The sequence below is a fragment of the Helicobacter sp. 11S02596-1 genome (assembly GCF_002272825.1).
Lineage (GTDB): Bacteria > Campylobacterota > Campylobacteria > Campylobacterales > Helicobacteraceae > Helicobacter_J.
The window spans coordinates 1-115343 of the sequence record NZ_MLAM01000006.1 but is presented as its reverse complement, the minus strand read 5'-3'; the positions used below and the strand labels follow the sequence as shown (position 1 = coordinate 115343).

At 41.4% G+C, this 115343-nt stretch carries 104 protein-coding genes and 1 pseudogene (1 of these 105 running past the window's edge); 62 read left to right on the top strand and 43 right to left on the bottom strand.

What is annotated here, in order from left to right:
• From BJI48_RS05095 to BJI48_RS05075, 6 genes are all read left to right on the top strand, one after another.
• On the top strand, nt 1-3722 hold the 3' portion of the coding sequence (locus BJI48_RS05095) for an autotransporter outer membrane beta-barrel domain-containing protein (protein WP_095332596.1). The gene continues 1771 nt to the left of window position 1, outside the view; the window shows 3722 of its 5493 coding nt (coding positions 1772-5493); its start codon lies off the left edge, out of view; its stop codon occupies nt 3720-3722.
• 18 nt (nt 3723-3740) lie between these two features.
• Nucleotides 3741-5543 (top strand): TadE/TadG family type IV pilus assembly protein, encoded by a 1803-nt coding sequence (locus tag BJI48_RS05090; protein ID WP_095332594.1) that lies wholly within the window; start codon nt 3741-3743, stop codon nt 5541-5543.
• A gap of 437 nt (nt 5544-5980) precedes the next feature.
• Complete coding sequence (locus tag BJI48_RS09670) at nt 5981-6109, top strand: hypothetical protein (protein WP_257874405.1); 129 nt, start codon at nt 5981-5983, stop codon at nt 6107-6109.
• Nucleotides 6110-6493: 384 nt separating this feature from the next.
• Complete coding sequence (locus BJI48_RS05085) at nt 6494-6709, top strand: hypothetical protein (protein WP_095332591.1); 216 nt, start codon at nt 6494-6496, stop codon at nt 6707-6709.
• Entirely contained in the window at nt 6706-6975 is a 270-nt protein-coding gene (locus tag BJI48_RS05080) for a type II toxin-antitoxin system YafQ family toxin (RefSeq protein WP_095332589.1), read from the top strand. Before BJI48_RS05085 ends, BJI48_RS05080 begins: the two co-directional genes overlap by 4 nt.
• Nucleotides 6976-7582: 607 nt before the next feature.
• A complete protein-coding gene (locus tag BJI48_RS05075) occupies nt 7583-8110 on the top strand; it encodes a hypothetical protein (RefSeq protein WP_095332587.1) in 528 nt (175 codons plus the stop codon).
• Between the two features lie 218 nt (nt 8111-8328).
• On the opposite strand, the gene BJI48_RS05070 is transcribed toward BJI48_RS05075, so the two are convergent.
• On the bottom strand, nt 8329-9261 hold the full coding sequence (locus BJI48_RS05070) for a D-2-hydroxyacid dehydrogenase (protein WP_095332585.1): 933 nt from the start codon (nt 9259-9261) through the stop codon (nt 8329-8331).
• Between the two features lie 675 nt (nt 9262-9936).
• Here BJI48_RS05070 and BJI48_RS05065 point away from each other — a divergent pair.
• From BJI48_RS05065 to purB, 12 genes are all read left to right on the top strand, one after another.
• Nucleotides 9937-10464 carry a hypothetical protein gene (locus tag BJI48_RS05065; RefSeq protein ID WP_095332583.1) on the top strand — a complete coding sequence of 176 codons (528 nt, stop codon included), beginning with the start codon at nt 9937-9939 and terminating at the stop codon, nt 10462-10464.
• A gap of 620 nt (nt 10465-11084) precedes the next feature.
• Entirely contained in the window at nt 11085-11930 is an 846-nt protein-coding gene (gene argB / locus BJI48_RS05060) for an acetylglutamate kinase (RefSeq protein WP_095332581.1), read from the top strand.
• On the top strand, nt 11930-12400 hold the full coding sequence (locus BJI48_RS05055; protein WP_095332579.1) for a hypothetical protein: 471 nt from the start codon (nt 11930-11932) through the stop codon (nt 12398-12400). The genes argB and BJI48_RS05055 overlap by 1 nt, the downstream gene beginning before the upstream one ends.
• A gap of 105 nt (nt 12401-12505) precedes the next feature.
• On the top strand, nt 12506-12931 hold the full coding sequence (gene rplM / locus BJI48_RS05050; protein ID WP_095332577.1) for a 50S ribosomal protein L13: 426 nt from the start codon (nt 12506-12508) through the stop codon (nt 12929-12931).
• A gap of 11 nt (nt 12932-12942) precedes the next feature.
• Nucleotides 12943-13332: a 30S ribosomal protein S9 gene (gene rpsI / locus BJI48_RS05045; protein ID WP_095332575.1), complete on the top strand. Its 390-nt coding sequence runs from the start codon at nt 12943-12945 to the stop codon at nt 13330-13332.
• Between the two features lie 125 nt (nt 13333-13457).
• On the top strand, nt 13458-14843 hold the full coding sequence (locus tag BJI48_RS05040) for an MATE family efflux transporter (protein WP_095332573.1): 1386 nt from the start codon (nt 13458-13460) through the stop codon (nt 14841-14843).
• Entirely contained in the window at nt 14825-15469 is a 645-nt protein-coding gene (locus BJI48_RS05035; RefSeq protein ID WP_095332571.1) for an HAD family hydrolase, read from the top strand. The genes BJI48_RS05040 and BJI48_RS05035 overlap by 19 nt, the downstream gene beginning before the upstream one ends.
• Nucleotides 15470-15677: 208 nt before the next feature.
• A complete protein-coding gene (locus tag BJI48_RS05030) occupies nt 15678-16238 on the top strand; it encodes a pyruvate flavodoxin oxidoreductase subunit gamma (protein ID WP_095332569.1) in 561 nt (186 codons plus the stop codon).
• An 18-nt stretch (nt 16239-16256) separates the two neighbouring features.
• The gene (locus tag BJI48_RS05025) at nt 16257-16649 is read left to right on the top strand and encodes a 4Fe-4S dicluster-binding protein (RefSeq protein ID WP_095332643.1); all 393 of its coding nucleotides are present in this window, start codon (nt 16257-16259) and stop codon (nt 16647-16649) included.
• 12 nt (nt 16650-16661) lie between these two features.
• Nucleotides 16662-17885, top strand: coding sequence for a 2-oxoacid:ferredoxin oxidoreductase subunit alpha (locus BJI48_RS05020; protein ID WP_095332567.1), 1224 nt, complete (start codon nt 16662-16664; stop codon nt 17883-17885).
• A 10-nt stretch (nt 17886-17895) separates the two neighbouring features.
• A complete protein-coding gene (locus tag BJI48_RS05015; RefSeq protein ID WP_095332565.1) occupies nt 17896-18840 on the top strand; it encodes a thiamine pyrophosphate-dependent enzyme in 945 nt (314 codons plus the stop codon).
• A 42-nt stretch (nt 18841-18882) separates the two neighbouring features.
• The gene (gene purB / locus BJI48_RS05010) at nt 18883-20217 is read left to right on the top strand and encodes an adenylosuccinate lyase (protein WP_095332563.1); all 1335 of its coding nucleotides are present in this window, start codon (nt 18883-18885) and stop codon (nt 20215-20217) included.
• 160 nt (nt 20218-20377) lie between these two features.
• Here purB and BJI48_RS05005 read toward each other — a convergent pair whose 3' ends face one another.
• Nucleotides 20378-20839 carry a DUF6194 family protein gene (locus BJI48_RS05005; protein WP_095332561.1) on the bottom strand — a complete coding sequence of 154 codons (462 nt, stop codon included), beginning with the start codon at nt 20837-20839 and terminating at the stop codon, nt 20378-20380.
• A gap of 117 nt (nt 20840-20956) precedes the next feature.
• Entirely contained in the window at nt 20957-21835 is an 879-nt protein-coding gene (locus BJI48_RS05000; protein WP_095332559.1) for a hypothetical protein, read from the bottom strand.
• Nucleotides 21836-22657: 822 nt separating this feature from the next.
• Between BJI48_RS05000 and mnmA the strand changes: the two genes are divergently transcribed.
• On the top strand, nt 22658-23686 hold the full coding sequence (mnmA, locus tag BJI48_RS04995; protein ID WP_095332557.1) for a tRNA 2-thiouridine(34) synthase MnmA: 1029 nt from the start codon (nt 22658-22660) through the stop codon (nt 23684-23686).
• A gap of 267 nt (nt 23687-23953) precedes the next feature.
• On the opposite strand, the gene BJI48_RS04990 is transcribed toward mnmA, so the two are convergent.
• From BJI48_RS04990 to tig, 13 genes are all read right to left on the bottom strand, one after another.
• The gene (locus BJI48_RS04990; RefSeq protein WP_095332555.1) at nt 23954-25654 is read right to left on the bottom strand and encodes a 4Fe-4S dicluster domain-containing protein; all 1701 of its coding nucleotides are present in this window, start codon (nt 25652-25654) and stop codon (nt 23954-23956) included.
• An 84-nt stretch (nt 25655-25738) separates the two neighbouring features.
• Entirely contained in the window at nt 25739-26563 is an 825-nt protein-coding gene (gene fdhD / locus BJI48_RS04985) for a formate dehydrogenase accessory sulfurtransferase FdhD (protein WP_095332553.1), read from the bottom strand.
• The gene (locus BJI48_RS04980; protein ID WP_257874402.1) at nt 26550-27554 is read right to left on the bottom strand and encodes a formate dehydrogenase subunit gamma; all 1005 of its coding nucleotides are present in this window, start codon (nt 27552-27554) and stop codon (nt 26550-26552) included. Before BJI48_RS04980 ends, fdhD begins: the two co-directional genes overlap by 14 nt.
• 9 nt (nt 27555-27563) lie before the next feature.
• Nucleotides 27564-28208, bottom strand: a complete 645-nt coding sequence (gene fdh3B / locus BJI48_RS04975; protein WP_095332551.1) for a formate dehydrogenase FDH3 subunit beta — start codon at nt 28206-28208, stop codon at nt 27564-27566.
• A gap of 10 nt (nt 28209-28218) precedes the next feature.
• Nucleotides 28219-31038: a molybdopterin-dependent oxidoreductase gene (locus BJI48_RS04970; protein ID WP_257874401.1), complete on the bottom strand. Its 2820-nt coding sequence runs from the start codon at nt 31036-31038 to the stop codon at nt 28219-28221.
• A 28-nt stretch (nt 31039-31066) separates the two neighbouring features.
• Complete coding sequence (locus BJI48_RS04960) at nt 31067-31282, bottom strand: twin-arginine translocation signal domain-containing protein (protein ID WP_095332545.1); 216 nt, start codon at nt 31280-31282, stop codon at nt 31067-31069.
• 65 nt (nt 31283-31347) lie between these two features.
• Nucleotides 31348-32016 carry a hypothetical protein gene (locus tag BJI48_RS04955; protein ID WP_095332543.1) on the bottom strand — a complete coding sequence of 223 codons (669 nt, stop codon included), beginning with the start codon at nt 32014-32016 and terminating at the stop codon, nt 31348-31350.
• A 188-nt stretch (nt 32017-32204) separates the two neighbouring features.
• On the bottom strand, nt 32205-34262 hold the full coding sequence (locus tag BJI48_RS04950; protein ID WP_095332541.1) for a heavy metal translocating P-type ATPase: 2058 nt from the start codon (nt 34260-34262) through the stop codon (nt 32205-32207).
• A gap of 150 nt (nt 34263-34412) precedes the next feature.
• A complete protein-coding gene (locus tag BJI48_RS04945) occupies nt 34413-35924 on the bottom strand; it encodes a YifB family Mg chelatase-like AAA ATPase (protein WP_095332539.1) in 1512 nt (503 codons plus the stop codon).
• A gap of 21 nt (nt 35925-35945) precedes the next feature.
• Complete coding sequence (gene def, locus BJI48_RS04940; RefSeq protein ID WP_095332537.1) at nt 35946-36527, bottom strand: peptide deformylase; 582 nt, start codon at nt 36525-36527, stop codon at nt 35946-35948.
• Nucleotides 36527-37591, bottom strand: a complete 1065-nt coding sequence (locus BJI48_RS04935) for a diguanylate cyclase (protein ID WP_095332535.1) — start codon at nt 37589-37591, stop codon at nt 36527-36529. Before BJI48_RS04935 ends, def begins: the two co-directional genes overlap by 1 nt.
• A 16-nt stretch (nt 37592-37607) precedes the next feature.
• Nucleotides 37608-38195 (bottom strand): ATP-dependent Clp endopeptidase proteolytic subunit ClpP, encoded by a 588-nt coding sequence (clpP, locus tag BJI48_RS04930; protein ID WP_095332533.1) that lies wholly within the window; start codon nt 38193-38195, stop codon nt 37608-37610.
• On the bottom strand, nt 38192-39568 hold the full coding sequence (gene tig, locus BJI48_RS04925) for a trigger factor (RefSeq protein WP_095332531.1): 1377 nt from the start codon (nt 39566-39568) through the stop codon (nt 38192-38194). Before tig ends, clpP begins: the two co-directional genes overlap by 4 nt.
• Nucleotides 39569-39651: 83 nt before the next feature.
• Here tig and fliI point away from each other — a divergent pair, with 83 nt between their 5' ends.
• The 5 genes from fliI (at nt 39652) to BJI48_RS04900 (ending at nt 46015) form a co-directional block, all read left to right on the top strand.
• A complete protein-coding gene (fliI, locus tag BJI48_RS04920; RefSeq protein WP_095332529.1) occupies nt 39652-40953 on the top strand; it encodes a flagellar protein export ATPase FliI in 1302 nt (433 codons plus the stop codon).
• Between the two features lie 129 nt (nt 40954-41082).
• Nucleotides 41083-42252, top strand: coding sequence for a NifS family cysteine desulfurase (locus tag BJI48_RS04915; RefSeq protein ID WP_095332527.1), 1170 nt, complete (start codon nt 41083-41085; stop codon nt 42250-42252).
• Between the two features lie 39 nt (nt 42253-42291).
• Nucleotides 42292-43272 carry an iron-sulfur cluster assembly scaffold protein gene (locus BJI48_RS04910; protein ID WP_095332525.1) on the top strand — a complete coding sequence of 327 codons (981 nt, stop codon included), beginning with the start codon at nt 42292-42294 and terminating at the stop codon, nt 43270-43272.
• Nucleotides 43273-43457: 185 nt separating this feature from the next.
• Complete coding sequence (locus BJI48_RS04905) at nt 43458-44987, top strand: MBOAT family O-acyltransferase (RefSeq protein ID WP_095332523.1); 1530 nt, start codon at nt 43458-43460, stop codon at nt 44985-44987.
• 8 nt (nt 44988-44995) lie between these two features.
• Nucleotides 44996-46015 carry a hypothetical protein gene (locus tag BJI48_RS04900; protein WP_095332521.1) on the top strand — a complete coding sequence of 340 codons (1020 nt, stop codon included), beginning with the start codon at nt 44996-44998 and terminating at the stop codon, nt 46013-46015.
• Nucleotides 46016-46443: 428 nt separating this feature from the next.
• Here the strand turns inward: BJI48_RS04900 and satP are convergent, their stop codons facing one another.
• The 3 genes from satP to BJI48_RS04885 all read right to left on the bottom strand — a co-directional run bounded on the left by satP (nt 46444) and on the right by BJI48_RS04885 (nt 48742).
• Nucleotides 46444-47010 carry an acetate uptake transporter gene (gene satP, locus BJI48_RS04895; protein ID WP_095332519.1) on the bottom strand — a complete coding sequence of 189 codons (567 nt, stop codon included), beginning with the start codon at nt 47008-47010 and terminating at the stop codon, nt 46444-46446.
• Between the two features lie 132 nt (nt 47011-47142).
• Nucleotides 47143-47457 (bottom strand): hypothetical protein, encoded by a 315-nt coding sequence (locus BJI48_RS04890; protein WP_095332517.1) that lies wholly within the window; start codon nt 47455-47457, stop codon nt 47143-47145.
• An 85-nt stretch (nt 47458-47542) separates the two neighbouring features.
• Complete coding sequence (locus BJI48_RS04885) at nt 47543-48742, bottom strand: MFS transporter (RefSeq protein WP_095332515.1); 1200 nt, start codon at nt 48740-48742, stop codon at nt 47543-47545.
• Nucleotides 48743-49043: 301 nt separating this feature from the next.
• Between BJI48_RS04885 and glaH the strand changes: the two genes are divergently transcribed.
• From glaH to BJI48_RS04870, 3 genes are all read left to right on the top strand, one after another.
• A complete protein-coding gene (gene glaH / locus BJI48_RS04880; RefSeq protein WP_095332513.1) occupies nt 49044-50000 on the top strand; it encodes a glutarate dioxygenase GlaH in 957 nt (318 codons plus the stop codon).
• 11 nt (nt 50001-50011) lie between these two features.
• Complete coding sequence (gene lhgO, locus BJI48_RS04875) at nt 50012-51214, top strand: L-2-hydroxyglutarate oxidase (protein ID WP_095332511.1); 1203 nt, start codon at nt 50012-50014, stop codon at nt 51212-51214.
• 160 nt (nt 51215-51374) lie between these two features.
• Nucleotides 51375-51599, top strand: a complete 225-nt coding sequence (locus tag BJI48_RS04870) for a YdcH family protein (RefSeq protein ID WP_095332509.1) — start codon at nt 51375-51377, stop codon at nt 51597-51599.
• Between the two features lie 65 nt (nt 51600-51664).
• Here BJI48_RS04870 and BJI48_RS04865 read toward each other — a convergent pair whose 3' ends face one another.
• Together BJI48_RS04865 and BJI48_RS04860 are read right to left on the bottom strand one after the other, a co-directional pair.
• The gene (locus BJI48_RS04865) at nt 51665-52084 is read right to left on the bottom strand and encodes a thiamine-phosphate pyrophosphorylase (protein WP_257874398.1); all 420 of its coding nucleotides are present in this window, start codon (nt 52082-52084) and stop codon (nt 51665-51667) included.
• Nucleotides 52068-52763 (bottom strand): Bax inhibitor-1/YccA family protein, encoded by a 696-nt coding sequence (locus tag BJI48_RS04860; protein ID WP_095332507.1) that lies wholly within the window; start codon nt 52761-52763, stop codon nt 52068-52070. Before BJI48_RS04860 ends, BJI48_RS04865 begins: the two co-directional genes overlap by 17 nt.
• A 145-nt stretch (nt 52764-52908) precedes the next feature.
• On the opposite strand from BJI48_RS04860, the gene gap reads away from it, so the two are divergent.
• Together gap and BJI48_RS04850 are read left to right on the top strand one after the other, a co-directional pair.
• Nucleotides 52909-53907, top strand: a complete 999-nt coding sequence (gene gap, locus BJI48_RS04855) for a type I glyceraldehyde-3-phosphate dehydrogenase (RefSeq protein ID WP_095332505.1) — start codon at nt 52909-52911, stop codon at nt 53905-53907.
• Nucleotides 53908-53932: 25 nt separating this feature from the next.
• Nucleotides 53933-54877 (top strand): HTH domain-containing protein, encoded by a 945-nt coding sequence (locus BJI48_RS04850; protein WP_095332503.1) that lies wholly within the window; start codon nt 53933-53935, stop codon nt 54875-54877.
• Nucleotides 54878-54886: 9 nt separating this feature from the next.
• Here BJI48_RS04850 and BJI48_RS04845 read toward each other — a convergent pair whose 3' ends face one another.
• The 5 genes from BJI48_RS04845 to BJI48_RS04825 form a co-directional block, all read right to left on the bottom strand.
• Nucleotides 54887-56434 (bottom strand): phospholipase D family protein, encoded by a 1548-nt coding sequence (locus BJI48_RS04845; RefSeq protein WP_095332501.1) that lies wholly within the window; start codon nt 56432-56434, stop codon nt 54887-54889.
• Nucleotides 56435-56635: 201 nt separating this feature from the next.
• Nucleotides 56636-57403: a fumarate reductase iron-sulfur subunit gene (locus tag BJI48_RS04840; RefSeq protein WP_095332499.1), complete on the bottom strand. Its 768-nt coding sequence runs from the start codon at nt 57401-57403 to the stop codon at nt 56636-56638.
• Entirely contained in the window at nt 57400-59385 is a 1986-nt protein-coding gene (locus BJI48_RS04835) for a fumarate reductase flavoprotein subunit (protein WP_095332497.1), read from the bottom strand. The genes BJI48_RS04840 and BJI48_RS04835 overlap by 4 nt, the downstream gene beginning before the upstream one ends.
• Nucleotides 59386-60147, bottom strand: coding sequence for a fumarate reductase cytochrome b subunit (locus BJI48_RS04830; protein WP_095332495.1), 762 nt, complete (start codon nt 60145-60147; stop codon nt 59386-59388).
• A gap of 97 nt (nt 60148-60244) precedes the next feature.
• Complete coding sequence (locus BJI48_RS04825) at nt 60245-60439, bottom strand: hypothetical protein (protein ID WP_095332493.1); 195 nt, start codon at nt 60437-60439, stop codon at nt 60245-60247.
• 194 nt (nt 60440-60633) lie between these two features.
• Here BJI48_RS04825 and BJI48_RS04820 point away from each other — a divergent pair, with 194 nt between their 5' ends.
• From BJI48_RS04820 to lpxD, 3 genes are read left to right on the top strand one after another with little or no spacing between them, the layout of a single operon-like run.
• The gene (locus tag BJI48_RS04820) at nt 60634-61374 is read left to right on the top strand and encodes a triose-phosphate isomerase (protein ID WP_095332490.1); all 741 of its coding nucleotides are present in this window, start codon (nt 60634-60636) and stop codon (nt 61372-61374) included.
• On the top strand, nt 61371-62198 hold the full coding sequence (gene fabI, locus BJI48_RS04815; protein ID WP_095332488.1) for an enoyl-ACP reductase FabI: 828 nt from the start codon (nt 61371-61373) through the stop codon (nt 62196-62198). The genes BJI48_RS04820 and fabI overlap by 4 nt, the downstream gene beginning before the upstream one ends.
• Nucleotide 62199: 1 nt before the next feature.
• Nucleotides 62200-63198 carry a UDP-3-O-(3-hydroxymyristoyl)glucosamine N-acyltransferase gene (gene lpxD / locus BJI48_RS04810; RefSeq protein ID WP_095332486.1) on the top strand — a complete coding sequence of 333 codons (999 nt, stop codon included), beginning with the start codon at nt 62200-62202 and terminating at the stop codon, nt 63196-63198.
• A gap of 120 nt (nt 63199-63318) precedes the next feature.
• Here the strand turns inward: lpxD and BJI48_RS04805 are convergent, their stop codons facing one another.
• Entirely contained in the window at nt 63319-63900 is a 582-nt protein-coding gene (locus BJI48_RS04805) for a phosphatase PAP2 family protein (RefSeq protein WP_095332484.1), read from the bottom strand.
• A 262-nt stretch (nt 63901-64162) separates the two neighbouring features.
• Here BJI48_RS04805 and ald point away from each other — a divergent pair, with 262 nt between their 5' ends.
• Nucleotides 64163-65278 carry an alanine dehydrogenase gene (gene ald, locus BJI48_RS04800; RefSeq protein ID WP_095332482.1) on the top strand — a complete coding sequence of 372 codons (1116 nt, stop codon included), beginning with the start codon at nt 64163-64165 and terminating at the stop codon, nt 65276-65278.
• A 290-nt stretch (nt 65279-65568) separates the two neighbouring features.
• On the opposite strand, the gene BJI48_RS04795 is transcribed toward ald, so the two are convergent.
• Nucleotides 65569-66372 carry a hypothetical protein gene (locus BJI48_RS04795; protein ID WP_095332480.1) on the bottom strand — a complete coding sequence of 268 codons (804 nt, stop codon included), beginning with the start codon at nt 66370-66372 and terminating at the stop codon, nt 65569-65571.
• A gap of 97 nt (nt 66373-66469) precedes the next feature.
• Here BJI48_RS04795 and BJI48_RS04790 point away from each other — a divergent pair, with 97 nt between their 5' ends.
• From BJI48_RS04790 to BJI48_RS09335, 16 genes are all read left to right on the top strand, one after another.
• On the top strand, nt 66470-69265 hold the full coding sequence (locus BJI48_RS04790; protein WP_095332478.1) for a RecB-like helicase: 2796 nt from the start codon (nt 66470-66472) through the stop codon (nt 69263-69265).
• A 17-nt stretch (nt 69266-69282) separates the two neighbouring features.
• Nucleotides 69283-70761, top strand: coding sequence for a Na+/H+ antiporter NhaA (gene nhaA, locus BJI48_RS04785; RefSeq protein WP_095332476.1), 1479 nt, complete (start codon nt 69283-69285; stop codon nt 70759-70761).
• A 3-nt stretch (nt 70762-70764) separates the two neighbouring features.
• Nucleotides 70765-72096: a sodium/proton antiporter NhaA gene (gene nhaA, locus BJI48_RS04780; protein ID WP_095332474.1), complete on the top strand. Its 1332-nt coding sequence runs from the start codon at nt 70765-70767 to the stop codon at nt 72094-72096.
• Between the two features lie 53 nt (nt 72097-72149).
• Nucleotides 72150-72434 (top strand): preprotein translocase subunit YajC, encoded by a 285-nt coding sequence (gene yajC / locus BJI48_RS04775; protein ID WP_095332472.1) that lies wholly within the window; start codon nt 72150-72152, stop codon nt 72432-72434.
• 6 nt (nt 72435-72440) lie between these two features.
• Nucleotides 72441-74024, top strand: a complete 1584-nt coding sequence (secD, locus tag BJI48_RS04770; protein WP_095332470.1) for a protein translocase subunit SecD — start codon at nt 72441-72443, stop codon at nt 74022-74024.
• A 1-nt stretch (nt 74025) separates the two neighbouring features.
• Nucleotides 74026-74997: a protein translocase subunit SecF gene (gene secF / locus BJI48_RS04765; RefSeq protein ID WP_095332468.1), complete on the top strand. Its 972-nt coding sequence runs from the start codon at nt 74026-74028 to the stop codon at nt 74995-74997.
• Between the two features lie 11 nt (nt 74998-75008).
• Nucleotides 75009-75350, top strand: a complete 342-nt coding sequence (locus BJI48_RS04760) for a DUF6394 family protein (protein ID WP_095332466.1) — start codon at nt 75009-75011, stop codon at nt 75348-75350.
• An 8-nt stretch (nt 75351-75358) separates the two neighbouring features.
• Nucleotides 75359-77827: a leucine--tRNA ligase gene (gene leuS / locus BJI48_RS04755; RefSeq protein WP_095332464.1), complete on the top strand. Its 2469-nt coding sequence runs from the start codon at nt 75359-75361 to the stop codon at nt 77825-77827.
• Between the two features lie 47 nt (nt 77828-77874).
• Complete coding sequence (lptE, locus tag BJI48_RS04750) at nt 77875-78348, top strand: LPS assembly lipoprotein LptE (protein ID WP_257874406.1); 474 nt, start codon at nt 77875-77877, stop codon at nt 78346-78348.
• A 42-nt stretch (nt 78349-78390) separates the two neighbouring features.
• Nucleotides 78391-79809 (top strand): GGDEF domain-containing protein, encoded by a 1419-nt coding sequence (locus tag BJI48_RS04745; RefSeq protein ID WP_095332460.1) that lies wholly within the window; start codon nt 78391-78393, stop codon nt 79807-79809.
• Nucleotides 79793-80989, top strand: a complete 1197-nt coding sequence (locus BJI48_RS04740) for a Mur ligase family protein (protein ID WP_257874395.1) — start codon at nt 79793-79795, stop codon at nt 80987-80989. The genes BJI48_RS04745 and BJI48_RS04740 overlap by 17 nt, the downstream gene beginning before the upstream one ends.
• Nucleotides 80959-81903 carry a M23 family metallopeptidase gene (locus BJI48_RS04735; RefSeq protein ID WP_095332458.1) on the top strand — a complete coding sequence of 315 codons (945 nt, stop codon included), beginning with the start codon at nt 80959-80961 and terminating at the stop codon, nt 81901-81903. The genes BJI48_RS04740 and BJI48_RS04735 overlap by 31 nt, the downstream gene beginning before the upstream one ends.
• Nucleotides 81900-82847, top strand: coding sequence for a M23 family metallopeptidase (locus BJI48_RS04730; RefSeq protein ID WP_095332456.1), 948 nt, complete (start codon nt 81900-81902; stop codon nt 82845-82847). The genes BJI48_RS04735 and BJI48_RS04730 overlap by 4 nt, the downstream gene beginning before the upstream one ends.
• Nucleotides 82760-83176, top strand: a complete 417-nt coding sequence (locus BJI48_RS04725; RefSeq protein ID WP_095332454.1) for a polymer-forming cytoskeletal protein — start codon at nt 82760-82762, stop codon at nt 83174-83176. Before BJI48_RS04730 ends, BJI48_RS04725 begins: the two co-directional genes overlap by 88 nt.
• Entirely contained in the window at nt 83163-86189 is a 3027-nt protein-coding gene (mfd, locus tag BJI48_RS04720; RefSeq protein ID WP_095332452.1) for a transcription-repair coupling factor, read from the top strand. Before BJI48_RS04725 ends, mfd begins: the two co-directional genes overlap by 14 nt.
• A gap of 590 nt (nt 86190-86779) precedes the next feature.
• The gene (locus BJI48_RS09335; RefSeq protein ID WP_143428773.1) at nt 86780-86983 is read left to right on the top strand and encodes a hypothetical protein; all 204 of its coding nucleotides are present in this window, start codon (nt 86780-86782) and stop codon (nt 86981-86983) included.
• 184 nt (nt 86984-87167) lie between these two features.
• Here the strand turns inward: BJI48_RS09335 and pstS are convergent, their stop codons facing one another.
• Nucleotides 87168-88166 carry a phosphate ABC transporter substrate-binding protein PstS gene (gene pstS / locus BJI48_RS04710; RefSeq protein ID WP_095332448.1) on the bottom strand — a complete coding sequence of 333 codons (999 nt, stop codon included), beginning with the start codon at nt 88164-88166 and terminating at the stop codon, nt 87168-87170.
• A gap of 151 nt (nt 88167-88317) precedes the next feature.
• Here pstS and BJI48_RS04705 point away from each other — a divergent pair, with 151 nt between their 5' ends.
• Both BJI48_RS04705 and BJI48_RS04700 read left to right on the top strand, forming a co-directional pair.
• The gene (locus BJI48_RS04705; protein ID WP_095332446.1) at nt 88318-88986 is read left to right on the top strand and encodes a response regulator transcription factor; all 669 of its coding nucleotides are present in this window, start codon (nt 88318-88320) and stop codon (nt 88984-88986) included.
• Entirely contained in the window at nt 88979-90373 is a 1395-nt protein-coding gene (locus BJI48_RS04700; RefSeq protein WP_180763051.1) for a HAMP domain-containing sensor histidine kinase, read from the top strand. Before BJI48_RS04705 ends, BJI48_RS04700 begins: the two co-directional genes overlap by 8 nt.
• Here BJI48_RS04700 and pstB read toward each other — a convergent pair whose 3' ends face one another.
• Genes pstB through pstC form a run of 3 tightly spaced genes read right to left on the bottom strand, consistent with a single transcriptional unit; the run spans nt 90374 to nt 92840 of the window.
• On the bottom strand, nt 90374-91138 hold the full coding sequence (pstB, locus tag BJI48_RS04695; RefSeq protein ID WP_095332442.1) for a phosphate ABC transporter ATP-binding protein PstB: 765 nt from the start codon (nt 91136-91138) through the stop codon (nt 90374-90376).
• A complete protein-coding gene (gene pstA / locus BJI48_RS04690) occupies nt 91135-91986 on the bottom strand; it encodes a phosphate ABC transporter permease PstA (protein WP_095332440.1) in 852 nt (283 codons plus the stop codon). The genes pstB and pstA overlap by 4 nt, the downstream gene beginning before the upstream one ends.
• Complete coding sequence (gene pstC / locus BJI48_RS04685) at nt 91983-92840, bottom strand: phosphate ABC transporter permease subunit PstC (RefSeq protein WP_095332438.1); 858 nt, start codon at nt 92838-92840, stop codon at nt 91983-91985. Before pstC ends, pstA begins: the two co-directional genes overlap by 4 nt.
• A gap of 509 nt (nt 92841-93349) precedes the next feature.
• Between pstC and BJI48_RS04680 the strand changes: the two genes are divergently transcribed.
• From BJI48_RS04680 to BJI48_RS04660, 6 genes are all read left to right on the top strand, one after another.
• On the top strand, nt 93350-94129 hold the full coding sequence (locus BJI48_RS04680) for a DUF815 domain-containing protein (RefSeq protein ID WP_095332436.1): 780 nt from the start codon (nt 93350-93352) through the stop codon (nt 94127-94129).
• A gap of 447 nt (nt 94130-94576) precedes the next feature.
• Nucleotides 94577-94714 (top strand): hypothetical protein, encoded by a 138-nt coding sequence (locus BJI48_RS09430; RefSeq protein WP_180763050.1) that lies wholly within the window; start codon nt 94577-94579, stop codon nt 94712-94714.
• Nucleotides 94715-94808: 94 nt separating this feature from the next.
• On the top strand, nt 94809-96395 hold the full coding sequence (locus BJI48_RS04675) for an outer membrane protein transport protein (protein ID WP_095332434.1): 1587 nt from the start codon (nt 94809-94811) through the stop codon (nt 96393-96395).
• 9 nt (nt 96396-96404) lie between these two features.
• Complete coding sequence (gene pseB, locus BJI48_RS04670; protein WP_095332432.1) at nt 96405-97412, top strand: UDP-N-acetylglucosamine 4,6-dehydratase (inverting); 1008 nt, start codon at nt 96405-96407, stop codon at nt 97410-97412.
• A 22-nt stretch (nt 97413-97434) separates the two neighbouring features.
• Nucleotides 97435-98820 (top strand): bifunctional phosphopantothenoylcysteine decarboxylase/phosphopantothenate--cysteine ligase CoaBC, encoded by a 1386-nt coding sequence (gene coaBC, locus BJI48_RS04665; RefSeq protein ID WP_095332430.1) that lies wholly within the window; start codon nt 97435-97437, stop codon nt 98818-98820.
• Nucleotides 98814-99572 (top strand): hypothetical protein, encoded by a 759-nt coding sequence (locus BJI48_RS04660; protein WP_095332428.1) that lies wholly within the window; start codon nt 98814-98816, stop codon nt 99570-99572. The genes coaBC and BJI48_RS04660 overlap by 7 nt, the downstream gene beginning before the upstream one ends.
• A gap of 775 nt (nt 99573-100347) precedes the next feature.
• Here BJI48_RS04660 and BJI48_RS09665 read toward each other — a convergent pair.
• Complete coding sequence (locus BJI48_RS09665) at nt 100348-100476, bottom strand: hypothetical protein (RefSeq protein ID WP_257874394.1); 129 nt, start codon at nt 100474-100476, stop codon at nt 100348-100350.
• A gap of 728 nt (nt 100477-101204) precedes the next feature.
• Nucleotides 101205-102053 (bottom strand): hypothetical protein, encoded by an 849-nt coding sequence (locus BJI48_RS04655; RefSeq protein ID WP_095332426.1) that lies wholly within the window; start codon nt 102051-102053, stop codon nt 101205-101207.
• A 299-nt stretch (nt 102054-102352) separates the two neighbouring features.
• Between BJI48_RS04655 and BJI48_RS04650 the strand changes: the two genes are divergently transcribed.
• Nucleotides 102353-102580, top strand: coding sequence for a hypothetical protein (locus BJI48_RS04650; protein WP_095332424.1), 228 nt, complete (start codon nt 102353-102355; stop codon nt 102578-102580).
• A 156-nt stretch (nt 102581-102736) separates the two neighbouring features.
• Here BJI48_RS04650 and BJI48_RS04645 read toward each other — a convergent pair whose 3' ends face one another.
• Nucleotides 102737-103588, bottom strand: a complete 852-nt coding sequence (locus BJI48_RS04645; RefSeq protein WP_095332422.1) for a hypothetical protein — start codon at nt 103586-103588, stop codon at nt 102737-102739.
• Nucleotides 103589-103994: 406 nt separating this feature from the next.
• The gene (locus BJI48_RS04640) at nt 103995-104357 is read right to left on the bottom strand and encodes a hypothetical protein (protein WP_095332420.1); all 363 of its coding nucleotides are present in this window, start codon (nt 104355-104357) and stop codon (nt 103995-103997) included.
• Nucleotides 104358-104580: 223 nt separating this feature from the next.
• Here BJI48_RS04640 and BJI48_RS04635 point away from each other — a divergent pair, with 223 nt between their 5' ends.
• Complete coding sequence (locus BJI48_RS04635; protein WP_095332418.1) at nt 104581-104811, top strand: type II toxin-antitoxin system HicA family toxin; 231 nt, start codon at nt 104581-104583, stop codon at nt 104809-104811.
• A complete protein-coding gene (locus tag BJI48_RS04630; protein ID WP_095332416.1) occupies nt 104808-105185 on the top strand; it encodes a HicB family protein in 378 nt (125 codons plus the stop codon). The genes BJI48_RS04635 and BJI48_RS04630 overlap by 4 nt, the downstream gene beginning before the upstream one ends.
• An 82-nt stretch (nt 105186-105267) precedes the next feature.
• Here the strand turns inward: BJI48_RS04630 and BJI48_RS04625 are convergent, their stop codons facing one another.
• The 3 genes from BJI48_RS04625 to BJI48_RS04615 all read right to left on the bottom strand — a co-directional run bounded on the left by BJI48_RS04625 (nt 105268) and on the right by BJI48_RS04615 (nt 106991).
• Complete coding sequence (locus tag BJI48_RS04625; protein ID WP_095332414.1) at nt 105268-105570, bottom strand: hypothetical protein; 303 nt, start codon at nt 105568-105570, stop codon at nt 105268-105270.
• A complete protein-coding gene (locus tag BJI48_RS04620) occupies nt 105561-106109 on the bottom strand; it encodes a hypothetical protein (RefSeq protein WP_143428772.1) in 549 nt (182 codons plus the stop codon). Before BJI48_RS04620 ends, BJI48_RS04625 begins: the two co-directional genes overlap by 10 nt.
• Nucleotides 106110-106232: 123 nt before the next feature.
• Nucleotides 106233-106991 carry a hypothetical protein gene (locus BJI48_RS04615; protein ID WP_095332410.1) on the bottom strand — a complete coding sequence of 253 codons (759 nt, stop codon included), beginning with the start codon at nt 106989-106991 and terminating at the stop codon, nt 106233-106235.
• Nucleotides 106992-107088: 97 nt separating this feature from the next.
• On the opposite strand from BJI48_RS04615, the gene BJI48_RS04610 reads away from it, so the two are divergent.
• Both BJI48_RS04610 and BJI48_RS04605 read left to right on the top strand, forming a co-directional pair.
• Nucleotides 107089-107463, top strand: coding sequence for a hypothetical protein (locus tag BJI48_RS04610; RefSeq protein WP_095332408.1), 375 nt, complete (start codon nt 107089-107091; stop codon nt 107461-107463).
• The gene (locus BJI48_RS04605; RefSeq protein WP_095332406.1) at nt 107453-108019 is read left to right on the top strand and encodes an ImmA/IrrE family metallo-endopeptidase; all 567 of its coding nucleotides are present in this window, start codon (nt 107453-107455) and stop codon (nt 108017-108019) included. Before BJI48_RS04610 ends, BJI48_RS04605 begins: the two co-directional genes overlap by 11 nt.
• Nucleotides 108020-108025: 6 nt before the next feature.
• On the opposite strand, the gene BJI48_RS04600 is transcribed toward BJI48_RS04605, so the two are convergent.
• The 4 genes and pseudogenes from BJI48_RS04600 to BJI48_RS09660 form a co-directional block, all read right to left on the bottom strand.
• On the bottom strand, nt 108026-109003 hold the full coding sequence (locus BJI48_RS04600; RefSeq protein ID WP_095332404.1) for a hypothetical protein: 978 nt from the start codon (nt 109001-109003) through the stop codon (nt 108026-108028).
• 45 nt (nt 109004-109048) lie between these two features.
• A complete protein-coding gene (locus BJI48_RS04595) occupies nt 109049-109573 on the bottom strand; it encodes a DUF4411 family protein (protein WP_095332401.1) in 525 nt (174 codons plus the stop codon).
• Nucleotides 109566-110687 (bottom strand): ImmA/IrrE family metallo-endopeptidase, encoded by a 1122-nt coding sequence (locus BJI48_RS04590; RefSeq protein WP_180763049.1) that lies wholly within the window; start codon nt 110685-110687, stop codon nt 109566-109568. Before BJI48_RS04590 ends, BJI48_RS04595 begins: the two co-directional genes overlap by 8 nt.
• A gap of 70 nt (nt 110688-110757) precedes the next feature.
• A pseudogene (locus tag BJI48_RS09660) lies at nt 110758-115343 on the bottom strand (hypothetical protein); the annotation flags it as partial.

The window sequence follows — 115343 nt, the reverse complement described above, 5'->3', positions numbered from 1 at the left end:
CTGGCGGGGAGTTTGCGCTCAACCTCAATCACGGCGGGACTTTTAATAAGGGCGTTATCACTATCGGCAAGGAATCAGAAAAAGAGACTTCAGAAGCCAAAGCTACGATTAATATCAAAAATGTAAAAGATGAAACCACAGGGACTAATGGAAAATTCACCGGTGCGATTGTAGTCAAAGAAAAAGGCGATTTGGGAATAACGCTCGAATATGCCACGATGGAAATCAGCAATAAAAATTCAGGCAGTGGAAAATATGCAGGCACTTATGATGAGATCGAGAATGCCTTTGTCATCACGGGTGGGAAAACGCACGCTGATTTTGAAAACTCTGCCTTGCAAGGGCATTTGCATATTCGTGGTGGGGAAGATAACAAATTCCATTTTGATGAAACGAGCAAGTTTGAAAAAGGTAATATGAATATTGCTGGGGGCAAAAATGAATTTGAATTCTTAAATGGTTCGAGTCTCGGGCTTGCTTTTGGTGAATATGGTGCGGGTAAAAATCTCATCATCACGGGTGGGGATAATGTTTTTACTTTTAATGGGAGCAAAACCTTAGAAGTTGACGATAAAACAAGTTGCAAGAGTAAGTTTTTGTCTTCTTGTTTAGAATACAACAAAAAAACAATAACCACACCCAGCGCCCTCGCCAGCACGCGCACCGATGGGACCAGTGCGCAAAAAGATGGGGCGATTTATATCGGTGGGGGCAAGAATGTTTTTGAATTTGAAAGTGGTGCTAACCTAGAAGCCCCGATTATCTATAATGGGGGCGATTTGGAATTGCATTTTAGCGATGCTAGTTTTGCCAAAGGGGATTTGCTCAAATACGATCCGAATAATTCATTTTTCACCAACAAACCAAGCGAGACTACCGGCACACCCGGTAAGGTCGAGGTCTCTATTATCACTAATAAATGGGCTCGGACCACAGAACTCAAACTTGAAGCGGCGACGGATTTTAAAGCAAATTTTGATGATAATGTTGCCCTCTCTAGCGATATTACTTTGGGCGAAAAGACCCGTATTAGCACTTTGGCAATGAATAAAGAGACATATAGCCATATCAAAGGCGGTGTTTCTGATGTGGCTTCCACGCTCTATCTTTCTAGCACCCAAGATATAGCCCCGAGTGATTATAAGGATTTTAAAGGTGATATTTTTATTGTCAATACAAATTTTACTAATAAGTTTGATAACACCGCCGAAACCCAAAAGAAATACCATAGCTTGAATTTTGTATTTAACGCTACGCAAATTACCAGTAGTAATGCAACTAGCGAAGCTGCGGATATTGATAAACTTTCAGAGGATGCGAAAAATCTGCTAGAGAGCAAAGGCTTAGATAAAAATAAAAACACTTTTTTTTATGGTCTTAAATTGAGTGAAGAACATAAATTCGCTCAAGGGTATTCTAGTAACGCTAATAATGGCGGTGTGAATTTTTATTTGATTGGTAATGTCAGTATAACCGATATAAAAGGCAGTTCTGATGATAAATATATCTTCCTTGATGCGGGTGATATAACCAACACATTAAAAAGTGCAACTGCGGGGCAACATCTAGTAATGGCAGGGAATACGTGGGTTACAAGCACCCCAGAAAAGCCTGCTGATATTGGTATCGGGGAAGAAGAAGGGAAAGAAGAAGTGGCTTCATCAGAATCAGCGGTAGGCAAAAAACGCCTTGCCGCTTCATATGAACTAAACGAAAATGCCATCCATCTTGTCGGTGATCTTAGCAAGGCTAACGATAAAGATAAAAAAGCGACGCTTGGGGTTATCAAAGATGGGGAAAAGAGCAAGGATAGCAGTGTGGGGGTGCAATTGCCTGGCGATATAACCCTAAATGTTGGAGAAGAAAAGACATTGCTTGAAGCCATCAATGAAGAGGTTAAAAAAATTGCAGACGTCGGGACAAGCAAAACAGATGACTATCTACAAGTCAAATCAGGCACGATTATCCTCAAAGATACTAACATCACAGGCGAACTCAAGAAAGGTGCGCTTGATTATATATTGCGACTTTCTGATGGCAAGAAGTTTGCTGGGACGGCAATGGATGTCAAAGAAATCAAGTTTTCTCATCCAGTCTCACAAGCACCCAAGCAACCTAAAACCGAAGAAGAAAAGAAACAAGAAGTTGATGATTTATTTGCAAGTATTGATAATCAAACAAATAGTGCCAAAAAAATGGCAGGTGTTTGGGAAGTCGGGGGCAACTCACGTGTAGGCAAACTCGGCGGGATAGGTGGTATCATTGACCTTAGAGGAATGGGGACCCCTACACCTGCGACAACCTCTCCAGTAGCTAGCTCGGCAGTGCTAGCAGGTGCGAGTGGGGGAAATAGCCATCGTTATGTTGATATTGGCACATTAGAGGGGCAAAATCTCATCTTTTTGATGGGTGTTGATACCGCTAAGCCAGATGAGAGTGCTGTTGTTAGGATTGGCACGGCAGAAAAAGGCACAGCAGGGACAAATCATCTGTATGTAGAAATTACAGGGAGTGAATTGAAAGAAAAAATCTTGCTTGCTAGTATCGCACAAGGGGGGAGTGCGGATTATTTTGATACCGGGCATTACAACGATGGGGTGGTGAATTTTACCCCGAAATTTGAGAGCGTAGCAGGGAATGATGGGAGCTATGAATATTATCTTAGCAAGATTTTAGCAAGTATCAATGAGGAAAAAGCCAATGTGTTTAAAAGTGCCTTAGGCGTGTTTTATCGGGGTTGGCGTGTAGAAACCAATAATCTCAATCTCCGAATGGGGGATTTGCATAATCTCAAAGCCACTTCTGGGGCGTGGGTGCGTGTGAGTAATGGGATGGGGAGCGATAATGATAAAAATTCCGATTTTTATACGACATTGCAAGGCGGTTATGATTATGGCTTTAGCTTCGATAGTGCGCGGGACTTTTTGGGGGTAGTCATTGGCGGGTCGATAATCTCTTCAAAGGGTAGTGGTTATACAAGCTCGGGCAAAAACCTCTCTGTGGGGCTTTATAACACCTATGTAGCCGATAATGGGCTTTATGTCGATACGATCGCTAAATACCTCCGTATCGGGCAAGATTATAGCTTCAAAGATGAGACGATGGATTTTGACGATAAATCCAAAAATGTCGGCGTGAATGCGTTTTTGATCGGGGCTGAAGCGGGCTGGCGTTATTTCTTTGGCGGGGGTGATGATACAGAAACGAAAGGGAGCTATTTTGTTGAGCCTCAAGTTGAGTTTATTTATGGCTATATCGGCGGGGCAGAGCTTAATGCCCAGACAAAATCAGATAAATTTGTCGGCAAGCTCTCAAGCGATAATGCTTTGATTTCACGGCTTGGGGCAGCAGTGGGCAAGGAATTTGGCTTTGACTCGGGGGCAAAATTGCAATTGCGTTTGGGGTTATTTTATGTCAATGAACTCAACACCGGTGCGGGTGTGAAAGTATCGCAATTTGATTTGAGTGAAACGCTTGAAGCTAAAATGAATCATAAAGTCTTGCTTTCTTTGGGGGCAAATACCGCACTCAATGATGACTGGCGGATTTATGCTGATGTCAATCGTAGCTTTTTAGGGAACTATAATACCGATTATAACATCAATGTAGGGGCGCGATGGAGCTTTGGGGCGAAACCACAAAAGGTAGAAAAGGTCCAAGAATTACAAAAATCCATCCGAATGCGCCAAAAAGAAATGGAAGAAGAGAGCCTTGAATTTTAATCACGATAGGGAGAAATATTGGCAAGCCAAACAAAGGACCAAACTATAATATCTGTTATAGAAACGGGCGGTTTGATAAGGTTTTATCAGGAAAAACGAGGGAATTTTGCACTCATCACAGCGGTTTTATCCCCGCTGATTGTGGGGCTTTTGGTGATGGGTTTTGATCTGGGGCATATGTTTTTGCAAGCGAGTCGTTTTCAAGATGTCCTTAGAGAAGCCACATTGGGTGCTAGTGTGTTGCAAAACAAGGCAGACCAGCAGACTTATATCCGCAATTTTTTGAAAGCGTCTTTTAAAAATAATCGTGATATTGATTTTGATAGCATTACTACATTGGATAAACAAGTTTCTATCCCCGATCAAAACGGAAGCCCACAGCTTAAAAATGTCTTTAGCACGTGGGCGAATATGCGTTTGCCTACGTGGTTTGGGAGATTTTTTGATAAAGGGGCTTCGGGCTATAAGGTCGCTTCGATGGGGGTATCTGTGGATACCAAAGAGAAGACGCACGGATTAGTGGCAGCGGATTATCTTTTTGTTGTCGATCTTTCTAGCTCGATGAAGCAGACCTTTTTTAACTCGGGGTATTCCAAACTCAAGGTTTGTCAAAAAGATTCTCCTGATTATGAAAAAACCATTTGCGATAAACTCAAGCGTGCGAGCCGTCGTATCGATGCGTTGCAAGGGGCTATCCTTTATTATATGTATAAAATCAACAAAGAAGTCTCGGGATCGCAGTTTGCCTTTTTGCCATTTACTGAGGGGTCGCAATATCAAAAAGAAATCAACTATACTAAAACTTGCAAAAGCGGTGTTTCCACAGGCACGAGAAACGCAACATATTTCGCCCTGCAAGTGAGTTTCAAAGATGAATATACCTTGCACCACAGCACATATGATCAATGGTCGGGCGTGCTGGATAAAAAGCTGTTTGAAAAAGGGCAGATTCTCCAGTCCAACCAAGACCAAACGATGACTTTTGATGATGAGCCCTACCTCTCTCACCCCGATAGGGACGCAGCATATGCGTTTTATAAGGCGTATGCTTTGCCTGAAAATGGCTATGTGAATCTCATCGATAAAAACCTCATTGATGTGATTGATTATGGCAAGACTTTTAGGAATCTCACCGATCCTGATAAGGCTTTTACATTTCGGTTTTATAATGATTTGCTTGATGGGCTTGATAGATCCCACCCCCGATGTATCTATGAGATCGTAGATCCTGCGTATAAAGGGCGCACCAATGGGATTGCTTATGATTTTTTTGGGCTTAGTGAAGCTGGGATTGGTGGGCATAGCACGAGATCGGCGATGGCGTATTTTGAAGAAAAACTCAAACCTATTGGCAATGATAGGATTTTTAAGATCCCTTTGCTGAATAATTATGTCAGTCCAGAAGGTCAAGAAACCGCTGTGATTCTCTCGATGTTGCGTGGGGGTGTGCTTTTGAGCCGAAAAATGGGGGCAAAACATCGCCATCGGGTGATGGTGATCGTTACAGATGGGACAAATGGGGAGCAGACATCCCAAAATAATGCCCATCGTTTTGAACTAGAAACAGAACTCATCAACAGGGGGGTTTGTAAGGCGTTTATTGATGGGATGCGACGAGATGGGGGCGCAGAGGGGAAGGTGTTTTTCATCAATATCGGGTCAAAAAAGGATACGAGCTATTTTTTGAAGCGATGGGCGCAATGTGCTGGGAGGGAAAATGTCGCCCCTGTCGAAGATATTGATGAGATGTTTCAAGCACTCCAAAAGGCACTCGGCGTGAGCGATGGCGGGGGAATGGGGCATTTTATCGAAACCAATTGAGAGGAGAGGCGTAAAGCCAGAGCCAACTGCTTGGCTCTGGTAGCCTCGCACGGCGATTGCGTTGTGCGACATAAGGAGCACCGCAAGACGCCCAAACCTTAGAAATTTTGCCCGCCCGCCCCAAGTTGATGAATAGCAAAGCTAGTCATAACCCTGAACTTTAGGAGCAAACACGGGTTTTACTCGTGTTTGCGGTCTTAGGATTTGTTCTAGCAAATCCCAGTTAAAAACATAAAAAAGCCAACTGCTTATCTTTTTTAGCCTCGCACGGCGATGTGTTTATGCGACCTTAAGGAGCATAGCAGACGCCCTTACTTTAGGAACGCAGGGCGGGTCTCCCGCCCGCAGTGGTCTTCAGGTTTGCCCCGCAAACCGAGTAGAAAATAATGAAACCTTAGAAACTTATCTCGAACGCACAGCCTCTGGCTGGGTGTGAGATGGTTACTTTAGGAACGCAGGGCGGGTCTCCCGCCCGCAGTGGTCTTCAGGTTTGCCCCGCAAACCGAGTAGAAAATAATGAAACCTTAGAAACTTATCTCGAACGCACAGCCTCTGGCTGGGTGTGAGATGGTAACTTTAGGAGCGAACGGGGCTTCGCCCTTTGAAGGGAAGGGGGGCTTAAATTGCGAAGTCCGCCCCCCTTTCCCCTCAAACTCCCCAACCCCCTGACCCGCCCCCTTAGTGGGTCAGATGACAGGGCGTAGCGGGCTGGATTTGAAGTGATTCCACACGACAAACCTTAGAAATTTTGCCCGCCCGCCCCAAGTTGATGACCAGCGATAGCTGGGAATAACCCTGTGCTTTAGGAATGGAAGTAGGCTCTGCTTGCTGGAATGGTCTTGCGATTCACGTTAGTGAATCAAGTCCGCAAAATAAACTGACACCGATAGGTTTATTCGTATCGGAATGGTATAATCAGTAGAAACCTGCATAAAACACGGAGGAAACAAATGACTTTAATTATTGAAAATGTCAAAGATGAATTTGTCCCAGCTTTTAGAGATTTAGCCAAATCTGCGAAATCAAAAATCAAGACCAAGCGAAGCGATAAGGAAATTGCAACAGAATGGCGAAGAGAATCTGAGCAAATCAAAGCAGATTATAAGGCTGGCAAAATCAAGGGTTTTAAAAGTATTGAGGCGTTGCGTGAGGATTTGGAATCTTGAAATACGAGATTTTTCGATCAAAAGATTTCAAAAAGAGTTTTAAAAAGCTATCAGAAACGCATAAATCGCAAGTTTTAAGCATTTTGGAGAGGTTGGCTAATGATGAAATTTTAGAGCCAAAATATAAAGACCATAAACTCAAAGGCGAATATGAGGGCTTTAGAGAGTGCCATATCAAACCCGATTTATTGTTGATTTATGAAAAATGTGAAGATATTTTGATTCTTACAGCTATCAATGTCGGCTCGCATAGCGAGTTGTTTTGATTTTCCCACCCAGTTATAGCTTAAGCTCCCGTGAGTGGTTTTCAGGTTTGCCCCGCAAACCGAGTAAAAAATAATGAAAACCTTAGAAACTTATTTCCAATACCCAAAGCAACGCTTTGGGTATGAGATGGTTACTTTGTAAAACATAATGTTTTTTCCATAGCTGTGCGACTAGTTATTTTTTCTCATACTAGCTAGAAAGGGGTCAGGGGGGCTTGAATTGCGAAGTTCGCCCCCCTAGACCCCTTTAGAACCCCTACCCCCTGACACGCCCCCTTAGTGGATAGGATGAAAGGGCGTAGATAGCTTGGTTTGGAAGTAGATAGGATTTAACACCTTAAAAACCTATCTCGAACGCACAGCCTTTGGCTGGGTGTGAGAGGAGAGCCGTTAAAAAAGATAACTGCTTATCTTTTTTAGCCTCGCACGGCGATGTGTTTATGCGACCTTAAGGAGCATAGCAGACGCCCTTACTTTAGGAACGCAGGGCGGGTCTCCCGCCCGCAGTGGTCTTCAGGTTTGTTTTTAAACAAACCGAGTAAAAAATAATAGAAACTATCGTGCTATAATCGCACCTAGCATAAATTGAGAGGTTTTCTAAGATAAAATGGATAAAAATCTTTATGTCGGAACAGACTTCACGCAAGAATTTTACCATCAAGACCAACTTGCTGTGCAAAAATTGTTAATGGAAAAACAAGGCTTTATCAAGGGCGCATTCTATCGCTCTGATATTGGGGATATTGATTTGGTTTGGGGGAATGATGATTTTGGTTTGTGCCATATCCTCAAACAAAGAAGCAAGCAGTTTGGAGAAGTCAAAGCGTTAAAATTCATTTCGCATTTAGAAGAGAATATCAAAAATGGGGTGGCTATTGCTATGAGGCGTGATAGGATAGGTATTATTACCAATCAAAGCAGTATTGTTTTGGAGAAATCACAAAGTAATCATTTTATCTTGACAGCCTATATTGATAGAAAAAATAAGCTGAGATTGGAAAATTTCCAGACGATTCACGATGGTAATTTTATAGATGAATCGGGTTCAGCGCTCAACAAAGGCGATGATGTTCTTTCATCTAACCAATCTCAAGACAATACTATCACAAAATCTCCAACAAAACAAACCGAGTAAAAAATAATGAAAACCTTAGAAATTTATCTCGAACGCACAGCCTCTGGCTGGGTGTGAGAGGAGAGGCGTTAAAAAAAGATAACTGCTTATCTTTTTTAGCCTCGCACGACAATGCGTATATGCGAACTTAAGGAGCATAGCATACGCCCAAACCTTAATTCACTGCCTAAAGCGGTCTTCAGGTTGGCATAGCCAACCGAGTAAAAACCTTATAGGTATTAATAATCCCGCACAAAGCTTTCGATATTTTCAATCACCATCTGGAGCAATTTTTTTCGAGCATTCTCGTAAGCCCAAGCGATGTGCGGGGTAAGAATGATTTTATCTGCAATAACAGGGTTTAAAAATGGGTGTCCTGCCACCATTGGCTCAACTTCAAGCACATCTGCCCCAAAGAAAATATTTTTTGATTCTAAGGTTTTTGCCAAATCCTTTTCATTGACAATGCCTCCACGCCCGGCATTGATGAGGATCGCACCCTCTTTTAAGCAAGCGAGTTCCTTTGCTGTGATGAGGTTTTTTGTTTTTTCATTCAATGGTGCGTGGATGGAGATAATATCGCTTTGTTCTAAAAGGTCTTTGAGGGATTTTTGCGGGTAGGTGTTATCGGTGTTTTTGCCACTTGTTGAGGTGTAGCTGATATGTGTCCCAAAGGCTTGGGCGATTTTGGCGACTTCTTTGCCGATATTCCCTAATCCGATAATCCCCCATTCCTTGCCATCAAGCTCGCGTAGCCCGCCATTGATATGCATAAAAACATCGCTTTTGCACCATTCCCCGCTTTTGCAATAATGGTCGTAATAGCCGATTTTAGACATCAGGTTCAAAGCGAGCGTTAAGGTGTGCTGGGCGACGCTCTTTGTGGAGTATCCCGCAACGTTTTTGACTGCGATACCTTGCTCCTTGGCGGTTTGTAGATCGATGATATTTGTGCCTGTGGCGGTTACGCAGATGAGTTTTAGTTTGGGGAGTTGCTTTAAAATTGGGGCGTCTAAGACGACTTTGTTGGTTAGCACAATGTCGGCATTTTCGCAACGTGCAAGGGTTTCATCGGGTCGGGTGGTTTGGTAGATTTGGAACTCACCAAAGCTTTTTATGGGACTCAAATCAGCCTCGCCTAATGTTTTTGCATCTAAAATCACGATTTTCATTTTTTATCCTTTATTTTGGGTTATATTCTTATAGTATAAAAAACCTTAGAAACTTATTTCCAATACCCAAGCAACGCTTGGGTATGAAATGGTTACTTTAGGAGCGAAAACGGGCTTTGCCTGTTTGAGCGGTCTTTAGGTTTGTTTTTAACAAACCGAGTATAAAATAATGAAAACCTTAGAAACTGGGTTGATGACAAAGCGAAGCTTTGGAATAACCCTGTCCTTTAGGAATGGAAAGAGGCTTTGCCTCTTGGAATGGTCTTCAGATTCAGTTTCTAAAAACTGAATCGAGTAAGCATAATGTTTTTTCCATAGTAATATCGCTAGTGATTGTTTCTTATACTAGCTAGAAAGGGGTGCTGGGGGGCTGATTTGCGAAGCGCCCCCGTTTTCCCCTTAACCCCGCCTCCCCCTGCACGCCCCCAATGCAATACAAGATTAAAAAGCGTAGCAGGCTGGGTTTGCTAGCGGATAGGATTTCTAAACCTTAGAAACTGGGTTGATAACGAAGTGCAACGCACGCCGTTATAACCCCATACTTCAGGAGCGTTTGGGGGCTTTGCCTCCAAAAAGCGGTCTTCAGATTCGATTTATCGAATCGAGTAAAAAATAATAGAAACTATCGTGCTATAATCGCACCTAGCATAAATTGAGAGGTTTTCTAAGAATAAAATGGATAAAAATATTTATGTCGGGACAGATTTTACACAAGAATTTTACCATCAAGACCAACTTGCTGTCCAAAAGTTACTAATGGAAAAACAAGGCTTTATCAAGGGAGCATTCTATCGTTCTGATATTGGGGATATTGATTTAGTATGGGGGGATGATGATTTTGGCTTGTGTCATATCCTCAAAAAAAGAAGTGAGCAATTTGGAGAAGTTAAAGCGTTAAAATTTATTTCACATTTAGAAGAAAATATTAAAAATGGTATCGCCGTTGCTATGAGACGTGATAGGATAGGTATTATTACAAATCAAAGCAGTATTGTTTTGGAGAAATCACAAAGTAATCATTTTATCTTGACAGCATATATTGATAGAAAAAATAAGTTGAGATTGGAAAATCTCCAGACGATTCACGATGGCAATTTTATAGATGAATCGGGTTTATCACTCAACAAAGGTGATAATGTTCTTTCATCTAACCAATCTCAAGACAATACTATCACAAAATCTCCAATAAAACAAACCGAGTAAAAACCTTAGAAAACGGGTTGATAACGAAGTGCAACGCACGCCGTTATAACCCTATTCTTTAGGACGAGAAGCGTTAAGTCAAAGCCAACTGCTTGGCTTTGATAGCTTCGCGTGAGCGATTGCCATATGCACCGCTAGTTGGACGGCAATACGGGCATAGGGAATGTGGTAGTTGCGGAATGGTCTTGCGATTCAGTTTAAAAAACTGAATCGAGTAAAGCATAATGTTTTTTTCCATAGCTGTGCGACTAGTTATTTTTTCTCATACTAGCTAGAAAGGGGTGCTGGGGGGCTGATTTGCGAAGCGCCCCCGTTTTCCCCTTAACCCCGCCTCCCCCTGCACGCCCCCAATGCAATACAAGATTAAAAAGCGTAGCAGGCTGGGTTTGCTAGCGGATAGGATTTCTAAACCTTAGAAACTTATCTCCAATATTCAAGCTTGCTTGAATATGAGATGGTTACTTTAGGAACGAAGCAGAGTTCTACTCTGCGTAGTGGTCTTCAGGCTTAATTTTTCTCTGAAAAATTAAGCCGAGTAAAACATATATAGATAAAATTTTAAGCCGAATAAACATTATAAGTGCTTATAATAACACATTTATTTGATACAAAGAGGTTATGTGGAGACGCGGATAAAAATTGCTGATATTTTATTGGATTCCCTGCCATTTATCAGGGTTTTTCGGGGCAAGGTGGTTGTTATCAAATATGGCGGTTCTGCCCAGGTAAATCCCCGACTCAAAGAGCAATTTGCCAAAGATGTCGTGATGATGTATATGCTTGGGATCAAGCCTGTGATTATCCACGGCGGGGGCAAGGATGTTTCTAAAATGCTTGAAACCTTGCATATCCCGACGGAATTTATCGATGGGCATAGGGTTACGACGCAAGAGAGTATGCCAGTTGTTGAGATGGTGCTTTCTGGGCGTATCAACAAAGAATTAAGCACATTTTTGAACCATCACGGCATCAAGGCTGTTGGGGTCAGCGGCAAGGATGGCGGGCTGTTTGAGGCGGTGTCAAAAGATGGGTCTGATTATACAGGCAAAATCACGCACGTGGATGTCTCATTGCTTACCACATTGCTTGATAATGGCTTTGTGCCTGTGATTGCACCGATTGCAGGGAGCTGTGAGGCCAATCACCCCGGTTATAATATCAATGCCGATCTTGTCGCTTGCGAAATTGCCAAATCCCTGAACGCCTTTAAAGTGGTATTTCTTACTGATACCAAAGGTGTTTTGGATGCTGGCGGGTCTTTGCTCCCAACACTCAATGAAGAAAAAATCCTCCAGCTCACAAAACAAGGCGTTATCGCTGGGGGAATGCTCCCAAAAATGCAAGCGTGTCTTGAGTGTGTCAAAAATGGCGTGCAAAAAGTCCATATTATCGATGGCAGGGTGGAACATTCGTTGTTATTGGAGCTTTTTACCAGTGCGGGCGTGGGGACGGAGATCGTGCCATAATGACAAACGATATCCAGAAAATGCGATTCACCTATTTGCAAAAATTTCTCATCAAGTGGCAAACCCGCTCTTTGGGTGCAAAGATCGATACGCTGATGTTGATTTTGCCCGTGCTTGTGTATGTAGGCAGACCCAACCTAGATGGGCAATTCCAGCACGCAAAGGCGGTGATTGATCGGATTGTCAAGCCCACAAATTTGGCTTTGAAGGTCTTTGATCGGGTCAAGGTTGCGGTTTCAGAATATATTCACGATGAGAAAATTTATATGCAAGATAGGGAGCGGGCATTTGATGCGATTGTCGAGGATATCCAGTTTTATTCCATCGTGCTTGATATGCTCCAAGACAAGGGTTGTGAGACCCAACGGGATATTATCCATTCGGTGGTGCAAAAGGCTTATGATGAAGAATATGCCATCAATCGTGAAAATAAGCGGATTTTGGAATATCAAGAGCAGGCTTTTAGATAAATAATAGCTTAAATTAAGCTTTTTTAAAGATTTTTTAGGCATAATGCCAACTTTAAAAATAGGTTTAAAAAATAAGTCTAAAAATAAACAATAAGGTGAAAGCATATGAATATAACAAAAGCTGCTAAAGCAAGCGAAATAAAGCGTGATTGGGTGGTTTTGGATGCCAAAGACAAAACCTTTGGTCGGTTGATTACTGAGGTGGCGACGATTTTGAGAGGTAAGCATAAGCCTTGCTATACGCCAAATGTCGATTGTGGCGATTTTGTCGTGATTGTCAATGCTTCGTTGGTGAAATTTTCAGGGATGAAGCTAGAGGATAAAGAATATTTTACGCATTCAGGGTATTTTGGTAGCACCAAAAGCAAAACGCTCAAAGAAATGCTAGAAAAGTCCCCAGAAAAACTCTTCCATCTCGCTGTCAGAGGGATGTTGCCAAAAACAAAGCTCGGGCGGGCGATGATTAAAAAACTCAAAGTTTATACAAGCAGTGAGCATCCCCACACCGCTCAAATCACAAAAAGCAAATAAAGGAATTTTAAATGGCAAAAATTTATGCAACCGGAAAAAGAAAAACGGCAGTCGCTAAGGTTTGGCTCACAAGCGGGAGTGGCAAAATCATCATCAATGGCGAGAGTTTGGGCGAATGGCTTGGCGGGCACGAAGCTATCAAGATGAAAGTAATGCAACCCCTCATCCTCACCAAGCAAGACAAATCTGTCGATATTGTCGCTATCACGTTGGGTGGGGGCTATTCTGCACAAGCTGAAGCCCTTAGACACGGGATATCCAAAGCATTGAACGCCTATGACACAGCATTCCGTGCTATTTTGAAGCCAAAAGGATTGCTTACACGGGATTCTCGTGTGGTTGAAAGAAAAAAATACGGCAAGCGAAAGGCAAGGAGAAGCCCGCAGTTCTCAAAAAGATAATTTCTTCTGGTGCAAGGATCGTGATGGTCTTTGCATTTTTATCTCTAGCTTTTATTATGGTTTGCTATCTTCTTTTTTCCTCTTGAGTTCTCGTCTTCAGGAAAACACTTCATTGAGGTGATTTTATGTTTCAGATCGATTTGAGAAACGACCCCATCAAAAAATTATTTTTTTATTATTTTATCCCCTCGTTGTGTGCGATGATTGCCCTCTCGACATATTCAATGGTGGATGGGATTTTTGTAGGGAAAAAGCTCGGAGAAGAAGCGCTGGGGGCTATCAGCATTTGCTGGCCTGTTTTTCCAGTAATGATCGCTTATGAATTGCTCTTTAGTTTGGGTGCAGCCTCGATTGTTTCGTATTTTTTGGGCAAAAATGAGGTCCATCGGGCGCGCTTGATTTTTAGCTCGGTATTTTATTTTGTCGCCCTTAGCACGTTGGTAGCTGGGGTGATTTTGTATTTGTTTGTCGATGAAATCGCTTTTTTACTTGGGAGCAGTGAGACCCTCAAACCGCTTGTCGTGGCTTATTTGGAAGTGATCTTTATGGGGTCGGTTTTTATGGTACTTCACCCATTAAGCGATGTTTTTGCCATCAATGATAGGCAGCCTATTTTGGCGATGGTGGCGATGATTGTTGGGGCAGGGGCAAATATTATTTTGAATTATTTATTTTTATTTGTTTTTGAAATGGGGATTTATGGGAGTGCATTGGCAACGATTATGGGGCACACTATTGGTTTTTTGGTGTTGTTGTGGCATTTTTTGCTTAAACGGGGGAAGCTGTATTTTATCAGGCGTTTTAGTTTGAGAGCCGTGATTTCTTCTGCGAAAAGCGGTGTGCCTCAAGCGGTTTCTGAACTGAGCGCTGGGGTGGTGATGTTGCTATTTAATACCACGATTATGGGGATTGCAGGGGAGCGTGGGGTGAGTATTTATGGCATTATTATGTATAGCGGGATTATATTTTTTACGATTTTGCTCTCCATCGCACAAGGCATCCAGCCGATTGCAAGCTTTAGTTATGGGGCGGGGAATTTGGAACGTGTCAAAAATATTTTTCTTTTTGGCGTGAGTGTCTCCATTGGTGTGGGGATTTTTATTTACTTGATTTTTTATGGATTTGATGGGCATTTAGTGAGGCTATTTTTGCAAGATGATATCGCAAGCCGTGACCCCTATCTTTTGGGTGATACGATTGGGGCGATGAATGTTTATTATATAGGCTATATTTTATTGGGTGTGAATATCGTGTGCGCGATATTTTTCCAATCAGTCCAAAGGACAGCAAGTTCTTTTATTATCACGATTTCTTATACGCTAGTGTTTTTGGTGATTTTGTTACCCATAATGAGCAAAGAATACGGGATGAGCGGGATATGGCTGACTTACCCGATCTCGCAGTTTTTGGCGTTTTTGGTTGTGATTGGCGTGATTTTGTATGAGGTAAAATCAGGTATTTTTTCAAGAAATTTTATTGCAGGAAACAAACTATGGAAAAAGAAAAAATAATCTTGTTTGATTTAGATGGGACGCTCATTGATTCTGAGGAGGCGATTTATGAGAGTTGTTGCGTGGCTTGTGAAAAAAATGCCCTCAAAATCCCTGCCTTAGAAGAAGTCCAAGAGACCATCGGGCATACATTAAGCGATATGTTTTTGCATTTTGGGGCAAGCAGGGAAAAGCTCGGTATTTGTATTGAGGTGTATCGACACCATTATAAAGGTATCTGTTTGGAAAAAACAAAAATGTTACCCAAAGCAACAGATTCGATTTTGTTGGCAAATGAATTTGCTTATCTGGGGGTGGTTACGACAAAAACAGCGAGATTTTCTCGGGCGATCTTAGAACATCTTGGTATTTTGGGGTATTTTCAAACCATTGTTGGTATCGAAGATGTCGAGTTTCCAAAACCCCATCAAGAACCTGTTTTGAAAGCAATAGCACGGATGGGGGCTTCATTATCCAATGCATTTATGATAGGTGATACAATCTTAGATATCCAATCAGCTATCAGTGCGGGGATTTCTCCTATCGGGGTAAAAACAGGGTATGGAAACATCCAAGCAATGCAGGCAATTTGTGAGAATATTTTTGATGATTCTCTCGAAGCTGTTGGATTCATCAAATCTGTTTAAATGTTACTAATATTCTCAAAATAAAATATTATTTAAACTATTATTCTTTGTATATTTTGCCTATTGGGTTAAATTCAGTAAAATTTCATAGTAAAAAGTTTAGAATTGTATCGTTTAGCATACCTGCATTATTTTTCTTGCATCGTTATTTTTTAGATGATTCACATTTCTAATTTGATTCAAACCAAACAATTAAAAGGAGATGCGTATGTTACAAATCAGATGGCATTCACGAGCCGGTCAAGGGGCAATCACGGGTGCTAAGGGCTTAGCTGATGTGGTTGCTGGCACGGGTAAGGAGGTGCAGGCGTTTGCTCTGTATGGATCTGCAAAACGTGGGGCTGCGATGACAGCATATAATCGCATTGATTCTTCGCCGATATTAAATCACGAAAAGTTTATGAGTCCTGATTATATCTTGGTTATCGACCCCGGTCTTACTTTTATCACCGATATTTGTGCTGATGAAAAGCCCACAACTTCCTATATCATCACCACACATTTGAGCAAAGAAGAATTATTGGATAAAAAGCCTGATTTAAAAGGCAAAAAAGTCCATACGCTTGATTGTATCAAGATTTCTATCGATACCTTAGGCAAGCCCATTCCCAATGCCCCAATGCTAGGAGCATTTATCAAGATTTCTGGGATGCTTGAGATTGAATTTTTTAAAGAAGCGTTCAAAAAAGTGTTGGGAAAAAAATTGCCCCAAAAAGTCATCGACGCGAATATGCTTGCCATCCAGCGGGCTTATGATGAAGTCAAATAAGGAGCATTTATGAGTGGAATGAAAGGTTGGAATGAATTTGAAATCGGAGCGATTTTATTCCCATTTGAAGCCAAAGGAGAAGAGGCGTTAGAATCGCACAATAATGAACGCGACTATACGCTTGAGAGTTCTTATAAAGCCAGTGTTGCGCATTGGAGGGTCGAAAAGCCTGTGCATAATCGTGATATTTGTATCAATTGCTTCAATTGCTGGGTGTATTGCCCTGATGCGGCGATCCTTGCTAGAGACGAGAAGCTTAGTGGCGTAGATTATCTCCATTGCAAGGGCTGTGGGATATGTGTTGATGTTTGCCCTACAAATCCCAAATCCTTGTTGATGTTTAGCGATCATACAGACAACCAAAATGCCTTAGAAAATTGGCCTCAAAAAGAAGATAAGAAGAAAAACTAAAAGGAGATAATGATGGCAAACGTTTATGAACTGCAGGAGATTGAGGTATGGGATGGCAATATGGCAGCCTCTCACGCCCTCAGACAAGCCCAAATCGATGTCGTCGCTGCCTATCCCATCACGCCTTCGACACCTATCGTGCAAAACTACGGGAGTTTTGTAGGCAATGGCTATGTTGATGGAGAATTTGTGATGGTAGAATCTGAACACGCAGCGATGAGTGCGTGTGTAGGCGCTGCTGCTGCTGGGGGCAGGGTGGCGACAGCTACGAGTTCGCAGGGCTTTGCTTTGATGGTGGAGGTTTTGTATCAGGCTTCGGGGATGCGCTTGCCTATCGTGCTTAATCTCGTCAATCGTGCCCTTGCTTCACCGCTAAATATCCACGGCGACCATTCTGATATGTATCTAGGCAGGGATGCTGGCTGGATAAACCTCTGCACCTGCAATCCTCAAGAAGCCTATGATTTTAATCTGATGGCGTTTAGGATCGCTGAAGATATGAGCGTGCGAATCCCTACTATCGTGAATCAAGATGGGTTTTTGAGCTCACATACTGCCCAAAATGTCCGCCCGCTTAGCGATGAGGTGGCTTACAAATTTATCGGGGATTACCAAAGCAAAAATGCGTTGTTGGATTTTGATAAACCTGCCACTTATGGGGCGCAAGCCGAAGAAGATTGGCATTTTGAGCATAAAGCACAATTGCATAATGCCCTAATGCAATCAAGTGCGGTGATACAAAAGGTTTTTGACGCATTTGCCCAGCTAACAGGCAGGCAGTATCATCTGGTAGAAACCTATGACATAGAAGATGCCGAAGTTGCGATATTTGCGTTGGGAACAACCGTTGAGTCCGCACGGGTTGCTGCCAAAAATGCCCGTGAGCGTGGTATCAAAGCAGGCGTGGCAACGATTAGATCGTTTAGACCTTTCCCTTATGTCGAGCTTGGCAATGCCATCAAGCACCTCAAAGCGATTGCGATTATGGATAAGAGCTTGCCAGCAGGCGCAATGGGAGCGTTATTTAATGAAGTCGGGGCTAGTTTGTATCAAGCCCAAGATTCCAAGCACCCTGTTTTGTCCAACTATATCTATGGTTTGGGCGAAAGGGATTTGACCCAAGTTGATTTGGCAAATATTTTCCAAGAACTTCAAGAAAACGCAAAAGCTGGCAAGCTTACCCACCCAACCCAGCAGTTTATAGGGCTTCGTGGTCCAAAACTAAGCTTTTGCTAAGGAGAAAAATATGGTAAAAGAAATTAAAAATTTAAAGCAATTTAGCAAATCAGCAGAGAAATTTGAAGGCGCGCATCTTTTGTGTCCGGGTTGTGCGCACGGGATGATTGTTCGGGAGGTTTTAAATGCTGTAGATGGTCCGATTGTGCTGGGTAATTCTACCGGGTGTTTGGAGGTCTCTACTGCTGTTTATCCGCATACGTCTTGGGATGTGCCTTGGATTCATATCGGGTTTGAAAATGGCTCAACAGCCGTTGCTGGGGCTGAAGCGATGTATAAGGCTCTGGCAAGAAAGGGCAAATACAACGGGCAAAAGCCAAAATTTGTCGCATTTGGGGGCGATGGGGCTACGTATGATATTGGGTTTCAGTGGATTAGCGGGTGCTTTGAGCGTGGGCACGATATGACCTATATTTGCCTAGATAATGAGGTTTATGCCAATACGGGCGGGCAGAGAAGCGGATCGACGCCCATTGGTGCGAGCACTTCGACCACGCCAGCAGGCAGGGTGAGTTATGGCAAAAAAGAAAAGAAAAAAGATATTTTGTTTGTGATGGCAGCGCACGGAGCGCCCTATGTCGCACAAGTTGCCCCAAACAAATGGAAAGATATGAATAAAAAAATCAAGCAAGCTATTGAGACACAAGGTCCAACATTTATCAATGCGATGAGTGCTTGCACCACCGAGTGGCGCTTTGATTCCCATCAGACCATTGATGTGAGTGATTTGGCAGTAGATAGCTTGGTATTCCCGTTGTTTGAAGTCATCAATGGCACGCAAGTCAATATCACCTATCGCCCAAAAAATGTGATTCCTGTGCGGGATTATTTGGGCGCACAGGGCAGATTCAAACATCTTTTCAAGCCTGAAAACGAGCATATCATTGAGCAGTTTCAAAAAGATGTTGATGCCCGGTGGGAATACTTGCAACGCCGTGAAGAAGCCAAAATATAATCCAAAAATCTAAAGTATGATTTAAAAAATAAAGGGGCTTTGATGGTTGAGCGTTACGCAAGGGAGCAGATGAAAAAACTCTGGGACCTAGAGGCAAAATATACTGCGTGGCTAGATGTGGAAAAAGCTGTCGTAAAAGGCTGGAATAAGCTCGGGCTTATCGGCGATGAGGATTGTGAGAAGATTTGTAAAAATGCCCGTTTCAACATCGATAGAATCAATGAAATCGAAGCGGTTACCAAGCACGATCTGATCGCTTTTACAACTTCAGTGAGCGAGAGCTTGGGCGAAGAATCACGATTCGTGCATTATGGTATCACATCAAGCGATTGTATCGACACAGCCGTTGCCCTACAAATGCGTGATAGCCTAAAAATCATCATCGAAGATGTGCAAGCCCTACAAGTTGCGATAAAAAAACGGGCTTTTGAACACAAAGGCACTTTGATGGTAGGGCGAAGCCACGGCATACACGGCGAGCCTATCACGTTTGGGCTGGTTTTGGCGATTTGGTATGATGAGATAGGTAGGCATCTAAAAGCACTCAAAGAGACGCTCAAGGTGATTTCTGTTGGGGCAATCAGTGGGGCGATGGGGAATATGGCACATACGCCAATGGAGCTTGAGGAGCTTGTTTGTGAGGAACTCGGTCTTACGCCTGCACCTATTAGCAATCAAGTCATCCAACGGGATCGGTATGCTAGGCTAATGAGTGATTTGGCGCTTTTAGCAAGCAGTTGCGAAAAGATAGCCGTAGCAATCAGGCATTTCCAGCGCACCGAAGTCTATGAGGCAGAAGAATACTTTTCGCCCGGGCAAAAGGGGAGTTCGGCAATGCCCCACAAGCGCAATCCAGTCTTAAGTGAAAATATCACGGGATTGTGTCGGGTGATTCGGGGTTTTGTGATCCCTGCGATGGAAAATGTCGCCCTCTGGCACGAGCGTGATATTTCTCATAGTTCGGTGGAGAGGTTTATTTTGCCTGATGTTTTTATCACGAGTGATTTTATGCTCGATCGCCTCAAAGGGCTTGTGGAAAATCTGGTGATCTATCCTGAAAATATGATGAAAAATCTTTCTCTCACCGGTGGGCTGGTCTTTTCTCAACGGGTGCTTTTGGAGCTACCAAAAAAGGGTTTGAGCCGTGAAGAAAGCTACAAGATTGTCCAAAGAAATGCGATGAAAGTGTGGCAAGATCTCCAGCAAGGCAAGAGCGCACTGAATGCCAAAGGTGAGAGCCTGTATTTGCAATACTTGCTTGGGGATGAGGCGTTGCGTGAGATTATCGATGAGCAAACGATTCGGGAATGTTTTGATTATGCCTACTATACCAAGAATGTCGATAGGATTTTTGCACGGGTTTTTGGGGTTTCTTAGGGATTTAAAAAATATACATAATTTTCAAACCAAATGCTATCCCAATGCAATTCCTGGCATTGTTTTTGATACCCGCCCCGTTTTTTTGTTTAGAGGCTTTGTTTGCCTCTCTGGCATTGTAGGAAAACACCATTTCCGAAGTTGAAATTTTTTACGTTTGCTAGTTTGTAGCGCAATTTTTGCGTTTCTTATGCTTTTCTTTTGCGTATGTATAGGCTTCTTCAATCAGTGGTTTTAATTCTTCAAATGTTTTTTGTGATGGGTTTAAGCAACATACCCATCCCATCCATCCATATACAGGGTGGGGAAGCATTTGATTGGTGGCGGTAAAATCATAATCCATATCAACGATACCGCCTTTTGCTGGGCGTTTTGGTATGAAACCAAACATTTCTATAAACGTGGTTTTTCGGATTCCTAAATTTAGACGATATAGATTTTCTCTGTTTAGATTGGAGCTTCTATCATTATCCCCATCTTTTTCCTTGATGGTTAGAATATAAACACCACGCTTGAGTTGGTTGTTTGGATTGTAAAATATTGCACTTTCTCCCCAACTATTCATCAAAACACTCCCATCTAGATTTTCAAGACAATATTTCAAGATTTTATCTGGTGTCATAGATTTCCTTTCATCAAACGGCTTTGATATATTGATGAAAAAATAATTAATAAAAGCTTATGCCCCCTACCAAGAATCGATAAGATTTTGCACGGGTTTTGGGAGTTTCTTAGGGATTTAAAAAATATACGAATAGGTAAAATTGAGATTCCAATTTGCTGTAATATTATTTTTTAGATTAACCCTCGTTTCATCATATCTATCAGGTTCAAGATTTGTTTCCCCCCAGCGTGCGTAAGTGGTCTCATAGCGTGGTTTATGGTTGGATTCAAAACAAGGGGTTTTTAGCAGATAACGCCACGTCATTTCAAACATATGGTGTTTGTTGAGCATTCCTCCAACGCCGATATTGATGAGGGGAGAGGCGATTTTATCTTTGCCTGTATTGGATAATCGATACAAATCAACTTGTTTGAGATGACCAAATCGGTCTAAAAAATTATCCCCAAAAGAAATATCGCCTCTGAATCGGTAATCTGTGATTTGATACCCCCCGCCAATAAAAAAATACATTGATGTGATGGTGCTTTCAAAATTTCCAAATAATAAATCCGCAATACCGCCATAATAGGTAGTTTCAGTTTCGCCTTCTTGGACATAGTCGCCATCATTAGGCTTGGGCTTGATACCAAGGGTCTGGTAGGAGACATAGGTTTTGCCCCCATAACCATAAAATCGGATGCCTACGCTTTTGAATGTTTTGATAAATCCTAATTTTCCCTCAAAAGCAACGCCGGCAGAAATCGCTTTGTTTTTTTCTCTTGATTTTTTGTCAGAAAATTCATAGATATGGATAGGTGCATCGGGATTCAAATTATCACTAATTGAGTTATAGCCTAGTGTGAAGCCAATAAATAAACCCGCCTTGATATTGTTCCCTTCGGGTGGCTTGATGGGCTTTTGCGTGTTTGGGGCTATGGGTGTGTCTTCATTGCCATACAAAGCACCATTTACCAAAAACCAGATGATTGCAATCAAAGAAAACTTTTTTATCATAGCAAATCCTATCATTGATAGTAATTATTTTAAATATTTAATATAATTATAAATAAAATTTATTACCATTGTCAATAAATAATAAATTTTTTATTAATTTTACAGATAAAATTTTTATTAGGATAGGGCAGGGCGAGTTTTGGCTGATTGTGGGCGGTGGTGGGCTGGGTTTGCTAATGGATAAGATTTAAATACCTTAGAAAATGGGTTGATGACCAGCGAAGCTGGGAATAAAACGGGTGGGTGGGTCAGAATACTTTAGGACGAGAAGCGTTAAGTCAAAGCCAACTGCTTGGCTTTGATAGCTTCGCAGACCGCCTGCTTTATGCGTAGCATAGCAGGACGGGCATAGGGAATGTGGCAGTGTAAGTGGTCTTCAGATTCAGTTTGTAAAAATTGAATCGAGTAAAGTATAATAAAGACCTCAAAACCTATCTCGAACGCACAAGCCTTAGGCTCTGACCCACCCCCTTAGTGGGCAGACTGACAAGGGGTAGCGGGCTTGGGTTTGTTGGCGATAGGATTTAAAACCTTTAAAACTGGGTTGATAACGAAGTGCAACGCACGCCGTTATAACCCTATTCTTTAGGAATGGAAGCAGGCTCTGCCTGCTGGAATGGTCTTCAGATTCAGTTTGTAAAAACTGAACCGAGTAAAGTATAATAAAAACCTTAGAAACCTATCTCGAACGCACAGCCTCTGGCTGGGTGTGAGATGGTAACTTTAGGAGCGAATGGAAGCTTCGCTTCCATAAAGCGGTCTTCAGGTTCGGATTTTAAAATCCGAACCGAGTAAAAAACAATGTAAATATAAGGAAATTCAATGAAAGTAGCACTTTTAATGAGCGGGGGCGTGGATAGCTCCTATTCGGCATATTTGTTAAAATCCCAAGGTTATGAGGTTTTGGGTATTTATCTCAAGCTCCACGACAAGGAAGCAAAACACGAGATGTTTTTGAGAAATTGCCAAAAGGTTGCTAGCAATCTAGGATTTGAATTTCGGGTCATCACTGCCCAAGAGGAGTTCAAAAAAGCCGTTTATGATGAATTTATCCTTGCGTATCAACGGGGTGAGACGCCCAATCCCTGCGCATTATGCAATCCATTGATGAAATTTGGCTTGGCACTTGATTATGCTTTGGGTTTGGGTTGTGAAAAAATCGCTACAGGGCATTATGCACGAATAGAAGAAATCGGTGGCGTGAAGCGCATACGTGAGGCAAAAGACAAAACCAAAGATCAAAGCTATTTTTTGTATGCCATCTCGCAAGAGGCGATTGATCGTTTGATTTTCCCGCTTGGGGATATGCTCAAAGAAGACGTCAAGCCCAAAGCATTCGCTGTAATGCCTTGGCTGGGGAGTTTGGAGACGTATAAGGAATCCCAAGAGATTTGTTTTGTGGAGACAGATTATATTGATATTTTGAAAAAACACACCCAAGTCGATCGCTCAGGAATCGTCCGAGACACTGCTGGCAGGGAGGTTGGAAGCCACAAAGGGTATATGCAATATACCATTGGTAAGCGTAAAGGCTTTAGTGTGAAAGGCGCGCACGAACCGCATTTTGTGGTAGGGATCAACCCGCAAAAAAATGAAATCATCGTAGGCAAAAAAGAAGATCTCGCCACCCATCGTGTCGAAGCCATCAATAAATCCTTACTCCAGAATTTTAGTGGCGGGGAGTTTAAGGTAAAAATCCGCTATCGTAGCACGCCTTCAGAAGCCAAAATCATCATTGATGGAAAGAAGATTATCGCTGAACTCAAAGAGCCTGTTTATGGGGTTGCGAAGGGGCAGGCTTTGGTGGTGTATCAAGATGATAAGGTGCTAGGCGGTGGTGTGATTGTTTGATGGGTTTGAGATATTTTGGGTGCTTGATTGATTGCTATGTTCGGGTTGCTAGGGTATCAAAGGCAAAAATATCGCCAAGTGATGGTGTTTCAAATCCCACATAATCGCCCCAGAATTTTTGAGCGTTTTAATGAATATTTCCAAAAAGAAAATTAAAATTTCAAAGCATATGTAGCCCCCCCCCCCAAAAAAAACAAGGGGTCAAAAGATAACAAAGCTAACAATACATTAAAGCATTTGAGATGATATTCGCTTCAGATTGGCTTTTTATCCCAGCATTATTTTTACCTTGCACTCCGGGCAACATTCCAATGTTTTGATTTTTGCTTCATCATTGCCAAATAGGGGAATCATTATTGATTTGACTTTTTGTATAGATTTTTGTGTGGCAAATTCTTTCCCGCATTCACTGCAGGCAAACAGCTTATCTTGAGCGATGATTTTGTTTTCAAACCAGCTGGGGTGTAAATTGATTCCAGAAAGCTCCAAAGAAATCGCATTTTCAGGGCAAGAATCGACGCAATACCCGCAAGTCGTGCAAATAGAGGGGTTAAATTGCAAAGAAAAATTCGTAGCATTAGCACTTAGACTGCCGACATTGCAAGCCCCGACACAGCTCATACACAATGTGCAAAGCTCCTCTTTGAGGGTGATTTGCCCGTATCGGATCAGCTCGCCACTTTCCCCGCTTTTGACTTGCCCGTAGTCATTATCTTTGATGGCAAATCGCAAGCGTTCAGCGAAATGTTTTCTTTTGTATTCGCCCGCTCGAGGGTGGTAGCTGTAGGACTCTATTTTTTGCAGCGATGGGGCGATATGATGGAGTTCAGAAATATTTTTAGCAGTATGAAAGCCTATTTTTTGATAGATTTGCTGATAAATATCATTCACAAGCTTGATGGCTTCTTGGGATGGTTGAGAAATTTCTGGGCAATAATAAACGCACGAACCCCCGCTTTCTTGGAGTAGGGCGAGGATATGGGCTTCAGAAAGAAAATCTTTTCCATCGATGATGAGAGGCGAGAGGTGTTTGGGGATTTCAAAATCAGCAAGCTCATCCAAAAAAGCCTCTGGGATCAAAAGGATATGGGTATCTTGATAGTGCTTGAGCGTTTGGCTAAACGCTTGCATACTAAAGGGGGTATAATCAATCGAACCGCTAGGGCATACAGCCACGCAATTCCCGCAGTTGATACAATCAATCGCTGAGAAATTGAGCTCCATTAACGCATTGTCTTTGGTAATACCAAATGTCGGGCAGACATTGGCACATTTATGGCAATAGCCCTCATTATTTTTGTTCGGGCGTCGGTGGTGGTATTGGCAGTTTTGATTGTCATACGTGATGATGGTTTTGTAGTCATAAACCCCAATACGTGAATCAAGCAGTGCAAGCAGGGCATTTTCATCTTCAAAATCGCTTGCTTTTTCTATCCCTTTAGAGCGTGCGAGGTCATCATCTTCATAAAAAATAACCCCCTGGGCAAAAGAGATTTTGCCAACTTCCTCACCAATTTTGACCTGTGCTTCAAACGCCCCCAAACTCCCTGAAATCGAAATAATATTCTTGGCATCTAACAAGCCAACTTCATAATGGACTTGCGTGTAGTTTTGGACAAAATTCAAAAATTCCTTTGCTTCTGTGTTATCCCCGATGATAAGCAATGTAGGGGAGACTTCGGTAGAGAAACTTTTATCAATGCCATATTCGTATCGCTCCATACGAGAAAAATACATCCGTTTGATATTCTGTGCTTTTGCCGCGATCGGGGCTTGGGAGTTTTTGAGATACCAATTGATTTCAGGGGCGTAAATATCGCAATTAGTTGGGTTATTTGAGATGAGGGCATACGCATCGGCGGAGGGAGAAACAACAAGCCAATCTTGGGTCGCATTGGCGATAGGTTCAAATTGTTTATCATTATTTACGAACAAAAAATCGCAGAAATCCACTTGCTTGCCTCCCATTATCTTCTTAGCGCAATGAATACGTAAATGCTTGAATGCAAAACTTTTTTGTTAGCCTCAATGGGGTATCGCCATTGTGCTTGATTACTCGGTGTGAGAAACTTTTCCCTCCAATAGGATTCGGGCGGGATGGGTATAGATGTTGGCTTTGTTATTTCTAGCAAACCCAATCAGTGTAATCCCTAGCATTTGGGCTGTTTTTACCCCCAAATGCGTCGCTGCAGCTCGTGAAATCACAATCGGAATATCGTGCATTGCTGATTTCATCACCATTTCCATTGAAAGCCTGCCACTCACAATCAAAATGCTTTCAGAAGTTTGGATTTTTTGGAGTTTGGCTTTCCCGATGACTTTGTCGATGGCATTGTGCCTGCCAATATCTTCGGCATTGATTTGTGGGTGATTTTCAAACCTCAAAACAGCCTGATGGACGCAACCTGTGGTATGAAATAGGGTGCAACCCTTTTCAAAATCATCGAGAAACTCCCAAACCTTTGAAATGGGGACTTTCATCGGTGTGGCGATGAATTTTTTGGTGATTTTTCCTTCAAAATTTCCTGTTACCCCCACGCAACACCCCGATGTCAAGGTTTTTTCGTGGAAAAGGTTTGCTAAATTTTCTTCTTTGATTTTGGATTCAATATGCACGCTCAAGCCATCAGGCGCAATGGTGATATTTTGAATATCATCGACAGCTTCAATCACGCCCTCGCTCAAGAGAAATCCCACGGCGTGGGCATCTTGATCTTTGGGGATACTCATTGTGGAGATGAGTTTTTTGCCATTGAGATAGATAGCAATCCTATCTTCAGCTACAACAATATCTTCTTTGGATACGCCCAAATTATTTGCCTGCTCTACGAATGTATAGGCAATCGTTTTTGTAAAGGCTTGGTTATCTATTGGCATTGAGTTCCTTGTAATAAAATCCGTGCATAATGGCTAACTCTTCTTCTCCCATATGCCCGTTGAGTATCGATTCAATCGCCCCTTCGATGGCAAATACTGCCATATAAATATGGGTGATGAGCATCGCAACAATCCCAAATCCCAGCACATTATGGATAATCGCTGTGAGGCGTAAAAAATTGATGTCCCCATAAAAAAAGTGCATTATAAGACCGGTGCCTGCCATCACAAATCCGCCCAGAGTGGCTAACCAAAACCACATCTTTTGCCCGGCGTTGAATTTCCCTGCAGGCACGGGGGTTTTTGATGTGGAGAGATAGCCTCCCATTATTTTTAGCCACCCGATGTCATAGAGTTTGAATAATGCGGGTTTAAACCACATCAAAAACATCAAGACCCCAAAAACGATAAAAACAAATGTGGCTAAAAAATGGATATTTTTAGCCAATCTAATCGGTGTCCCCCCGCCGAGCTTATCCCCAAAGACCATCATAAGCCCTGTGAGGCAGATGATGATAAAAGGAATCGCAGCACCCCAGTGGGTGATGATATTGTAGGTCGAAAATACTTTGAGTTTTTTGCCGTGATTGAATCGCTTTTTGCCTACGATTTTGTAATGCCCAAAGAATGCCACAATGACTAAAACGACCACCCCCAAAAATATGGGTGCGAAGAATTTGCCCTGCAGTATCATAAAGGCTTCCCCTAACCCGGCGATGCCTCGAATCCCTGTGATCTTTTTTCCATCATCAAACGCACCAATACCCACGCCATCCATCTGCATTACCGAGCCACTCACCACGCCTGAAGTCGGGGAGTTTATTCCCCAGTTTTTGATGGCTTCAATTTGATGAGTGCCATAGATTTTTTCGTTGGTGTCAAAATCAATGGGTGTATGGAATGTGTTTTTTGCCAAAGCTACTTGGGGGAGAATGCCCCATAGGAGGAGACAGAAAAACATTGCTTTTAAAAAATTTTTAAAAATATTCATCAAATTCTCCTAAAATGTATCCCCATAAGCCTTGCTCCACGTATAAGGAACTTCAGCTGTGCCATTCCCACGATGGATTGCCCTTTCTCTGACAATGTTACTGACTTCTTTGGAGCTCCCTGCTAAGAGTGCTTTGGTCGAACACATCGCCGCACAGGCTGGGACTTTTCCCTCTGCAATGCGGTTTTGCCCGTAGAGATCAAATTCTTTTTGGCTATGGGTGGGCGCAGGCCCTCCAGCACAAAATGTGCATTTATCCATCGCACCCCGAGAGCCAAATACATCGCTAGTGGGGAATTGGGGTGCTCCAAACGGGCAGGCATAGAGGCAATACCCACAGCCGATACAGGTTTCTTTGTTGTGTAGGACAATCCCATCAGCACGGATATAAAAGCAATCTACGGGGCAGACCTTTGCACACGGGGCGTCTGCGCAATGCATACAGGCGATTGAGATGGATTTTTCCTTGCCGACTATCCCTTCATTGAGCGTGATGACACGTCGGCGATTGACCCCAACAGGGAGATGGTGGGCTTCTTTGCAAGCCACATCGCACCCGTGGCAATCGATACAGCGGTTATCATCACAATAAAATTTGATACGAGAATGTTCTGGGATTTGAAATCCCCCTGCCGTTGGTGATGTTTGTTCCATCATTACCTCCTTAGGCTTTTTCTATGCGGCACAAGCCACATTTGGTTTCTGGGCAAGCGGTGTTATAGTCAAACCCATAGCTCGTTACCATTGATGCTGCCTCGCCGATGGCATAGGGCTTTGTGCCTTCGGGGTATCTATCAATGAGGCTTTTTCCTTCATACACGCCTGAGAAATTTTGAGGCAAAAACACATTGTTTTCATCAACGCGGTAGGAGTGTTTGGCTTTGATTAAAATCTTGGTGCCACTTGTGCCATATAGCCAGACCATATCGCCATCTTGAACGCCTAGATTGAGTGCGGTATTGGGGTGAATCTCAACAAACATTTCGTGATAGATTTCAGCTAAATATTTCGCACTCCTTGTCTCTGTCCCTGTTCCCATATGGGCGACCAGCCTGCCTGTAAGCATACTAAGAGGATAGTCTTTTTTCCAGTCTTTTTCTTTTTGGCGTGAGATGTATTTGAGATTTGCCCGGAAATTGTCTTTTTTGTCTGGAAAACTCGGGTATTTCTCTATCAAATCCGGTCGATAAGTATGTAGCGGTTCTCGGTGGATAGGGATCTTGTCATACCAGTTCCACACAACCATCCTTGCTTTGCCATTACCATAAGGGCAAATGCCTGCTTGCAATGCTTTTTCCACCAGTATGTTGGTATTGCCTGTGGCAAAAGATGTTCCCTTGACGGCTTCTTTTTCCTCGGGTGTTAGGGTGATATGGAGGATTTTTTCAATATTTTCTGCATTGATGGCAGGATGCCCAGCGATCTTGCTACCAGGTAGCTTGCGGGTGGTGAGCATATCTGTCCCATCCGGAGCTTTCACGCCCCAATTCACACGAAAGCCCATCCCGCCTTGCATTACCGGGATAGTGTCGTTATACATTACGGGCGTGCCAGGGTGTTTCTCGCTCCAGCAAGGCCAAGGAAGTCCGTAATATTGGTCTTTCATTGGACCCATCCCAATCAAAGTGGTCTTATCAAACATATGCCAGTTATCACAATGCTGTTTCAAACGCTTGGCATTCATTCCCTGTAATCCGATACTGCGAATACTTTGTGCCATTTCGGTGGTGGCATCATCAGGCCAGATAAAATCTTGCCTCCCTTCTTTTTTGGCGATTTCGTATAAAGAACGTTGAAATTCTTCTTTGAAGCCTAATCTCTGGGCTAAATCAAACAAAATATCGTGGTCTTCTCTACACTCAAACATCGGCTTGATGACTTGGTATCGCCATTGATAGGCTCGATTTGTCGCTGCTACCGAGCCGCTTGTTTCCATTTGTGAAGCAGCAGGGAGCAAGAATAGATTGTCTTTTCTGTCTGTGATGACGGCAACATCATTGACATAAGGGTCTATAAATACGACAAGATCAAGTTTGTCAAGCGCTGCTTTTGTCTTATCAAGCAACGATGTCGTAGAGATCCCATTACCGATGACAACGAGGGCTTTGATGGGTGTGCCGTTGTTGTTGGCAAAATTTTCTTCATCAAGCACGCCAAATCGCCACGTTGAAAGCGCATAGCCTGTTTTTTCCATCATTTCTTTTGAGGTGAAGCGGTTTTGCATCCATTCATAATCAATATGCCAATGCTGGCAAAAATGCTTCCAAGAACCCTCTGAAAGCCCATAATATCCGGGCAGCGAATCAGAAAGATTCCCCATATCGGAAGCCCCTTGGACATTATCGTGCCCACGGAGGATATTCACACCCCCGCCGTTTTTGCCAATATTCCCCAAGATGAGCTGGAGAATCGGCATAATACGGGTATTGTTTGTGCCAACGGTATGCTGGGTGAGCCCTTGATTCCAGATCAGCGATGCAGGCTTGGCTTCTGCCATTTGCCTTGTGATTCTTTCAATGGTTTTTGCAGGGATGCCTGTGATATTTTCTACAACATCAAGGGGGTATTTTTTGGCTTCCTTGAAGACTTCATCATACCCATAAACCCTCTCTTTGAGGTATTTTTCATCATAAAGTTTATTGGCGACAATATAATTTATCATCCCATAGACCAATGCGACATCTGTCCCGCTTCGGATACGAACAAATTCATCGGCTTTAACCGCGGTTTTGCTAAAGTGCGGATCGACACATACGATGCGTGCGCCCGCTTCTTTTGCCCTGAGGATATGCACCATCCCAACAGGGTGATTGACAGCAGGATTTGCCCCGATGATGAAGATGAATTTAGAAAATTGCATATCTCCTAAGTGATTACTCATCCCACCATACCCAAATGTATTCGCCACACCGGCGACTGTAGGGCTGTGTCAGATTCTAGCTTGATGGTCGATGTTATTGGTCCCAAAAAAAGCAGCAAACTTGCGAATATAGTAGCTTTGTTCGTTGCTTACTTTTGCTGAACCGATAAACATCACGCTATCAGGACCATTTTTTTCCCTGATGGTGCTAAGTTGGGTGGCGATTTTATCCATCGCACTATCCCAAGTGGTTCGCTCCCATTTGCCATTGACCTTTTCGATGGGGTAACGCAAGCGGGTCTCGCTCCTGACACGATCGATCATATCAGCACCCTTGCAACAATGCCCCCCGAGGCTTACAGGGTGGTCTTGGGCGACTTCTTGCCTGACCCACACCCCATCTTTGACTTCAGCAATAATCCCACAGCCTACCGAGCAATGGGTGCAAATAGTTTTGATTCTCTCAGAACCTGGGTAAGCTACGCTTAGTTCTTGTCCTGAGGCTTTTTTTAGCATTTCTTTGGTGTCGCTACCAAGCGCTTGGGAAATACCCACAGCACCTGCTAAAGCGGACATCTTCAAAAATGCGCGCCGATTTTGGCGTTTGTTGTTGATTTCGCTCATTTTTTGCTTTCTCCTTTCAAGTTTTTTATTATTTGGCTACAGAGTAGTATTCTTTCCAGTATTTTGTATTCCCTTGATACAAGATTTCTTCTTTGTTGGACTTGCCAGATACGACACCTATTTGTTCTTTTTCTGTATTACTGCAAGCACTGATTGCTAAACCGCCAATGGCAGCTACAGCCCCTACTTTTGTGGTTGTTTTGAGAAATTGGCGTCGAGAGTTTTTTTTGGGTTTTTCTTCCATTTTATTCCTTTAGTTTGGATTTGGACTGACCCCACAAAAAGGCTGATTCCAGCCCTTTGATGGGATCAGTTTGAAAATATGGTTTCCTCCAAATTGAGAAATCCATCTAAAATATCGTTGATACGTGTGTATAAAACACTATCATTTCTTTGTGCGATGGCTTGATAAATGGGGGTTTTTATGGGCTGGATACAGCAAAGAAACAATTCTTTGGCTAAAACAAATTCTTTTTCTTCCAAAAAACATCGCATCGCACCAAACAAAAATCCCAGATTTTCTTCGGTTTCTTTGGTAAATGCGGTATTGAGATAATGCTGGCTTTTTTTGATGATTTCCTTAGCAAGCACGAGGCTTTTGCCACCAATGCAATTTTCTTGATAATGGGAGAGGTATAGATGGATAGGTTTTTTATTTTCGCTTGAAAATGGCAGAGAAAAAAGGAGTGTAAATTCTGAAAGAAAATTTTTTATTCCATTGGTTGCGAGTTCGTTTTCAAGGATTTGAAAATTCTCTTCATCAGAGGGAAAGAGGGCGAAGTTTTTGAGGATTTGGATTTGTTTTTTTAATAAATCTTGGCGATTTTTGAGTAAGTCAAACAAAAATAGACCGCTAAAAAAATCATAATACAAAATCCTTGCTTGGATAATGGCGTCGTTGTTGTGATTTTGATGGGGGGTTTGTGCCATAGAGTCTCTTTGTTTGGTTGCGCCCTCGGTTTGGACGGGTTGGGACATCGTGATGTTTTCCTTTGCTGATGAAAAATCTACACCCTAAAAAATCTTTGGATTATTTTATCATCAAAACTCAAAAAATAATCTCACAATTAATGCTTTGTTAATATTAATGGGCTAGGTTGGGTAATTTTGATACATAGAGATTTTTATCAGCGATAAGCCATATAAAATAATACGTTTTATGCCTTTTAGGCACGCATTACACGCATCGCATTGGCTAATGCGATGAGCGCAACACCCACATCACCAAACACAGCTTCCCAAAGTGTTGCCAAACCAAAAAGCCCCAGCACGATAAATACTGCCTTGATCCCTAGGGCAAAAAAGATATTTTGCCAGATGATGGTTTTGGTTTTTTTGGCAATCTTAAATGCCTTCGCAATCGAGGTGATGGCATTATTCGTGATGATAATATCTGCACTTTCCTTACTCACATCACTTGCCCCGCCCATACTGATACCCACATCAGCACTTGCAAGCGTTGGGGCGTCATTGATACCATCGCCGACAAATGCGGTTTTGCCCGGATGGGATGTTTTGAATGCTTCAAATTTTTGGAGCTTTTCTTCCGGCAAGAGATTAGCATCATAATCGCAATGCAAAGTGGTCGCTATTTCTTTGACAGCGTGGGCATTATCCCCGCTCAAAATACGCATATGGGCGATCCCCAAGCTACGCAATTCGCTAAAGCCCTCTTTGGCATCATCTTTGATTTCATCAGAGATGATGATATGCCCGATGTAGCGTTGGTTTGCAGCGATATGCACGACCGTGCCTTTGATATGGCATTTATCGTGAGGGATATTGTATTTATGCAGGATTTTATCATTGCCAGCGATGATGAGGTCGGCGCCACATTTTGTTTTGATACCATACCCGCTGAGTTCTTCATAGTCTTTGATGTCGTGGGTATGGTGATCTTTATAGGCTTGTTTGATGGAAGTAGCGATGGGGTGATTGGAGAGGGTTTGAGAACAATTAGCGTATCTTAGCACATCTTCTTTGGAAAATCCCGCTTCAGGAATGATTTGGGTAACTTTGAATACCCCTTTGGTGAGTGTGCCGGTTTTGTCAAAGGCAATATTTTTGACTTGGGCAAGGGCTTCAAGATAGTTTGCTCCTTTAATGAGGATGCCATTTTTGCTTGCCGCACCGATACCTCCAAAATAGCCCAGCGGGATTGAGATAACAAGCGCACAGGGGCAACTCACCATCAACACCACCAGCCCCCGATAAATCCAATCCTCAAAGCTCCCTATTCCTGCCAAAGGGGGAAAAACGGCTACAAAAATGGCAATAAAAAACACGATAGGGGTGTAATATCTCGCAAATGAGGTGATGAATTTTTCGGTTCGGGATTTTTTGTTGGTGGCATTTTGGACAAGCTCGATGATTTTTGCCACAGAAGAATCTTCATAAAGTTTCTCAACCGAGATTTCTAGCACGCCATCAAGATTGATACTCCCGCCTAAAACCTTTTGCCCTGCTTGCACGCTTATGGGGATAGATTCTCCTGTGAGGGCTTTTTGATCAAGTGTGCTTTTTCCTGCCAGCACGATCCCATCAGTGGGGATTTTTTCACCGGCTTTTACAATCAAAACATCATTGATTTTTAGATTTGCAGGGGTGGTGGGGATGATGGTGTTATTTTGCTTGATATACGCAATATCTGGGGCGACATCTAATAGGGCTTTGATGGAATTTTTTGATCGGGATACAGCGAGATCTTGCAGAAACTCCCCCGTGGCAAAAAACACCATCACCGAGACAGCCTCTTCGTAAGCACCGATAAAAAATGCCGCAATGGTTGCGGTGAGCATTAAAATATTTTCATCAAAAAACTGCCCACGTTTGAAGTTGTGATACGCACCGAGAAAAACATCTTTTCCCGCATAGAAATATACGCCCAAAAGGATGGTTTGAGCGATGATATGGACTGGCTTTGAGTCAAAAAAATGCAAGGCTATGATGGAGAGAAAAAATAACGCAATCGTGCTAATGATGGGAACAAAGCTGATGGGTGCAGGGGAATCTTGGGAGGTGTTTTCTTTTTTTGTAAGCAAGATATTTGGTTCTAGTTTTTTGAGGAATGTTTGCACGCTAGCAAAATCGCTGGTTTCTAATAAAAGCGTATTGGTGCTAAAAGAGACTTGCGCACTTGTAACATAGGGGAGTTTGGCTAGTTCGCGCTCGATCTTTTCAGCACAGCTGGGGCAGTCCATATTGTGTATGTGGTATTTTTGCATAGTAACCTCAAATGATGATAAAAGATAATGAAAATTATGAAAAAATGATAACTATTATTTATGCTATTTGGTTGCAATGTAACACAAATTTTATTAAAAAAATATAAAGATATTATCCTGATAGGATAATAAAATTCTTTAACAAAATGATTAAACTTTGCGGTAGCTCAACGCTTCAAGGAGATGGTGCTTTTTGATGGTTTCAGAATTTTCTAGATCGGCGATGGTGCGGGAGAGTTTTTTGAGTTTATGCACGGAGCGTTCTGAAAATCCAAATCGGGCATTTGCTTGGGAGAGGAGGCTTTGAGCCTCTGGGTCAAGCACACAGAACGTATCGATTTCTTTTTCGCCAAGTTTGCCATTGAGATTTTTTTGCCCCCGTGAGATTTGGATTTTAAAGGCTTGGAAAACTTGTTCTTGCATTTGTTTTGATGAAACGCTTGGCTTGGCGTCTTCTTGGGTTTCATTCATCTGAATAAACAGATCGATTCTATCCATAAAGGGTTCGCTGAGGTGGTTTTTGTAGGCAGTGATTTCTTTATCAAGGCAACGACAGGTCCGATGTTTGCTAAGTAGATTCCCGCAAGGGCAGGGATTTTGTGCGCCAATAAAGAGAAATGATGTGTCGTATTCGATCTTGCTATGCACCCGTGAGACTACGAGTTTGTTGTTTTCTAGGGGTTCGCGCAGGGATTCCAAAATATCTTTTTTGAAATGGGGGAGTTCATCAAAAAACAAAATACCATTGTGTGCCAAGGCGATTTCGCCGGGCTTGGATTCTGTCTGCGTGGCTGATCCTAAAATACTGGATTTTGAAGCGCTTTGATGAGGGTTTCGGAAACTCCGTAATGGGCTATAAGCTGCTTCTTGGTTGCTAAGGGTTTGGAGTTTGACTGATTCGATCATTTCTTTGATGGTGAGCGGTGGGAGGATATAGCGCATTCGCTTGGCGATCATACTCTTGCCACAGCCAGGACTCCCCTCAAAAATGATATTATGAAACCCGCTTGCAGCGATCAAAGCAGCTCTTTTGGCGATTTCTTGCCCTTTGACTTCGGAAAAATCAAGCTCAAAAACATCGGGGTGATAGTAGCGATTATTTTGGAGTTCAAAACAAGGAAAACCCAATTCTTTGACATAAGTATCGGGAGTTGGGGATTCTTGCTTGATGATTTCTAGGGCTTCGTTGATATGATCGGCGTAGTAAAAATTGAGATTGGGTATCAGACAGAACAGATCCTTGCCCCCTCTAGGGACAATGACATTTGCCTGCTCGCATTTAAGCGCAATATCAAGGAGTAGGGGGTAGATATTGTCATTGTGCTTGATCTTGCCATCAAGCCCTAGCTCGCCAAATGCAAACCAGCCAGCAGGAGCGATGTTTTCTTTTTGTAGGGCGATTAAAATAGCGATGGGGAGATCGAAATGACTGCCGTTTTTGGGGAGATCAGAGGGCGAGAGATTGACGATGATTTTTAGGGGCGGGAATGTGAAATTATTATTTTGAAGTGCTGAATGCACCCGCTGGCGGGCTTCTTGGATCGCATTATTGACAAGCCCAGAAATCACAAATCCGGGTAAGGCACGGCTAAATGTCGCTTCGACTTCGACAATTTTTGCCGATGTGCCAAATTTGGTAGCGCATAAGATTTTATTAACCATTTTTGAATGCTCTCTTGGAGATTATTTGGATTCCTTTTGGATTCTTTTGAGTTCTTTTTCAAATTTTTTGCGTTTTAAAATGGGGAGTTTATCTACGAATAAAATCCCGTTGAGATGATCGATCTCGTGTTGGATAGCGATACTTAAAAGCCCTTGTGCTTGGAGTATTTTTTTTTCACCAAAGCGGTCTTGAAACGCAAGCGTAACGCTTTCAAATCGATCGACTTCTTCGTAAAATTCAGGCACAGACAAACAGCCCTCGTTCCATTTGAGATTCCCTTCTTTTTTGAGAAAAACGGGGTTGATGATTTCAAAAAAATTCTTTTTGGATTCAGCAATCGTTTGTGTTTGGGTGTGATTTGTTTGCGTGCGGTTTGTCTGTGTGTCGTTTTTTGGGTCATCCTCTTCAGTGGGGATTTCAATGATTAGCACCCGTTTTTGCACGCCCACTTGGATAGCAGCGAGTCCCACGCCATTTCTTGAACACATCGTCTCATACATATTATCCAAAAGGCGGTGTAAATCCTCATCAAATGCGGTAACTTCTTGGGATTTTTTTCTGAGTGTTGGGTGGGGGTATTTTAGAATCTCTAAAATAGCCATTATTCGGAGTCCTCAGGGAAAATCTTGTAATCGCTTTGTTCACTAAGAGCGATTTGCAGGGCAGAAAGTGCCGCATCTAGCGAATCTTGAGCGCTTCTTGGGGGGAGGATTTTTGCGATACCTACAGAGACATTGAGCGAAATATCCCTATCTCCCAAAAATATATTGGTTGTTTTGACAGAATTGACAAATCTTTCAGCCGCTTTGATGGTGCTTTCAATATCGGAGTATTTTAGCGCAATACCAAATATTCCATTGCCAAGATAACCGACAATATCACTCCTGCGTGAGGTTTTTAAAAGCAGTTTGGCAATGCTTTTGAGTAGGACCATTTGGGTGGATTTTTGTGTAACATTTTGTTGGATTTTTTTTGATAATGCCATCACCAAAATGCTTGAAGAATGTGTAAATTCTTCTATGAGCTTGTTTTCTTTTTCGATCAAACTCATAAAATAGCGTTTATTATAGATACCAAATCGGGAGTCATAGATGGTGTTTTTGTTGATATCTGAAATAACTTCAGCTGTTTTTTGATAAAGGTTTTTGATTTGGGATAGTTGCGATGAGGTAATGGAATTGATCTTATCAATATCTTTTACAAATAGCGTGATAGCGCTTGAAAGGGCTATTTTATTATCGATTTTTTCAATGCCAGTCATATGTTTGTTAGTAATTGCTTGCATTAGTTGTAAATTTTTGTAGAGCATTGCGATAAAATCTAGCATTTCTTTGATGTTTTTAAATCCATCTTTGACGCTTTTTTCAAAGGAAACAACGCGATCTTCATTGATAGATTGGAGATCCATAACATTTTGAATTTTTTCTTTAAATGATGTTTCTTCATTTTCAAGCAAGCGTTCAAAATAAAGCTGGTAATTTGATGGGAGCGGGGGAAGATCTTCTTCTTCGAGCTTTTTTAGCGTATTTTGAGCCATCTCGCTTGCTTTTTCGGCAATATGATCATCTAAGACATATTCGCTGGTGTCTGATCGGGGGACCTCAGGATCTAATTTTCCAAAAAAAACATTACTTCCAAAATCAGCGTTTTCTTCTTGTTTTTCCATCAGAGCCTCTTTGGTTTTATTTTAGACTTTTTTCAATAACTTTATCGATGATACCATATTCTTTAGCTTCCTTAGCACTCATAAAAAAATCCCTTTCAGTGTCTTGAGCGATTTTTTTGAGTGTTTGGGAGGTGTTTTTAGCCATAATGTCATTTAAAATGCTTTTGAGACGCAAGATTTCTTTGGCTTGGATTTCAATATCTGTGGCTTGTCCTTGCGCCCCGCCCAAAGGCTGGTGGATCATAATCCGTGAATGTGGCAAGGAATACCGCTTCCCTTTGGTCCCACAACTCAAAAGAAATGCCCCAGCTGATGCGGCTTGCCCAATGCAAATCGTGCAAATATCAGGACGGATATAATTCATCGTATCATAAATACTAAATGCACTCGTGATCACGCCACCGGGGGAATTGATATAGAGATTGATGTCTTTTTCGGGATCTTCAGCTTCCAAAAATAATAATTGGGCGACGATAGAAGAAGCGACTGCGTCGTTGATTTCCCCACTTAAAAGAATGATACGATCTTTGAGTAGCCTAGAATAAATATCATAGCTTCGCTCACCCCTGCCGGTTTTTTCGATCACATAAGGGATATAATTCATTCTTCTGCCTTAGCTTTTGGTTTTTTTGGGGCTTTTTTGGTTTCTGTTGGCTCTTTGGAAGATTCATCGGATTTGTTGCCTGCAAGCTTTTTGTCCAAAAGATGGGAGAGTATCTTATCTTCAATCATCGCCATTTTGATAGCTGGAAGCATATTGTTTTGTTTGTAGTAGTCGATGGCTTCTTTTGGGTCTTGGCGATTCATTATGGATTCGTAATAAATGGTTTGGAGCACCTCGTTGTCTTCGACATTGATGTTTTCTTGCTTGGCGAGCGCATCGACAATGAATGTTATTTTGACACTTTTTTTGGCATCTTCTCGGAAGCTTTCGCGCTTTTCTTGAGCTTTTTTGGTATCAGATTTAAGTTCCTCAAGTTCTTTTTGATCAAGCGTATTTAAGGAATTTCTAAAAAGCAGATCCATTTCTTGCTCGACAATCAATTCTGGGAGATCAAAATCAATGGCTTTATCGAGATTTTCGATCAATTTTTCCTTGAGTTCTTCATTATAGAGTTTTGTTTTGGCTTCAAGATGGAGTTGTTCTTTGATCTTTTCTTTTAGAAGTTCTACAGAGGGATTTTCTTCTTGGGGCAATAATGATTTGGCAAACGCTTCATCAATTTTTGGGTTGTCTTTGATTTGGATTTTGTTGAGCTTGACCTTGAAAACTGCGGGCTTGCCGGCGAGATTTTCTGCTTGGTAGCTTTCTGGAAAACTAACGTTGATTTCTTTTTCTTCCCCGCTTTTCATCCCAATGAGTGCTGTTTCAAATCCCGGGATAAATTGCCCGCTACCGATAGTAAGATCGAAATTTTCTGCCTTGCCACCCTCAAAGGCTTCCCCACCAACAAAGCCCTCAAAATTGATATTAGCGATGTCGTTTTCTGCAAGGATTTTGTCTGGTTTAGCTTCAATAAGCGGGGCTTTTGTTTTGGCGATTTCATCTAGTCTGTCTTCAATTTGTTTGGGTTGGATCGCTTGGAGTTTGACATCTGGAATGCACGAAGCGATATTATCGAGCTTGAAATCTGGTTTGAGACTGATTTTGATTTCTAGATCAATGAAATCATCTTTTTTGTCAAATTTTGTGATAGCAGGATCGCCAATGACATCGTGAGTCTGGATGTCTAGCTCCTTGATCGCCGATTGCAAAATCTCCTCTACGGCTTGTTTTTGGGCATCTTGTTCGATATTGGCTTGATAGCGGGATTTGATGATGTTCAAAGGCACTTTACCTTTTCGGAAGCCATCGAGTTTGATAGTTTTAGCTATCTTGCTAGCTATTTGGTTGGTTTTGTTTTCGAGGTCTTTTGCAAGCAGTTTGGCGCTCACTAACGCATTCGCAGTGTTTATTTTTTTTGTCTCTAAATCCATAGAATTCCTTAGCAAATTAAAGTATAATGTTTGTATTCTAACAAAAAATCCTTTAATAAAAAATCAAAATCCTAAGGCTATTTATGTCGCTTGAAAAACTCAAAATAAAGCTCCGCGAAAATATCAATCTTTCCCCACAATATGGGACGATAAGGAAAATTTCACCCAATATTGTTTATGCTGATGGGCTTACCCCTTCGCTTGGTGATATTGTCAAGATTGAAGGCTCTGATGAGACGGGGTGTCTTGGGATGGTAACGTTGAGCGAGGATGATCGGTTTGGTTTCACGCCATTTTCGTTTGTCGATGGCTACAAAACCGGTGATAAGGTTGTTTTGCAAAAAAAAGGCTTGGTGTTTCCTGTCGGGGAAAGCCTGCTTGGCAGGGTGCTTGACCCTTTGGGAAATCCTATCGATGAAAAAGGCGTTTTGGAAAATGTTTCTTTTACCTCTGTGATCGCCCCACCTATCAAACCAATGAAGCGTGGGATTATTGATGAGGTTTTTAGCGTGGGGGTAAAGAGTATTGATGGGCTTCTTACCTGTGGCAAGGGGCAAAAAATGGGGATTTTTGCTGGGAGTGGGGTGGGAAAATCCACGCTGATGGGGATGATCGTAAAAGGATGTCTTGCCCCAGTGAAGGTGATTGCTTTGATCGGGGAGCGGGGTAGAGAAGTGCCTGAATTTATCCAAAAAAACCTCAATGGCGACCTCAAAGACACCGTTTTGATTGTCGCAACGAGCGATGATTCGGCTTTGATGCGAAAATACGGGGCATTTTGTGCGATGGCAGTGGCAGAATATTTTAAAAATCAAGGCAGGGATGTGTTGTTTATGATGGATTCAGTTAGCCGTTTTGCGATGGCACAAAGAGAAATCGGTCTTGCACTCGGAGAGCCTCCCACAAGCAAGGGTTATCCCCCATCCGTGCTTGCTTTATTGCCCCAGTTGATGGAGAGAGCGGGCAAAGAGGAGGGCAAAGGCTCTATCACGGCGTTTTTCACGATTTTGGTCGAGGGTGATGATCTTTCTGACCCTATCGCTGATCAGGCCAGAAGTATCTTAGATGGGCATATTGTCTTGAGTAGAGAACTCACTGATTATGGGATTTTCCCCCCGATAAATATATTAAATTCTGCTTCACGTATCGCTACAGAGATTATTGATGAGAAGCACAAAGAAGCAGCGAGAAAATTTCGGCGCTTGTATGCGTTGCTAAAAGAAAATGAAATCTTGATTCGTATCGGGTCTTACCAGCAGGGATTTGATACCGAACTCGATGAGGCAATCGAGAAAAAAAGCCTGATGGAAGATTTTATCACCCAAGATAAAAACGAGCATATCCCCTATCAAGAGAGTATAGAAAAGTTAATAAATATGATGTAAAATTCATTTCTTGATACCTTAACCTTTTTGAAAGAAATTTATTTGTAGATTTCGCCAAACAAAACACTACAAACAACCAAACAATTATCCGTTTTGTTTGAAAATTAATTGTTTTATGTAGGAGATAAAATGCAAGAACGAATCTATTTAGATAATAATGCAACAACAATGGTCGATCCGAAAGTCAAAGCCTTGATGGATCCATATTTTTGCGAATATTACGGGAATCCAAATTCATTACACAAATTTGGCACAGAGGTGCATCCAGGGATTGCTGATGCTTTTGATAAGCTTTATGCGGGTATCAATGCACGCAACGAAGACGATATTATCGTAACTTCTTGTGCGACTGAGAGCAATAACTGGGTGCTAAAAGGTGTATATTTTGACACCATCGCTCAGGGCAAAAAAAATCACATCATCACCACAGAGGTCGAACACCCTGCAGTGGGGGCGACGTGCAAGTTTTTGGAAACGCTTGGTGTTGAAGTTACGTATTTGCCTATCAACCAATTTGGGACGATTTCTGCTGAGCAAGTCAGGGAAGCCATCACCCCACAGACAGCTTTGGTTAGCATTATGTGGGCAAATAATGAGACCGGATTGATATTCCCTATCGAAGAAATCGGAGCGATTTGCAAGGAATTTGGCGTGCTTTTTCATACCGATGCGGTCCAAGCCATTGGCAAAATCCCTGTGGATGTGGTGAAAGCCAATGTGGATTTTTTGTCTTTTTCAGCTCACAAATTTCACGGACCTAAGGGTGTTGGCGGGCTTTATATCCGCTCAGGTGTCCCGCTGACGCCATTGCTACACGGCGGGGAACATATGCGTGGGCGGCGTAGTGGCACGCTCAATGTCCCTTATATCATCGGGATGGGAGAGGCGATGCGATTAGCAAACGAATATCTTGACTATGAAAGCGAAGTCGTCGCACGCTTGCGAAACAAGCTTGAAGATGCGTTGCTTGAAATCGATGATGTTTTTGTCGTGGGCGATCGCTCCCATCGTGTCCCCAATACGACACTTATTAGTGTGCGGGGTATCGAGGGAGAAGCGATGCTTTGGGATTTGAATAAAGCTGGCATTGCTGCTTCTACTGGGAGTGCGTGTGCGAGCGAAGATCTCGAAGCCAATCCGGTGATGGTAGCCATCGGGGCAGACAAAGAACTCGCCCATACGGCTATCAGGCTTTCTTTGAGCCGTTTTAATACTGATGAAGAGATTGATTATACGATTGAAATTTTTAGAAAAGCGATCCAGAGATTGAGGAATATTTCAAGCTCTTATGGGGCTTAATAAGCATATAAATAATAGCTATTTAAAAAAGGAAGAACAATGGCAAAGAATGATTTGATCGGAGGCGCATTGTGGGATGCGTATTCAAAAAAAGTTAGTGAAAGGATGGATAACCCGACGCATTTGGGTGTCCTCACAGAAGATGATGCCAAAGCCAAAAATGCCAAGCTCATTGTTGCAGATTATGGTGCGGAGGCTTGCGGGGATGCCGTGAGGCTGTATTGGCTTGTGGATAAAAATGACGTGATTGTTGATGCGAGATTCAAAAGCTTTGGCTGTGGGACGGCGATTGCGAGTTCGGATATGATGGTGGAGCTTTGTTTGGGCAAAACCGTGCAAGAGGCGGTTAAGATTACCAATCTTGATGTCGAACACGCCTTGCGAGATGACCCCGATACTCCAGCGGTGCCAGGACAAAAAATGCACTGCTCGGTGATGGCATATGATGTTATCAAAAAAGCTGCGGGGCTTTATTTGGGCAAGGACGCGCAGGATTTTGAAAATGAGATTATCGTGTGTGAGTGCGCGCGCGTAAGTCTTAGCACGATTCGAGAGGTCATCAAGCTCAATGACCTAAAAAGTGTTGAAGAGATCACCAACTATACCAAGGCAGGCGCTTTTTGCAAAAGCTGTGTGAAGCCCGGTGGGCACGAAGAAAGAGAGCATTATCTTTATGACATTCTCGCAGAGGTGCGAGCGGAGATGGAGACAGAAAAACTCAAGCAAAATATTCAAAAATCTGATAGTGGCAAGCTTGCATTCAAAGAAATGACGATGGTGCAAAAGGTCAAAGCTGTGGATAAAACCATCGATGACACCGTCAGACCGATGTTGATGATGGATGGCGGGAATATGGAGATTATCGACATCAAGGACACCAGCGATGGGCATATCGATGTATATATCCGCTATATGGGTGCTTGCAATGGCTGTGCGAGTGCAGCGACGGGGACACTTTTTGCTATTGAGAGTGTTTTGCAGGAAAATCTTGATAAAAGCATTCGGGTTATGCCGATTTAGCGTTGGAAACTAGCTTTTTTATTTAAATTTTATTTTTCAATGCAAATTTTTAAGATTTTTTTGGCGATTTGTTGGAGGATTAAATCATATTTTTCTTCTTCGCCGCATATCGTGTGATTTCAAAATTGCGGGCAAAGTGGCTAGAATAACCCATCGCAAACCCCAAAGGATTTTAAAGGATTGGAATGATTTTTAGTTCTTATGTCTTTATTTTTGCATTTTTACCTATCGTGCTTATGGGATTTTGGTCGCTCAATGTATTCAAAAAACATTCATTAGCAAAATTATTTTTGACTATTTCAAGTATATTTTTCTATGGTTTTTGGAATGTCAATTATATATTTTTGCTAGGTTTTTCGATTATTTTTAATTTTATCATCGGGCAAAAAATCATCGCCTATCGCCTCAAATCTGCGGGGGGGGGGGCATTATCAGCTAAAATATACTTTCTGATAGGCATTGTTTTCAACCTTGGCATTCTGGGATTTTTCAAATATAGCGATTTTTTTATCACAAATCTCAACGATGTTTTTGGCTCACATATCGGATTGCTCCATATCCTCTTGCCTCTTGGTATTTCATTTATCACATTTCAAAAAATCGCTTTTTTGACAGATTGTTATCGTGGCTTTGTGCGGGAAATAAAAATCAGCGATTTTTGCTTATTTGTTTGCTTTTTTCCTCAACTCATCGCAGGGCCTATCGTCCATCATAAAGAAATCATCACCCAATTTAGCCAAAATGCTTTTAGGCACTTTAAAACCGAAATTTTTAGCCTCGGGGTTTATATATTTTTCATCGGTTTGTTTAAAAAATCTTTTTTGGCAGATAGTTTTGCCGTATGGGCAAATGCGGGATTTTCCGCAGTCCATCATCAAGATACGTTAAATGTTTTGGAAGCTTGGGTTACAATGCTTTCTTATACAATGCAAATTTATTTTGACTTTAGCGGGTATTGCGATATGGCGATTGGCTTGGCATTGATGTTTGGTATCTCGCTCCCTATCAACTTCAATTCACCTTATCGCGCGCTCAATATCAAGGAATTTTGGCAATGCTGGCACATCACGCTTTCAAGGTTTCTCAAAGACTATCTTTATATCCCTATGGGCGGGAACAAAAAGCTTTTTGGTATCAGGCGTGATAGTATCATTTGCGGTGGGGTCAATAGCCTGATTGTCTTTGTGCTTGGCGGGCTTTGGCACGGGGCGGCGTGGGGCTTTGTGGTGTGGGGGTTGTTGCACGGGTTGGCAAATATCATTCACCGCATTTATGCCTATTTTACGAAAGATTATGATTTTAGGCAAAATATTTTTTACAAAGCTTTTTGTTGGTTGCTTCTTTTTGGTTTTATCAATATCACGTGGGTGTTTTTCCGTGCTGAAAATCTTAGCGATGCCACAAGGCTACTAAGCGCTCTTTTTAGCTCCAATATCCCGATTCCTGCCTCCATTATTAAGTTTTTTCACTTGCCTTTGAACCCAGAAGCAGCCCAGCTTTTCCCGCATTTTAATGTCGCTCCAATGCTTTTTGCCCTCGTGATGTTCTTTGCTCTGGCTTTTTTTATCATCGCATTACCCAAAAATTCAATGCACTATTTTGTTTCCAAATCCTTCCCTTTTCGTGCGCGCAATGCTGTTTTATTGGGCGTTGCTTGTTGTTTGGGTTTGTTGATGATCTCACCCCATCAAGCATTTATTTATTTTAATTTTTAAGGGTTGTGATGAAAAAAAGGCGTTTTTTTGTCTTGGCAAGTGGCGTGGCGATGGCGCTATATGCAGGGCTTTTGCTCTATGCGCTTACTGGCAAATGGGGCTATGATGTGTCTGAAGTCCTAAGGAAGTTCGTTTTGGATGCAACTGCTAGCCCCGAGGCTTATGATGTGCTTGCTATTGGGGATTCTGTGGTAAAAAGTTCTTTTATTCCCAAGGATTTTGCTTCTCAAACCAATCGAACCGCTATCAATCTAGCTATCACGGCAAATGGTCCTATAATTGGCTATTATGTGTTAAAAAAATATCTTGATAGTGGCAAAAAACCCGCTTTGATAATCATCTCTTACCAACAAGGTTATTTATTTCAAGAGGCAAAACCTAATGTTTTGATTGATAATGTTTATGGATTTTATCTTTTAAATCAAACAGATTTTAATGAAATATTGCAAAATGCCAAAAAGTTTAATCGCTGTTATGAGATTGCTGGGCTTCCTTGTGATTCGATGTTTTTGCCTTATGTTTATGTAAGCCATATGTTGAACTTGAAAAACTATATGCCTGAAATATTAAAAAGTTTTTTTATTTATGGTTTTTGGACAAATTATAAAAATTATAAAAAAGCTAAAAACACTTTAGGAATCGAGTATGTAGGGGGCAGGAACAATGACAAAATCAATATGGAAGCATTTTTATCCACTAGAAGCAAAGATGATCTAACCGAATTTTATTTTCAATCCATCGTCAAGCTCGCCCAACAAAATGGTATCAAAGTCGCTATCTATCTAATGCCAATGAAAGCCTACTCACTCCAGACACTAAGCGAAAAAAACAAGCAAGATTTTGATATGGTTATCCAAGATCTCAAAAAATCCGCTCCAAAAAAAGATGACTTGTTTATATTAAACGATTTTGAAGCGATGGATGATAGCTATTTTGGCGATGAAATCCACCCCAACGAAAAAGGCGCACAACACATCACGCAAGATATTATCCGCAGGGTGCAAAAAATGGTGTTTGATTCATTTTAATTCGATTTATTTATTTTTTTATTCGGTTTTCATTATGCGGACTCGATTCAGTTTTTAAACTGAATCTGAAGACCGCTTCCACCGATTGAATCGGTGTTTGCTCCTAAAGCAACCATCTCACACCCAGCCAGAGGCTGTGCGTTCAAGATAGGTTTCCACTTATGTGTTTCACTTGATTCACGCCGTGAATCTGAAGACTACTCCACAAGATGTGAAATCTTGCTTCGTTCCTAAAGTTATTAGGTTATTCTGAAGCTTCGCCAAGCTCGCTTCATCATCAACCTAGTTTCTAAGATTTAGATTTAAAGACACCAAAAAATCCCGAATTATCTTCAAACCAAGCCTACTACACCTTGACATCTCACCCGCTAAGGGAGCGGGTAATCTCTAATTTTATTTCCCAAATAAAAGTTACTTTTTCGGACAAATTAGTTCGCTTCACCAATGGGAAATACGATGCGAGCAAACTGCTCATTTAGCACCTGAGCCATTGCGAGATAGAAGGCACTCCCACCACACACGATACCAATCCAACCAGCAACAACAATAGTGCCTTGACTGCCTGTGATATTACCAACCGCTAGAAGCGCAAACAATACAACCAGAGTTAAAAATACAAATTGTAACATTTTGGCCCCTTTGAGTGTGGCAAAAAACATCAATAAGCTAAATATCCCCCACAAAGCTAAAAAAACACCCAAAAATTGCGGATTGACCGCCTCGCTCAAGCCCATCTTTGGCATTAGCAAAATAGCCACCAACACCAGCCAAAAAGTCCCATAAGACATAAATGCCGTCAGCCCAAAGGTATTGCCCTTTTTGTATTCAAGCAAGCCGGCGCAAAATTGTGCGATACCCCCATAGAAGATTCCCATAGCAAGGATAATGCCATCAAGGGCAAAAAGCCCTATGTTATGGAGATTTAGCAAAATTGTTGTCATTCCAAAACCCATCAACCCCAAAGGTGCAGGGTTAGCTAATTTTATATCATTCATCACAACTCCTTACGTCAATATTTTTTATTCGTTCGATGGCCTATCGCAAGAATATACTAAGATACTAACACAAGAATTGGTGTATTTTTGCTTTTAGCGTGGTTGATTCTGAATATTTTGTTACTATAATTCTCAATTTATAATATATTGTTGAAGATTAGTAACATTATTTTGAACTCGGTTTAATTTTTCAGAGAAAAAATTAAACCTGAAGACCACTCCGCAAGATATGAAATCTTGCTCCATTCCTAAAGTTACCATCTCATATTTAAGCTTGCCTTGAATATTGGAGATAGGTTTTATAGGTTCGGAAATCTTATCTGCTAGCAAACCCAAGCCCACTACGCTTTCACCTGCCCACCCATTGATAAATCCCCGCTTTTTTCTCAAAGCTCTCTGCCCGCCATCAAATTTATTCCAAAATTCGGGCAGACTCTGTGTTCTCATATCAAGTCTCTTTAGAGTATAAAATACTATCTGCTGTATTTATGGGCTTTTTGAGGTCCGACAAAGGGCATTGTAGCCCTTGTTTTTAGTGATGGAGATCAGTCCCTTTTGTCTCTTTTCCAAAAGGAATCAAAACAATGATGACAAAAGCAACAACAACGATGATTATCGACATTACCACGGCATAATTGTTCCCCATAGACTCGGCTGTTTTTGTTTGTATCAACGCATTCGCCGAGGCGATAACATTGCCAAGCTGGTAGATCAACCCTGGTAGTGTGGAGCGGGTATGTGAGGGCACATTTTCATTCAGGTAAGTTGGGATAACGCCCCACGCCCCTTGCACCATAATCTGCATTATGCAAGCCCCGATAGTCAATGCCAATACCGTATCGCCATATGCCCATAAATACGTAGCGGGGATGACTAAAATACAAGCGATTGAAATCGCTTTTTTGCGCCCAATTTTTTCTGACAAACTCCCAAAGAAAATGCCACCAAAAATCGCTGCGATGTTGTAAGCGATGGCAATATTTCCAATCGTTCGGACATCAAAATGTTTTTGCTCTTTCAAAAAAGTCGGGTATAAATCCTGTGATCCGTGACTCAAAAAGTTGAATGCTATCATCAATATAACCAAGTAAATAACGAGTTTGTAGTGTGTTTTGATACTCGCTAGAAAATCAAATTTCTTGTTTTTGGCATTGTTAGCTTTCCAGATGGGGGATTCTTCTACAAAGAAATAAATATAAGGGATCAGTAAAATCGGGATTGCCCCTATCATAAACATCCCTCGCCAGCCCAAATATTGGAAAAAATACCCATACACAACGCCAGCTATAAGATAGCCAAAAGGGTAGCCAGCCTGAAAAAGTCCCGACATAAAGCCTCTAGCCCTATCAGGGATGGTCTCCATCGCCAATGATGAAGAAACTCCCCAAACCCCACCCATCGCAATCCCATACAATGCCCGAAGTATGAAGAAAATGGTAAGATTTGGTGTAAAACCACTCAAGATTTCAATGACAGAAAATACCAAGATATTCATCATCAAAACAGGCTTTCTGCCGTGAATTTCTGCATATTTGCCAAACAAATATGCTCCCAAAGGTCGGCAAACCAATGTCAAAACTAGCGCATAACTCACGAGCGAAATCTCGGCATTAAAGTCCTCTGCGATGTGGCTTAAGACAAATACTAAGATGAAATAATCAAACGCATCGAGTGTCCAAGCGCCAAAACAAGATGATGCAGTAAAAAATTGTTTTCTATTCCAACCAAACATAATAAATCTCCTTTAGAATTTAGATTATTTAGCTAATAGACTTATATAGTAATATAAAAAATCTAAAAATCAAGCAATATTTTTTATTTTTTTTAATTCCGCCAAACAAGGGGATTTTTGAATATTTTGTGAATAAATATTGAATTAATTATGAATATTTATTGTATTAAAGTAAAACTTTAATTTTTATTTTGGTGATTATAATCAAATTTTTTGCTAGAAATCATTAAAATTATTTTTAAGCTAATTTTAATTTATTAAGTGAAATTATATTCAGGCAACCCAATAAAAAGGAAAAAAAATGAAAAAAATTACAACCTTACAAGAAAAAAGTTTCTGTTTTGCCCCTTCGCAATATTCCCCACGACTCCTTGATGTGCGTTTGGATGAAAAAATCGTTACCGAGTTTTTAAAAGCGATGGCAATCTATCCGGTCCAAGCACTTGAGTATAAGTCTTTTTTGCGATTCCGTGCTGGTCAAATCCTCAATGATTTGTGCGAACAAAAACTCAAGCAAGCCATCCAAGACTGCCTTTCAGATAGACAAACGGGTGCGTTATTGGTCCATCCTCAAGGCATCAACAAAGCCGAGCAAGCCGATGATATGGTCAAAATCGCCACAGCATTTGTCCATTTGGTAGGGAGATCAAATTTTGATTCGATGAGTGGGCAGTTTTATGCTCGATGGGCAGTTGTGAATACAGATAATTCTGATAGCTATTTGCGGAAGCCCCACAAGCCCCTTGAACTCCACAATGATGGGACTTATGTTGATGAAGTAACGGATTATGTGCTAATGTATAAAATCGATGAGCAAAATATGGTTGGGGGCAATTCTACCCTCTTACATTTGGATGACTGGGAAGATTTGAAACATTTTTTCAACCACCCTTTGGCAAAAAGAGCGATGAAATGGCAATCCCCGCCGAGCAAAAATGTCCCCAAAACGATTTTCCATCCGGTGTTTGAAACCGATTCTTCAGGAAATCCCGTAATGCTTTATATCGATCAATTTGTCCAGCCAAAAGATTATGAAGAGGGAATTTATTTAGCCGATATGGGCGATAGTCTTGAAAATAGTCGTGCAAAACTTTCTTTTCCTGTCCCGATTGGGAGCTTTTTGTTGATTAATAATCTTTTTTGGCTTCACGGCAGAGATAAATTTGAGCCTCATCCCCAGCTACGCCGAGAGCTAATGCGCCAAAGAGGGTATTTCAATTTCACTTCCAACCCTTTCAAGCCCGGTGCTAGAGGTTAGAGGGATCGATGATGTATGATTTTATTATTATCGGCGGGGGTATCATCGGGGTTTCTACAGCGATGCAACTTTTAGAAAAGTATCCCGGCTTAAAGGTGGGGCTATTAGAAAAAGAAGATGCCCTTGCCAAGCACCAGAGCGGGCATAATAGCGGGGTTATCCACGCAGGAGTTTATTACACGCCCGGAAGTCTCAAAGCCCAATTTTGCTTTGAGGGCAATCGCCTCATCAAAGAATTTTGCACCCAAAATCAAATCAAATTTGATGTCTGTGGCAAAATCCTTGTCGCTACTACCGAGCTTGAAATGCAACGTATGAAAGCCCTGTGGGAAAGGACAGAAGCCAACGGGTTAGAAAGGTATTGGTTAGATGAAAAAGCATTGAAAGAAAAAGAGCCCAAAATCACAGGGCTTGGGGGTATATTTTTCCCCGCTAGCGGGATTACCGATTATGCTGAGGTAACCCGTGCGATGGCAAAGATTTTTCAAGATAGAGGAGGGAAAATCTTCTACAAAAGTGAAGTTGTTAAAATCACAGAAAATACTTCAGGTATCACGATTTGCACGCCATCTGAAACGTTTGAAACCAAGTATATGATTTCTTGTGCGGGGCTGTATTCTGATAAAATCGTCTCGATGATAGGGGCAAAAAGAGATTTTGTCATCTGCCCGTTTCGGGGCGAATATTACCAGCTTGGCAGTTCTCGTAACGACATCGTGAAGCATTTGATCTACCCGATACCTGAGCCGGGTGTGCCATTTTTGGGGGTGCATTTGACACGAATGATAAATGGGAGTGTAACGGTCGGTCCCAACGCGGTTTTGGCACTCAAGCGTGAAGGGTATGAAAAAACAGATATTAGTTTGAAAGATTTGTTTGAAATGCTTACGCATAAAGGGGTTTTGAAAGTTATTCAAAAAAATTTTAAAACCGGCGTGAAAGAAATGAAAAATTCCCTGTTTAAAAAAGGGTATTTGCATTTGGTGCAAAAATATTGTCCGGAGTTACAAATTCAAGATTTATTCCCCTATCCTGCGGGTGTGAGAGCGCAAGCTGTGAGCGATACGGGGGAATTGATTGAGGATTTTTTGTTTGTTTGCACGCAGCGGAGTATTAATGTTTGCAATGCCCCATCGCCCGCAGCAACATCAAGTATCCCTATCGGTAGGCATATTTTAAAAAAGGCAGAAGAAATGCTTGGAAATAATCCCTGATTTGATGGGCTGCAATAGGGGGCGGTGCTAGGCAAGAAAATATCTTGTTTAAAGTGAATTTATTTTTTCTTGTGAAGTGGCGAACTTGCATTCTTTAAGTGGTTTATTGGGAAAAATGGTTTAAAATGCAAACCCAATACAAAATAATGAGGAGTTTGCAATGTTTCACGAGTATCGAGAGGAAATTTCACAGCTGAAAATCAAAAATGCGCATTTTGAAAAAATCTTTGCAGAACACAATGAGCTTGATCAAAAAATCATCAATGCTGAAAAGGGTATCGAACCAGCTACGGATTTGGAGATTGAGCAGATGAAAAAAATGAAACTCAAACTCAAAGATGAAGTATATGCGATGATTATGGAATATCGTAAAAATAATCAATAACTTTTAAGGCGGGGCTTCAAGCCCACCTTATATGCACATTTTATCTTACAAATTTAGCAAAAATCCTAAAAATATTTTAATACAAATTCTTTTTCAATGCTATAAAGTTCATAGCGGATATGCTTGAAGTTTTCACTCTCCCCAAAAAGTTTCAAATCTTCCCACTTGAGGTATTCTTCCAATACTCTTGCGCTTTCTTGCGCTCGTTTGAAATTCGCACACACGATTTGATGGATACCATTGCGTTGGGTTTCTGATAAAGTAGTTTTTTTGAGGACATCGGTGATTGTATTGCGACTATCCAGAAGAGAAATGCTGTGATTTAAAATCGCTTTGTGCCTCAAGTCTTTGAGCCTAGAAGCGATGTCTTTGTCATTTTGAAGATATCTGGCGGTATCCTCAATGACACGGATACCCTCTTTGAGGCGATTGAGATTAGCGTCCAAAATCCTTTGGACGCTAGGAATGTTATTCGTCTTTGCCACCAAAAAGACCGATGAGTTGCAATATAGAGATAAAGATGTTTAAAAAATCCAAATACAAGCCAACGGCTGCATCAACCGGGCTGTCGTATAATCCACGAACCATATTTTGCGTATCATAAGCCACATAGAGACTAAATAATATCGCACAGCCTCCGGCAATCACGGCTTGGAAGATAGGAGAACCCAAAAAGATATTTACCAACGAACAAACCACAACCACAATCAAGGCGATAAAAAGCATTTTCCCCATATTTGCCAAATCGGATTTGGTTTTGAGGGCAAAAATACTCATAATCCCAAAAATAATCGTTGTCATCCCGAGTGCCTGCCAGATCGCCCCGACACCAGATTTTGCTATCACAAATCCCAGCAAAGGAACGAGCGTAACCCCAGATAATGAAGCAAAAATAAACAACATCGCAACATTTAAGCCGGGCTTGCTTTTTGAAAACATCAGCCCAAAAAATGCAACGATCTCAGCGATGAAAAACACCCAGCGATACGCAACAACCGCTTCAAAATACTGAAAACCTATCAATGCCCCAATGGCTGCGAGCAACAAACTGCCGGCAAAAAATTTGTAAGTTGTTTTTACAAAATTCACCAATGCGGTTTCGCTCAATGCACTCCCATAACTTTGGGCTTTTTCGTTTATATAATTTCTATCATATAATCCCATCTCAACCCCTTTTTAAAGATTTTAGAGGGAAACTATACACTTTTTGTGTCAAGAAATTGTAAATCCAATCGGTGGCTTTTTATCCAACCTTTGAGATAAAATAACACGATGATTTTCATAATCTCTCAAAAGACAAGGATGAGCTATGCCAACATTAAAAATCGCCATCAATGGTTTTGGAAGACTCGGACGGAGTATTGCACGGGTGATTGCTAGTCGTGATGATGTAGAGCTTGTAGGTATCAATGACACAAGCGATTGGGAGATACTCGCCTATTTGCTTGAGCACGACAGCACCCATCGGCGTTTCCCAAAGCCTATCGCTTATGAAGATGGGGAGCTTTTTATCGATGGCAAAAAGGTCAAGACATTTTCTTGTCTCCAGCCAGCCGAGCTTGATTTTTCACGCTGTGGGGCGGATGTGGTTATCGAGTCTTCAGGGAAATTTCTCACCCAAAAAGAAGTCGCTCACCATATCCAAAAAGGTATCAAAAAAGTCATCATCTCCGCACCAAGCAATGATGAGGAAACCCCGACATTTGTTTTGGGTGTCAATGAACACCAATATAGGGGGCAAAATATCGTATCCAACGCATCTTGCACGACCAATTGCCTCGCCCCTATCTGCGATGTGATCGATAAAAATTTTGGCATAGAATCAGGCATTTTGACAACGATTCACAGCTATACCAATGACCAAAGCCTGCTGGATTCTGCCCATAAGACCGACAAGAGGCGATCACGAGCTGCTGCGCAAAATATCATCCCCACCACAACAGGAGCAGCCAAATCCGTCAGTAGGGTCTTGCCCCATCTATTAGGCAAGCTCCAAGGGCATAGCTTGCGTGTGCCAGTTATCGATGTTTCGATGGTTGATTTGAGCTTGCAACTTAGCCAAAATGTCTCTACGCAAGCTATCAACGAAGCCCTTGAAGTTGCCGCTACTTCTGGTCTCAAAGGCATTTTGGGTATCGATGAAAAATTCGGCGTAAGCACCGATTTTTTGGGCGATCCACGAAGCAGTATCATCGCAAAGGATCTGACCTTTAGTCTTGGGAAGATGGCAAAAATTATGGCGTGGTATGACAATGAATGGGGGTATTCCAATCGTATCATCGATTTAGCGGTGTTTGTATCGAAATAAAGGAGGTTTTTTATGAAAACCCGTTTTGGAAGTAACTAAAAAAATCTTGGAGGCAAAGCAAATCCCGCTCAATCCCAACGAAATCTATTTTATTGCCAAGGAGATGGGGCTTGCAAGTCAGCTCCCTTTTAATGGCAAAACACCTTGGCTTAGCTTTGGAGCTGCCATCTATACTGATTTAAAACACAATGCCCAAAATTCGTGCTTTGAAGTCGTTCAAAGAAAGCCCAAAATGCTTATCCAGCTCAAAGGGAGCATAGCAAAATCACAAAATCAAACCCAAAAAATCCCAGAGGAGAGTGAAAAAAAGAAATCTCTCGATAAATTTTATGAGCGGGATTTGCACCCGCTGTTGGTGAAGTTTCTTGATGGGGAGGTGTTTGACTGCTATGCCAAGACCATCTATCACGAAAGTAGCCAAAAGTCCCAAAAAGGAACGGATAAATGGCTGTATCCCGATGTCGTGGCGGTGAATTTTGAATATGCAAATTATGAGAATGAAATTCAAGAGTTTATGGGTAAATTTGATAAATTATCCATCAAGCTGTATTCATTTGAGATCAAAATTGAATTAAAGGTTTCTAATTTTAGAGAATATTATTTTCAAGCTTTGAGTAATTCGAGCTGGGCAAATGAAGGCTATTTGGTGGCATTAAAGATGGATAAAGAAAATGAGCTTTTAGAGCTTATCAAAAAGGCAAACAACTCTTTTGGCATCGGGTTGATTCTCTTGAATGCAGAAAATATTTATGAGAGTGAGATCATTGCAAGGGCGCGTTTTCGGGAGTTGCCAGATTATTCGGTGATGAATGAACTCAGCAATAAAAATAAAAATTTTAAAAATTTCTTGAATGCGGTGAAAGATTTCAAAATGGATAATAAAAATCGATTCAAGGATGAATTTGATAAGGTTTTAGATGATGAGGCGTTTGAAAACTATCTCATCGATAAAAAAATCAAATCCTCTTAAGCAGGCGGGTTATATCTGGCTTTCAGGAAATATCTTGGAGAGAAAATTAATCATCCTCACAAACAGCGTCGTATCAGGGGAGTGTTTTTTATAAAATAACTCACCATCTTCGATACCCTCCCAAACGACCTTATGATTTTTTAGCACCAAATGCCAAGAATTTTGCATATCAATTTGCATTAATTTTTTGGTTTCTTTGGCGAACTCCTTATTCCCAAATACAGCCACAACTTCGGTGTTGATGGATTCAGAACGGGGGTCAAGGTTGAAGCTTCCTACCCAGGTAATCTCCTCATCAAATACGATGGTTTTGCTGTGCAATGACGCCCCAGAGCTTAGTTTCCCACGGATCTTGACCTTGCCGGCATTGCGCCGATATTCATACACATTTGCCCCCATTTTTACCAAATCATCACGATACCTCTCCCACGCAGCATAAACGACTAGTGCATCGGTTGAGGACAAAGAATTGGTCAAAATGCTAATATCAATCCCCCTATTGATGGCATTTTGGAGATGTTCCATCCCTTTTTTGCCCGGAACAAAATACGCCGAAGATATGTCAATGGACTCCGTTGTTTTTTCCCAAATTTTCTTCAAAGCCTGTGTTAAAGGGCTGGCTAAATGATCTTCTATTTTTTCAGGAAGATCGGCAATCAATTTGGCTTCCCCCCAATAAACCATATTGCGCTTGTTTTTGTAATCAGAAATAAAACCCTCAATCGCTTGCTTGTAGATTTCCCAATCTTGCGGGCTTCCCTCAATCTTAGCGATGATTTTGGGGTAATTTTTGAGGTATTTTTTCATCTTGGATTTTGAGGGGAGTAAAGAAACAGGGATGGAACGATGAAAATTCCAATATTTTTCAAAACTTTCTCTGGCTTCTTTGGCAATCTTGCCTAAGAAAAAAACATCGGTATCAGAAAAATTTACATTGAGATTATTATCAAAATAATTATCTGCGATGTTCCTACCACCGATAATGAGTGCCACATCATCAACGAGAAAAATCTTGTTGTGCATACGCCGATTGATACGGCTAAAATCATAAATCATTTCAAAATATCGAAAAAGATGGATTCTATTTTTGTAGGGGTTGAAGATTTTCACATCGATATTAGGGTGATTATCTAGGGCGATGACATCAGAGAAATCAGAATCCAATCCATTATCATCAACTAAGATTTGGATTTTCACCCCCCGATTCGCAGCCTCCCACAGCTCGTGCATTAGCACCCGTGAGGCAATGTCGTTTTTATAAATATATGTCTGGATTTGGATACTTTTTTGTGCCATTCTTGCTAGGCTAGCGCGGTGCAAGAGGGCATAAGAACCATCTTTGATAAGCATTGCACCACTTTTTTGCGGCAAACCCTCTAGCTCTTTGGCATAAACTTTGCCGATTTCAGTATCTAAGGCGTCAAAATCTTGTATCTCTACAGACTGGGGGAGTTTTTCTTTTGGGATGTTTTTTGTAGAAGCGATGATGGATGAACACCCACTCAACACAAAAAATAGTCCAAAAAGAATCACAGCGATATTGGTTTCTGTCAGCATTCCTTACCTATAATCCTGCCTATAAAATATCAACTCTATCTGATGGCTTTTTAATTAACCACAACAGGCTGGTTGCATTGTTTTTGGGCGGTTATTTTAAGCAAAACAAACCTGTTTTAAAATTAAACAGGTTTATAAAAATTATTTTAGAAAATCCCGAAAAAATGCGGAAAAACCAAGCCTATTTTTTGGGATTTTATATTATTTTTTGCACCCTGCTGTTAGCATTTTTCGCCTCAAATAAGCGATTTTAGTCTGCAAAGGGAGTTCTTTGGGGCAAGTGTCGTGGCAAGCAATCAAGCTCATACACCCAAACACCCCATCATCATTGCCGATGAGTTCGTAAAAATCATCATCGCTTCTTTTGTCGTGCGGATCAATCATAAATCGAACCGCACGATTCATCCCTGCTGCACCGATAAAATCTTCTCGCATTAGTTTTGTCGCACAGCTAGCAATGCAACACCCGCATTCAATGCAACGCTCAAGCTCAAAAACCTCTTGAGCGACATCAGGATCGACCTTTTCTTCCGGTTTTGTAATATCAATCGTTTCATTGGTGTGTATCCAGCTCTCCACCCGTTTGGTCATCCCAGCAAACCATTCGCCCGTATTGACACTCAAATCTTTGATGAGTTTGAAAGCGGGCAGTGGCATTAATGTGATAACACCCTCTGGGAAGCTTTTTGTAAGGGTTTTGCAAGCCAGTCTTGGGCGGCCGTTGATCATCATCGCACAGCTCCCACAAATCCCTGCACGGCAGACAAAATCAAAACTCAAATCAGGATCTTGGCTTTCTCTTATCATATTCAATGCGATAAAAATCGTCATCGAATGGGCTTCTTGGAGCTGGTATTCCCTAAAATGTGGCTTGGAAACCGCACTTTGGGGGTCGAATTTTAAAACCCTGATCGTGATGGTTCTTCCTTGTTGTTCTTGTTGCTCCTGTTGTTGGTTTTGCACACTCATTGTTTGTCTCCTAGTCGTTGGTTTTTCGCTTTATATTTTTCTACCAAATCAAATGGCATCAACGCTTCTTGAAGTTCGTGCCTATCACCACCACGTGCTTGAATTTCTTCGGTGATTTTGCGGATTTGCTCATCTCTTTGTTCTTTGAGCGGGTGAGGGATAAAATTACCCTTTGCCCCATAACCCCTAAAATCAGGCGTTATCTCCATCTGCATAATATCCAAATCCTCATATTCCAAGGTTGGCAAGGTTTGCTCAGGGTCTTTCCAAGAAGCTAACGTGCGTTTGAGCCAGTTAGCATCATCACGCTTAGGATAGTCTATCCTGGTGTGCGCCCCTCGTGATTCTGTCCTATCTAACGCCCCTTTGGCAACACAAAGGGCGATTTTTAGCATTCTTGGCACACGATAAGCATCTTCAAGCTCGGGGTTATTGTGCATTTTTTTATTCTTGACATTGATATTTTTGGAACGTTTATAGAGTTCTTCGAGTTCTTGGACTGCCTCTTCTAGCAAAGGCCCATCACGGAATACCCCAACTTTTTCATCCATAATGGCTTTCATCCGATTTCTTATCTCATAAACATCCTCACTGCCACTATTGCCGAGCAAAGAAGCCAGATATTTTTCTTCTTTTTCGATAAAAGAATGGATGGTTTTGGTTTGGATATCTACATCGGCACCCACGCAATGCTCGGCAAAATAATCCCCGATAATCATCCCAGCAACGACTGCCTCACTCACAGAATTGCCCCCAAGTCGATTAAACCCGTGCAAATCCCAGCAAGACGCCTCACCCGCACAAAATAGACCTTTTAGATGGGTTTCTCCCTTGTGGTTTGTCCGCACCCCACCCATTGAATAGTGTTGCATTGGCTTGATAGGCACCCAGCCCTTGCTCCCCTCATCGGCAGGATCGATACCCGCAAATGTTTTGGCAATATCTTGGACATCACGGAGATTGCGTTCAATATGCGCTCGCCCCAAGATAGAAATATCAAGCCAAACGTGCTCGCCATAGGGGGATTTTACGCCCTTGCCACTTTTGATATGCTCTAATATCCGCCTAGAGACGACATCTCGGCTTGCGAGTTCTTTTTTCTCCGGCTCATAATCAGGCATAAAACGATAGCCATCTTTATCTCGAAGCACCCCGCCATCGCCCCGACAGCCCTCTGTCATCAAGATACCGCTAGGCACAAGGCAAGTAGGGTGAAATTGGACTGCTTCCATATTCCCTAGCTTGGCAATCCCTGTCTCCATCGCAATCGCAGCCCCCACACCATCGCAAATCACGGCATTTGTCGTATGGGCATACACACGCCCATAGCCCCCAGTTGCTAGAAGCGTGCCTTTTGAGATATAAGCTGAAATCTCTCCGGTTATCAAATCCCGCACTACAGCCCCATAGCATTGCCCGTTTTCGTGGATAATGCTAACAGCTTCTTTGCGATCTCGAATATCTACGCCGTGTTTGTAGGCTTCATTGGCGACTGAATACAACATCGAATGCCCTGTCGCATCGGCTGTGAAGCAAGTTCGCCATTTTTTTGTCCCGCCAAAATCCCTTGATTGGATATAGCCGTGTCTTTCTGATTTTTCAGTGATAGTAACGTGTTCGCCATTGATAACTGCGGGGCGATCGCCTTCTTTGATCCTTGTCCAAGGCACGCCAAACCCGGCTAATTCTCGAATGGCTTTGGGGGCAGTGGTTACAAACATCCTAGCGACATTTTGATCACATCCCCAATCGCTCCCTTTCACGGTATCCATAAAATGCAGATCTTCGTTATCTCCCTCGCTCATCTTCCCATTGCCAAGACTTGCTTGCATACCGCCTTGGGCAGCTGCAGAGTGGCTTCTCCTCACAGGGACCAAGCTCAAAACAATCACACTCAAACCCCTTTGTTTGGCAGCAACACTAGCCCGAAGTCCTGCCAATCCTCCGCCAATAATCAGCGCATCGCAATATGTTACTTTCATTTACTCTCCCTTGCCATATAGTTGTGTGTCGATATGTTTGTAATCAATGCTTGTATCGGTTTGGCTGAGACCTTTTTTGACATAAGCCCCATAAGTTAAAAGCCCCAAAACGATAAAAAATACGCTCATAAACCATTTGATACGTCTGAGGTTGCTGATACCAAGTTTTTCAAACCAGCCCCATTTGATACAGAGTCTATAAAGCCCGATAGAGCCGTGAAGCTCCACAGCAAAAAGCAAGAAAATATATAAAATCCAAAAATGTTCACTCACAAACCGATAGGCTGAACCATTCGGACCGATCGTATCAGGCTGGGTTAGCATCACAAACAAATGGATACTAGCGAGAAAAAACATCGCAAAGCCCGTTGCGGCTTGAACAAACCATAGGCTTGTGTCGCTGTGCTTCATCAAATGTTTGTGGGTTTTTAGGATGATGAATTGCTTGTAATTGATGGGAAATTTGCGCATTGCCAAAAAGGCGTGGGCGACCAATACGATGATAACCACTACCGCCACAGCGCTCACAATCGCAGGCTCGCCTGCCTTGATAAACAAGCTCCCTTCAAAAAACTTGGCAACGTGATACATCGCCTCATCGCTAATCAAAATGCTCGATACCAAAAACATATGGGCTATCATAAAAATAGCCAAAAACAATCCGGTCGCACTTTGCCAAAAATCAAGCCTGGCAGGAACTTTACTCTTTTTGCGTTCAGGGGTGATACCCAAGTAGCTTTCGATGATTTTGTCTTGTTGCATTAATTTCTCCTGGTTGTGTTTGTAAATTTAATCGCTAAAACGAAGCATTCCTTTCCAAAAAACAATTCCTAATGATTGAGACATTGTGCAACTCTCCTTAAAATCGTTCAGCACCGGGGTTTTGAATGGTTATAAAATCAGGGAGTTGCGTGAGAATAAACAGACTAATGACGCTATAATGGGGGCTTATGAGATTGGTTTTTGGGGTAAATACTTTTGGGCATCTAAGACCGGCAATGCCCGCCATCAGAGGCTTTATATAGGATGGTAAGGACGAAACATTCACTCGCATTCAATCTCCTAAACCTTTTAAGCGACTCGGTATATTATAAGACAAAACCAGTTAAATATTCTCTTAAAATTTTAAACTTGTTTGATAAAAATCTTTTATGGGTAAAAATATGATACTTTTTGTAAATCTTATCAAATAATTGCTACAATGTATGCAAAATAAAGAATCAAAATTATTTAGACAAAAGGGGTCGGATGCAAAAAATCATCGCAGCAAATTTCAAGGCAAATCACACCCAAACCAGCACGAAAAAATACCTCCAAGAGCTTGATAATAGGCTACTTAATATGCCGTTATCAAAAAACTCTCATCGTGTTTATGTTTTTCCACAGGTAGCGAATTTGTGTGCGAATGATTTTACATCCTTAAAAATTGGCACGCAAAATGCCTATCCTGCCTATAATGGAGCATTTACCGGAGAAATCACGCTTGAGGCCCTAGAAGAATTTGGTATCACAACCATCCTCATCGGGCATAGTGAGCGAAGAAATATCTTGAATGAAACCCAAGCGTTTTGTGCGGAAAAATTCGCATTTTTTGCCCAAAAAGGTTTTGAGATTATTTATTGCGTTGGTGAAGATCTCTCTGTGCGTCAAAAGGGCGGACAAAAAGAAGATTTGGAGGCACTCAAGGATTTTATCCAAACCCAATTTGAAGGCATTGATACTGGTTATGAAAAACTCATCATCGCTTATGAACCCATCTGGGCGATAGGCACGGGGATAACTGCGACAATCGAGCAAATCAGACAAACCCACCAAGCTATCAAAAGCATCGCCCCTGCGCCATTGCTTTATGGGGGCAGTGTGAATGCGGAAAATTCCAGCCAAATTCTTAGCCTCAAGGAAGTCGATGGTGTGCTTGTTGGGAGGGCTTCACTTGATGTAGAAAGTTTTTATCAGATCATACAAAATTCATACAAGGAGAATAAATGATACTCAAAGGAAAAAAAGGCCTCATCGTTGGGGTTGCTAACAACAAATCCATCGCATATGGGATTGCTAAGGCTTGCAAGGAACAAGGTGCAGAACTCTGCTTTACTTTTTTGAACGAATCGCTTGAAAAACGGGTGCGGCCCATTGCTGAGGAACTTGGGAGCGAAAGGGTTTATGAGCTTGATGTGAGCAAAAAAGAACATTTTGAAAAGCTCATCGCCGATTTGCAAAAAGATGTCGGCAAGCTTGATTTCGTTGTCCATAGTGTCGCTTTTGCCCCAAGAGAGGCTTTAGATGGCGATTTTATCGATACGAGCAAGGAAGCGTTCAATGTGGCGATGGAAATTTCTGTTTTTTCGTTTATTGAATTAAGCCGGTATGTTTTGCCCCTCTTAAATCCCGGGGCTTCTATCCTCACGCTCACCTATATGGGAAGCGTCAAGCACGTTGCTCATTATAATGTAATGGGTGTTGCCAAAGCTGCACTCGAATCAAGCGTGCGCTATCTCGCATTTGAGCTTGGCAGGCAAAACATCCGTGTCAATGCCATCTCTGCAGGGCCAATCCGCACGCTCGCAGCAAGCGGGATAGGGGACTTTAGGACGATTTTGAGATGGAATGAAATCAACTCGCCACTGCGTAAAAATGTTACGATCGAAGAAGTTGGCAACGCCGGGATGTATCTGCTCTCCCCGCTCGCATCGGGGGTAACTGGGGAGATCCATTATGTCGATGCGGGGTATCATATTATGGGAATGTGTGCCACAGAAGACATCGATGGCAAGGTTTCTATTCTCTGGGATGAAAATCGCGATAAGGAATAAAATGAAACTTTCTGCAATGTTGCAATCCATCGGCTTGGATGTTGCCCTCAAGCGAGACTTTGAGGTCGTTGCTCTCGCACCGCTCCAAAAAGCCACGCCAAATGATGTCAGCTATATTGATCAAAATAAATATCTCCAAGACCTGAGTGTCTCCTCTGCTGGGGCGGTCCTGATCCGAGAAAAAGACGTTGTAGCTGTCCCAGAGCATATCCAGCCCATCGTTGTTAGCAACCCGCACCTTATCTTTGCAAAACTTTCTGAATTTTTTAAAGAACCTCAATTTTGCCTCGCAGGGGATCAAAACCAAGCAGAAAACCACCGCCAACACAACCAAGCGCTTGCTATTGGAGAAAAATCCATCATTATGCCGAATGTGTTTTTGGGTAATGGGGTAAAAATCGGCAGTAATTGTGTGCTAATGCCCGGGGTTGTCCTCGCTGATGATGTGTGTATCGGGGATAATTGCAAACTATTTCCCAATGTTGTGATCTACAAAAACACCCAGATTGGCAACAATGTATCCATTCACGCTGGGAGCATTATCGGTAGTGATGGCTTTGGATATGCCCACACAGAAGCAGGCGAACATATCAAGATCGAACATAAAGGCTGTGTTATCATCGAAGATGATGTCGAGATTGGGGCGAACAACACCATTGATCGTGCCGTATTTGGCGAGACAAGAATCAAAAAAGGCACAAAAATCGATAATCTCGTCCAAATCGGTCATAATTGCGTTATTGGCGAGCATTCTTTGCTTGTTTCTCAAGTGGGGCTAGCTGGCTCGACAACAACGGGGCGAAATGTCGTGATGGGCGGGCAAGCTGGGACTGGCGGGCATATCCATATCGGCGATTTTACCCAGATAGCTGGGCGAGGCGCTGTGGGCAAAAATCTTCCCCCGCATACCAAATGGGGCGGACACCCGTTGATGGAGCTTGATGAATGGATGAAATTTTTTGTGAGCCTCAGGAGATTGGTGAAAAAGAAAAATTCTTGAAAATAAAATTTGTGAAATCTATAGACCCAACTTTTGAAGTCCGTAAGGCTTTAAAATCGGGGTTCTAAAGACACCCACCTATCAAAATCGTATTATCTGACTTCAAATCGCTTTAAACAATCAAAAACGATAGGCAACATTGACACCATAAGTGGAATTTCCTCTTGTATCGATATCGACATCGGGCGTGATGATGAGTTTATCGGGCTTGTATTTGCTAGTAAATAGCCAAGCAAAACCCCAACCAAGCCCGCTCCCTACAAGGACTTGCCAAATGGTGTGCTTTTTGGCATAGACCCGAGAGGCATCAGTAAGCAAAGCCAATGCGATCACAGGGATTGCAGGCTTCCAACCATAGCGATAAAACACAAATCCCGCCGCACTAAACGCCCCGCCAGCGTGCCCGCTTGGCATACCTTTGTAGTCATCGCAACAAGGGCGTTTGGCAAATGCGATGTTATGCCCGTTTTTGTGTGCGGCATCAAATCCCCGCTTTACCCCTTCGATTACCCCTTGTGTAACCAAACTTCCCAAGGCTAATTCGCCAAAACCCCGATAGTCCTCCATCCCTAAACTCACTACCCCAACAAATACAGGGAGTAGCCGAAAAACATCGCCAAACCTTTGAAAATTGCTTTCGGCTTTGGCGTTGCTAGCCCCGATGATATAGGCTAATATCCCAACCAAGATTATTTTTTTCATTCCGTTCCTTTTTTGTTGCTTTGCTCAATCATATGGGGTTTTTGATTTGCTATTGTATGAAAAAAATCACCAAAATCACAAGCAAAATCGCCAAAGCGCCAATCTTGCCCCCATTTTTTATTCAAAGAGCTTTTTTATTTTTCGGGGGAATAGGGGCAAATAATTATTAAAGTATTTAACCGACGTTTAATCTTATTGCGTAGGATAATTGTCTATAATTACTTGCATTCATACCAAAAATCCGTCTGCAAAAGGAGACAAAATGACCATTGGCTGTCCAAAAGAAATCAAAGACCACGAGTTTCGTGTTGGGCTTACCCCATCAAATGTGCATACTTTTATTGAAGCGGGGCATAGTGTCTATATCGAAAAAAACGCCGGTGAGGCGATCAATTTTTATGATGAAGATTATGCAAAAGCGGGTGCAAAAATCGTCGATAAAAAAGAGCTTTTTGAAAAAAGCGAGATGATTATCAAGGTCAAAGAACCTGTAAAAGAGGAATACCATTTTTTCCGTGAAAAGCAAGTGCTATATACGTATCTGCATTTGGCAAATGACAAAGAGCTTACCGAAATGCTTTTGGAGAAAAAAATATTTTCCATTGCTTATGAAACCATCAAAAAGGGAAGATTTTTGCCTTGTCTTGCCCCGATGAGTTCGATTGCTGGGAGGCTTTCTATTATTGAGGGAGCAAAATATCTTGAAAAAACTTACGGGGGCAATGGCACATTTATCGGCGGTGTGCCCGGAACCCGCAAAGGCAAAGTTGTGATTTTAGGAGCGGGGAATGTCGGCTTTAATGCTGCGCAGATGGCAGTAGGGCTAGGTGCGGAAGTAACGATGCTTGATATTGATTTGAGCCGTCTTGAGTATATTGATCAGGTTTTTGACTCCAAAATCACGACGCTTTATAGCGATGCGGGCAATATCAAAGAATGCGTCCAAGATTGCGATATTTTGGTGGGTTCGGTTTTGATTCCGGGAAGTAAAGCGCCCAAACTCATCCGTAAAGAACATTTAAAAATGATGAAAAAAGGTGCGGTCATCGTCGATGTTGCCATCGATCAAGGCGGTTGTATCGAGACTTCTCACCCCACGACGCATACCGATCCTATTTATATTATTGATGGCATTGTGCATTATTCGGTTGCCAATATGCCCGGGGCTGTCGCAAAAACATCGACAATTGCTCTGACAAATACGACTATTCCCTATGGGCTAAAAATCGCAAATATGGGAGCAAAACAAGCCTGCTTGCAGATACCCGATCTCACTGAGGGGCTTAATACCATCGATGGTAAGATTACCTACAAAGGTGTGGCTGAGGCGTTCAATATGAAGCATTTTGACGCATTAGAAACCTTGCAGTCTTATTGATACTCTCCAAAAATCCCTACTAAACCCCAAATAGGGGGTTTAGGATTTTGTTGCTCTTATCTATAATCTTGAATTGATACATTCCTTGTAAGACCTTTTAATTAAATAAAAACCAACAAATGTGAGAAAGGTGATGGGGGATTATTGTTTATTGAGAGGATTAAAACTATTTTTTATTATAAATCGTAGATTATGGGATGGGGAGAAGAATGCCCATCAAGCTTTTTATGGCTTGATGTGCCTTTGAATCTCTCTCATATTTTTATCAAAGATTTTTTGTGAAGCTTGGGCTAGAAAATATAAGAAATAAATCCATAAAACCTTTGATAATTCACACCATAAAGATCCCTGCCTCGCTCATTAGTAATGCTGTGCAAATCAAGACCATTTATTTTGGCACTATCATCAAATTTGGTTTGGGCGTATCGGTTGGTTAATTCACCAGTAACATAGCGAATGCCGATATTGACGACATTGCTGATTTTGTAGCCAAGACCCCCACCATAAATCAACCCATCATAATTCGTTGTAACCGTTGGGTTTGCCCCACGCCCTGTCGCAGCATAGGTATCTTTCATAAATAACCAGGTATATCCCACCAATCCAGTGATATAAAAGCCCTTGTATTCAAGCCCAACCATCAAAGGAAGCTGCACGCCAAAACCAGCAACACCTTCGGTTTCTTTGGTCTCTAAAGGGCGATGATCGTTTAATATATTGGATTTCCCGCTAGCTTTGAGATAAATAGGGAAGCTTAGCTCTGTCCCCGCCATCAAGCTCATCCCGCCAAACAAAGACTCAATACTGCGGATATATGTGCTGTAGGCAACATCAGCAGAGATATATTCGGATTTTCCAAGCATTGTATAAGAACCCCCGATACTCCCTTCGTTGAAAAGATACCATCGCCTCACCGAGCCTGTGCCTTTGGTGCCATCAACAATCGATCCTTTTGTAAATTGACCCAAAATGGCATTTCGGGTATGTTGCAGACTACTGACAGGCTTTTTTGATTTGCTTGTGCTTTTTGTTGCGCCATTGACCCCGACAAAAAAAGCCGATAGGATTGCCAATATAAAAAATACCTTTTTCATTCATTACTCCTTTGGATGATAATAATTTTGAAATTCTATTATAAAAATCGGTAAAAAATTAGATATATTTAGAATCATCAAATATTAAGGAGAAGTTTTGAACTCCAAACAATGGCTCGCCCTCAAAGCTTCTGCAGGCAGCGGCAAAACATTTGCATTGGCTATGCGCTATATTAGTTTGCTTTTATCAGGTGCAAATCCTAGCGAAATCCTCACGCTCACCTTTACCAAAAAGGCTGCTGCAGAGATGAATAAGCGTATCAGCGAAAACCTCGCTATGCTTCAAAATGCGCAAAAAAACCCACAAGCCTCTCAAAATCTCATCATTGCACTCAAAAATTACGGCATTTCTGAAGATAAAATTCAAAAAAATATCGCTAGAGTGTATCAAGATTTTTTGCATTCCCATACAAAAATAATGACTATTGATGCTTTTTTGAACTTTATCTTGAAAAAATTTTGCTGGTATGTGGGGGTGAGTCAAGGATATAAGACCGAATTTGAAGACAAGGAAGAGATTTATGAGACATTTTTAAGCTCGCTTTCACGGGAGGATTTTAACGATTTTTCAAGGTTTTGTATGGGGACGGATATGAGCCACAAAACGCTTTTGGACCTGCTTTTTATGCTGGATTTTAAACATTTTGACTTGGAGCAATATCTTTCAAAGACTAAACCTATCGCTAGTGTATCAGAAGATGAGATTTTAAAAACCGCCCAAGATATTAAAGATGTCATTTGCGCGAATGAAAAAGCCTCAGACGCTGCCAAAAATGCTATCAAAAACCAAAGTATCCAAGAACTCCTTTCAAGTGCAAAATGGCTGGTCGATGGGAGCGAATATCGTTATTTCAAAAAACTCCAACTCCAGGCGTTAGAGCCAAAATTCCACGCTCTCAAAACAATGCTCCAAACCTATCTGCTTACCCAAGAATACAACATACTCAAACAAATCGCTCGATTTTTGAAACTTTATAAAAAAAGTAAAAAAAACACCTCGGGCGCGCTAAGTTTCGATGCTATCACGATCAAGACTTATGAGTTGCTTCAAAACCATTTTGAACGGGATTTTTTCTATTTCAGGCTTGATGATAAGATTACCCATATCCTTATTGATGAATTTCAAGATACCAGCACGATCCAATACAAAATCCTCAAGCCCCTCATCGATGAAATCTATGCAGGCAAGGGGCGATTTGAAGAACGGAGTATCTTTTTTGTAGGCGATACCAAGCAAAGTATCTACCGCTTCAGAGGCAGTAATAGCGAACTTTTTGATGAAGCGGCTAAAAACATCAATCAAGAAAATCTCCCTTATAATTATCGAAGCTCAGAATGCGTAGTCAGCTATGTCAATGAGGTTTTTTCTCAAAAAATCCCTGGTTATATCCCCCAGCAACTTCCCTCTGATATGCCTCACGCCAAAGGCTATGTCAAGGTCCGCTGTGTCCCTACAGCAAAAGACAATCTGGAGAGCTTTTTTGAAGCCATCTTTTTGCAGATAGATGACTTGCTTAAGCGTGAAATCCCGCTTGAAAACATCGCGATATTGTGCTTCAACAACAATGATGTCCTCGAACTCAAAGACTATCTTTTGAGCAAAAATCCAGCCCTGGCTATCACCACAGAGACCAATCTCAAGCTTGTCGAACAAACCGAATCCAAGATCATTTTGCACGCTATCGGGTTTGCCAAAACCCAGCTAGAGTTTCACAGAAAATCAGCTTACAAGCTTGCGGGATTAGATTTTGATGCGGGTGTTGCTATGCCAGTTTGCACGCCAGGGAAGAGCCCGCAAGCATTTATCTTGGAGGTGATGGAAACATTTAGGCTTTATAGCAAAGCAGCCCAAGAAATGCTTGAAATTTCATTTGGTTATGAGGATTTAGATGATTTTGCCCAGAGTATCGAACGCCTCAAGCTCGAGTTTGCGCCCGAATTTAGATCGGGCTTGCAGATAATGACTATCCATAAATCCAAAGGATTGGAGTTTGAACACGTGATTTTGTGTGATCGTATGCAAAACAAAAGTTCCGATACGACAAAATTTATTTATGATTATGATGGCATTGAACTTCAAAAAATATTTTATAAATTCAACTCCAAACAGCGTGAATTTCGCAAAAAAATCGACGCTATCTATGAGCGCGCCCAAGAAAAAGAAACAGAACTTGCTAGCAGAGAAGAAATCAATGTCTTATATGTTGCTTTTACACGTGCTAAGCATAGTTTGATTGTGATGGCTAAAGAACAAGAGGGGAAGAAAAGCGCTTTTGAAAATCTCGAACTTAGCACCCGTGAAATAGGTAGTCTAGAACAATCCCGTGTCCAAAAACCCCAGCAGGCTGTTATGAGTCCTATCATCGTGGAGCAACAAGCATTTGATACGCAACAAAAATATGTCGATGATGAAAAACACCTCCCGACCATAGCCCTTGATGTGCTTTTTGGAGAAGCCCTGCATAAGGCATTGGAGCTTGATTTGGGCTATGGGATAAATCAAGAGATTATCCTAGCGATTTTGCATAACCAATTTGGCTTTTATTTGCCAAAAAAAAGCTTCGATCATATCCTTGAACTCATAGACAAACTCAAAAAAAACCCGATGTTTCAATCAATCATCAGGGAAGCTCTGGTAAAATCAGAAATTTCTTATCTTGATAAAGATAGCAACAACCAACGCAATATTATCCATCGAATCGATAGCCTGATAAGGGATAAAAATGGCAATATTATTGTGCTTGACTACAAAAGTGGTTTGAACGATCAAGAAAAACACAAAGAACAGGTAAAAAAATACCTAGAATTTAGCAAAACCCAGTTCGGTCCCAATAAACTCCAAGCATACATTTTGTATGTGCGTGAAAAAATAGAGTTTATCCCCGTAACCTAGTCCATCTAAGGAAAATAATGGAAGAAATACTCAAGGTTATCAAAGAGGATCAAAAATCGCAAAATCCCGCTTACTATCTCAAAGATAGACTGCAAAAAGGTCTGCATACCTTTATCGGACACGAGTCTTTTGGTGGTTTGTTGCTGTTTTTTTGCGTCGTGCTTGCCCTCGTTATTGCCAATTCAGAATTTTCCAACATTTATTTTGGCATTTGGCAACTTGAATTTGGAGGCTTTGTCGGGAACAAAAGTAGCGGTATCACGATACTAAGCCTTATCAATGATATTTTGATGTCTTTTTTCTTTTTGATGGTTGGGTTAGAGATGAAGCGAGAGGTTTTATACGGGGAGCTTGCAGGATTCAAAAAGGTTGGGTTTTCCGTATTTGGCGCACTCGGTGGGATGATCGTGCCGATTTTGATTTATGTTTTTTTCAATTACAACACACCCTCAGCACACGGATTTGGTGTCGCAATGAGCACAGATACGGCATTTGCACTCGGCGTGATTTTGCTTTTGGGCAAACGTGTGCCACCTGTCATCAAGATATTTTTGGTTACGCTCGCAGTTGCTGATGATTTGGGTGCGGTGAGCGTGATTGCGTTGTTTTATACCAGCACGCTCCATAGTGGTTGGCTGTTTATTTCGCTAGGTCTCATCGGTGTGCTTGTATATCTGAACTATACCGATACCAAATACCTTTCAAGCTATCTTGGTGTGGGCGTTTTGCTCTGGATTGCTGTGCATAATAGCGGGATTCACGCCACGATGGCAGCTGTGATCTTGGCCCTAGCGATTCCAGGACGTTCTAATATCACCAAGACGTATTTTATGAATATGATGGAAGAATGGAATAAGATCAACTTCCTAACCAACAACGGCAGGAATATCCGCAACCAAGCCGATGAGGAAAAAATCGGATTCTTTGCCTCATCGTGGAAAAATATCAAAAATTTTTTCAAATCCAGCGAAGATGCGGAGAAAAAAATCGATATGGAAAAAATCAGCAAGCAAGTCCATATGCTCGATACCATCGCAAAATATTCCAAATACGCCCAAAACCCGCTCATCCGAATCGAAGTCGCACTCCAGCCGATATGTGCGTATTTTATCGTCCCGCTTTTTGCCTTTGCGAATGCGGGGGTAAAAATCAACTCCCATATGGATTTTCATATCGATGGGATTCTTTGGGGGACGATTTTAGGGCTTGTGCTTGGCAAGCCAATTGGTATCGTGCTTTTTACGTATTTGAGCGAAAAATGCAATCTCTCGCTCCGCCCCAAAGGTCTCAATTATGGGCATATTCTTGCGGCTGGCTCGCTCGCTGGGATTGGCTTTACGATGTCGATGTTTGTAGCTAACCTCGCTTATAGCAACCCCACTGCGGTGGATGTTTCAAAAATCTCGATATTGTGTGCGTCGTTTGTATCTGTAATTTTGGGGGTTATTCTAATGTTTTTAAGCACGAAATCAAGCAAAATCAATCAAGAAGGATAAATAATGCATAATCTGGACAAAACCGCTCAAGTCAATCTGGCGAATGTTTTTTTAAACTTTATCAAAAGCGAATCTTTCGGGGGCATTTTTTTATTTATCAGTGCTGTTTTGGCAATGATTGTGGCAAATTCGCCCTTGAGTGCGTATTATTTTGAATTTTGGCATACCGATTTTGGCTTTCGTTTGGGCGAACATTTTGTTGGATTTTCGATCCACCATTGGATCAATGATGTTTTGATGGCATTGTTTTTCTTGATGGTCGGGCTTGAAATCAAGCGTGAAATCCTTTTTGGCGAGCTTGCAGGATTCAAAAAAGCCGCATTCCCTGCTATCGCAGCATTGGGTGGGATGATTGCGCCTGGACTGATTTATTATGGGCTTAATGCAGGGACGCCCTCTTATCACGGCTTTGGTATCCCGATGGCAACGGATATCGCATTTGCTTTGGGTGTGATTATGCTTTTGGGCAAAAAAGTGCCGATGGCACTCAAAGTGTTTTTGGTTACGCTCGCCGTTGCCGATGATTTGGGTGCGATTGTCGTGATTGCGATCTTTTATACTACCGGTCTCAAACTCGTGTGGCTCATTGGGGCGGCAGTTATTGTGGGAATACTTGTTGTTTTGAACAAAACGGGGGTCAAAAACCTCATTCCTTATCTTATATTGGGGGTTTTCTTGTGGTTTATGGTGCATAATAGCGGGATTCACGCCACCATCGCCGCAGTGGTTTTGGCTTTTACGATCCCTATCAAACCCAGAAAACAAAGGAAAAATTTCTCCAATCTCATCAAAAACCTTGGCGAATCTTTCCGCCTCAAAACCCTCGAAAATAACCAAAATCTCTTGAATGAAGAACAAATCAATATCCTCTATGCCATCCGCAATGAAGCCAAAGATATCCAAAGCCCGCTCGGCAGGCTAGAACACCGTCTCCAGCCTTGGAGTGCGTATTTTATTATGCCTTTGTTTGCTTTTGCAAATGCTGGTGTAAATATCGGCAGTGAGATCCATTTTGACATTGATCATATTCTTTTGGGCGTGATTTTGGGACTTATAGTCGGCAAACCGCTAGGGATTTTTATCATCACATTCCTTTGTGAAAAACTCGGCATTGCCGCCAGACCAGAGGGCATATCTTGGGGGCATATCTTGGGGGCAGGAATGCTCGCTGGGATCGGCTTTACAATGTCGATGTTTGTTTCTAATCTCGCATTTTCTCATCCAGAATCAATGGAAATATCCAAGGTTGCGATTTTGCTAGGTTCATCTATTTCAGGCGTGATTGGGGTGATTTATCTCATAGGGCTATCTCGTTTTAAGGCTAAAGAAAATTAAATGAAACAAATGATAAAATACGCCCCAATCTTAAAACCGCAAAAAGGATGTTTATGCAAAATTATAAAGAACTCTTGACTTCAATTTTACCCCTTGTGGTGCTGTTTGCAATCTTTTACTTCTTTATCATTCGCCCCCAAAGAGTGCAACAAAAAAAGCATAAAGAAATGCTTGCAAATCTCCAAAAGGGTGATAAAATCGTTGCTCAAGGTGGATTTATCTGCGAGGTTATCAAGCCAGAAGATACATTTTTTAGTGTCAAACTTAATGATGAAACCATAGTAAAACTTGCCAAAGAATATGTTGCTTACAAACTCGATGACACGTATTCAAAGTAACCTTATATGAAACAAATTTTCAACCCAAGATTAGTGATTTTTATCGTTGCTATTATCTTTGGGGTCGGTTTGTCTGTGCCTTCGCTTTTCCATACAAAAGGCCCTCAAATCAGCCTTGGGCTAGATCTTCAAGGGGGGCTTAATCTCCTTTTGGGTGTGAAAACTGATGAAGCGATCAAAAATAAATACGCCTCGATCGCCTCTTCGATCAATTATGAAGCCAAAAAATCCAATATTTTGATTGATGGGCTTGAGGCTGATGACACGAGCGTGCGTTTTGATCTCATCGATACTGATGAAGCGGGCAATCTCTCAGATATTCTCCAAAAAATCAATGGCATTACTATCGATTCGAGCAATTATCATTACACGATCACTCTTACCCCACTTGAAGAACAGGCTATCAAGAAAAATGCGATCTCTCAAGCGATTGGGACGATTCGCAATCGTTTAGATCAATTTGGCTTAGCAGAGCCGAGTGTTACCCAGCAAGGCGAAGAGGACATTTTGGTGCAACTCCCTGGTATCAAAACCGCCCAAGAGGAGCAACGAGCGCGTGATCTCATCTCAAAAACCGCACATTTGCAGATGATGGCAGTTGATGAAGAGCGCAATCCCCAGGTGGGAACAATGACTGAATTAGAAGCTCAAAAATATGGCGATGTGATTTTGCCTTTTGCAGATAGTTCAGGAGAAAGCGGAGGAAAAATCCTCCTTAAAGCCGTGCCAATTTTGGATGGGAATATGCTAACAGATGCCCAAGTCGTTTATGACCAAAACCATCAACCTGTTGTGAGCTTTAGTTTGGATTCACAAGGGGCGAAGATTTTTGGCGATTTTTCTGGGGCAAATATCAATAAAAGAATGGCGATTGTCTTGGATGGAAAAGTCTATTCTGCCCCCGTGATACGAGAGCGAATCGGTGGGGGAAGCGGGCAAATCAGTGGGGGCTTTAGCGTTGAGCAAGCCAGCGATTTAGCCATTGCTCTGAGGAGTGGGGCGTTATTAGCACCAATGCAGGTTTTGGAAAAACGTAGCGTAGGTCCCAGCCTAGGTCAAGATAGTATCAAAGCTTCAATGATAGCCCTTGTGAGTGGGTTTGTGCTTGTTGTGGGCTTTATGATTGTTTATTATTCGATGGCAGGGGTCATCGCCTCTGTGGCTTTGATTGTAAATCTGTTTTTAATCATTGCGGTGATGGCGATTTTTGGGGCAACGCTGACATTGCCTGGGATGGCTGGAATCGTGCTAACCGTGGGGATCGCCGTGGATGCGAATATCATCATCAACGAACGTATCCGAGAAGCCTTGCGATCGGGAGAGAATATTACTAGGGCAGTCCATCTAGGCTATATCAATGCCTCGCGGGCGATTTTTGATTCTAATACCACCTCACTTATCGCCTCTATTCTCCTATACGCCTATGGAACCGGAGCTATCAAGGGTTTTGCTATCACCACCGGGATTGGTATCATCGCCTCTATCATCACGGCTATCATTGGCACACAAGGTTTTTATCAAGCCATCCTGCCAAAAATTGCCAAAACCAAACACCTCTATTTTTGGTTTGGCATTAGCAAAAAGGACTGAAATGGAAATTTTCAAACAAGTCAAAATCTTGGATTTCGTTCGGTATTCCAAATACGGGCTTATTCTCTCTATCTTCCTGACCATCGGTGCATTTACTTTGTTGTTTTTCAAGGGCTTTACGCCCGGTATTGATTTTGCTGGGGGGAGTGCTGCACAAATCAAATACGAACAAAACGCCCCCATCGAAAAAATCCGCCATCTGCTTGAAAGCGACCCACAATTCAAAGGCGTGCAGGTGAGTGAATTTGGATCTAAAAACGAAGTTTTAGTGAGGATTCCTTATACCCAAGCGAGTGCAGAAAATGACCTCGGACCTATTATTACCAAAATCTTAGAACCGACAGGAAAATTTGAGATCCGCAAGCTCGACACCGTCGGTCCAAAAGTCGGCAATGAGCTTAGGCAAAAAGGTATTTTGTCACTATTGCTTGCGACCTTAGCGATGATGCTTTATGTGAGTTTTCGGTATGAATGGCGTTTTGCTCTTGCGGGTATTGTGGCATTGATTCACGATGTTATCATCACAGCAGCCTCTGTGATTGTCTTTGATATTGACCTCAATCTTGAAGTTATCGCTGCGTTGCTGACACTCATTGGGTATTCTATCAATGACACGATTATCATCTTTGATAGAATCCGAGAAAAAATGCTTACCCAAAAGACCAACAATATTGAAGAAGTCATCAATGATGCGATTTCAAGCACGCTTTCACGGACACTATTGACCTCACTAACGGTATTTTTTGTTGTTTTGACACTTTATCTTTTTGGGGGTGAAATCATCGTGGGCTTTTCGTTACCAATGCTTATTGGGGTGGTTTTTGGGACTTATAGCTCGATGTTTGTTGCACCAAAATTAGCCATTATTTTTGGATTTGATATCCAAAAATACCACGCCAAAGAAATCAAAAAAGCCAAAAAAGCACAAGAAAAAAAACAATTGCGCCAGATGTATGAAAATGGTCGGGTTTAAGGAGAATAGTGATGGATTGGGGTAAGGTAATTTTTATTTTTTTTAGTCTGGGAAGCCTGACTTCTACGGCTGGATTTTTATGGGATCCCAATATTGTGATTTTATTTGTCGCTTTAGCGATGAATCTCATCTCGACAACGCTAAAAATCGGCGTGCGAAAACAGCTCGCCTCCGAACTGCTTGCAAGTTCGTTGGTTGCGGATTTGCACTTGATTCCTGCATTTATCTTTATGCAAATCTTAGGCAATCTCAATGTCGCATATGTGCTTATCATCGGTGCTTTGATTGCTAATATTTTTTCATTAGCACTCTTGCTTATCGAAAGTGCTAAAACCAGCGATTCTGATTATTAGGAGAGGTGATGGATACCCCTTATGAACCGCTCAAAATAGAAAAAAAATGGCAAGAATTTTGGAAAAATAACCATTCTTTTGAGCCTTGCGATGATTTTTCAAAACCTAAAAAATACATCTTGAGTATGTTGCCCTATCCTAGTGGGGCGATCCATATGGGGCACGTGAGGAATTATTGTATCGGCGATGCTTTAGCCCGCCACTACCGCACTCAGGGCTACAATGTCTTGCACCCAATGGGATTTGACGCCTTTGGGATGCCTGCTGAAAATGCCGCTATCAAGCACAAAACCCATCCCAAACAATGGACATATGCCAACATCGAAAATATGAAAAAAGAACTCGCCAGTCTGGGGCTTTCCTTTGCTGCTAGCCGAGAGTTTGCGACCTGTGATCCTGTTTATACCAAATGGGAGCAGAAATTTTTCATTGATATGTGGGAAAAAGGGCTTATCTATCGAAAAAAAGCCTATCTCAACTGGTGTCCGAATGACCAGACCGTGCTTGCTAACGAGCAAGTCATCGATGGGAAATGCTGGCGTTGTGATACTGAAGTCATCCAAAAAGAAATGGATCAGTATTATTTCAAGATCACCCAATATGCTGAAGAACTTCTCAATGACCTCCAAAAGCTTGAGGGCAAATGGTCGCCTCAAGTCTTGATAATGCAAAAAAATTGGATCGGCAAATCGAAAGGACTAAGCTTTTGTTTTGCACTTGACCCACAGAGCCAGGCACGCACCCAGACCAAAGAAATCGAAGTCTTTACCACCCGAGCTGATACGATTTATGGTGTTACGTATTGCGCCCTAGCCCCCGAACACCCCATCGTTAAAAGATTGCTTGAACAAAATATGCTTGATGAAGCGAGCGCCTCCAAAATCATCAAAATGCAAAATGCGAGTGCGAGGGAACGCTCGATGAGTGAAAAAGAGGGCGTGGATTTAGGCATTGCGATCATCCACCCCCTCACACAAGAAAAATTGCCCGTATGGGTGGCGAATTTTGTGCTGATGGATTATGGCAGTGGGGCGGTGATGAGTGTCCCAGCCCACGATGAGAGGGATTTTTTATTTGCCAAAAAATACAATCTTTTACTCAAAGAAGTGCTTAAACCCGCCACACCAGATCAATCCCAGCTCCCCTATATTGGCGAAGGCGAGCTAAAAAATAGCGGGGAATTTGATGGGAGCAGTGGTGAGGAGGCCCGCAATAAAATCATCGATTATTTTGAAAAATCAGGTCTTGGCAAGGCGGTTATCAATTACCGACTCAAGGATTGGGGGATCTCACGCCAACGCTATTGGGGAGCGCCTATCCCTCTTGTGCATTGTGCGCATTGTGGGCTTGTGCCTGAAGATGAAGCAAATCTTCCTGTCTCCTTGCCTGAAGATGTGGTGATTGATGGGGAGGGCAATCCTTTGGATAAGCACCCCGTATGGAAACATTGCCAATGCCCCAAATGCGGCGGGAACGCACGCAGAGAAACCGATACAATGGATACATTTGTAGAATCAAGCTGGTATTTTTTGCGCTATACCACGCCAAAAGATCTTTGGGAAGAAAAGGCTTTTGATGAAGAATCGCTAGCGTATTGGATGGACGTTGATGAATACATCGGGGGTATCGAGCACGCTATTTTGCATTTATTGTATGCGAGATTTTTTACAAAAGCCCTCAGGGATTTAGGCTATGTGCATTCAAGCGAACCTTTTTTGAATCTACTCACACAAGGGATGGTTCTCAAAGATGGGGCAAAAATGAGCAAATCCAAAGGCAATGTTGTCGATCCCAATAGTATCATCGCCAAATACGGGGCGGATACCGCAAGATTGTTTATTTTATTTGCTGCCCCGCCGGTGCGTGAGCTCGAATGGAGTGATAATGCCGTAGAAGGGGGCTATCGCTTTATCAAGCGTCTCTGGGAGCGGAGTAAAAATATTATTCCCTCTCAAAATATCCCGCAAATCAAGCAAAATAGCCTCAATGAAAAAGAAAAAATCGCTAGAAGAAAAGTCTATGAAGCCCTAGTAAAATCCAATGATATTTTTAGCAAAAAACAACCTGGCTATGCTTTTAACACGCTGATTGCCTCGTGTATGGAAGCCCTCAATGCCCTAAGCGCACAAGATAATCCCTCCATTTGGACAGAGGGGTATTTTATCTTGATGCATATCCTTGAGCCTATCATCCCCCATCTTTGCTGGGAGATTAGTGAAAAATATTTTGAACGCAAGAATCTATCCCCGATTGCCATCGATAAAGAGGCGCTTGAAGTCCAAACAATCAGCCTAGCTATCAGTATCAATGGAAAAAAACGTGGCGAAATCCAAGTAGCACCTAATGCAAAAGAATCGGAGGTCCTTGAAGCTGCCAAAATCGCTGTTGCAAAATGGCTCAGCGGTGTTTGTGTGGTAAAAGAAATCGTTATCCCCAATAAAATTGTCAATTTTGTCATCAAACCATCAATAAAATAATGAAAAACGTTGCAGGCACTATCACAAAAAAAATCATTCTTTTTGTGATGGCGATTTTTTTGAGTGCTTGCGGGTATCTGCCAATTGCTAGCTATACCCAAAAAGTTTTAGGCGATAGCGTGTATGTCAAACTCATTGTCAATCTCCCCAACCCCGAAAATTCCGTGCAATTTAAAGATATTTTAAACAAAGCTGTTATTTCGAGATTTCAAAACAAGCTTGCCTCACAAAAAGATGCTGATTCTATCATCACCATCGAAATCACCAAGGTTACCGATACTTCCATCGCAACTAATGAACAAGGTTTTACAACATTTTACCGTGCCACCGTATTTGTAACTTTTACCTATACAAACAAAAAAGGAATGTCTAAGACATTTGATAACAGCGGTTATTATGACTATGCTGTATCGTTAGAAAACCCGCTCATTACCTACAACAACCGCTATTATGGTATCAATCAAGCTATTGAGCAAACAATTGATAAATTCATCACACAAGTTTCTTATCAGGGTAAATAAGTATAATATTCATATACCAGAATAAAATTGATAGGAAAATAGATGGCAGACTTTAAATCCCAAATTGAAAAAATCTTTGAAAAACTTGATAGATTCCCTAATCTCTCTCAAGTCGAATACATCGATCTTTTTGCCAAAGAACTCCAAAAAACGGCATTTTCCATCAATAATGGGAATTGGTTTGAGGAATATGCGCATTTACTAAGCCCCAATATCAAAGCCCTGCTTGAATATGATACCCACACCCAAGATGAATTTATCCGTCGTCTCATTATGCTTGTCAATATTTCTGCCAATCCCTCAAACAACCCAGAGTCCGCAGAACAAGCCAATGTATTGATTAGCACGCTCATCAAGCTACTAGAAGAAATTTCTAGCGAGCGCCTCAAAGAAGAAAATGAAAGGCTATTTGCCCAAAAAAACTTTCAAAACCCCAAAGATTTAGCACAACTAAGCAATGCGTGGAATGAATTTGTCCAAAACGAAGAACATCTCAAAATCCTCAAACAGATTTCTTTGGTCATCATCAAGCTCATCCAGCCCTGCATTCTTGAGGTCAGTCCAGAGATAAAAACCCTCACAGATACTTTGGGCACAAATCCCCAAGCTATCACTGATCACAATATCCTAAAAACCTTAGAAAAAGTCTCAGATTGTCGCGACCAAGACTGCAGGTTGCTGAAAAAAAGTGGCAAAGAAATCGGGCAAAATGCCAACGAGGTCCTTTTAGAAATCCAAGTAGCGATTCAAAACAATAATACATATCTCAAAGAAATCGCAAAAATCAAAGAATGCATCCAAAAAGATAAAAAAGATTTTCAAGAAGAAAAAGAAAACCTTATCAGTGTCGTTGATGTCTTGTATCAAAAAATCGTCGAAATCAATGCCATATTGAAAAACAAAGAAGAAAAAATCAAACATCTTTATGACAAAATCAACACCCTTTCCCTTTATATCAAAACCATTGAGGAGCAATCCAAAATGGATAGCCTCACTGAGGTTTATAACCGCAAGCACATCGAAAGTATCGCTGAAATCTGTGAAAGGCAATTCCAATCAAGTGCCATCAATTATTCGATTTTGTTTTTTGACATCGATAATTTCAAAGAAATCAATGATATTTATGGGCACGCTGCAGGGGACAAACTGCTAGCGCTCTTTAGCAAGATACTCAAGCAAAATTGTCGTGGGAGCGATATTGTAGGGAGATATGGCGGGGATGAATTTTTGATCTTGATGCCAAATACGGGACTAGAGCGTGCCAAAGAATTTGCCAAACGGATTTGTAAAATCATTGAAGAAAGTAATTTTGTTTTCAAAGACAAACAAATCAAAATCACCACCAGTATCGGGATGACCGATAGGTATTCACATAGCAACAAAGGGGAGATGATTGATTCTGCTGATAGATTCCTTTATAAAGCAAAAGATTTAGGCAGGAATCGTGTCGAATGGGAATAACACAGGGATGAAAAACCTCAAAGAATTTCTAAACTCCAAAGGGGCTGAATACGCCCCATTTGACCCCAATCGAGCAAAATCCATCACTAAGCGTCTCCGTCCATTTCTCCAAGACAATGCCAGAAAAATCCATATCGTAGGGACAAATGGCAAGGGAAGCACGGGGAGATTTATCACATTGGGGCTTTTGGAGGCAGGCAAAAGCGTGCTACATTTCACCTCCCCGCATTTGTTTGATTTTAACGAGCGTTTTTACAAAAATGGGCAAATTATCAGCGATGAGGAGCTTGAAACCGCCCATATTTTTTTGCAACAATTTGATTTTATCGCGCCGTGTAGTTATTTTGAATATGCCACATTTTTGGCGAGCGTCCTCTCACAAGATTGTGATTTTTTGGTGCTTGAAGCCGGGCTTGGGGGGGAATATGATTCGACGAGTTGTCTGGATCGTGAGATTTCAGTCTTTACGCCCATTGGGCTAGATCATCAAGAAATCTTGGGGCAAACCATCGAAGAAATCGCTACAACCAAGCTTGCTTGTATGGTATCTACGGCATTTTTGTCCCCGCAACCTGCTCCTACAAAAAAAACCATCGAAGCCATCGCAACAAAAACCGCCAAAAAATTGGGCGCAACGTTATATAAAATCCCTGACGCATTCTCTGAAAAAACGCTCACCTATGCCAGCAAACACGCACTCCCGCAATTTCTGGCACAAAATTTTCAATCCGCTTGTGCTGTGCTTGACTACCTTGGATATCCTATCAATCCTATTTCATTTCCCAAGCTAAATCTTATCGGCAGGTGTCAAAAAATCTCGCCCCATATTACGATTGATGTCGGGCATAATGCCCAAGCTGCAACAGAACTCCAAAAAGTTTTTAGCGATAAAAAAGTAATCCTGGTGTATAATACCTACAAGCAAAAAGACGCAAAATCTATCCTCAAGATACTTTTGCCCATCATCAAAAAAATCCTAATCATAGACGTCCAAAACGAAAGGATGATGGAGGCAGAAAAACTAAAAGACATCATCAAATCTTTAGGGATAAGCTTTGAAAGATTTTCTTCAGATGGCATTTCAGAGACAGAAGAATATCTTGTCTTTGGGTCTTTCAGCGTCGTCAAACAATTTTTAGAGGAGAAAGCGTGCAGGACAAACTTGTCATTACTATCGTAGATGAATCGGGTTCTAAGCAATTTCGACTTCCAAAAAATACAAAAAAAATTATCATTTTATGCTGTGCCATCTTGGGCGTTATTATCCTGGCAAGCATTTTGTTGATGAAATTTTTGATGCAAAAAATCGATGAAATCGCCCTGAATAAAGACATCGCCCTCTCAGAATACAAATACATCTATCAAAAAAACGATCTCCTCAAAGACCAAATCAAGCAAAAAAGTGAAGAACTTACTATCGTGAGTCAAAAAATCGGGGATCTTGAAAATATTGTCGATCTGAAGAAAAATACCGACAAAGACAGCGTCGCATTTGAAAAAATCGATCTTAGTGATCTTTCAGAATCGCAAAAAAATCTCATTTTAAGCCTCATTCCCAACGGAGAACCGCTAGCCTCCTATGCTTCTAAAAACTCCAGCTCTCAAAGACCCCATCCGATCAAACTCATCAAAGGTGTTGGCTCGGGCTATGATTTCCACACGCCTGCAGGCACGCCGGTTTATGCGACTGCAGATGGCGTTATTGACCTGATTCGCAACAACACCAACACCGGTTATGGGAATCTCGTTAAGGTTACGCATTCTTTTGGGTTTAGCTCGATTTATGCGCATTTGCAAAAGCCTGTGGTGCAAAAAGGCGATTTTGTCCAAAAAGGGCAGATCATCGGATACAGCGGGCATAGTGGCAATTCGGGCGGGGATACTTTGTATTATGAGGTTCGGTTTTTAGGCAAGCTTTTAGACCCAGCCATTTACACCGCTTGGAATGCTAATAATTTTGAGGAAGTTTTTAACAACGATACTTCCATCGACTGGAAAAGCTTGTTTTGGGCTATCGGGGATATTATCCAGCTTCAAAACTACAAACTTAGCTACCAGATGAACGAATTGCCGTATGTGGATGATAAAAAATGATTCTTGATAGACGATTGGTGGTGATGGTTACCGATCAAAATGGTAGTCGCTATATCAATGTCAGTATGATTTTTCGCCAGCTTAGCCTGTATTTTTTGCTATTTATTTTGGGAATCGTGCTGTTTTTGGGGATTTCTATCAGCGCATTTAATTCAGAAATCAAAGATATTAACGACAAAAGCGTTCTAATCGGTCAGCAATACCAGCAAATGATTAAAAGAAATTCTTATCTCAACGAGCAAATCAACCAGCGTTTAGAAGAAATCGCGCTTGCTGGGGATAGGATAAACGACCTTGAGGGCGTGATTGGTGTTAGCAAAAAAGACAACGAACTAGAAAAAAATGACAATCTCCTTACCCGCATTGATGTCGCGAGTATCACGGGGGCGCAAAAGGCTTTTGTAATGAAATTTATCCCTAATGGTCGCCCGCTAGATTATTATCACCGCATATCTGCAGAATTTGGCAATCGGATGCATCCGATTTTGCATATCTTACACAAGCATACCGGGCTTGATTTTAGCACCCAGATCAACACCCCGGTGTATTCCACAGCTGATGGTGTGGTGGATTTTGCTGCAAATGGCTGGAATGGTGGCTATGGCAAGCTTATAAAAATCGCCCATTCGTTTGGGTTTAAAACCTATTATGCTCACCTCAACAATATCGTTGTCAAAAACGGCGAATTTGTAAAAAAAGGTCAGGTAATCGGCTATAGTGGCAATTCTGGGGTGAGCACCGGACCGCATTTGCATTATGAAGTTCGCTTTTTAAATCAACCCATTGACCCGATAAATTTTGTAAAATGGGATATGAAAAACTTTGATTCTATATTTGAAAAAGAAAGGAAAATCGCATGGCAATCTTTACTAACGACAATAAACAACCTAATGGGGCAGGAAAAATGGGACCCGCAACCATTATCGCTCAAGGCACAAAACTAAAAGGCGAGATCCATATTGATTGCCATTTGCATATTGATGGGGAATTTGAGGGTAATATCCATTCAAAAAACACCGTGATGATTGGCAAAACCGGTCTTGTGAGCGGGGAAATCTATGCCCAAAAACTCATCGTGAGTGGCAAATTTAGTGGCATTACCGAATCTGAAGTTATCGAAATCCTCCCGCTAGGGCGCATTGATGGCAAAATCATCAGTTCCGAGCTTGTCATCGAGCGAAAAGGTATCTTTATGGGAGAAAGCAAAACCAAACAAAGCCCAATGGAAAAAATTCAAAAAACACTCAACAAACCAAACAATGATACAATCTAGCCTTTATCAGGCATTTTCAAAAGGCTTCAAAACCACCCTTTTGATCACCAAAGATCTCAAAGAGGCCCTTGAAGCCTATGAAGTTGCCAAATTTTTTTGCAGCACTAGCCATCTTGATACAAGCACGCAAAACCCTTACACGCCGATTGCCTTACCAGAGCTTCGGGCAAAAATGGGCGATGATATGCGGTCATTTTCGAGCGAATGGATGGAGCTTGTCTCAAAATTGCGTGATTTTTATGCAGCGCCCAAGCCACTCCTGATCGCCCCGATTGCGACATTGCTCTACAAGCTTCCAAGCCCCGAGCTTCTCAAAACCTTTGAACTCAAAAAAAACACTCCCATCAATCTAGCTACCCTCAAAGAAACGCTATTTTATTATGGATACGAACAAGTTGATATTGTCGAGATGGAAGGTGAGGTGAGTTTTAGGGGCGATATTATGGATATTTTTATCCCATTTTCTAAGCCCTATCGGATCAGTTTTTTTGACACAGAATGTGAAAGTATCCGCGTTTTTGACCCCGCCACACAAATCAGTGCAAAAGATGAGCAAGATAGCCTTTCTATTCCCCCAGCGACATTTAGCCTCGATCCCCAAAAGCACGCTTTTTTGTGCGAGCAGATTGCCCAAAGCGAATTTGATTCATTCAGCAAGGATATCGCTTCACTGGGGTTTTGGTATCTCCAAGATGAAAGCATAGATTTCATCAAAACCTATGATGCCACTATCACGCCCAATGCCCTTGATGAAGCCAAAGAAATCGATGCTTATGCAGACACCTCTGCTTTGAAATTCCAAGATTTTCAAGCCCTAAAAACCCTCAATCCGCCAGATGATGGGAGTATCGACATCAGCGTGGATATAAAAAATCTCGCTTCTATCATTGCGCTTAATGCCAACAAAAAAATCACCATCCTCACCAAAAATCCCACACTCCTCAAATCTCTCCAGCTTGATACAAATGCCTTTATTTGCGTTATTTCTGAATGTGTCATCAATATCGCCACACCAAAAGAGCTTATCATCTCGCTCAATACCTACCCCAAACCCCACAAACTCAAGAAATCACGCCTCGGTATTGATGAGCTAAATATCGGGGAATACATCGTGCATAATGACTATGGCGTAGGCGTTTTTAGGGGTATTATCCAAGCCAATGTGCTTGGGAATGTGCGTGATTTTATCCGTATCGATTACCAAGGCGAAGACAAGCTGTTATTGCCTGTGGAAAATCTCCATCTTATCGAACGCTACATCGCTGCTTCTGGAAATATCCCGGTTATCGATCGCTTAGGCAAGGGAAGTTTTGCCAAGCTAAAAGAAAAAGTCCGGGTCAAGCTATTTGAAATCGCTGATGGGATCATCAGCCTTGCTGCCAAACGCAATCTGATTGAGGGCAAAAAAATCAACACACAAATCCCTGAAATCGAGGTATTCAAAAACTCCTGTGGCTTTTCTCTCACGCCTGATCAACAAAAAGCCATCGATGATATTTTTGCCGATATTTCCAGTGGCAAGGCAATGGATAGGCTTTTGAGCGGGGATGTGGGTTTTGGCAAAACCGAAGTGGCACTCAATGCGATGTTTGCTGTTTATAAAAATGGCTTCCAATCCGCCCTCATCGTGCCTACGACACTGCTGTGTAACCAGCATTTCCATACGCTTAAAAGCAGGTTTGAACCCTTTGGGATCAATGTTGCCAAGCTTGATCGCTTCATCAAGCCCACCCAAAAAGCCCAAATCCTCAAAGGCTTAGCAGAGGGCAGTATTGATGTCGTAGTCGGCACGCATTCGCTTTTGGGCGTGCATTTTAACAACCTCGCCTTGATGGTTGTCGATGAGGAGCATAAATTTGGCGTCAAGCAAAAAGAAGCTATCAAAGAGCTTAGTAAGGATATGCACTTTTTGAGTATGTCTGCTACCCCTATCCCACGCACGCTCAATATGGCACTCTCTGATATCAAAGGGATGAGCACGCTTTTGACCCCACCAATTGAGCGACTAGGTGGCAAGACCTTCCTCAAAGAAAAAACCCCGGCGTTGCTTAAAGAGATTATCCATCGGGAGCTTCGACGGGGCGGGCAGATATTTTATATCCACAACAACATCGCTACGATCACCAAAGCTAAAGACGCCATAGAAGAACTCGTGCCAAATCTCAAAATAGCTATTTTACACTCCCAAATCGATTCAAAAGCAAGCGAGGAAATTGTTATGGATTTTTCTTGCGGGAAATTCCAAATGCTTCTATGCACCTCCATCATCGAATCGGGTATCCATCTCCCCAATGCCAACACGATCATCGTCGATGGGGCAGATAAGTTTGGCTTAGCAGATTTACACCAATTGCGAGGGCGTGTGGGGCGTGGGAGCAAAGAGGGCTTTTGCTATTTTCTCATCAATGACAAAAAATCCATCACCGATCAAGCGAGCAAGCGCCTTTTGGCGTTGGAAAAAAACTCGTATTTAGGGAGTGGGGCTACGATTGCTTATCACGATCTTGAGATACGAGGCGGGGGAAATCTCTTGGGGCAAGACCAAAGCGGTCATATCAAAAATATCGGCTATGGGTTGTATCTGAAGATGTTAGAAAACGCCATCAGGGAGCTTAGTGGCAAAGAAAGCGAGATAAATAGCTGTGTCGAACTCAAGCTTGGCGTGAGTGGGTATCTCAATCCTGATTTGATCCCAAGCGATCGCTTGCGCCTGGAGCTCTACCGACGCCTGTCATTATGCAAAGATGTCTCTAGCGTTTATGAAATCCAAGCCGAGATTGAAGATAGGTTTGGCAAGCTTGATAATTTGAGTTTGCAATTTCTCCAAATCATTATCATCAAAATCCTTGCGAACCAAAGTGGTATCAAAACTATCTCAAATTACGCCCAAAATATTTCCATTGTCGATGAATTGGGTGCAAAACAATCCCTACAATCCCCAAGCAAAGATGATGACGATATTTTAAACACGATTTTAGAATACTTGAGAAAAAAACAAACCAAAGCTGTGTAAAACAAAATGAAAACCTTTTTGGTTTTTCCATAGCAATATCGCTAATAATTTTTTCTCATACTCGCTAGAAAGGGGACTAGGGGGCTAGCCAACTGCTATGCTCCGATAGGTGCATAGCAGACAATCAACTTTAGGAACGAAGGCAGGCTTTGCCCGCTGAAGCGGTTTTCAAATTCGCATCAGTGAATCGAGCAAGGATAATGGAAACCTTATCCGCTCGTAAACCCAGCCCGCTACGCTTTTTCATCTCGCCCACTAAGGGAGCGGGTCAGGGGGATTTCACCCGCCCGCCCGATAGGATATTAGACCCGCCCACCCAAATGGGCGGACTTCGTAAGGAGGAGAGCCGTTAAAAAAGATAACTGCTTATCTTTTTTAGGCTCGCACGGCGATGGTAATATGCGACTTTTAAGGAGCATACCGGACGCCCAAACCTTTAAAAAAGCCAACTGCTTGGCTCTGGTAGCCTCGCACGCCGATACGTTTATGCCCGTAAGGGCATAGGATACGGCTAGCCGCTTGTCCCTTAAAAGGCGAAGCCTCATTCTTTCGAACTCGATTCACGGCGTGAATCGAGTGAAACACAATAAGTGGAAACCTATAAAACCTATCTCGAACGCACAAGCCAAAGGCTTGGGTGTGAGATGGTTACTTTAGGAGCAGGAGGAGCGTTAAGCCAAAGACAACTGCTTGTCTTTGGTAGCTTCGCACGGCGATGCGTTTATGCGACCTTAAGGAGCATAGCATACGACAAAAGCAGTTTCACTGCCCGAAGTGGTCTTCAGGTTGGCTAAGCCAACCGAGTAAAACATATGAACGGGTCTTCAGGTTCGCCCCAGCGAATGGATACCTCTAAAATCTATCTCCAATATTCAAGGCAAGCTTAAATATGAGATGGTTACTTTAGGAGCGAAAACGGGCTTTGCCCGTTTGAGTGGTCTTCAGATTCACAACGCGAATCGAGTAAAATATAAGTATTTATCGGAGATTATGCTCTTTCCAATAATCCCGCACCATCTTTTTTGTAGCCTCTGGCAATGGCGTTAGTCCCATCTGCAACGCTTCTTTGTCGCCGTTTTTGAACGCATAATCAAAAAAATCTATCACAGCAGGCGTATTCTTGCCTGTTTTTGGCACGAGAATAAATGTCGGGCTGACAAGCGGGTAGGTGTCTTTTCCTTTTTGATTGATAAGCTGGGTATTAAAATCCTTGCTTTTATCCCAATCTGCAAACATTGCCGCATTTTGGATACTGCTAGGTTCGGCTTTGACCCAGTTGTTTTCAGGATTTTGAATCAAAATCGCTTGGAGACCCCCTTGCTCTTTGTAGGAGAGTTCGACATAGCCGATGGCGTTTTTGGTTTGCTTGACTAAATGCGTTACGCCCTCATTGCCCTTTGCGCCCAAACCTGTTTGCCACGAGATTGCCTTGCCATAGCCGATGGTATCTGCCCATACTTTTGAGACTTTTGACAAAAACAGCGTGAAATTGTAAGTCGTCCCGCTCCCATCGCTACGGCGGACAACCTCAATAGGTGCGTGGGGGAGCTTGAGATTTGGGTTGTCTTTGGTTATTTTGGGATCATCCCATCTTTTAATATCCCCCAAAAAAATGCCTGCAATCGCTTCGTTGCTGAGTTTTAGTTCATTATCCCCGATACCATCAAGATGATGGACTAGCACAATAGCCCCGCTTAGCGTGGGGAATTGCACGAGCTTGTGTTTGGCAAGCTCAAGCGAATCTAACGGCTCATCGCTTGCCCCAAAATCAATCGTACCAGCTTTGATTTGCTTGATACCCCCACCTGAACCGATGGATTGGTAATTGATTTTGTTTTGTGTGGCTTTTTGATAGGACTTGACCCATACCATATAGGCGTGTGCGGGAAAAGACGCCCCCGCTCCATTGATAACCTCGCTAGCCCCACTGGTAGTGAGGAATGACAAAAGCAATGCTAGGATAGTGAATTTTTTCATAACTAATTCCTTTGTTTTGATAGTGTGATGTTTTTGAAACGTTATGACTATAGGGCAATTTGATGACAAAATGATGACAAAATTTTAATGGATTTCACAAACAAACTTCGCTATATTGGCACAAATTGACTTTTGGATAAAGGAAAGTTGTATGAAAGATCTTATCGTGGTGCTTGAAGATGAAGAAGACTTGCTGGAACTTTTGGAATATCGTTTGGGCTGTGAGGGCTTTGATGTGATTGGTTGCGTAAAGACCTCAAGTGCCAAAAAGATACTTTTGGAAGAAGATGTCGCCTTGTTGCTTGTAGATAGAAATCTCCGAGGCGAAGAAGGGGCGGATTTTGTCAAAAAGATTCGCAAAGAGGGCTATCAAACCCCTGTGATTTATCTCACGGCACGAGATGCTAGGGAAGATAAGATCGCAGGCTTTGAGAGTGGCGGGGATGATTATATCACCAAGCCATTTGATTTTGATGAGCTTCTTATGCGTCTAAAAGCCATCATCAGGCGACACAAGGGGCATTTGGAAGCTAGCATATACAAATACAAAAATCTTTCGCTTGATTTTCAAAACCATAGTGCCAGTATCGATGATACCACCATCGCGCTCACGCCTTTAGAGACAAAAATACTTGCGATATTTCTCAAAAATACGGGGCGATGCCTCTCCCGTGAATATCTTTTGGAAGAAATTTGGCACAGCGATGGCGAACTCAAAAGTATCAATGTCGCCATCAAACGCTTGCGTAAAAAGCTTGATAAGAGCGATGAAGAAAAATACATCAAAACCATTCGGGGCGAGGGGTATTTGTTTGCTTAAAATCCACCAGTTTTTTTCTTTGGGTGTTTTGGGTGTGCTCTTTGGGATGGGCTTGTTTTTGGGAGGGTTTTTTTATATCAAAGAAGCCCGCCAAGAAAAAGAAATCGCTTATGAAAAGCTCAGCGTGGCTTTTGAAGTTGTCGATATTTCGATTTTAGAGGGCAGTTTTGATTCGATGTTTTTGAAAGATCTCCAGCGCCGCACCCATATGGGCGTAGTGATTTTTGATAAACAAAATCAAAAAACTTATTTTAGCGATGAAAAATTTGCCACGCTAAAGCTCGATTTTTCCAAAGAACCTGCTTACAAAAAGCTCGTTGTTGATAAACAGGCGTATTTGGTGCTTTTTGGCAATGATATTATTGATGATCGCCCTTATGGTATTGGGGTGTTTTTGCCAGAGACTTCTAGGGATTATGGGGCATTTTGGATCGAATTTATGGCGGTATTTGGCGTGTTTTTGGCTGTGAGCGTGGGATTGATTTTTTTGCTAAAAAAGGGCACACAAAATGAGTTGGATAAAATCGTTTATCTTTTAAGCAGATTATCAAAACGAGACTTTGCAAAACGGGATTTTGAAAAAAAAGATTTTGAAAATATGAGTAAATCACAGCTTTTGTTTAAAGAATTTGCAGAGATTTCAAGACTCATAAACAAGCTCGCTTCAATGTTGCAAAAACAAGACAAAAGCTCCAAAAAACACTCCAAAAAACTGCGGTTAAAATATCTCCAAAGCACATCGATTATCGCTACACTTTCTCACGAGTTTAAAAACCCTTTGGCAGTGATTTCAGGGTATTGTGAGGCGATTTTGAACGCCGAGGGGCAAAATGAGATGGGACAAAATGAGATGAGTGAGGAGCAACGCAGGCGATTTCTCAATAAGATCCATTCGCAATCCTTGCGCCTCAATCAGCTACTTTGTCGCCTCAATCTCGCTGTGAGGCTTGAAAACGATTTGTTAGAGCTCCAAAAAACATCCTTTGATCTCAAGCCTTTGGTTACTGAGGTGGTTTTGGCTCTCAAAGCACGCTATAGCGACAAAAAAATCATCACAAAGCTCAAAAATGCCCCCATCCAAGCCGATAAAATGCTACTGCAAAATGTGATCGAAAATCTAGTCGAAAATGCGTTGAAATATTCCAAAAGTCGGGTTGAAATCGTGCTAAAGAAAAATGCGTTTATTGTCATCGATGATGGTTGCGGTATCGAAGAAAAACAAATCGGTTTGGTAACAAAAAAATTCTATCGATTGGAGCAAAAACACAAAGAAAGTTCGTTGGGATTGGGGCTTTTTATCGTCAAATATATCCTCAAGCTCCACCATAGCGAGCTTTTGATAAAAAGCACACCCCAAAAAGGCTCACGCTTTGGTTTTGAATTTTAATTATCCAAATTTGCCGTTGATGTATTCGTGGGTGAGTTTTTCTTTGGGATGGTGGAATATCTGCTCGGTCTTGCCGACTTCTATGAGCTTGCCTAGATACATAAATGCCGTGTAATCGCTGACCCTTAGGGCTTGTTGCATATTGTGGGTAACAATGATAATACTCATCTTTTTTTTGAGTTCTTTGATGAGTTCTTCGATGGCTTGTGTGGAGATGGGATCAAGCGCACTAGTAGGTTCATCAAAAAGCAAAATCTCAGGTTCAATCGCAATCGCCCGTGCGATACACAAACGTTGCTGTTGCCCGCCTGAAAGCGAGTCCGCACTATTTTCTAGCCTGTCTTTGACCTCACCCCATAGACTGGCATTTTTGAGTGCTTTTTCGACTTTAACAAATAGTTCGGTTTTGCTTTTTATCCCTTGAAGCCTCAAACCATAAGCCACATTTTCAAAAATCGACATCGGGAAAGGCGTGGGCTTTTGAAAAATCATCCCGATTTGAGAACGCAAAGCAATGAGATCGGTTTTTTTCTTGAGAATATTTTTGTTTTCAAAATAAATTTCACCTTTGTAAATACAGCCTTGATAGAGGCAATGGATACGATTAAAACACCGCAAAAGCGTGCTTTTGCCACACCCACTTGGTCCGATGAGGGCAAGGACTTTGTTTTTTTGGACTTCAAGATTGATAGAATGGATACTAGGGGCTTGCGTGTTGGGATAAAAAAAGCTTAGATTTTTGACTTCCAGGGCATTTTTGCTCATTTTTTTCCTTTGTTGAGTATGATTTTGGCGATGATATTGATCGAAAGGATGAATATTGCGAGGATAAATGCCGCGCCGAAACCGAGCTTTTGCCATTGTTCATAGGGCGAAGAAGCGTATTGAAACATCGTGATAGTCAGGCTTGGGAAAGCGTTATTGAGATTGAGTGTGAAAAATGCGCTATTGAGCGATGTGAAAAGTAGCGGTGCAGCTTCCCCAGCGATGCGAGAAAAGGCAAGCAATATGCCTGTGAGAATCCCTGTTTTTGCCCCACGATACACGACATTGATGATGGTTTTGTATCTGGGAGCGCCCAATGCCATCGAGGCTTCTCGGAGGGAATTGGGGACTAAAGCCAGCATATCATCGGTGGTTTTTAGCACGATAGGGAGGAGCAAGATAGCAAGGGCAATAACACCAGCATACCCGCTGAAATGCCCCATTGGCACGACGATGATAGCATACACAAAGGTAGCGATCACAATAGATGGCACAGAGAGCATTACATCATTGATATGTGAAATAACGGCGATGGTTGTCTTGTTTTTGGCGTATTCTCTGAGGTAAGTCCCTGCTAAAATACCCAATGGTACACCAAGCAATACCGCCCCTATACTCAAGATGAGCTGCCCTACTATGGCATTTCTAAGCCCGCTATTTTCTACTGCCTCCCAGGGCGAAGCCGTATCTTTTGTAAAGAGATTGAGCCCCAAGGCACTCCATCCTTTATAAAACAAAATCCCAAGAATCAAAAACAAAATAACAAGGGCAAATCCTGCAAATAACGATGACGCGATAAGAACGATTTTGTTGTAGGTTTTGCGTTTGGTAACACGGGAATTTTTCATTTTCTTTTCATCCTGTTTAAGAAATAAAATTTTGCACTCCCGATAATCAAAAGACTCATACAAAATAAAATCAATGCCAAATAAAACAAACTCGAAGTATAAAGCTCGCTATCGGCTTCGGCAAATTCATTGGCCAGTGTCGCGGGGATATTGGTCGCTGGGGCGATGAGTGAGGTGATTTTGTGCGTATTGCCGATGACAAAAGTAACTGCCATCGTTTCGCCCAAGGCTCTCCCGAGTGCGAGGATAATCCCGCCGGTAACGCCGATTTTGGCATAGGGCAAGACCACATCTTTGATGACTTCTGTTTTGGTTGCACCCAAAGCATAGGCACTTTCTTTGAGCATATCAGGCGTATTTTGCATACAATCGGTAAAAATAGCACTCATAAACGGCAAAATCATCACGCTCAAAATTATCCCCGCTGATAAAATCCCAAGCCCGCTACCCCCAAATATCTTTGCGACGATAGGGACGAGATAAAATAGCCCCCACATCCCATAGACGATCGAAGGGATGGCTGCGAGCAAATCGATACTTGAAGCGATGAATGTTTTTAGGGTTTTAGCACAGACTTCATTGAGAAAAATCGCTATCCCCAAAGCGAGTGGCAGGGCAAGGAGCATTGCCAAAAGCGTGCCTAGCAAGCTCCCATATATCGCACTGCCTGCACTGAAGATTTCTTTGTTGGGCGACCATTGTGTCGAAGTAAAAAACGAAAATCCAAATGTTTTGATAGCGGGCATTGCTTGGATCAACAAAACAACAAAAATACCAAGCAACATCGCCAAGGAAATCAAAACCGAGATTTTGGTTGCATAAAAAAACAATTTTTCCTTGAGCCAGACAGGCATTTTGACATCCTTTTTGTGCGGTTGTTTTGAGCTACGATCCAAATTTGTGTATTTGGAAAATCGATTTTTGGGAAATACGGGAGAATTCTAAAAATTTTTGATTACAAATTGATGACAAGATCTATGTCTTGGTCTATTTTTACTCGGGTTGTTTTTGTAAAAACAAACCTGAAGACCGCTCCAACAAGCAAAACCTATGGGCGGGCGGGTCAGTTTCGCTCCTAAAGTAATCATCTCATATTCAAGCAAGTCTCGAATACCCAAAGCAACGCTTTGGGTATGAGAGGAGAAGCGTAAAAAAAGATAACTGCTTATCTTTTTTAGCTTCGCACGGCGATGCGTTTATGCTCCGATAGGAGTATAGCATACGCCCATACTTTAGCAACGTTCGGGGGTTTTACTCCCGTGAGTGATCTTCAGATTCAGTTTTTAAACTGAATCGAGTAAAAAATAATGAAAACCGAGTAAAATAATATATCAAAATTTTTTAGAAGCCCGAAAGGAAAAAAATGGATTTTGAATGCGATTGGACAAAGACCAAAGCGTGTATATTCCGCAACTACTTGCCTAATGGTGGTTATAATGGGAGCGGGTATTTTCACGAAATCAAGGAATTTGATAGGGTGGATTTGCAAACATTGCTCGGACTAGAGGCTGAAATCATCAAGCTTGATAAAAACACGCAGGCATTTTGTGCGGGCAAAATCGCTTCCAATGTGCTTATATGGGGTGCTAGGGGCTGTGGCAAAAGCTCGATGGTAAAAGGCGTGTTTGCCAAATACCTCTATGGGGTTGATTCGCCTTTGCGTGTGATTGAGGTGGAGAAAAAAGATATTGGCATATTGCCGGTTTTGATTGATGATTTGCGGGGGCGGGCGTTTAAATTTGTGATTTATTGTGATGATTTGTCGTTTGAGGCAGGGGATAGGAGTTATAAGGCGCTCAAAAGTGTCTTGGAGGGTTCGTTAGAAAAAAAGCCCGACAATGTGCTAGTCTATGCGACTTCTAATCGCCGGCATCTGGTTGCTGAGTCTGAAGAAGTTTCTGAAATCCATCAAAATGATGTCTTTGATGAGCTGATTTCATTGAGTGATCGTTTTGGGCTTTCTATGGGCGTGTATGCGTTGGGAGCGGCGGAATATCTTGAGATTGTTAGGCGTTTGTGTGGCAGTGAAGAGGAGTTTTTGGCTATCAAACTCCAAGCGCTCAATTATGCTGGTCTCAAGGGGAATCGAAGCGGGCGAAGCGCACGGGAGTTTTATAAGCTTTATCAAAATGGGATTGTTTAAGCTTTTTTGGTGCGTTTCTCTCACCCTTTTTCCTGCCAAAAATACATTTCAAGACTTGTAGCGATAAATGTTGCTATGCCACTACTTTAGGAACAGGAGGAGCGTTAAGGTTAAGCCAACTGCTTGGCTTAACTAGCTTCGCACGGCGATTGCGATGTGCGACTACAAGGAGCACCGCAAGACGCCCACACCTTAATTCACTGCCCGCAGTCGTCTTCAGATTCAGTTTGCAAAACTGAATCGAGTAGAAAATGTGGTTCAGATGACAGGGCGTTGTGCGCTTGGGTTTGTTAGCGGATAAGATTTCCAAACCTTAGAAACCTATAAAACTGGGTTGATGGGGCAAGCGTTAGCTTGACCATAACCCTATCCTTTAGGAATGGAAGCAGGCTCTGCCTGCTGGAATGGTCTTCAGATTCGGGCTTTACCCGAATCGAGTAAAAAATAATGGAAACCTTAAAAACCTATCTCCAATATTCAAGCTTGCTTGAATATGAGATGGTTACTTTAGGAACGCAGGGCGATTCACTCGCCCGCAGTGGTCTTCAGATTCAGTTTGCAAAAACTGAATCGAGTGCAAAATAATGAAAACCTTTTTGTTTGTAACAAAAAAGCGATAAAATGCAAAGGATAAATCCAAAGTGAAAATCATTTATAAATAAAATATTACTGGGAAAAAATGAAAAAACTTTTAGGGCTTTTGCTGTTGTCTTCCTTTGGCTTTGGGAATGGGTTTAAGATCCAAGAACAAAGCCTCAATGGCACCGCCTTGAGTTCGGCATATGTCGCGGGTGCACGCGGGGCGGATGCGAGCTATTATAACCCGGCGAATATGGGTTTTAAAAATGATTGGGGTGAAAATAAAAGCGAATTTGAGATTGCCACTTCGCTCATTACAATACCGGGATTTCAATTTGATGTGCCGACGACCAATCAGGGGTTGTATTCGAGGACGACGTTGAAGTTTGATAATAGTGTCATTGGCAAGCTAGCACAAGGAATGATGAATAAGCCAATTGACCTTTATCATTCCTCTCCTGATGAGCAGGTTGTGGGCGGTTCGACAGGGGATACGAATTTTATCTTGCCGAAGTTTTTTTATAAATCCCGCACGTATAATGGCTTTACCTTTGGGGCGAGCTTTGTTGCACCCTCTGGCTTGGCGATGAATTGGGCAGGCAAAGGCGGGGAGTTTCTCCAAGATGTTTTTATTATGATGATTGAGTTTGCGCCCAGTGTGAGCTATACGATTGGCGATCGCTTCTCGATTGGCTTTGCCCCCCGCATTCTTTATGCGATGGGGAGTTTTAACAATGTCGTGTATGTCCCGCTGGACAAAGATGGCAATGGGATTTCACTGAGCAAAGATCAGGTGCTGGGATTGACCGATGAACAAATTGAAGCTTTGATACCCAAAGATAACGCATTAATAAATGCTGTTTTAGAAGCAATAAAAGCATTTGGCGGCAACATCAAAAGCCTAATGGGTTCTTTAGAATCTGAAACCACCAACCTATACGGCACCGCCAAAGTCTATCAAAAATCTGATGGCAAAGCCTTATCCACTGGATACCGCCTGGCAGCGAGTTTGCGGGTGTTTGATGATGGGATGTTTTCTGTCGTGTATAATTCGCCTGTGAAATTCAATATGAAAGGTAATCTTTCAGCGACAACGTATATCGGCGGGGCGATTGGGAATGTGCTTACCACCGGCGATCTTGATATTGCCGTTACGATGCCTGAAATCCTCACGATTGCCTACGCCCAGAGTTTTTTTAAAAACCATTTGCGGGTTGAGGGCGTGTATGAGCGGACATTTTGGAGTCGGGGGAGCAAGTTTTTAGTAACCCCGGATTTTGAAAATGCTACTTACACGGGGCTTTCTGGGATGGTGGCAAATCCGAATGTTTTTAATAGCAATACGCTCAAAAATATGGTCGGGCTGGCGGATTTTGCGGGTGTGATGAATATGGGGGCGGGCTGGAAAGATACCAATACCTATCGCTTGGGTGTAACCTATATGGGCAAAAGCTTGCGATTAATGGGGTCTTTGGCTTATGATGAAGCGCCTAGCCCGCAAGATAAAATCGGCATACCCGATTCGGATGGCTATATGGTGGGCGTGGGTGCGAAATTTAATTTTAGGGGGTTTGATTTGGGTGCGGGGTATTCAGTAACATTCAAAGACAACAGGCGTAGTATGTATCAATCGGACGGGCTTGGCCAGCTAAAGATCGCTACGATAAGCTTGGGCTATCGCTGGTAAGGGGAAAGTATGGCACATCTTATCGATGATAAAACGATCCTTATCACCGGTGGCACGGGGAGCTTTGGCAAAAAATTTGTCGCTACTATCCTCAAAGCCCACCAACCCAAAAAAGTCATCATCTATAGCCGTGATGAACTCAAGCAATACGAGATGGCAAAGGTTTTTGATGATAAAAGAATGCGGTATTTTATCGGTGATGTGCGTGATAGCACGCGTCTAGAAAGTGCGATGAATGGGGTGGATATCTGTATCCACGCTGCGGCACTTAAGCACGTGCCTATCGCTGAATATAATCCGATGGAATGTATCAAAACCAATATCGCAGGCGCAGGCAATGTCATTGATGCGGCATTGGCAAATAAAGTCTCGCATATCATCGCCCTTAGCACCGATAAGGCGGCAAATCCTGTGAATCTCTATGGGGCGACGAAGCTGTGTTCTGACAAGCTATTTGTGAGTGCCAATAACATCAAAGGGCAGGGGAAATCGAAATTTAGCGTGGTGCGTTATGGTAATGTTGTGGGGAGTCGGGGGAGTGTGATACCATTTTTTAAACGTTTGGTAAAAGAGGGGGCGAGCGAGATACCAATCACTGATGAGAAGATGACACGCTTTTGGATCACGCTAGAAGAGGGCGTGAAATTTGTGCTTGATAGCTTGGAGCGAATGCAAGGCGGGGAGATCTTTGTCCCTAAGATCGCAAGTATGAAGATTATTGATCTTGCCAAAGCACTCGCCCCGCATATCCCGATAAAAATCATCGGCATTCGCCCGGGTGAAAAGCTCCACGAGGTGATGATTCCCAAAGATGATTCGCATTTGGCATTGGAATTTGAGAATTTTTTTGTCCTCACGCCTGCGATTAGCTTTCAAACGCCTATTGACTATACCCGCACGCTCAAGGGTGAAGCGGGCAAGAGCGTGCCAGCGGGATTTGAGTATAGTAGTAATGGCAATGATAGATGGCTGGATAAGCAAGAAATTTTGGCGATGAGTGAAAATATTTTGATTTAAATCGAATAGGAAGCGGGCAAAAATGCAAGATTTCGACGTGATGGGGTATGGGGATATTTTGCGGGGCAAAAATGTCTTGCTTTTGGTAACTGGCTCGATCGCTGTTTATAAGGCACTGGAGCTGGCAAGCTGGCTAAAAAAGCAAGGCGGGAATGTGCGTGTGGTGATGAGCGAAGAGGCAAAGAAATTTGTTACACCACTAAGCTTTGAGGCGATTTTGCATACACGGGTGTTGCACGCAGGTTCGGAAGACTGGGTGCAACCGGCGGGTCGGGATGGGGGCGATAGTGTTGCTGATAGGGTAGCGTGCGATGGGGGTGCTGGGCGTATTGATGGTCGTGAGGGTAATAGTCGCAAGGGCGGGGTTTGCCACGATAGCGTTGCCTGCCAGCATATCGCCTATGCGAGGTGGGCTGATATTGCCATCCTCGCCCCTGCGAGTGCCAATACGCTTGCTAAGATTGCTACTGGCGTGGCTGATGGGCTGGTGCTTTGCACGCTTTTGGCTTGTAAAGCCCCCAAAATCCTCGCTCCTGCGATGAATACAGCGATGTTTGAGGCGCAAGCGACCCAGCGGAATTTGAGGCTTTTAGCAGATGATGGTTTTGTAATCATCCCACCACGTGTGAGCTTGCTGGCGTGTGATAGTGTGGGTAATGGGGCGATGGCTAGCATTGAAGAGATTGTCTTTGGGCTATGGAGCCAACTGCACTCTGAGCCTTTTTGGCAGGGCAAAGATGTCGTCATTACCGGTGGGGGGAGTGTGGAGCGTATCGATGCGGTGCGCTATATTTCCAATCACTCCAGCGGGCTACAGGCGAGCTTTTTGGCACTTGCTTTTGCACTGCTGGGGGCGAATGTGCGTTTGATTGCTTCGGCTTTCCCTATCAAACTGCCTCTGTGCGTGCAATGCGTTGAGGTGAGGGATAGCGCTTCGTATCTTGTGGCGATAGAGCGGACTTGTGAGGAGCTAGCTAGCAAAGAGCGGGTGTATTTGCTGATGGCAGCTGCGATTAGTGATTATGTGCCAGAAAGGCAGTTTGATGGCAAGCTCAAAAAAGACGCTATTGGGGCGATGTGGGAACTGCGATGTCGGCAAAATGTTGATGTCCTCAAAAGCATTTGTGCACCCAATCTTTTTAAGATTGGTTTCAAGGCAGAAACGGACGAGGCTAATGCGATAGAATCAGCCAAAAAAATGCTCCAAAGTCCTGTAGATGGGGGCAAGGGCTGTGAGGCGGTGTGTCTGAATCTCATCGGGGCGCATAATCCTTTTGGTTCGCCAAATAATGCGATGGTGCTACTTGCAAAAGATAAAAAAGGGGGTATGCTAACGCACCGCACGGGGTATAAAGATAAGCTAAGCATTGGTTTTGAGATCGCTACATTTATCCGCAATCTATGCTAGAAGAAATCAAGGCGCTTGCACGGCTGAATGCGCTGGGCTCGCAGGCAAAAGGGACAAAGGAGTTTAATGCGACGTTGCCGTTGTTGCTGAAGGTTTTGGGTAAAAAAGGTGCGGGGGAATATTGGCTCAAGCTCGGCAATACCACGATAGAGACAAAAAGCCAAAAAGAACTCATCGTGGGGCAGAAGTATTGGGCGCAAATGTCAAGAAGCTCGGTGGGTGCGATCGTGCTTTCTCGTCTCACTCCCCAGCCCCAGATGGTCGAGACGCTACAAAATAGCCCGCTAAAATTTGCTTTTGGCGATTTGGAAAAGTTGCTTGGGGAGAAAGATTCCAAAGATTTTTTGGTAGCTTATAAGGATTTTTTGCTCGATAAATTTGTGAATGCTGCCACCCGTTATGAGTTTCTTGTTGTTGGGAATTTGTTGCTTTCGTTGCAAAAAAATGTGCTTTCTTTGGTGATTGGCGATTCTTCGGGGGATTCGTTTTTGCAGACAAGGCGGGGTAAAAGCAAAAAGCAGAGCTTGGAATTTTATGCTATTTATCCCCATCTAGGGGCGTTGCGTGGGAGGGTGTATCGGGGCGAAGATGGGATAAATGCAGAAATTTATGTGGCTTATGAGGGTGTCAAAAAGGTTTTGGAATCACGGCTGGATTTGCTAAAAGGTTTTGGGGGCGTGTCGGTGTATGTAGTGGAGGCGCTTGAGCCTTTGTTTGTGTTTGAAGAAAGTCTTTTGGATATTCGGGGCTAGGATTTGGGTTTTTATTATGGTTACTCGATTCAGTTTTTTCTCTGAAAAACTAAATCTGAAGACCGCTACGCAAGGTGTAAAATATTACTTTTGGTCGGACTGCTGTGCTCCTTATAGTCGCACAACGAATCATCGTGCGGAGCTAGTTAAGCCAAGCAGTTGGCTTAACCTTAACGCTCCTCCTCCTAAAGTAACCATCTCACACCCAAGCCTTTGGCTTGTGCGTTCGAGATAAGTTTCTAAAGTTTTCATTATGGCTGCTCGGTTTGTTTGGAAGCAAACCTGAAGACCATTCCAAGAGGGAAAGCCTCTTTCCATTCCTTAAAGTTATTTCACCCACCCACCCAAGTTATGGTCGCACTACGTTTGCCTATCAACCTATTTTCATAGGTTTATAATCTTGAATTGTTTTTTAAAGAAGCAATCTACGCTTTTTCATTTTGCCTACTAGGGGAGCGGGCAGTGGGTTGGGAGGTGGTTTTAGGAGGAGGGAGGGCAACTTGCTAAGTAGAACCCGCCCTCCTCCTAATAGGCGAAAGCCTAAAAACATTATTTTTTACTTGATTCAGTTTAAAAACTGAATCTGAAGACCACTACGCAAGGTGTGAAATCTTGCAACGTTGCTAAATATGGGGGTCTGTGCTCTTAATCGGAGCATATACACATCGGCGTGTGTTCTCAAAAAGTTATGTTTCTTTTCTTCATATTTTTGGTTTTTGAGATTTTGTTCGTTTTGTCTGAACTGGTCGCACACGACAATTGCTAATGCTTTGCCTTACAATGAAGAGCCTAAGGTCCCCATATTGCCGACAATAACATCGGAAATGCTATTGAGGATTTTCTTAGACGCTTTGATGAGCTCGCTTTCTTCTCCTGTATTGATAAAGGGGATGTCTTTTTGCATTAGCCCAATCTTTTTAAAATCAATCTCAGGACACAAGCTATTGAGCCGTTTGGAATGGATATGGTCAGCAAGATTGTAGTTTTTGAGGGCGGTTGCCCATTACTCAAGTTCTGAAGCCATCTACACACTCATTGCATTCAAGAGTGAATCCGTGCTGGGGGCTTGAGTAGTTTCTTTTGTGTAAAAATATTAAAAAAAGGTAGCATATTATCTCCTTTAAGTATCTAAGGATTTTTTTGAAGCCTACCATAATTTTGAAGAGATTTTTCGCTAAATTGGGGATTTTAGTTTTTGGGGCAACAGAGAAAAATAATAGAGAAAATAATCAGATTAACAAAACAATCAACAAAAGCAAGCTAGAGGGAGATAATCAAGGGGCTTAGAGTGGCTTGCTAAAGGGATTTCCCTACACTCTAAGCGTTTTATCTTAAAGGGCTACAGAAATTAATAAAATTAATGCTATAATCACCTTTAAGATAACTCTGATTATCTTTGTAATTAGCATTTCTACCACCTCATTTCGAGGTCATAAATTTGCCAAGAGGTTGTCGCCCTCTTGGCACAACCTCAAACATAATCATAACAAAAAACTTATTCAAGATTCAAAAATCAGTTAAAAGCAAGAGAAAGAGTTTAAGGGGAAAACAAAAAGCAGAAATTCAAGCAATGCCTGCCCTCTGATAAGGGAGCAAAAGCAGGCATTAGCTTAAACCAAAAAGCCACAAAACCTAAAACCGATAGGCATAGTTAAATGTGAGGTAGCTTTGGGTGAGGAGTTTGGCTTCTAATCTGTTATAATAATTATCGCTTTCATCAATTTTTTGATAAATTCTTTTTTTATCTGAACTCATCCCAAATATTCCCCCAAAGCGGTAAAGCAATTCAAATTGGTGACGGCTAAGATAATAATGCAAGCCAACTACAGGGTAGAAATCAGAGGTAAAAATGCCATCGTAGTTTTGAGTCCAACCATTTCCTTTTCCTTTTCCCCCTGCATAATAATCAAATTGATAACCCAAACCCACATTAAGCCCCAACGTTTGCTTGACATCAATTTGCCAAAAATCCCAGAGGTATTTCACATCCAAGCCCAATTTTATAGGGATATAGCTGATGGTGTTTGTTGAATCAAACATATTAAATTTCCAACTATCATAGCCTGAATATAAGTGAGCCGAAACCTTGATCCCGTGTCGTTGGGCTTGTCCAAAATAATGCTGGTAACCCCCGACCAAGCCACCCTCAAAGAATGTGGAAGTAGCTTCCCCTGCAGTAACATTTGTAAAATCTTTGTTTTCATAAACAAACATTGTCATCTTCTCCCCACTCACATTCCCCTCTACGCCCACAAAAAACCCATTCTTAGAATCTTTGGATTTCGCCTTTGTTTTTGTTTTTTGTTTGCCATTACTTTGGGCATTGTCTTGATTGCTTTGTAGCTCTTTTTGCTTTTGTTTAAGCTCTAAAAGCTTATTTTCTTTCTCTAGTTTTTGGATTTCTGCATCCAAATCATCCGCACTCACACCACTAAGCCCCAAAACACCTATGGCTAAGCCATACAAAAACCATTTTTTCATTTCTTTTTCTCCTAAGTTTATTTTTATTTTCAATATGCTTATTCTACTATTTACCCCCCCCCCCCCCGTCAAGGGGTTAGGGGGGGGGTTGGAATATTTGATGATGAGCTAGGTTTTAAACACATAAAAATCTACTTATAAAATCTTATGATATAATACGAAAGATAGCTCACATACTATTGATGTCTCTGTAAGGAATAAAGTTAAAAAATTTCTTAAAATGATAAATCATAGATATGTTTTTGGACAACAACATTAAATATAGAAATAGAAATTTATTAAGAGGTAGGTTTAGAAAAATGATTTTAATTATAGTATTAGCTTTGAACTATTTTGCCCCATTAATCAATAATATTATCATCGGCTATATCACGGAAAATATATCAATGGGGGCTTTGGAGAAAAAAATAAAAGAAGCAAGGCTTAAGAATCTAAAATTAGAAGGACAAATCAAAGAGCGACAACTTGAGAAATTAGAACTGGATAATAGAAATTTTGATGATAAAATTACCAAAAAATATATTTAAAATTTTATATTAATTATATGTTTTTAAAAAATTTAGTCTATAAATTTAGGAATCAATTCAAGGGTCATTGGCAAGGAATGAGCTACAAAATCAAAATCCTCCAAACGTGCGATGATACCCTCAAATAAATCTTTCTGGTAGCTTTGTTTTTGAAGATTATTTTGTGCTTTCTTTAGGATTTTGGGAATTTCCAGACTCTTGAGAGGCTTGAGTATCTTTGGAATCTTGCGGTTTTTTGGATTCTTTTATGGTTTTAGGGTCTTTGAGAATTGCAACATTTTCAGCGAGGACTGCTTGTTTGAATAAATATTTTTCGCACTCAATTTCAATATCTTTTTGACAATCTTGCCTGTGATCCCAAAACTCCACATAGGCATTTTTAGAATCTTTAAATCGGAGCGTTCCATATGCAAATTTTTGCTTATCTTTTAGATAAATTTCCACATTTTCTGCCACCAAGCCTTTTGTTTTTAAAAATTTTTCAAAAGCCCTAGCAAAAGGATCAGGAAATAAAATAATAAAAATAAAACAGGCAAAAATAACAAAGCCTGCAGTTGGATATAAAATATTACTTTTATTATTTTTATAAAAGTCCATTATAACATAAGCAGTTGTAATATTTAATAATAAACCAATAATATAAAACATCAATAAATATAAATCTAGATTTTTTATTTGGAAATTTTTAAAAATATTTAATGCAAATAATAATAACACCAATAAACATAAAATCCAAAGCAAAGTTGCAGACTTCCAATTAGGTTTAAATCTGAATAAGTAGATAATCCCAATGATAGGAGATGCGATCAAGAAAAAAATACTCTCTGCATAAAAACCAGCAATGCCCCAAAGCCAAATTCCATTAAACGAAAACAAAGAATATGGGAAAAATCCATATTTATTTGCATAGGTCATCAAAAATGCAAAAAAACCAATAATGCAAAACATCGCAGAAAGCGTGGATATGAGTTTAAACCCATCGAGTATATAATTTTTATTTTTTATCATATTTTTCCCTTTTAATTTAAAATCGATATTTTTAGCTATCCCCGATAATCCAGCCCAAATATTTTAAACAAATATAATTATAATAAGATTATATTTCATTGTCCATCGTTCCTGCCACCAATCGTTTCGTCCTGATCAGTCGCCAAAAAAACACAAAAATTTAGTTCTTGAAAGTGCAATTTTAATTAAGGCTCGCAACCCAGAAGATGAGGGGAATATCGCACAATATGCAATCAATTCTTAATCAGTAAAAATAAATTATAGTATAAGGTATTTAAAATTAAGGATAAATATTATTTTTCAATATAAATTATTTAATTTATTAGAACCATTCAATTTTAAGAATTAAAATCTACTTTTCAAATACGATGAAAGTCTTAGAAATCTAATCCATTATTTCAAATTTTCACTGCTCTAAAATCCTAGCCCAAGCCAAAAACGCTAAAATTCGCCCAAAAATCCCACCAAATACAAATTGCATTTTTGCGTTTTTTGCACCACGCCAAAATTCTGCTTTCTTCACGCAAAAAAAGCAATCAAAACCCTGCGAAACTCTTATTTTATAAGCCTTTTTCCTATCAAACCCCGCCAAATCGAGGATAAAAACCGAAGATGTGGCGAGAATGTGGGGCGGTCTGTGGGGCGAAAAATCTCCGATGTGGGGCGGTCTGTGAGGTGAAGTGATGTGGGAAAATCGCTTAAGATGTGGCGCAATGAGGCGGGTAGGTCCAAATGTAGGGCGGGCATTCAAACACAAAAGCGGGTGCATTCAGACTGCAAAGAGGTAAAGCGTTAAAGATATGGGGGCGGTGCAGGAGCTTTAATGCCAGCTTTATTGTTTTTTAACGTAAGTCTGCCTGCCTATGATTTGCTTACTAATATTGTCTTTATAGTATTATATAGCTGATTAAGTATTTCATAAGTATTAAATACATACAATAATCACAAAAACATTTCATCAAGTCCTAAGAAAATATACAAAGGCAATCCAAATGGCTTCCAAAGACAAGCTTTTAAAACGCATACAAAACAATCCAAAAGCCGTGTCGTTTGCGGATTTACAAAAGCTTTTGGAGTATAATGGGTTTGTTCTTGATAGGGTAAAAGGCTCTCACCATACATTTTACAAAGGTGATATTACTTTTACTATTCCTTATCGAAAGCCTGTCAAAGAAATCTATGTCAAAATCGCCTTAAAATTCATTCAAGGAGACAACCAATGAAAAAAGATTTAAATTACTATCTCAATTTGCCCTATGATATTCTCATTAAAAAAATTCCAGAAGATGAGGGCGGGGGCTATGGGGCATTTATGCCTGATTTTAAAGAAGTGGCGTTTTTCTATGGCGATGGCGATAGCCCTGATGAGGCACTCAAAGAGCTCAAAGAGGCTTTTATTGTGACATTAGAAAGTATGATGGATAGAAAAGTCCCTATCCCTGAACCCGCAACAGACAACAGCGATAAATCCGTGCGTCTCAATATCACCTTACCCGAACGCATTGTTAATATCCTTGATACCGAAGCCAAAAAATTATGCCTCAATCGCTCCGCGCTTATCGCCGATCTAGCCCGAAGAGCGTTTATGCAACGATAATGTCAAGTGCAAAACTGCACTACCACTTTTTACGTCGCTATGCTGGTGCTTCACACGAAGAGGATATTTATGTCTTGACTTTCTACAATTTTTCAAATCCCGGCAATGCTATTACTTTAGGTGATTTGATATGTTCTTTGACTTTAAGTATTGCATATGTTGCACTGATTTTTTCCTGACTCAAATCCTCAATACGCTCAACTTCGCAGACCAATCTGTCGCCTTTAGCAAATTCAATTTCATTTTTTTCAATCTTATCCAAAAACACTTCATCTTTGATAACAGCATTGATATTGCCTCTGTCATCACTTAATCTCCATTTGCTGTTTTTATTAAAAGCCAAAGAAGCAATACTAAAAGTCTGCGTATAGGTTCTTATCTGCATATTAGGTTCTTTTGTCCAAAGGTTTTTTTATAAAAATCTTTATCGCTTTTAGGAATTTCTAAGACATCATTATTATACTTCACGCTGATTACATCAATTTCATCAGAATCTAGTGGGTTTTTAATAAAATTTTCCATATATTCTCTAAATTTAGGATTTTGATAAATTTCAACCACCTTTTTTGCAAAATCAAGTGCAATACCACCATCATCAACAATCAAAACTATATTGCCTTTTTCCTCAATATTTTTAGGTTCTTTGCCACCAAGATGTTTGTATAACGCAAATAATCCGCCAAGTCCACTTATTCCAATTCCAAGCATACTCATAATATTCGTAATCGCACTTGCTCCCTCTGAAGCAAAAAGCCCTTTAAAACTTTGCCACATCCCTTGCGTGGCTAAAACCAAATCAACCTGAAAAGAACCCTCTTTTGTGGCAATGATTTTAACATCTAGTTTTTCCTCAATTTCTAGTGATTCCTTGATAACTTGTATCGCTTTCCCAAAATTCAATATCGATGTGGCAAATGATTCCAAATCAATCTCACCATTAATGATTCCCTCGCCACTATACGTAATTTTTAACTCTTGGGTATCTGTCTGCACTTTTGCCTTTCTCAAAAGTTTTTCGATTATAGCATTTTTGATTGCAAACAATCTCTAAGCACCTTTCACAAACTTATCTTTCAATTTATCTATCGGACTTTTTAACTTAGGATTCTTAAACTCCATTCTTTGTTTAAGATTTCTATCAGAATAAAATGTTATGATTCTTCCACTGGTCGAGGGTTTAGGATAATAAGAGGGCGGATATGTGAATCCCAGTTCTTTCGAGCTGACCTCTTTCCTTTGACCGACTACTAATCGAAATCTTATCCCTTGTTTATCTTGCCATTCGTAAATCCTGATTCCATTCTTGTCTATAAACGGCTCTTTGTGTTCCTTGATGTATTCTCTGACAGAATTCCCTAGATTTAAAAGTTCATTTTGACTAACATAGCCCAAATCTTTGGGATTACTATGTCTTGCTGTGATATGATTAGCTCCATAGCCTTTTTTCTCATCGATATGCTTGCCTTTAGATAATCGCAATGTTTTTTCTATCGAGTTCAAATCCTCTTTTATCAGTGTCGCCTTTTTATTATTAACCGCCACGTTATAAATCCCTCGTTTTTCGTGCTTGATTTGCCCAATATTAAGCGAATCGATTGTTTGGGCTATCTCCCTATCCTTATTTGGGAAATGGCGTTTTAAAAGCCGTTGCAAGACTTCAGGCTTATTGCTTAGGTATTTGAGTGCTTTCAATCCGACAATACCACCCAAAGCACCCAGTAACGCATTCCCACCAAATCCCTCGCTATCATCATTATCACTCGCCTCTGCACTCCCAGCCCCGCCGACTATCCCAGCACCTGCCAATGGGTGTTTTTTGGGTCTTTAATTTTTGTAGCTAATATGTTACAATACGTCAAATCCGTAGGTTTTTGCTTTTAACTGAAATTTTAGGAATATAACAATGGAACTATCAACGCTTGCTTTAATTACTGGCTGGTCGGTTGGGATACTAACCCTTGTTGTAGCCATTATAGCTGGCACTATAACTGCTTATGCTATTTATATACAGAGTTCAAATTCAAGAAATATTAAAGAAAGTGCAAGCAAGAAGCTTGATAAGGCGTTAAAAGATCCAATGATTTTAGATAAATTTATCAAAGCGGTTGTTGAAAATGAGGGATTCAAAGGAAGATTTTTACAGATGATTGCAACAGAGGCAGAAAATGTCTATGATGCCAGAAAGGTTGTGGAAGACAAAGTATTTGAAAATGATACAAAAAATACCGATATAATTGATAAGTTCAAATCTAAAGAAGGAGAAACAAATGAAGCTTGAAGATTTAAAAACAATGCTTATTAATAAAACTCCCGAGGAGATTATTGAGTTACTTGAAATAAAAAACGTCCCCGTAGATATTAAAACAATTTTGCGCGATCAACTAAATATAAAAATCGATGAAGAGTTAGAATGGGATAAGTTGGCTTTAGATGGGTGTGTTTATTTGAAGAATGATTATCCTGAGATATGGCTGAATAATTCTGTTTCTGAAGCCAGACAAAATTTTACTCTGGCTCACGAGCTTGGGCATATTGTCAATGATATCCTGCCAAATGCAGACAAATATCAAGACCCTATTAAAGATGACTATGATACTCTCTACCGAAGAGGAATCAATCCTATGGAGAGAAAAGCCAATGATTTTGCAGCCAGATTTTTAATGCCTTCGGAATTCGTCCATCAAGAAGCTAGAAAGTTTGCAGAAAGCGAAGAATTTGACAAATTAACCCTAGAGGAAGTTATCAAAGGAATGGCAAATCGCTTCAGGGTATCTTACGATGCGATGAAATGGCGACTTGTAAATTTGGGGTATATTAATAAAAACAAGATTTAATGCCTTTCACGCACCTTTCTGTAGTTTTGTTGCATTATTTAACTTTGGATTTTTAAAGACCATCTTATTTTTAAGATTCCTATCAGAATAAAAAGTTATAATTCGCCTAGTAGGGGCAACTGGTTTTCGGTCGCTTCCGCCTGTGAGAAGCACCCCTACTTTTTGACTTGGTGTATTTTTACCTATCTTTCCAGTCGCAATCCTAAAACGGGGTCCGTTTTTATCTTCCCATTCGTATATTCTCAAACCATTCTTATCCACAAATGGTTCTTTATACTCTTTAATGTAATCTCTAATAAAATTCCCCATATTGAGTAATTCATCTTCTGTGATATAGCCCGCTTGCTTAGGATTGCTATGCTTTGCGACAATATGCTCTCCACCATAGCCACGCTCATTGATTTTTTGCCTGCCTTTTTCAAAGGCAATACTATCAAGAGCCTCTAAATCCTCTCTTATCAATGTCGCCTTTTTATTATTAACCGCCACGTTATAAATCCCTCGTTTTTCGTGCTTTATTTGCCCAATATTAAGCGAATCGATTGTTTGGGCTATCTCCCTATCCTTATTTGGGAAATGGCGTTTTAAAAGCCGTTGCAAGACTTCAGGCTTATTGCTTAGGTATTTGAGAGCTTTCAGACCCACGATACCACCCAAAGCACCTAATAACGCATTCCCACCAAATCCCTCGCTATCATCATCACTTGCCTCTGCACTCCCAGCCCCGCCGACTATCCCAGCACCTACTGCAGGCAATCCCAAATCTTTGCCACTCTCCTTGCTTGCCCCTTTGGCTTCTATAGTCGATTCAATAATCTCTCTATTAAGCGCTTTGAGCTTTTCTTGCTTTTCTTTGAGTTCTGCTTCTTTTTCAAATGTCTGGATACCTTTTTTGAGTTTAGCAAAGTGTTCTTGGGTGGTCTTGAGATCTTGCGTGATGAGTTCTAATCGCTTCTTGCTAAAGAAATTCTCTACCCGCACCATTGTCCCACTAGGCGAAAAGCTATAGGTATGCGGTCCGATAATGCACTACGAGAATAAATTATTGTGAGTATAATGAAATTTTATTTTCTCGTCTCGAAGCAAATCAGCAACATTAATACATTCAATTCCAAGTTCTTGGCATACATTGGGTATTTTGATTCTTTTTCTTGTGTTATCGGCTCTTTTTTCGTGGGTTACGATTTTATAATGATCCTGATAAGCCAAAGCTATCAAGAAAAAATCTGCCCCACTAGAAAACTCACTGATAGGTTCTGATTCATAATTCATTTGCTCAAGCTTCGAAGCAACTGCCATAAAGGATTCCGGTGTTATCTTGTTTTCATCAATAAAAAACTTATTTTTATTTAATTCTTTTAAAAATTCTGAAAGCTCTTTTGGTTGTTTAACTTCTTCAAGGACTTTTTTCACTGATTTAATATGAGTTTTTTCTATAGATACTATTTTAAGCCAGTCCCAAAAACCAGGACAAATATCAAAGGCATAATACCTCAGAGCAGATTCAATAAAAATGTTGGCATCAATAAGATATTTAGAAAGACATTTACACATTGCTTATCCCCAGCTCTTCAGCCAGCTTATCAAATGTGCTTAGTTTTGCTATATCAAGCAAATTCAAGGCATCCTTATAGGTCTCATATCCATTGATTGTATCAATAATAACTTTTTTGGCAAATGCCTCTCCATTAGATGCTCTGACATTATTATAATGATCCCCACCTTTTAAACTTTTTGTATTTTCATCTTCTATAAATTTATTCTGTTGTTCTCTCTTGAAATCATCATATTCTTGTTTGTCAATCAACCCTCTAAGCAATGCTTTGGTAGCTATTGCCAAAGAGCTAGCAAGCTTGAAATGCTCTTTAAGCCTTGTGATATTGTCTTGAAGTCCAACTCCTCTTTCCCATATATCCATAAACTTATTAGATGGCATTAATATCTCACCTGCAATCTCATTGCAACGATATTCTATTGCTTGAGTAAAATCATCTAAACTCACACCACTTTGTTTTAAAAGAATATGGGCAAGTTCGTGCAAAAGAGTAAAAATCTTTCCTTTTTTTGATCTATCTTTTGAGTTAATAAAAATCAATGGGGCATATTCATCATAAATAGCATAGCCTCTACATTCTTCAATACTTATAGCTCGGTATGTATTGTTTTTTGCTACTCCAGTTTGCTGGACAATAAACTGATGATTTTCCAGAGAATCTTTAAATGCTTTAAATGAATCTTTGCTTGAGCCACTAAAACCAATTAATCTTTTAGCCTCAATGATAAGCTCTGCATTTGTGTTAAGATTTTTATTTTCCAAGAATTTTGAATACCCATTGCGCACTAAATAAGCCCTGTGCCACTCTTGTTTTTTTAGACTTGAGGCGATACAAGATTTTAGTGCAGGAGAAAATCCTTTATTTGTATTGCCTCGAAAATCTGGGAGCAAAGGTTTTTCTTGTGGCAATTGATCTAAAAAAAGATAGGCAAAAGGGATATTGGAAGCTTTGGCAATTTCGGTAAGTTTCTTTAGGCTTATTTCAAAGGTTGAAGAGTTGCCATTTAAAAATTCACAAAATGCTTGAGATTTTTTTTCAAATATTTTTTCAATAACGCTTTCAGGCAGATTGAGGGTTTTCAAAAGAGAGGCATTTTTCGCATTTAATTTCAACTCTTTTTCCTTTGCTTTGATCTATTAATACTATCGAATTTTATAAAATATCAATTAAAATACCTTTAAATTACGCTCCCTTTAAAATCTTATTTTTCAGTCTCTCTGTCGGACTTTGCAACTTCGGATTTTTAAATTGCATTTTGTCTTTCAGGTTTCTATCAGAATAAAAGGTTATAATATTTTCGGCAGGTGCAAATGGGACTTGTAGTTCCGTCCTGCCTTTTTCATAGCTAACCAATCGAAACCGCACTCCCTCTTTGTTTTCCCACTCATAAATTCGATGTCCTTTTTCATCAATAAACGGCTCTTTATGTTTGCTCAAATATTCTCTGATAGAATTTCCCAAATTCAATAACTCATCTTGTCTAACGTGTCCTATTTTATGCAACTTCAAATGTCTATATTTGATATGTCTTGCCCCAAAATCTTTATTACCTTTTTCAAACTTAATCAAATCATTAACATTCTCTAAATCTTTTTGAATGTTTGTAAATTCTTTCCCATTATAAGCCACGTTATAAATCCCTCGTTTTTCGTGCTTTATTTGCCCAATATTAAGCGAATCGATTGTTTGGGCTATCTCCCTATCCTTATTTGGGAAATGGCGTTTTAAAAGCCGTTGCAAGACTTCTGGCTTATTGCTTAGGTATTTGAGAGCTTTCAATCCGACAATCGCCCCTAATGCACCCAGTAACGCATTGCCACCAAATCCCTCGCTATCATCATCACTTGCCTCTGCACTGCCAGCCCCGCCGACTATCCCAGCACCTGCATATAATGGGTTTTTAGTGTCTTTGAGTAATTGTATCTTTGGAGGATTGATGCCTCTTGCTTTTTTTATACTTTCTCTAAACTCATCATTGACTGCCTTTCTAGCTATTTTCACGCCCGCCCCTAACGTTAAAGCTCCCTCAGGATATATTGACCCAATATATTTGCCCGTAGTCGCTTCAAAAATGCCATATTTTGCTTTTGAAGTTGCTTCATTCATAAATTCACCATACACAACAATAAAATCAAATCCTTTAGTGCTAAAGGCATCCACTATTTTATAAGTGGCTTTGCCTGCTGAATTATCAAGCATAAACATAGCAGTAGGCTTATCTGGGTCAAATGTTCTGGGACTAATAGTGTTTTTAAGCGTGTTAAAATTCTCCTGTGTTTGTTTGTTGGCAAAACCATTTTTGCCTATTTCATCAACCTTTTCTTCATAAACATAAGCGGGTTTTATCTCTATATTTTTCTTTTCATATTTTGGGTCAAAAGCTTGTTTTGTTGCCTCAAGTTGATCAAATAGTAGTTTTGCCCTAGAGACTATATAATCTAGGCTTTTTGCTTCTTCTGCATCTGTTGGTTTAAAAGTATTTATATAGTTTTTTTGAATCTTGAATTCATTCGTGCGGTTTATGATATTTTGAATCGTGGTAATATTTTTGTCGTTAAAAGTCGTTAAAAATTCTTGAATCTCTTTTTTACTAAGTATTTCTTTTAATTCTTGCTTTTGCTCATCAAAGAGTTTTTTATCCCGCTCTATCCCTTTAATCGTATGTTTGATAAGCTCATCATTGCTTTTATTAGGGTATTTCATTTTTTGTGCATAATACTTTGATATTAATTTTGAAATATTCCTAAGCTCACTATCAGTAAAATTGTCAATCTTATCAAATAATGGATTCTGCGATACTTGCTTTGTTTGTTCTTGGGTTAGGGGATTTGTGGTAGAATTAGGGCTTGAAAGATTTTCAGATAGATTGGTTTTGCCCAGCTGTTCTGGAACGTAAGCCCTAGCTCCGTCGAGATACTGCTCGGGGTCTTTCAGCTCATAGCTTGTTACTACCCAGATTTTTTCTTTATCTTTGTATTTTTCATTCAGCCCGACTAATTGATTGTCTTTGATGATACCTAAACGATTATCCTTATCTCGATAAATAGCACCATTATGGATGATATCATCGATTTTATTTGCAGTATCTAAGCCGTGTTTATCGATAATATGGGCTAGCCCTCCTGATTTATTCCCCCAAACCAAATCAATATCGCCTAGCTCTTCCCGATAAAATGCCCCAGCGACTTGCCCGTGCTTAACTTCTAGTAGCTTATTAATTGCCCCAATCCCATCGTGGTAAAACTCGGCGAAGTTTTCCCCAAATTCAGGCAGTGGCTCGGGCTTAGTGGGTGTTTGCTTGGGTGGTGGCTCTTTGAGCGTGCCTTGTGTTTTGGCTGTGCTTGCTTGTGTATTTTTAGTTTCTAGGGTTTTTAAAAGTTCTTCCCTTTCATCTTTGCGCATTTTGAGTTTAGCTTCACTCATCTCAAGGCGGGATTTGATAGCTTCTTTATCCCTACGATTTGGAGACGCTAGCGCTTGGAGTTGCTTTTCTATATCCGCTTGATAATCTTTAATCTGTGAATCCAAAAAATGCAGGTGCATTTTGTCTTGAAATGCCTTATAAGTAGCAGGATTCATTGCTTCGACTATAGGGATAATATTGCCAAATTTTTCTTTGCTGTCTATTGCTTCGGATAAGGATTTAAGATATTCTTGTTTAGTCTCCCTAAAAGCGTGTGTGGCTGTGTTATAACCAAAAGTATTATTTTCATACAAATTATCAATCGCTTCCCATAACGCTTTATCGATAGACTTTTCTTCCAAAAGAGGTTCTGTGTTGGTGATACGCCCTTGTTTTTTAGGGTCAGCAAACCAGCGATACAATTCGCTATAGTTGGGTGAGTTGCTATTAAAATGCCTATCAAGATGATACGACAAGAAGCTATCAAGCTCTGCTTTGCTCTTATAAGGTGGTAACGCCTTAAATTCTGTGAAATAAAATCCATTGGGGCTAGATAACAAACTATACACTTCCTCTTTAGGGTTATCAGGGTGGGTGATTTTGATAAGAAATTGGGGTTGGTTATCATATACAAAGGCATTAAGAATCGGCGTGGATTCTTTTGCGTTAGAGTGCTGCTGGAATCTCGGCAATGCTTCTATGGGATAATCTCTTAGATCCATCTTGGCAATGGTTTCAAATGTCTTTTGGGTTTTGCTATTAGTAAATATGGTAGGGTAGCTCATTATTTCTTGGATTTGTTGTATTTTCTCATCAATAGCATCTTTGTTGCGGGTGGTTGTTCGTTCTTGTTGCAACATCGCCATCTGTTTTTGTAGTCCGATTTGGGTCTTGCTTGCTTTGCCTTGTGTAAAAGCCAGGAGATTATCTAAGCTTTTTTGGTAATCTTTAAGGATAGCTTCATTATCTGTTGGGTTTTTCTGCAATGCGTCGATATGCTTTTGAAACTCTTCTATCTGATTATCAATGTGAATCTTTCTAGCAACATCAGGATCTAGGGTGGTGATAAGCTTTTTGGCTTCCTTATCCTTTAAAAGTGTCAGTGTTTCTTTGGCAACCTCTTTTTGGTGCGATGAGGATTTTTTGGATTTTACTAGGGATTGGTTTTCTTTGATGAGATCATTATAAGGGTCAGGGGAGTTTCTCATTACATTATCTAAATATTTTGCATAAAGCCCATCAAACCTTGTGTAAAGATGGGGGGCATTGGTTTTAAGATGTTGGACTTGCTCATATTGGGCTTGTTTGGTTATATCTTGCTTGATAGCATTATCCAAAGGATTCTCCCCTACATCACCGATTAAGTGGGCTTGGCGTTCTTTTATAGCCTCTTGCAATCTTTGTGAAAAATATTGTCTGGTTTCTTCTAAAGGCTCTAAGTGATATTTTTTTAGATAATCCATCGTGCTTTTTAGTTTCTCTTTTTCTTCAGCGGGGAGGTCTGTCGTGAGCTTGTGGCTGAGTTCTTGTATTTTGGTTTGGATTTTGATAAGTTGTTTTTCTTTATCTTCTAAGCTTATTTTTCTTGTAAATATTTTGTAATCAGCATTATCCATACCCAAAAATAGATCTTTGGGTTCTCCTTTCATATCCAAGATTTCCGCCATTTGCTTAGGATTGCTCGGCATACCATTTTTTATAATGCTTTCATAGGTCTTAGGGGCTAATTGCTTGAAATTCTCAATCATTGGGATAAATTCATCACCAATGTTGGGGGGATTTGTGGTAGAATTAGATTGAGGATTGGTTCGTAACGACCCGTGCTGAAGTTGCGAATGCAAACCATCACTGACGCTCACGGGTTGGGATGGGTAATCCTCATAAGCTGTAAGTAACCACGTTTGTTTATTCCCTTTATACTCTTGAGACAAAACAATATTTTTATCTCCATATTTGATGAATTTTTTAATATCTCCTTTATCGAGAATCTCCCCATTTTCTATAATTTCAGGAATCTTGTTAATAAATTCTATCGCTTTATCTGCTTGCCCATCATATTGCTGGGTTCTTTGTTTAAGGATATGCTCCAATCCCATCTTTTCATTCCCCCAAACCAAATCAATATCGCCTAGTTCTCGATAAAACGCCCCAGCAACTTGCCCTCGCTTAACTTCGAGTAGTTTGTTAATCGCACCGATCCCATCGTGATAATATTTCGCAAAGTTTTCCCCAAACTCGGGGTTAGCCTCGATTTGAAACCTTGCGGGCTTGTTGGCTAGCTCTTCTCGCTTGGCAATATATTTTGCTTCGAGGGCTTTGGCAACTTGGGCTTCTTTCAATGCCTCTTTAATCGGGAGTTTCTCCC

Bases quoted from the DNA above. Each gene is read 5' to 3' on its own strand.
- BJI48_RS09670 (WP_257874405.1), top strand. From the start codon at position 5,981: ATGGTTACTTTAGGAACGCAGGGCGGGTCTCCCGCCCGCAGTGGTCTT.
- BJI48_RS05085 (WP_095332591.1), top strand. From the start codon at position 6,494: ATGACTTTAATTATTGAAAATGTCAAAGATGAATTTGTCCCAGCTTTT.
- BJI48_RS05075 (WP_095332587.1), top strand. From the start codon at position 7,583: ATGGATAAAAATCTTTATGTCGGAACAGACTTCACGCAAGAATTTTAC.
- BJI48_RS05070 (WP_095332585.1), bottom strand. From the start codon at position 9,261: ATGAAAATCGTGATTTTAGATGCAAAAACATTAGGCGAGGCTGATTTG.
- BJI48_RS05065 (WP_095332583.1), top strand. From the start codon at position 9,937: ATGGATAAAAATATTTATGTCGGGACAGATTTTACACAAGAATTTTAC.
- BJI48_RS05055 (WP_095332579.1), top strand. From the start codon at position 11,930: ATGACAAACGATATCCAGAAAATGCGATTCACCTATTTGCAAAAATTT.
- rplM (WP_095332577.1), top strand. From the start codon at position 12,506: ATGAATATAACAAAAGCTGCTAAAGCAAGCGAAATAAAGCGTGATTGG.
- rpsI (WP_095332575.1), top strand. From the start codon at position 12,943: ATGGCAAAAATTTATGCAACCGGAAAAAGAAAAACGGCAGTCGCTAAG.
- BJI48_RS05040 (WP_095332573.1), top strand. From the start codon at position 13,458: ATGTTTCAGATCGATTTGAGAAACGACCCCATCAAAAAATTATTTTTT.
- BJI48_RS05035 (WP_095332571.1), top strand. From the start codon at position 14,825: ATGGAAAAAGAAAAAATAATCTTGTTTGATTTAGATGGGACGCTCATT.
- BJI48_RS05030 (WP_095332569.1), top strand. From the start codon at position 15,678: ATGTTACAAATCAGATGGCATTCACGAGCCGGTCAAGGGGCAATCACG.
- BJI48_RS05025 (WP_095332643.1), top strand. From the start codon at position 16,257: ATGAAAGGTTGGAATGAATTTGAAATCGGAGCGATTTTATTCCCATTT.
- BJI48_RS05020 (WP_095332567.1), top strand. From the start codon at position 16,662: ATGGCAAACGTTTATGAACTGCAGGAGATTGAGGTATGGGATGGCAAT.
- BJI48_RS05015 (WP_095332565.1), top strand. From the start codon at position 17,896: ATGGTAAAAGAAATTAAAAATTTAAAGCAATTTAGCAAATCAGCAGAG.
- purB (WP_095332563.1), top strand. From the start codon at position 18,883: ATGGTTGAGCGTTACGCAAGGGAGCAGATGAAAAAACTCTGGGACCTA.
- BJI48_RS05005 (WP_095332561.1), bottom strand. From the start codon at position 20,839: ATGACACCAGATAAAATCTTGAAATATTGTCTTGAAAATCTAGATGGG.
- BJI48_RS05000 (WP_095332559.1), bottom strand. From the start codon at position 21,835: ATGATAAAAAAGTTTTCTTTGATTGCAATCATCTGGTTTTTGGTAAAT.
- mnmA (WP_095332557.1), top strand. From the start codon at position 22,658: ATGAAAGTAGCACTTTTAATGAGCGGGGGCGTGGATAGCTCCTATTCG.
- BJI48_RS04990 (WP_095332555.1), bottom strand. From the start codon at position 25,654: ATGGGAGGCAAGCAAGTGGATTTCTGCGATTTTTTGTTCGTAAATAAT.
- fdhD (WP_095332553.1), bottom strand. From the start codon at position 26,563: ATGCCAATAGATAACCAAGCCTTTACAAAAACGATTGCCTATACATTC.
- BJI48_RS04980 (WP_257874402.1), bottom strand. From the start codon at position 27,554: ATGAATATTTTTAAAAATTTTTTAAAAGCAATGTTTTTCTGTCTCCTC.
- fdh3B (WP_095332551.1), bottom strand. From the start codon at position 28,208: ATGGAACAAACATCACCAACGGCAGGGGGATTTCAAATCCCAGAACAT.
- BJI48_RS04960 (WP_095332545.1), bottom strand. From the start codon at position 31,282: ATGGAAGAAAAACCCAAAAAAAACTCTCGACGCCAATTTCTCAAAACA.
- BJI48_RS04955 (WP_095332543.1), bottom strand. From the start codon at position 32,016: ATGTCCCAACCCGTCCAAACCGAGGGCGCAACCAAACAAAGAGACTCT.
- BJI48_RS04950 (WP_095332541.1), bottom strand. From the start codon at position 34,262: ATGCAAAAATACCACATACACAATATGGACTGCCCCAGCTGTGCTGAA.
- BJI48_RS04945 (WP_095332539.1), bottom strand. From the start codon at position 35,924: ATGGTTAATAAAATCTTATGCGCTACCAAATTTGGCACATCGGCAAAA.
- def (WP_095332537.1), bottom strand. From the start codon at position 36,527: ATGGCTATTTTAGAGATTCTAAAATACCCCCACCCAACACTCAGAAAA.
- BJI48_RS04935 (WP_095332535.1), bottom strand. From the start codon at position 37,591: ATGGAAAAACAAGAAGAAAACGCTGATTTTGGAAGTAATGTTTTTTTT.
- clpP (WP_095332533.1), bottom strand. From the start codon at position 38,195: ATGAATTATATCCCTTATGTGATCGAAAAAACCGGCAGGGGTGAGCGA.
- tig (WP_095332531.1), bottom strand. From the start codon at position 39,568: ATGGATTTAGAGACAAAAAAAATAAACACTGCGAATGCGTTAGTGAGC.
- fliI (WP_095332529.1), top strand. From the start codon at position 39,652: ATGTCGCTTGAAAAACTCAAAATAAAGCTCCGCGAAAATATCAATCTT.
- BJI48_RS04915 (WP_095332527.1), top strand. From the start codon at position 41,083: ATGCAAGAACGAATCTATTTAGATAATAATGCAACAACAATGGTCGAT.
- BJI48_RS04910 (WP_095332525.1), top strand. From the start codon at position 42,292: ATGGCAAAGAATGATTTGATCGGAGGCGCATTGTGGGATGCGTATTCA.
- BJI48_RS04905 (WP_095332523.1), top strand. From the start codon at position 43,458: ATGATTTTTAGTTCTTATGTCTTTATTTTTGCATTTTTACCTATCGTG.
- BJI48_RS04900 (WP_095332521.1), top strand. From the start codon at position 44,996: ATGAAAAAAAGGCGTTTTTTTGTCTTGGCAAGTGGCGTGGCGATGGCG.
- satP (WP_095332519.1), bottom strand. From the start codon at position 47,010: ATGAATGATATAAAATTAGCTAACCCTGCACCTTTGGGGTTGATGGGT.
- BJI48_RS04890 (WP_095332517.1), bottom strand. From the start codon at position 47,457: ATGAGAACACAGAGTCTGCCCGAATTTTGGAATAAATTTGATGGCGGG.
- BJI48_RS04885 (WP_095332515.1), bottom strand. From the start codon at position 48,742: ATGTTTGGTTGGAATAGAAAACAATTTTTTACTGCATCATCTTGTTTT.
- glaH (WP_095332513.1), top strand. From the start codon at position 49,044: ATGAAAAAAATTACAACCTTACAAGAAAAAAGTTTCTGTTTTGCCCCT.
- lhgO (WP_095332511.1), top strand. From the start codon at position 50,012: ATGTATGATTTTATTATTATCGGCGGGGGTATCATCGGGGTTTCTACA.
- BJI48_RS04870 (WP_095332509.1), top strand. From the start codon at position 51,375: ATGTTTCACGAGTATCGAGAGGAAATTTCACAGCTGAAAATCAAAAAT.
- BJI48_RS04860 (WP_095332507.1), bottom strand. From the start codon at position 52,763: ATGGGATTATATGATAGAAATTATATAAACGAAAAAGCCCAAAGTTAT.
- gap (WP_095332505.1), top strand. From the start codon at position 52,909: ATGCCAACATTAAAAATCGCCATCAATGGTTTTGGAAGACTCGGACGG.
- BJI48_RS04845 (WP_095332501.1), bottom strand. From the start codon at position 56,434: ATGCTGACAGAAACCAATATCGCTGTGATTCTTTTTGGACTATTTTTT.
- BJI48_RS04840 (WP_095332499.1), bottom strand. From the start codon at position 57,403: ATGAGTGTGCAAAACCAACAACAGGAGCAACAAGAACAACAAGGAAGA.
- BJI48_RS04835 (WP_095332497.1), bottom strand. From the start codon at position 59,385: ATGAAAGTAACATATTGCGATGCGCTGATTATTGGCGGAGGATTGGCA.
- BJI48_RS04830 (WP_095332495.1), bottom strand. From the start codon at position 60,147: ATGCAACAAGACAAAATCATCGAAAGCTACTTGGGTATCACCCCTGAA.
- BJI48_RS04825 (WP_095332493.1), bottom strand. From the start codon at position 60,439: ATGCGAGTGAATGTTTCGTCCTTACCATCCTATATAAAGCCTCTGATG.
- BJI48_RS04820 (WP_095332490.1), top strand. From the start codon at position 60,634: ATGCAAAAAATCATCGCAGCAAATTTCAAGGCAAATCACACCCAAACC.
- fabI (WP_095332488.1), top strand. From the start codon at position 61,371: ATGATACTCAAAGGAAAAAAAGGCCTCATCGTTGGGGTTGCTAACAAC.
- lpxD (WP_095332486.1), top strand. From the start codon at position 62,200: ATGAAACTTTCTGCAATGTTGCAATCCATCGGCTTGGATGTTGCCCTC.
- BJI48_RS04805 (WP_095332484.1), bottom strand. From the start codon at position 63,900: ATGAAAAAAATAATCTTGGTTGGGATATTAGCCTATATCATCGGGGCT.
- ald (WP_095332482.1), top strand. From the start codon at position 64,163: ATGACCATTGGCTGTCCAAAAGAAATCAAAGACCACGAGTTTCGTGTT.
- BJI48_RS04795 (WP_095332480.1), bottom strand. From the start codon at position 66,372: ATGAAAAAGGTATTTTTTATATTGGCAATCCTATCGGCTTTTTTTGTC.
- nhaA (WP_095332476.1), top strand. From the start codon at position 69,283: ATGGAAGAAATACTCAAGGTTATCAAAGAGGATCAAAAATCGCAAAAT.
- nhaA (WP_095332474.1), top strand. From the start codon at position 70,765: ATGCATAATCTGGACAAAACCGCTCAAGTCAATCTGGCGAATGTTTTT.
- yajC (WP_095332472.1), top strand. From the start codon at position 72,150: ATGCAAAATTATAAAGAACTCTTGACTTCAATTTTACCCCTTGTGGTG.
- secD (WP_095332470.1), top strand. From the start codon at position 72,441: ATGAAACAAATTTTCAACCCAAGATTAGTGATTTTTATCGTTGCTATT.
- secF (WP_095332468.1), top strand. From the start codon at position 74,026: ATGGAAATTTTCAAACAAGTCAAAATCTTGGATTTCGTTCGGTATTCC.
- BJI48_RS04760 (WP_095332466.1), top strand. From the start codon at position 75,009: ATGGATTGGGGTAAGGTAATTTTTATTTTTTTTAGTCTGGGAAGCCTG.
- leuS (WP_095332464.1), top strand. From the start codon at position 75,359: ATGGATACCCCTTATGAACCGCTCAAAATAGAAAAAAAATGGCAAGAA.
- lptE (WP_257874406.1), top strand. From the start codon at position 77,875: ATGGCGATTTTTTTGAGTGCTTGCGGGTATCTGCCAATTGCTAGCTAT.
- BJI48_RS04745 (WP_095332460.1), top strand. From the start codon at position 78,391: ATGGCAGACTTTAAATCCCAAATTGAAAAAATCTTTGAAAAACTTGAT.
- BJI48_RS04730 (WP_095332456.1), top strand. From the start codon at position 81,900: ATGATTCTTGATAGACGATTGGTGGTGATGGTTACCGATCAAAATGGT.
- BJI48_RS04725 (WP_095332454.1), top strand. From the start codon at position 82,760: ATGGCAATCTTTACTAACGACAATAAACAACCTAATGGGGCAGGAAAA.
- mfd (WP_095332452.1), top strand. From the start codon at position 83,163: ATGATACAATCTAGCCTTTATCAGGCATTTTCAAAAGGCTTCAAAACC.
- pstS (WP_095332448.1), bottom strand. From the start codon at position 88,166: ATGAAAAAATTCACTATCCTAGCATTGCTTTTGTCATTCCTCACTACC.
- BJI48_RS04705 (WP_095332446.1), top strand. From the start codon at position 88,318: ATGAAAGATCTTATCGTGGTGCTTGAAGATGAAGAAGACTTGCTGGAA.
- pstB (WP_095332442.1), bottom strand. From the start codon at position 91,138: ATGAGCAAAAATGCCCTGGAAGTCAAAAATCTAAGCTTTTTTTATCCC.
- pstA (WP_095332440.1), bottom strand. From the start codon at position 91,986: ATGAAAAATTCCCGTGTTACCAAACGCAAAACCTACAACAAAATCGTT.
- pstC (WP_095332438.1), bottom strand. From the start codon at position 92,840: ATGCCTGTCTGGCTCAAGGAAAAATTGTTTTTTTATGCAACCAAAATC.
- BJI48_RS04680 (WP_095332436.1), top strand. From the start codon at position 93,350: ATGGATTTTGAATGCGATTGGACAAAGACCAAAGCGTGTATATTCCGC.
- BJI48_RS09430 (WP_180763050.1), top strand. From the start codon at position 94,577: ATGGAAACCTTAAAAACCTATCTCCAATATTCAAGCTTGCTTGAATAT.
- BJI48_RS04675 (WP_095332434.1), top strand. From the start codon at position 94,809: ATGAAAAAACTTTTAGGGCTTTTGCTGTTGTCTTCCTTTGGCTTTGGG.
- pseB (WP_095332432.1), top strand. From the start codon at position 96,405: ATGGCACATCTTATCGATGATAAAACGATCCTTATCACCGGTGGCACG.
- coaBC (WP_095332430.1), top strand. From the start codon at position 97,435: ATGCAAGATTTCGACGTGATGGGGTATGGGGATATTTTGCGGGGCAAA.
- BJI48_RS04660 (WP_095332428.1), top strand. From the start codon at position 98,814: ATGCTAGAAGAAATCAAGGCGCTTGCACGGCTGAATGCGCTGGGCTCG.
- BJI48_RS09665 (WP_257874394.1), bottom strand. From the start codon at position 100,476: ATGCAAAAAGACATCCCCTTTATCAATACAGGAGAAGAAAGCGAGCTC.
- BJI48_RS04655 (WP_095332426.1), bottom strand. From the start codon at position 102,053: ATGAAAAAATGGTTTTTGTATGGCTTAGCCATAGGTGTTTTGGGGCTT.
- BJI48_RS04650 (WP_095332424.1), top strand. From the start codon at position 102,353: ATGATTTTAATTATAGTATTAGCTTTGAACTATTTTGCCCCATTAATC.
- BJI48_RS04645 (WP_095332422.1), bottom strand. From the start codon at position 103,588: ATGATAAAAAATAAAAATTATATACTCGATGGGTTTAAACTCATATCC.
- BJI48_RS04640 (WP_095332420.1), bottom strand. From the start codon at position 104,357: ATGCACCCGCTTTTGTGTTTGAATGCCCGCCCTACATTTGGACCTACC.
- BJI48_RS04635 (WP_095332418.1), top strand. From the start codon at position 104,581: ATGGCTTCCAAAGACAAGCTTTTAAAACGCATACAAAACAATCCAAAA.
- BJI48_RS04630 (WP_095332416.1), top strand. From the start codon at position 104,808: ATGAAAAAAGATTTAAATTACTATCTCAATTTGCCCTATGATATTCTC.
- BJI48_RS04625 (WP_095332414.1), bottom strand. From the start codon at position 105,570: ATGCAGATAAGAACCTATACGCAGACTTTTAGTATTGCTTCTTTGGCT.
- BJI48_RS04610 (WP_095332408.1), top strand. From the start codon at position 107,089: ATGGAACTATCAACGCTTGCTTTAATTACTGGCTGGTCGGTTGGGATA.
- BJI48_RS04605 (WP_095332406.1), top strand. From the start codon at position 107,453: ATGAAGCTTGAAGATTTAAAAACAATGCTTATTAATAAAACTCCCGAG.
- BJI48_RS04600 (WP_095332404.1), bottom strand. From the start codon at position 109,003: ATGGTGCGGGTAGAGAATTTCTTTAGCAAGAAGCGATTAGAACTCATC.
- BJI48_RS04595 (WP_095332401.1), bottom strand. From the start codon at position 109,573: ATGTGTAAATGTCTTTCTAAATATCTTATTGATGCCAACATTTTTATT.